This is a genomic window from Embleya sp. NPDC127516 (genome assembly GCF_044765325.1).
Lineage (GTDB): Bacteria > Actinomycetota > Actinomycetes > Streptomycetales > Streptomycetaceae > Embleya.
In genome coordinates, this window is sequence record NZ_JBIWJT010000019.1 from 1 (window position 1) to 115,343 (window position 115,343).

Sequence of the window (115,343 nt, forward strand, 5' to 3'; positions counted from 1 at the left end):
GCGGGTGTGGGTGGCGTGATCAAGATGGTCCAGGCGATGCGTCATGGCGTGTTGCCCAGGACGTTGCACGTGGACGAACCCTCGCCGCACGTGGACTGGGCGTCGGGTGCGGTGTCCTTGTTGACGGAGCCGGTGGCGTGGCCGGAGACGGGCGCACCGCGCCGGGCCGGAATCTCCGCCTTCGGGGTCAGCGGCACCAACGCACACGTCATCGTGGAGCAGCCCGAGGTCGGGGACCGGGAACCGTTCGGCGCGGCGTCCGACACGACACCCGAGGCGGCGCTCGCCGGGGCGATTCCCACCCCCTGGATGTTTGCCGCCGCAGATGACGAGGCCCTGCGCGCCACGGCGGCCCGGCTCGGTACGCACGTGGCCGAGAACGCCGAAACGGCTGTCTCCGACGTGGCGTTCACGCTGGCCGGCAAGCCCCGACTGGACCACCGCGCGGTGGTGTTCGGGACCGACAGGGAGACGCTGCTGCGTGTCACCGAGGCCGTGGCCTCCGGCACCGAGGCTCCGGGAGTCGTGCGCGGTGTCGCCCGCGGCGGATCCGGCCGCCTGGCGTTCGTGTTCGCGGGTCAGGGTGGTCAGCGGGTCGGGATGGGTCGTGAGCTGTATGAGAGCTTCCCGGTGTTTGCCGCGGCCTTCGATGAGGTGTGCGTGCGGTTGGACGCGGGTTTGGGCGGGTCGTTGCGCGAGGTGATCTCGGGCGATGTGGATGGTCTGGACGAGACCGGGTTTGCGCAGCCGGCGTTGTTCGCGGTCGAGGTGGCGTTGTTCCGGTTGTTGGAGTCGTGGGGTGTGCGGCCGGATGTGGTGGTCGGGCATTCGGTGGGTGAGATCGCGGCCGCGCATGTGGTCGGGGTGTTGTCGTTGGAGGACGCGTGCCGGCTGGTGGTGGCGCGTGGTCGGTTGATGCAGGCGTTGCCGGTCGGTGGTGCGATGGCCGCGATCGGTGCGGCCGAGGCGGATGTTCTGCCGTTGCTGGCGGGGCGGGATGACCTCGTCGGGATCGCCGCGATCAATGGTCCGGATTCGGTGGTGGTCTCCGGCGCCGAGGCTGTGGTTTCCGAGGTCGTGGCGCACTTCGAGGGGTTGGGTCGTCGGGTGCGGCGGCTGCGGGTCAGCCATGCGTTCCATTCGCCGCTGATGGACCCGATGCTCGATGGCTTCCGTGACGTGGTTCGAGAACTGACATTTGCGGAACCGCAGTTGGCGGTGGTCTCGACCGTCTCGACCGATGCCGACTGGACGGATCCCGAGTACTGGGTGCGCCACGTGCGGCAGCCGGTTCGCTTCCATGACGCGATTCGCGTGCTGGAAGACGACGGTGTCGTCTCCTTCGTCGAGGTCGGGCCGGACGGCGCCCTCACCGCGTTGATCAGGGACGGGATTCGGGCTGCCGACGACGCGGTGACCGTGGTTCCGGTGCTGCGCAAGGACCGTCCGGAGCCTGATGCCGCGCTGACCGCCCTGGCCACGCTCCATGTGACGGGTGCCGTCGCCGAAATCCGATGGGCCGGGTTCGTTCCCGGAGCCCGGCGCGTGGCGTTGCCCACGTACCCGTTCCAGCGGCAGCGGTACTGGCTCGACCCGGTGGTCGATCGGTCCGGGGACGCCGCGTCGATCGGGCTGACCGCCGCCGATCACCCGTTGCTCGGTGCGGCGGTCGAACTGGCCGACTCGGCGGGTGTGTTGTTCACCGGTCGGTTGTCCGTGGACAGCCACCCGTGGCTGCTCGACCACACGGTGCACGGGACCGTGCCGGTACCCGGTACCGCGCTGGTGGAGCTCGCGCTTCGGGCCGGCGACGAGGTCGGGTGCGATCTGATCGAGGAACTGACCATCGAGGCACCGCTCGTGCTGACCGACGACGACGCGGTTCGGATCCAGCTCGTGGTCGGTGCGCCGGACGAGGCGGGCCGCAGCACGCTGAGCATCCACTCCGGCCGGCAGCGCCCCGGCGGTCCGACGGAAGGTTGGACCAGGCATGCGCAGGGCGTGCTGGCCAGGGGTGGGGCGCCGGACGCGGAGGCGTTCGGGCCGGAAGACGGGCAGGGGCCGTGGCCGCCGGTCGGCGCCGAGCCGGTGTCGATCGACGGATGCTACGACCGGCTCGCCGCACAAGGACTCGGCTATGGGCCGGTGTTCCGGGGGCTTCGGGCGATGTGGCGGCACGGTGACGAGCTGTTCGCCGAGGTTGCGCTGCCCGCCGACGTGTCGACCGAGGGTTTCGGGGTGCATCCGGCCCTGTTGGATGCCGCGTTGCACCCGATCGGGCTTGCCGGTGACGCTGCGGGCGCGGTGCGGTTGCCGTTCTCGTGGACCGGGGTCGCGCTGTACGCGACCGCGGCCACGACGCTGCGGGTGCGCATCGCGCCGGTGGCCGGCGACAGCTTCGCGGTGACCCTCGCCGACCACTCGGGTCGACCGGTGGGGTCGGTGGCCTCGCTGGTGACCAGGCCGGTCGCCGCCGACGCGCTGCGTGCCGCGCAGGGCGGTCGGGACGGCGCGTTGTATCGGATCGACTGGGAACCCGCGCCGAGCGCCCGGACCGCGTCGGCGGTGCCCGCCACGTGGGCGGTGATCGGCGATGTCCGACACGACGTCGCGAGCGCGGTCGCGGGCGCGCTCCCGACCGGTACCGCGCGGGCGGGGACGGTACACGCCGACCTCGCCGCGCTCGATGCCGCGATCGACGCGGGCGCGCCGGTACCGGACGCGGTGCTCGTCGCGCTGTCGCCGACGCCCTCGCAGGGGCGGGACCGGGACCTCCCGGTCGCCGCGCGGGACGCGCTCGGACGGGCGTCGGACATCGTGCGGGCCTGGTCGGCGGACACCCGGTTCGGCGCTGCCCGGCTCGTCCTGCTCACCCAACACGCGGTGTCCACCCGGGACACCGTCGACGAGACCGGCATCGAGAACCTGACGCAGGCCGCGGTCTGGGGTCTGCTGCGCTCGGCGCAGTCCGAGCACCCGGGGCGGATCGTGCTGGTCGACCTGGACGGGGGACCGGCCGGGATCCCGGCGCTCACCGGCCCGACCGGGTTGCCCGCCGTACTCGCGGCGGGCGACGACGAGCCGCAGTTCGCGATCCGCGACAGCGCGCTCCTGGTACCCCGCCTGGTCCCCGAGCCGGCCGGCGCGGATGCCGAGACGGCCGCGGTCGCCGCGCACGCGGTGCTCGGCGCGGATGACACCGTCCTGGTCACCGGCGCGTCCGGCCGCCTCGGTGGCCTCGTGGTGCGCCGGTTGGTCACCGAGTACGGGGTCCGCCGGCTGGTGCTGGCCGGGCGGCGCGGCGAACAAGCGCCCGGCGCCCTCGAGTTCGCCGCCGAGTTGACCGCGCTGGGCGCGCGGGTGAGCACCGTCGCGTGCGACGTCGCCGACCGCACCGCGCTGGCCGCGCTGTTGGCGGCGCACCCGGTGACCGCCGTCGTGCACTCGGCGGGTGTGTTGGACGACGGACTGTTCGAGGCGATGACCCCCGAACGCATCGACCGCGTACTGCGCCCGAAGCTGGACGCGGCCTGGCACCTGCACGAGTTGACCGCCGACCGGGCGCTCTCCGCGTTCGTGCTGTTCTCCTCGGCAGCGGGCCAGTTCGGCAGTGCCGGCCAGGCGAACTACGCGGCGGCCAACACCTTCCTGGACGCCCTCGGCCGACACCGCGCGGCACGCGGCCTGCCCGCCACCTCGCTGGCCTGGGGACCGTGGGAGGCGGGCGGCATGGACGGCGAACTCACCGACCGGGACCGCGAACGCATGGCCCGCGACGGCATCCTGCCGCTGCCCACCGAACACGCGCTCGCGCTGTTCGACCGGGCCCTGGCCGGGACCGCCGGTGCCACCGCCGACCCGACCGGACCCGACCGGGTGCCGGGCACGGCCGGCGCGGCGCTGCTGCCCGCCCGGCTCGACCCGGCCGCGATGCGGTCCCGGGCCGAGGAGCAGGCCGGCCCGTTCGGCCCACTGGCCGCGTTGACCCGGAATCTGCGCACCGGCCCGACGGCCGGGAACCGCTCGCGCCGACCCACCGCCGGTGACCCGGCGGCTCGCACGGACACCGGCTCGGGTGTACCGCCGCTGGTCCGGTCCCTGCTCGGGGCGCGTACCGGCGATCGACCCCGGCTGGTCCTGGACGCGGTCCGCGCGCACGTGGCCTCGGTGCTCGGCTTCGACGCGGCGGATCGCATCGGCGCCGGACAGGAGTTCCGCGACCTGGGCTTCGACTCGCTGACCGCGGTCGAGCTGCGGAATCGGCTGAACGCCGCGACCGGACTGCGGTTGCCGGCGGCGCTGGTCTTCAACTACCCGACGCCGGCGGCACTGGCCGACCACCTGGGCGCCGAACTCGCCGCCGCCGAGGCGCTCGCGCAGTCCGCGAACGGCACCGACGGCGCCTACGGCGCCGGATCCACCGGCGCGGCCGAACTCGACCGCCTGGAGGCGTGGCTCGGAGCGGCCGACGGCGGCACCCGCGACGCGGTGGCCGGCCGGCTGCGCGAACTGCTCGCCAAGCTCGGCGCCGACGCGGGCACCCACCGCGCGGACCACCGCGACGACACCGGCGGATCCGTCGCGGAAAAGCTCGGCACGGCCGACGACGACGATCTCTTCGACTTCATCGACAACGAGCTGTGACCCGATGACGAACCGCGCCCGCACGCACACCGGCACCGGCACGACGACCGGCGCATGCGTCGACACCGGCACCCGCACAACGACGCAAGCAAGTGTCCGTACGACAACGCACGCAGGCACTCGCACGACGACACAGGCAAGCACCCGCACGAGCACCCGTCCACGGACCCGCATCGACGCCCGCGAGATCACCGGTTGCCAGGCCGCACGTTCAACGGCCGCACGCTACGAGGGGGAATGACGACAGTGGCCGACGAACAGAAGCTTCGCGACTACCTCAGGCGGGTCACCACCGACCTGCACGACGCCCGCCGCCGACTGCGCGAGGCCGACGAGCGTGAGCACGAGCCGATCGCGATCGTGGGGATGAGCTGCCGCTACCCGGGCGGGGTCGGGTCGCCGGAGGACCTGTGGCGGCTGGTCGACAACGGTGTGGACGCGGTCTCCGGCTTCCCGGTGGACCGAGGCTGGGACCTGGACGGCCTGTACGACCCGGACCCGGAACACCTCGGCACCAGCTACACCCGGCACGGCGGCTTCCTGCACGACGCCGCGGCGTTCGACCCGGAGTTCTTCGGCATCTCGCCGCGCGAGGCGCTCACCATCGACCCGCAGCAGCGCTTGCTCCTGGAGACCGCGTGGGAGGCGATCGAACGGGCCGGCATCGACCCGGCCGCGCTGCGCGGCAGCAGGACCGGTGTCTACACGGGCGTGATGTACAGCGACTACGCGTCGCGCCTGCGCTCCGGGACGGCCGCCACGGCCGGCGAGTTCGAGGGGTATCTCGGCAGCGGCAGCGCGGGCAGCGTGGCCTCCGGCCGAGTCGCGTACACGCTCGGGCTGGAGGGCCCGGCGGTCAGCGTGGACACCGCGTGCTCGTCCTCGCTGGTCGCGCTGCACTGGGCGGTCGGCGCGCTGCGGCAGCGGGAATGCTCACTCGTGCTGGCGGGCGGCGTCACCGTGATGGCCACACCGGCCACCTTCGTCGAGTTCAGTCGGCAGCGCGGGTTGTCGGCGGACGGCAGGTGCAAGGCGTTCGCCGCCTCGGCGGACGGTACGGGCTGGTCCGAGGGTGTCGGGATGCTGCTCCTGGAGCGGCTCTCCGACGCGCGCCGCAACGGCCATCCGGTGCTCGCGGTGGTTCGGGGTACGGCGATCAACCAGGACGGTGCCAGCAACGGCCTCACCGCGCCCAACGGCCCCGCCCAGGAGCGGGTGATCCGGGCGGCACTGGCCAACGCCGGTCTCAGCGCGACGGACGTCGACGCGGTCGAGGCGCACGGAACCGGCACCTCGCTCGGTGACCCGATCGAGGCGGACGCGCTGCTCGGCGTCTACGGCCGGGGTCGCGACGGCGAACGGCCGCTGTGGCTCGGGTCGTTGAAGTCGAACATCGGCCACACCCAGGCCGCCGCCGGGGTCGGCGGCGTGATCAAGATGGTCCAGGCGATGCGTCACGGCGTGTTGCCCAGGACGCTGCACGTGGACGAGCCGTCGCCGCATGTGGACTGGGCGTCGGGCGCGGTGTCGCTGCTGACCGAGCCGGTCTCGTGGTCGCGGACCGATCAGCCCCGACGGGCCGGCGTGTCCGCGTTCGGGGTCAGCGGTACGAACGCGCACGTGATCCTCGAAGAGGAGCCCCAACCGACACCGGACCCGGATGCGGACACGGCACCGGACCCGCAGCCGGTGCCCGGCCGGGTGCCGCTGCTGCTCTCGGCCCGTACCGAGGAGGGCCTGCGCGCCCAAGCGGCGCGGTTGCGCGCGCACTTGGCCGAGCACCCCGACGCGGACCAGGCCGACGTGGCGTACTCGCTGGCGACCGGCAGGTCGGCGCTCGACCGGCGCGCGGTCGTGCTCGGCGACCCGCACGACCGGGCGGGCGCGCTCGCCGGCCTGGCCGCGCTGGTCGACGGGACGCCGCACGCCGATGTCGTGCGGGGGAGTGTCGCGGACGGGGACGCCGAGCGGTTGGCGTTCGTGTTCGCGGGTCAGGGTGGTCAGCGGGTCGGGATGGGTCGTGGTTTGTCCGCGGCCTTCCCGGTGTTCGCGGCGGCGTTCGACGAGGTGTGCGACCGGCTGGAAGTGGAGCTGGGTGAGGGTTCGTTGCGCGAGGTGATCTCGGGCGATGTGGATGGTCTGGATGGGACGGGGTTTGCGCAGCCGGCGTTGTTCGCGGTCGAGGTGGCGTTGTTCCGGTTGTTGGAGTCGTGGGGTGTGCGGCCGGATGTGGTGGTCGGGCATTCGGTGGGTGAGATCGCGGCGGCGCATGTGGCTGGGGTGTTGTCGTTGGAGGACGCGTGCCGGCTGGTGGTGGCGCGTGGTGGGTTGATGCAGGCGTTGCCGGTCGGTGGTGCGATGGCCGCGATCGGTGCTGCCGAGGCGGATGTTCTGCCGTTGCTGGCGGGGCGGGCCGATGCCGTCGGGATCGCCGCGATCAATGGTCCGGATTCGGTGGTGGTCTCCGGTGCGGAGGCTGTGGTTGCCGAGATCGTGGCGCATTTCGAGGGGTTGGGGCGTCGGGTGCGGCGGCTGCGGGTCAGCCATGCGTTCCACTCGCCGCTGATGGACCCGATGCTCGACGAGTTCCGCCGGGTCGTGCGGGAACTGAGCTTCACTGAACCGCAGTTGGCCGTGGTCTCGACCGTCTCACCCGATGGTGACTGGACGGACCCCGAGTACTGGGTGCGCCACGTCCGACAGCCCGTGCGTTTCCACGACGCGATTCGCACCCTGACGGCCGAGGGAGTCGGCGGGTTCGTCGAGCTCGGGCCCGACGGGACGCTGAGCGCGCTGATCCGGGGCGCACTGGAGGCGGGCGACCAGCCGGTCGTGGCGTTGTTGCGGCGGGATCGGGCCGAGCCGGACAGTGCGCTGTCCGCCCTGGCGACGCTGCATGTCAACGGTGCGGTGGCCGGGGTCGACTGGGCCTCGTTCGTCCCGGGCGCGCGGCGGGTGGACCTGCCGACGTACGCCTTCCAGCGCCGCCGGTACTGGCTGGACGCCGAGCAGGCGCCCGCGCGGAACGCCCGGGACGAGCGGTTCTGGGCGGCGGTCGGTGCGGGGGACCGGGAGGCGCTGGCGCGCGAACTCGCGGTTGAGGACGATGCGGCGCGCAGTTCGCTCGACGCCCTGCTGCCCGCGTTGTCCGCGTGGTCGCGGCGGGCCGAGGAGCAGTCCCGCACGGACGCGTGGCGGTATCGGATCGGCTGGCAGCCGATCACGTCCGCCGCGCCGCCGGTGCTGACCGGCACCTGGTTGGTCGTGGTACCCAGCGGCGGGCACGAACTGTCCGCCGACCTGGGTGCGTACGGCACGATCCGCACGCTGGAACTGGACACCGCCGACCGGGACCGGGAGCGCGTCGCCGTGCGGCTGCGCGAGGCGACGGACGGCGTGGACGATCTCGGCGGCGTCATCTCGCTTCTCGGGCTGTCGGGGGCGGACGAGGACCTCTTCGACACGGTCGTCCTGCTGCACGCGCTGGGCGATGCCGACGTCACCGCACCACTGTGGTGCCTGACCCGGGGTGCGGTGACGGCGGTCGACGGAGACCGGACGACCGGCGTCGCGGGCGCCGCGATCTGGGGCCTCGGCCGCGTCGCCGCCCTCGAACACCCCACCACCTGGGGCGGTTTGATCGACCTGCCCGAGGTCGTGGACAGCGGCGTGCTGCGCCATGTGGTCGGCGTGCTGGCGGCCGGCGAATCGATCGAGGACCAGGTCGCGGTGCGGGCGGCGGGAGTGTTCGCGCGGCGGCTGGTCCGGGCGCCGGGTACGGGCAATTCTGCCGACGAGGTCGACGCCGGCGCGCCGTGGGCGAGTTCCGGGACGGTACTGATCACCGGTGGCACCGGAGCGCTGGGCGCGCGGGTGGCACGGTGGCTGGCGGACAACGGCGCGAGGCACCTGCTCCTGGTCGGCCGGCGTGGCGCCGCCGCACCCGGAGCAGACGAGCTCGTGGCCGAACTGACCGGACGGGCCGACGGGATCACGGTCACCGTCGCGGCCTGCGACACCGCCGACCGGGCCGCGCTGGCCGCGCTGCTCGACACGATCCCCGCCGACCGGCCGCTGACCGCTGTCGTACACACCGCGGGCGTCCTGGACGACGGTGTCCTGGCCGAGCTGACCGAGGAACGCCTGCACGACGTGCTCCGGCCCAAGCTCACCGCCGCGCGCAACCTGCACGAGCTCACCGTCGGCCACGAGTTGTCCGCCTTCGTGCTCTTCTCGTCCATGGCCGGCACCGTCGGCTCGCCCGGGCAGGCCGGGTACGCGGCGGCCAACGCCGCACTGGACGCGCTCGCTCGGCAGCGCAGCGAACTCGGCCTGCCGGCCTGCTCGATCGCGTGGGGCCCGTGGGCCGGCTCCGGGATGGCCACGGACGAAGCGGTCGACGCGCGGATCCGGCGCGGCGGCGCGCTGCCGATGAACCCGGACCTGGCGATCGAGGTGCTCGGCGACACGGTGCGCTCGGGCGAGCCGTTCGTGGCGGTCGCCGACCTGGACTGGACACGCTTCCTTCCGGCGGCCACCGCCACCCGACGCAGCCCGCTGTTCGACGGCGTCCCGGAGGCGCGGGAACTCGCGGCCCGGGACTCCTCGGCCGCCGGCGCGGGGACCGACGCGCCGGCGCTCCGGGAGAGCCTGGCCGACCTGCCCGAACCGGAGCAGGACCGCACCGTGCTGGAGCTGATCCGGGCGCACGCCGCGGCCGTGCTCGGGCACGGCTCCGGCGCCGCGATCAAGGACACCAAGGCGTTCCGGGAACTGGGCTTCGACTCGCTGATGGCGGTCGAACTGCGCAACCGGATGATCCGCGCGACGGGCCTGCGCACGCTGCCCACGACGCTGGTCTTCGACTACCCGACGCCCGCGACCATGGCCCGCTACCTGCGGGCCGAGATCCTGGGCCGGACCGCCGGCACGACCCCGGCGAACAGCGCGCGGCCGGCCGGCGAGCCGGACGAGCCGATCGCCATCGTCGGGATGAGCTGCCGGTTCCCGGGCGGAGTGGCCTCACCGGAAGACCTGTGGCGCCTGGTCGAGGGCGGGGTGGACGCGGTCGGCGGCTTCCCGGAGAACCGGGGCTGGGACCTGGACGCCCTGTTCGACCCGAACCCGGAGCAGTCCGGGAAGACCTACGTGGACCGCGGCGGCTTCCTGTACGAGGCGGGCGAGTTCGACGCGGCGTTCTTCGGCGTCTCGCCGCGTGAGGCGCTCGCGATGGACCCGCAGCAGCGGCTGCTCCTGGAGGCATCGTGGGAGGCGTTCGAGCACGCCGGGATCGACCCGAGCACGCTGCACGGCAGTGACACGGGCGTCTTCGCGGGTTCCAACGGCCAGGACTACGGGCCGCGGGTCGACGAGATCCCGGAGGGCCTGGAGGGCTACTTCCTGACCGGCAACGCCGCCGCGGTGATCTCCGGGCGGGTGGCCTATGCCCTGGGCCTGGAGGGTCCCGCCGTCACGGTGGACACCGCGTGCTCGTCCTCGCTGGTCGCCATGCACTGGGCGGCCCGGGCGCTGCGCCAGGGCGAGTGCTCGCTGGCCCTGGCCGGCGGCGTGACGGTGATGGCGACGCCCGCGACCTTCATCGAGTTCAGCCGGCAGCGCGGCCTCGCGGTGAACGGCCGGGCCAAGGCGTTCTCGGCGGACGCGGACGGAACCAGCTGGGGCGAGGGCGTCGGGATGGTGCTCCTGGAGCGACTGTCCGACGCGCGACGCAACGGCCACGAGGTGCTTGCCGTCCTGCGCGGATCGGCGATCAACCAGGACGGCGCCAGCAACGGCCTGACCGCGCCGAACGGCCCTTCGCAGCAACGGGTGATCCGGGCGGCGCTGGCCGACGCGGGCCTGTCCGCCGCCGACGTGGACGCGGTGGAGGCGCACGGTACCGGGACCACGCTCGGCGACCCGATCGAGGCGCAGGCCCTGCTGGCCACGTACGGACAGGAGCACGACGCCGAACGGCCCCTGTGGCTGGGTTCGTTGAAGTCCAACATCGGCCACACCCAGGCCGCCGCCGGCGTCGCGAGCGTGATCAAGATGGTCGGCGCGATGCGCCACGGCGTGCTGCCGCGATCGCTGCACATCGTCGAGCCGTCGCCGCACGTGGATTGGGCGTCGGGCGCGGTGTCGTTGCTGACCGAGCCGATGGCGTGGCCGGAGACCGGTGCGCCGCGCCGGGTCGGTATCTCCGCGTTCGGGGTGAGCGGCACCAACGCGCACGTGATCCTGGAACGCCCGGAGCCGACCGCGGACCCGGTCGCGGCGGAACGCCCGCCGACGAGTGGCCCGCTGCCGTTCCTGCTGTCCGCGCGCGACGAGGAATCGCTGCGGGCACAGGCCGAGCGGCTGCGGACGCACCTGGCCGAGGCGCCCGAACTCGCGCCCGTCGACGTGGCGTACTCGCTGGCCCACGGCCGTACGACGTTCGAGCACCGCGCGGTGGTGCTGGGCGAGGACCACGAGGGCATCCGGACCGGGCTGCACGCGCTGGCGGCCGGCGCGGAGTCGCCGGCCCTGGTGCGCGGTACGGCGAGTGCCGAGCCGGGGCGGTTGGCGTTCGTGTTCGCGGGTCAGGGTGGTCAGCGGGTCGGGATGGGTCGTGAGCTGTACGAGAGCTTCCCGGTGTTTGCCGCGGCCTTCGATGAGGTGTGCGTGCGGTTGGACGCGGGTTTGGGTGGGTCGTTGCGCGAGGTGATCTCGGGCGATGTGGATGGTCTGGATGGGACGGGGTTTGCGCAGCCGGCGTTGTTCGCGGTCGAGGTGGCGTTGTTCCGGTTGTTGGAGTCGTGGGGTGTGCGGCCGGATGTGGTGGTCGGGCATTCGGTGGGTGAGATCGCGGCGGCGCATGTGGTCGGGGTGTTGTCGTTGGAGGACGCGTGCCGGCTGGTGGTGGCGCGTGGTGGGTTGATGCAGGCGTTGCCGGTCGGTGGTGCGATGGCGGCGATCGGTGCGGCCGAGGCGGATGTTCTGCCGTTGCTGGCGGGGCGGGAAGACGTCGTCGGTGTCGCGGCGATCAACGGCCCGACGTCGGTGGTGGTTTCAGGTGCCGAGGAGGTGGTTTCCGAAGTCGCGGCCCATTTCGAGGGGTTGGGGCGTCGGGTGCGGCGGCTGCGGGTCAGTCACGCGTTCCACTCGCCGCTGATGGATCCGATGCTCGACGAGTTTCGCGGCGTGGTCGACGAACTCGCCTACGGCCGAGCCGAGTCCGACTACCTGTCGACGGTCGAGGCCGACGGTGACTGGACCGATCCCGAGTACTGGGTGCGTCACGTCCGGCAGCCGGTGCGCTTCCACGACGCGATCGTCGCGCTCGAGGCGCGAGGCGTCGCGGCGTTCGTGGAGCTCGGCCCCGACGGTGCGCTGACCGCGCTGATCCGGGGCGGACTCGACGCCGCCGACGACGCGGTGACCGTGGTGCCGGTCCTGCGCAAGGACCGTGCCGAGGCGGAGAGCGCGCTGTCCGCGCTGGCGACCCTGCATGTGCGCGACGTGGTACCGGACATCCGCTGGGACACCTTCCACCCGGGGGCCCGTCGGGTGGACCTGCCCACCTACGCGTTCCGGCACCACCACTACTGGCTGGACCTGTCCGCCGCCGGGAACACCGACGCGGCGGGCCTGGGACTGGCCCCGCTCGGGCATGCGCTCCTCGGTGCGGCGGCAGAACGCGCCGACGGCGGTGGCGTGTTGTTCACCGGCCGACTGTCCCTGCGCACCCATCCGTGGCTGGCCGACCACGTGGTGATGGACACGGTGCTGCTACCCGGAACCGCCTACGTGGAACTGGCGGTACGGGCCGGCGACGAGGTGGGTTGCGGCCTGCTCGAGGAACTGACCCTGGAAGCACCGCTGATCGTTCCGGAGCGCGGCGCGGTGGTCGTGCAGCTCTGGGTCGACGGACCCCAGGACTCCGGGCGTCGCACGTTCGGCCTGTATTCCCGGGCGGAAGAGGACGGCGGCGAGCCCGCCTGGCAGCGGCACGCCACCGGCACCCTCGCCCAGGCGGTGGAGCCTGCCGAGATCGACGCCGAACCGCTCGGCGAGTGGCCGCCGGCCGACGCGGAGGGGGTGGACCTGGACGGCTTCTACGAGCGGCTGGCCGCGCTCGGCTACGGATACGGTCCGACCTTCCGGGGCCTGCGGGCCGCCTGGCGCCGGGGCGACGACATTCTGGCCGAGGTCGCGCTGCCCGAGGACGCGTCCGTCGCCGGATTCGGCATGCACCCCGCGCTGCTCGACGCCACGCTGCACGCGACCTTCCTCCAGTCGGCGGCGGACGGACTGCGGATCGGCCAGGGCGCGCTGCCCTTCGCCTGGGAATCCGTCGTGCTCCAGGCCGGCGGTGCCTCCTCGGTCCGGGTCCGGGTGTCGCCGATCGGCGACAGCGCGGTGTCCATCACCGTCACCGACCCGACCGGCCGCCCGGTGATCTCGGTGCGCTCGCTGGTGCTGCGCCCGATGTCCGCCGACGGGCTCCGGGAACGGCGGCCCGCGCACCGGGACGCGCTCTTCCGCGTGGACCGGGTGCCCACCGTGCTGGGCACGGCGGACCCCGCGACCGTGGCCTCGACGCCGCTGCGCTGCTCGGACCTGGCCACGGTGCGCGAGGCGGGTGCGTATGTACTCGACGCGCTCCAGCGGCACCTGGCGGATCCGAGCGCACCGCCACTGGTCGTGGTGACGTGTGGTGCGGTCGGGGATCCGGTGCAGGGCGCGGTGTGGGGTCTGGTGCGGTCGGCGCAGTCGGAGCATCCGGGTCGGTTCGTGTTGTTGGACGTGGACACGCCGGAGACGGCGTCGGCGGAGTTGGTGGCCGCCGTGGTGGCGTCGGGCGAGCCGCAGGTGTTCGTGGCGGAGGGTGCGGCGAGTGTGCCGCGCCTGGCGCGGATGGTGCCTGCCGTGGACGCTGCCGGGCCTGATTGGGGTTCGGGGTCGGTGTTGGTGACGGGTGGTACCGGGAGTCTGGGTGGGTTGGTGGCTCGGCATCTGGTGTCTCGGCATGGTGTGCGGGATTTGGTGTTGGTGAGTCGGCGGGGTTCGGCGGCGCCGGGTGTGGAGGGTTTGCGGGCGGGGTTGGTTGCCTCGGGTGCTCGGGTGGAGGTTGTTGCGTGCGACGTCTCGGATCGGGCGTCGGTGGTGGGTTTGTTGGCGGGTCGTTCGGTGTCGGCGGTGGTGCACGCGGCGGGTGTGCTGGATGACGGTGTCGTGGAGTCGTTGTCGTCGGAGCGGGTTGCGGGTGTGGTGGCCGCGAAGGTGGACGGCGCGTTGTTGTTGGACGAGTTGACGCGGGGGCGGGGGTTGTCCGCGTTCGTGTTGTTCTCGTCGGCGGCGGGTGTGTTGGGTTCGGCGGGTCAGGGTGGTTATGCGGCGGCGAACGCGGCGTTGGACGCGCTCGCGGTGCGTCGGCGGGCGGCGGGTCTGCCGGCCACCTCGCTGGCCTGGGGCCTGTGGGCCCAGGCCGAGGGGATGACCGGCGAACTGGACGCCGCCGACCTGAGCCGGGTCACCCGCTCGGGCATGGTGCCGCTGACCCCGGAACTCGGACTGGCGCTGTTCGACGCGGCCGTGGCCACGGCGGAACCGTTGCTGGTACCGGTCGGGTTGGACTCGCGTGTACTTCGGGCCAGGGCGGCGGACGGGGGTCTGCCGCCGTTGTTGCGCGGCCTCTACCGCGCCCCGGCCAGGCGTTCCGCGCACGGCGAATCGGGCCCCGGCGGCGAGGGTTCGCTGCGGGACCGGCTGCTCGCGCTGCCCATCGGCGAGCGGGATCGCGCCGTACTGGACCTGGTTCGCACGCACGTCGCGGCGGTGCTCGGGCACTCCGGCGCCGACGCGGTCGATCCGGAACGGGCCTTCAAGGACCTCGGGTTCGACTCGCTGACCGCCGTCGAACTGCGGAACCGGGTCAACACGGCGACGGGACTGCGGCTTTCGGCGACGCTGGTCTTCGACCACCCCACCCCGGCCGCGCTGTTCGAACACGTACGCACCGAACTGCTGGGCACGGAGGCGGAGACCGTCGACGCGACGGCGCGGACCGGGTCGAGCGCTTCTCGCTCCACCGGTGTCGCCGTCGCCGACGACGAGCCGATCGCGATCATCGGGATGAGCTGCCGCTACCCGGGCGGGGTGGCCTCGCCCGAGGACCTGTGGCGACTGGTCGCCGAGGGCCGAGAGGGCATCACCGGCTTCCCGACGGACCGAGGCTGGGATCTGGACAACCTCTTCGACCCGGACCCCGACCGGCCCGGCCGGACCTACGCCACCGAGGGTGGATTCCTGCACGACGCGCTGGAGTTCGACCCGGAGTTCTTCGGCATATCGCCGCGTGAGGCGGCGGCGACCGACCCGCAGCAGCGGCTGCTCCTGGAGACCACCTGGGAGGCGTTCGAGCGGGCCGGCATCGATCCGCAGACCGTACGCGGCAGCCGGACCGGTGTGTTCGCCGGTGTGATGTACCACGACTACGCGGCCCGGCTGCGGGACATCCCCAGCGGCGTCGAGGGATACCTGGGCAACGGCAGTTCCGGCAGCGTCGCGTCCGGGCGGGTGGCCTACACGTTCGGCCTGGAAGGCCCCGCGATGACGGTGGACACCGCGTGCTCGTCCTCCCTGGTCGCCCTGCACCTGGCAGGACAGGCGCTGCGCCGGGGCGAGTGCACGCTGGCGCTGGCGGGCGGGGTCACGGTGATGGCCACGCCGGGTGTCTTCGTCGAGTTCAGTCGGCAGCGCGGGTTGTCGGCGGACGGCAGGTGCAAGGCGTTCGCGGCGACCGCGGACGGGACCGGTTGGTCCGAGGGCGCGGGCATGCTGCTCCTGGAGCGGCTCTCCGACGCGCGCCGCAACGGCCACCGGGTGCTCGCGATCGTGCGCGGTACGGCGGTGAACCAGGACGGCGCCAGCAACGGCCTCAACGCGCCGAGCGGGCCGTCGCAGCAGCGGGTCATTCAGGCCGCGTTGGCCGGCGCCGGGTTGTCCACGGCGGAGATCGACGCGGTGGAGGCGCACGGTACGGGCACCTCGCTGGGCGACCCGATCGAGGCCCAGGCGCTGCTGGCCACCTACGGCCAGGGGCGGCCGGAGGATCGGCCGTTGTGGCTGGGCTCGTTGAAGTCGAACATCGGCCACACGCAGGCCGCCGCCGGGGTGGGTGGCGTGATCAAGATGGTCGAGGCGATGCGGCACGGCGTCCTGCCCAAGTCGTTGCACATCGCCGAGCCGTCGCCGCATGTGGACTGGGCGTCGGGCGCGGTGTCGCTGCTGACCGAGCCGGTGGAGTGGCCGAGGACGGGCGCTCCCCGGCGAGCGGGCGTCTCCGCCTTCGGGGTCAGCGGTACCAACGCGCACGTGATCCTGGAGCAGCCGGAGCCGGCCGAGCCGGTCGTCGACGAACGCCCTTCGGGCGTCACACCGTTGCCGGTGCTGCTGTCGGCCCGCAGTGAAACGGCCCTGCGGGCCCAGGCGGGGCGGCTCGGTGCGCATCTGGCCGAGCACCCGGAGATCGAGCCGGCGGATGTGGCGTTCTCGCTGGCCGAGGGCCGGGCGGCGTTCGAGTTCCGCGCGGTGCTGGCGGCCTCGGACCGGGCCACGCTGCTGGCCGGCGTGGACGACCTGGCCCACGGGCGTACGCCACGGGGCGCGGCGATCGGGACGGCCGGCGGTTCGACCCGAGGACTCGCGTTCGTGTTCGCGGGGCAAGGTGGTCAGCGGGTCGGGATGGGGCGTGGGCTGTACGACGCCTTCCCGGTGTTCGCGGCGGCGTTCGACGAGGTGTGCGATCGGCTCGAAGCGGAGCCGGCCGCGGGCTCGTTGCGGGCGGTGGTGAGTGGCGAGGCGGAGGGTCTGGACGAGACGGGCTTCGCGCAGCCGGCGTTGTTCGCGGTCGAGGTGGCGCTGTACCGGTTGGCGGAGTCGTGGGGTGTGCGGCCGGACGTGCTGGTCGGGCACTCGGTGGGCGAGATCGCGGCCGCGCATGTGGCCGGGGTGTTGTCGTTGCACGACGCGTGCCGTCTGGTGGTGGCGCGTGGCCGGTTGATGCAGGCGTTGCCGGTCGGCGGTGCGATGGTGGCGATCGGTGCCGCCGAGGCCGAGGTGTTGCCGCTGTTGGCGGATCGGGACGAGCCCGTCGGGATCGCCGCGATCAACGGTCCGGCTGCGGTGGTGGTCTCGGGTGCCGAGACGGCGGTCGCGCAGGTCGCGGAACACTTCGAGGCGTCGGGCCGTCGGGTGCGGCGGCTGCGGGTCAGTCACGCGTTCCACTCGCCGCTGATGGACCCGATGCTCGACGAGTTCCGCCGGGTCGTGGACGAACTGTCCTTCGCCGAGCCGAAGGTGGCCTCGGTGTCCACCGTGACCGGTGCCGCCGTGGTCGGCGAGTGGAGTGATCCGGACTACTGGGTGCGGCACGTGCGCGAGCCGGTCCGCTTCCACGACGCGATACGCGCGATCGAGGAGCGAGGCGTCGGCGGATATGTCGAACTCGGCCCGGACGGAGCGCTGACCGCGCTGATCCGGGACGGCCTGGGGGACGGCCCGCGAAACGGTGACGAGGTGTTGCCGGTCGTCCCCGTGCTGCGCAGGGACCGGGGCGAGACGGAGACCGCGTTGGCGGCCCTGGCCGTACTGCACGTCACCGGCAGCGCCGCCGACATCGGGTGGGACTCCTGGTTCCCCGGTGCCCGACAGGTGGATCTGCCCACCTACGCGTTCCAGCGGCGGCACTACTGGCTCGACGCCGGTTCCGCCGGCGACGTGTCGGCGGTCGGGTTGGCGTCGGCGGGGCACCCGTTGCTCGGCGTCGCGGTCGCGCTCGCCGGTTCGACCGGTGTGCTGTTCACCGGCCGCGTGTCGGTGCGCTCGCATCCGTGGCTGGCCGACCACGTCGTGCTCGGCACCGTAGTCCTGCCCGGAACGGCCTTCGTGGAACTGGCCATCCGGGCCGGTGACGAGGTCGGCTGCGGCCTTCTGGAGGAACTGACCCTGGAGGCTCCGCTGCCGATCCCGGCGAGCGCCGCGATCCGGCTTCAGGTCGCCGTCGGCGACCCGGACGCGGCCGGCCGTCGGCCGCTGGCGGTGTACTCGTCGGCGGACGACGCGGACACCGGGAGCGGGTGGACCCGGCACGCCACCGGCACGCTCGCACCGGGTGTGCCGGGCGAGGCCGCCGAGTCGATCCAATGGCCGCCCGCCGGTGCCGAACCGGTCGACACCGGGGACCTGTACCACCGCTTCGCCGCCGCCGGCATCGACTACGGCCGGGCCTTCCAGGGCGTGCGCAAGGCTTGGCGGCGCGGCGTGGAGACCTATGCCGAGATCACCCTGGCCGAGGACGTCCCGGTGGACGGGTACGCCCTGCATCCCGCGCTGCTCGACGCCGCACTGCACACCGCCGCGCTGGCCGGCGATTCGGACGCCGAACTCGGCTCCCCGCTGGTGCCGTTCGCTTGGAGCGGGGTGCGTCTGGCGGCGACCGGCGCGGTCGCGCTGCGGGTCGCGGTGGTGCCGACCGGCGAGGACGGCATCTCGATCGTCACCGCCGACGCCGAGGGCCGACCGGTGCTCAGCGTCGACGCGTTGGTGCTGCGGAGTGTGCCGCGCTCGATCCCGACGGGCGGGGCGGCCGACGATCTGTTGTTCCGGACGAGCTGGGTCGAGATCGACGCGCCCGGTGTCGCCGAACCGACGGTGCCCGGTCGGATCGTCCTGCTGGGCGACGAGGACACGCTCGGTGCGGCCGAGCACGCCTATCCGGACCTGGCCGCGCTGTCGGCCGCGATCGACGGCGGCACGCGGGAGGTGCCCGACGCGGTCGTGGTGCCCTTCGCGCACACGCCGGACCTCGCGCCCGACGCCGTGCACGGCGCCGTGCATCGAACGCTGGCCCTGGTGCACGCCTGGCTGGCGGAGGCGCGTTACCCCGACACCCGACTCGTGGTGCTGACCCGTGGTGCCACGACGCCGGACCCGACCCCGAGCCCGAGCCCGAGCCCGAGTCCGACGGACGTCGCGCACGCCGCCGCCCTGGGGTTGTTGCGCACCGCGCAGTCCGAACACCCGGACAGGTTCGTGCTGATCGACCTGCCCGGGCCGGGCGAGGCGGAGGCCGAGTCGAGCGAGGCCGCCCGGGCGGTGGCCTTCGCCGCGACCGGCGTGGAGGCCCAACTCGCCCTGCGTGACGGTGTGTTGTTCGCGCCGCGACTGACCCGGGTCGGCGCGTCCGCCGAACCGACCGCGGCCGAGTGGGGCCCGGACGCGAGCGTCCTGATCACCGGTGGCACCGGCACGCTGGGCGGGCTGGTCGCCCGGCACCTGGTCCGGCAACACGGCGTCGGCAACCTCGTGCTGACCAGTCGACGCGGCTCCGCCGCACCGGGCGCCGACGCGCTCGTCGCCGAGCTGGCCGAACTGGGCGCCAGGGCGACCGTGGTCGCCTGCGACGCGGCCGACCGCGACGCGGTGGCCGCGCTGCTCGACGCGCACCCGATCACCGCGGTGATCCACGCCGCCGGCGTGCTCGACGACGGCGTGGTCGAGGCGCTCACCCCGGAGCGGGTGGACGCGGTGCTCGCGGCCAAGACGGATGCCGCGCTGCACCTGCACGAACTCACCCGGGATCGGGAACTGACCGCGTTCGTACTGTTCTCCTCCGCCGCCGGAGTGTTCGGGGCACCGGGCCAGGGCAACTACGCCGCCGCCAACGCGGCACTGGACGCGCTGGCCGAGGTCCGACACGGACAGGGCCTGCCCGCCACGTCGCTGGCTTGGGGGATGTGGGCCGAGGCGAGCGAGCTGACCGGCCGGCTGGCCGCCGCCGACCTGCGGCGGACCGCTCGGGGCGGGATGCTTCCGCTGTCCGCCGAGGAGGGGCTCGCCCTGTTCGACGCGGCCGTGAACACCCGGCCGGACGGAGCGGTGCTGGTCCCGATGCGGCTGGACACCGCCGCGCTCAGGACGGGTTCGGCTCGCGTACCGGCCCTGCTGCGCGAACTGGTACCCGCGTTCGCCGGGGTCGCCCGTCGGGTCGCCGGCACCGGCCCCGAGCGCGGCACATCCGAATCGCTGGCCGAGCGGTTGTCCCGGCTTCCGGAGGGTCAACGCGAGCAGGCCGTGATCGCGGCGGTGACCGGTGAGACGGCGGCGGTGCTGGGCCTGGCACCCGGGGAAACCGTGCGGGCCTCGCGGGAGTTCCGGGACCTGGGCTTCGATTCGCTGGCCGCGGTCGAACTGCGCAACCGGCTCAACGCGATGACCGGCCTGCGATTGCCCGCGAGCCTGGTCTTCGACTACCCGACACCGCGCGTGCTGGCCGGCTACCTGCGCGCCGAACTCGCACCGCGAGGCGCCGAGGACGATGCCGCGGCGAGCCCGGTCGACGACCGGGACGACACGGCGGTACGCACCGCGCTCGCCGGCATTCCGGTCCACGTGCTGCGCGAGTCCGGACTGCTGGAGAGCCTGCTGCGGCTCGCCGGACCGGCGGCACACCACACGAACACCTCCGACGACCACGGCGGGACCGGGCGATCGGGCCCGGCCGACGTGGACTCCATCGACGCGATGGACACCGAAGCCCTGCTGGATCTGGCCCTCGGCACCTCCGAGTCCTGACCATGTCGAAATCTGTGGAGCACCTGATGACGAACACGGACACGAGGGTCCTCGACGCGCTGCGGACCTCGCTCAAGGAGAACGAGCGACTGCGGCAGCGGAACCGGGACCTGACCGACGCGGCCGGCGAGCCGATCGCGATCGTCGGGATGAGCTGCCGCTACCCGGGCGGCGTGGGCTCGCCCGAGGACCTGTGGCGACTGGTCGCCGAGGGCGGCGACGGCATCACCGGCTTCCCCGAGGACCGGGGCTGGGACCTGGGCACGCTCTTCGACGACGACCCGGAGCGAGCCGGCACCTCGTACGCCCGCGAGGGCGGATTCCTGCACGACGCCCTGGAGTTCGACGCGGCGTTCTTCGGCATCTCGCCGCGCGAGGCGCTCGCGATGGACCCGCAGCAGCGGTTGCTCCTGGAGACGTCCTGGGAGGCGTTCGAACGGGCCGGGATCGACCCCGAGTCGGTACGGGGCACCCGAACCGGGATCTTCGCCGGGCTGATGTACCACGACTACGCGTCGCGGGTGCGCCGGGTACCGGAGGACGTCGAGGGCTATCTGGGCAACGGCAGCGCGGGCAGCGTCGCCTCCGGCCGGGTGTCGTACACGATGGGCCTGGAGGGCCCGGCGGTCACCGTGGACACCGCGTGCTCGTCCTCGCTGGTCACCCTGCACCTGGCGGTCCAGGCGCTGCGCCGGGGCGAGTGCACGCTGGCCCTGGCCGGCGGTGCCACCGTGATGTCCAGCCCGGGTACCTTCGTGGCGTTCAGCCGCCAGCGCGGCCTGTCCTCGGACGGGCGCTGCAAGTCGTTCGCGGCGGCGGCGGACGGCACCGGCTGGGCCGAGGGCGTCGGGATGCTGCTCCTGGAACGGCTCTCCGACGCACAGCGCAACGGCCATCGGGTGCTCGCGCTGGTCCGGGGTACCGCGCTCAACCAGGACGGCGCCAGCAACGGCCTCACCGCGCCCAACGGCCCGGCCCAGCAGCGGGTGATCCGGGCCGCGCTGGCGGACGCCGGGCTGGCCGCCGCGGACGTCGACGCGGTCGAGGCGCACGGCACCGGGACCGCGCTGGGCGACCCGATCGAGGCGCAGGCCCTGTTGGCCACGTACGGGAGGGCGCACACCGCCGAACGCCCGCTGTGGCTGGGCTCGTTGAAGTCGAACATCGGTCACACCCAGGCGGCGGCCGGGGTCGGCGGCGTGATCAAGATGGTCCAGGCGATGCGGCACGGCGTACTGCCGAAGAGCCTGCACATCGACCGGCCGACCCGCCAGGTGGACTGGTCCACGGGCGCGGTGTCCCTGCTGACCGAGCCGGTGGCCTGGCCGGAGCGGGACGCCCCGCGCCGTGCCGGAGTGTCCTCGTTCGGGATCAGCGGCACCAACGCGCACGTCATCCTCGAACAGGCGCCGCCGGCCGAACCGATCGAGTCCGGTGCCGGTGTCGACGGCGATCGGCACGACCACGCCACCCTGGTCCTGTCCGGGCGCGGCGCGGACGCGCTGCGCGGGCAGGCGGCGCGACTGCGACAGTTCCTGGCCGACCGGCCGGACCTGTCGATCGCCGAGGTCGGCCGCGCGCTCGCGGGCTCCCGAACCGCCTTCGAGCACCGCGCCGTGATCCTGGGCCCCGAACGCGAGGACCTGCTCGCCGGACTCGAATCGCTGGCCGCCGCCGACCCGGCGATGCCCGCGCCGAACGTGGTCCTGGGCACGGCCCTGGGCGAGGCGGCGGACGTCGGCGTGGCACTGGTGTTTCCGGGTCAGGGGTCGCAGTGGGTCGGCATGGCGGCCGAACTCCTGGACACCTCGCCCGTGTTCGCGGCGGGGGTCGCGGAGTGTGAGGCGGCGTTGGCGGAGTTCGTCGACTGGTCGCTGGTCGAGGTGTTGCGGGGCGGTGCGGGTGCGGCGTCGTTGGACCGGGTGGATGTGGTCCAGCCGGTGTTGTTTGCGGTGATGGTGTCGTTGGCGCGGGTGTGGCGCTCGTTCGGTGTGGTGCCGGCCGCGGTGGTGGGTCATTCGCAGGGTGAGATCGCGGCGGCGTGTGTCGCGGGCGGGCTGACGTTGTCGGATGCGGCGCGCGTGGTGGCGTTGCGCAGTCAGGCGATCGCGCGGTCGCTGGCCGGGCGCGGCGGCATGGTGTCCATACCGCTGCCGCTCGCCGAGGTCGAGGAGGAACTGACCCGGTGGGACGGCCGGATCGGTGTCGCCGCCGTGAACGGTCCGGCGTCCACGGTGGTCTCGGGCGACGCGGACGCGCTGGACGAGCTGATGGCGCACTTCGAGGCGGCCGAGATCCGGATCCGGCGGATCCCGGTGGACTACGCGTCGCACTCGGCGCACGTCGAGGACCTGCGCGCGGAACTGCTCGACGTACTGGACCCGATCGAGCCTCGCGAGTCGGAGATCCCGTTCTACTCGACGGTGCTCGAGGACTGGCTGCACACCGGGCGCCTGGACGCCGAGTACTGGTATCGGAACCTGCGCGAGACGGTGCGCTTCGAGCAGGCCGTGGACACGCTGTCCCGGCAGGGCATCGACATCTTCGTCGAGGCGAGCCCGCACCCCGTGCTGACCGTCGGCGCGCGCGAGACGCTCGAGGCCGGAGAGAGCTCGGGGGTCGCGCTGGGCTCGCTGCGGCGCGACGAGGGCGGCCTGGGCCGCTTCCTGCACTCGGTCGCCGAGGCGCACGTGCACGGCGCCCGAGTGGACTGGACCGCGGCCTTCCCCGAGGCCGCCGGGCACCCCATCGACCTGCCCACGTACGCGTTCCAGCGGCAACACTTCTGGCTGGACGCCGGCGACGCGGGCCCCTCGGACGCCTCGGGGCTGGGGCTGGCGTCGGCGGAGCACCCGCTGCTGGGCGCGGTCGTACCGCTGCCCGAGACCGGTGGACTGCTGTGCACCGGCAGGTTGTCCACACGGACCCGACCGTGGTTGCTCGACCACGCCGTGCACGACGTGGTGATCCTTCCCGGTACGGCGTTCGTCGAACTGGCGATCGCGGCGGGCGACCGGGTCGGCTGCGGTGTGGTCGAGGAACTGACCCTGCACGCACCGCTGGTGATCCCGATCGAGGGCGGCGTACGGCTTCAGCTCACCGTGGGCGGACCGGACGAGGAGGGTCGCCGGGCGTTCACCGTGCACGCCTCGGACGAGCGGGCGCCGGCGGAGCAGCCGTGGACACGGCACGCCTCCGGAGTGCTCGGCGGCGCACGATCGGCGCCGGCCGGTGGTGCGGCGGCGCAGTGGCCGCCGGCGGGCGCGGCGGAGGTGCCGGTCGAGGACCTGTACCCGAGCCTGGCGGACGCGGGCCTGGGCTACGGGCCGGTGTTTCGCGGGCTGCGTCGGGCCTGGCGGGTCGGCGACGAGGTGTACGCCGAGGTGTCCCTGCCGGAGGGTGTCTCGCCGGCCGATTTCGGCATCCACCCGGCGCTGCTGGACGCGGCCCTGCACGCGGTGGCGCTGGGCGCGGGGGAGCGGGCCGAGGTGCGGCTGCCGTTCTCCTGGTCCGGGGTCGTGCTGCACGCGACGGGTGCGGACACGCTGCGGGTGCGGGTGGCGCCGCAGGGCGCGGGTGCGGACGCGGTCTCGGTCGAGGCCGTGGACGCCGGCGGTGCGCCGGTCGTCTCGGTCGGGTCGCTGGTGTTGCGACCCCTTGCCGCCGAGCAGGTGCGCGACGCGGGGCGGGCGACTCAGGACGCCCTGTTCCGACCCACCTGGCCGGAGTGGGAACCGGCCGTGGACGACGGTGCGGCGGAGGGGACCTGGGTGGTTCTCGGGGAGAACGCCGACGGACCGCTGAGCGCGGCGCTGCGGGAGGCGGGGGTCCAGACGACCGCGATCGGTTCGCTCGCCGAACTGCCGACCTCGGCGGAGCAGGAGCCGCCGGCCCTCGTGTTGTTCGCCGCCTTCGGCGAGACCGGGACGCCGTATGCCGGCGAGTCGGGCGTGAGCGTCGCGGACGCCGCCCGGCTCGCCACCCACCGCGCGCTCGGCGTCGCCCAGGAGTGGCTGGCCGACGAACGCTTCGCGCAGTCCCGACTCGTCGTGGTCACCCGAGGTGCCGTCCCGGTCGGCGCGGGCGCGGACACCGATCCGGTGGGCGCGGCGGTGCGCGGCCTGATCCGCACCGCCCAGACCGAACAGCCCGGCCGATTCGTGCTGCTGGACCTGGCCGAAGCCGCCGACGCGGTCCGCGTCCTGCCGATCCTGCGGGCGAGCGACGAACCGCAGTTCGCGGTGCGCGCCGGGCGGGTGCGGGTGTCCCGGCTGGCCCGCGCGGCGGCCGAGGACGCACTGATCCCGCCGAACTCGGACGGTGCCTGGCGCCTGGACATCCCGGTCAAGGGCACCCTGGAGGACCTGGCGCTGCTGCCCGCGCCGCGTGCGCGGGAGCCGCTGGCCGCGCACGAGGTGCGGATCGAGGTGCGCGCGGCCGGACTGAATTTCCGCGACGTGCTCGTCGCGCTCGGCATGTATCCCGGGGACGACGCGCTGCTGGGCGCCGAAGGCGCGGGTGTGGTCACCGAGATCGGCACCGAGGTGACCCACGTCGCGCCGGGCGACCGGGTGATGGGCGTGTTCTCCGGCGGATTCGGCCCGATCGTGGTGGCCGACGGACGGATGGTGGTGCGGGTGCCCGCCGACTGGTCGTTCGCCCAGGCGGCGTCGATCCCGGTGGTGTACGCGACGGCGTACTACGGGCTGGTGGATCTGGCCGGCCTGCGGCGGGGTGAGTCGTTGTTGGTGCACGCGGCGGCCGGTGGCGTCGGGATGGCGGCGGTGCAGTTGGCCCGCCACCTCGGCGTCGAGATCTGGGGTACCGCGAGCCCGGCCAAGTGGGCGGCGACCGGACTGCCCGAGGAACGCCTCGCGTCGTCGCGCTCCCTGGGCTTCGGCCAGCGGTTCGAGGGCGCGGGCAACGGCCGCGGCTTCGACGTGGTGCTGAACTCGCTGGCCGGGGAATTCGTCGACGAATCGCTCGGATTGCTGGCGGCCGGCGGTCGGTTCGTGGAAATGGGCAAGACCGACATCCGCGATGCCGACGCGGTGGCCGCCGAGCGGCCCGGAGTGACGTACCGCGCGTTCGACCTCGTGGGCGACGCCGGACCGGTCCGGGTCGGCGAGATCCTCGGTGAACTCGTCGCGCTCTTCGAGCAGGGCGTGCTGACCCCGCTGCCGATCGTCGAGTGGGACATCCGCCGCGCCCCGACCGCCTTCCGCTACCTGCGCGAAGCCAAGAACGTGGGCAAGGTCGTACTCACCATGCCCCGGGCCGTGAACCCGGACGGCACGGTGCTGATCACCGGTGCGAGCGGCGTGCTGGGCGGACTGTTGGCCCGGCACCTGGTGACCGAACGCGGCGTGCGCCACCTGCTGTTGGTGTCTCGGCGCGGCGCGGACGCGGCAGGTGCCGGGGAACTCGCCGCCGAACTGGCCGAATCGGGTGCGACGGTGCGATTCGCGGCGGCCGACGCGACCGACCGGGCGGCGCTCGCCCAGGTGTTGGCCGGAATCTCCCCGGAGCATCCGCTGACCGGCGTCGTGCACGCGGCGGGCGTCCTGGACGACGGGGTGATCGGTTCGCTGACACCCGACCGGGTGGACGCGGTCTTCCGGGTCAAGGCGGACGCGGCGGTGCATCTGGACGAGTTGACCGCGGACGCGGACCTGGCGATGTTCGTGCTGTTCTCCTCCGCGGCCGGCACGTTCGGCGGTCCGGGGCAGGGCAATTACGCTGCGGCGAACGCCTTCCTGGACGCGGTGGCGGCCGGTCGGCGGGCGCGCGGGTTGCCCGGTGTGTCGTTGGCCTGGGGTCTGTGGGCCCAGTCCAGCGCGATGACCGGGCACCTGAGCGAGGGCGACCTGCGCCGGATGGCGCGCGGCGGACTGATCCCGCTGTCCACCGAACTGGGACTGGCCCTGTTCGACGCCGCGCAGCTCGTCGACGAGCCGGTACTGGTACCCACCCGGCTGGAACCGGCCGCGCTGCGCGACGTGGCACCGGAGGCCGTCCCGCACCTGCTCCGCGCGCTGGGCACCGGGTCGGCGCGGCGTACCGCGCGGGCCGGATCGAGCGGCGGAGGCCGGTCCTCGGTGGCGGATCGGCTCGCGGGCCTGCCCGCCGCCGAACGGGAACGGGTGCTGGTCGAGTTGGCCCGCACCCACGCGGCGGCCGTGCTCGGTTACGGGTCGGCGGCCGCGGTGGACAAGGATCGGGCGTTCAAGGAGTTGGGCTTCGACTCGCTCACCGCGGTCGAACTGCGCAACCGGCTCAACGCCGCGACCGGACTGCGGCTGCCCGCCACGCTGGTCTTCGACTACCCCACCCCGGCGCTGCTCGCCGCGCACCTGGGCGCCGAACTGGCGCCGGCGGCGGGCCCCACCTCGGCGGCCACGCTGCTGGCCGAACTGGACCGCGTGGACGCGGCCCTGGGCGAGGTGGAGGTGCCGGATCAGGACCGCACCAGGATCACCGCGCGGCTGCGCGCGCTGCTGTGGAAGTGGAACGAGGGCGCCGACTCGGCGACCGAGGACGCCCCGGTCGCCCGGGACGAGGTCGACACGGCCAGCGACGACGAGATGTTCGACCTGATCGACAACGAGCTCGGCGTGTCCTGACCGGGTCCCGTACGTACGAATCGCGTGTTCTGAAGGGGAGTTGACGGCACGGTGGCGAACGCGAACGAAGAGAAGCTGCGGGACTACCTCAAGCGGGTCACCAACGACCTGCGCGAGACCCGCCGGCGGCTGGCCGCCGCGGAGGAGAGCGACCACGAGCCGATCGCGATCGTCGGCATGGGCTGCCGATTCCCCGGCGGGGTGTCCTCGCCCGAGGACCTGTGGCGGTTGGTCGCCGAGGGCGGCGACGGCATCACCGGCTTCCCGGACAACCGCGGTTGGGACCTGGAGACGCTGTTCGACGACGACCCGGACCACGTGGGCACCTCGTACGCCCGCACGGGCGGATTCCTGCACGACGCAGGCGAGTTCGACGCGGCGTTCTTCGGTATCTCGCCGCGCGAGGCGCTCGCGATGGACCCGCAGCAGCGGCTGCTCCTGGAGACGTCCTGGGAGGCCCTGGAGCGGGCCGGCATCCGCCCCGAGTCGATCCGCGGGAGCGGCACCGGCGCGTACATCGGCGCGATGTTCCAGGACTACGCGGTACGGATGGACGAGGCCACGGCGGCGAACCTGGAGGGCTTCCTGGTCACCGGCCGGGCCACCAGCGTCGCCTCGGGCCGGCTGTCGTACACGCTGGGCCTGGAGGGCCCGGCGGTCACCGTGGACACGGCCTGTTCGTCGTCGCTGGTGGCGCTGCACCTCGCGGTGCGCGCGCTGCGGCACGGCGAGTGCGCGCTCGCCCTGGCCGGCGGCGCGACCGTGATGGCCACGCCCAGCACCTTCGTGGGATTCAGCCGGCAGCGCGGTCTGTCCGCGGACGGCCGGTGCAAGGCGTTCGGCGCCGACGCGGACGGCTTCGGCTCCGCCGAGGGCGTCGGCATCCTGGTCCTGGAGCGACTGTCCGACGCCCGGCGCAACGGCCGCACGGTGCTCGCCGTCGTCCGCGGCTCCGCGATCAACCAGGACGGTGCGAGCAACGGGTTGACCGCGCCGAACGGTCCGTCGCAGCAGCGGGTGATCGAGGCCGCGTTGGCGGATGCGCGGTTGTCGGCGGGTGACGTGGACGCGGTGGAGGCGCACGGTACCGGGACGGCGTTGGGTGATCCGATCGAGGCGCAGGCGCTGTTGGCCACGTACGGGCGCGACCGCGACGCGGAACGCCCGTTGTGGCTGGGGTCGTTGAAGTCGAACGTCGGCCACACCCAGGCGGCGGCCGGGGTCGGCGGCGTGATCAAGATGGTCCAGGCCCTCCGACACGGCGTGTTGCCCAGGACGCTGCACGTGGACCGGCCCACCGACCGGGTCGACTGGTCGACGGGAGCGGTCTCGCTGCTCGCGGAGCAGGTGGCCTGGCCGGAGACGGGCCGGCCCCGACGGGCCGCCGTGTCCTCGTTCGGCATGAGCGGCACCAACGCGCACACCATCCTCCAGCAGGCCCCGGCTGCGGAGGAAGAGCCCGAAGCAGGGCCGGCGCCGGACGCGGTCGACGCCTCGGCCGGTGCCTTCGGGAGGACGATTCCGTGGGTCGTATCGGGCCGCACGGAGCGCGCGCTGACCGACCAGGCGGCGCGGCTGGCCGAGTTCGTCGCGGGTGGATCGCAGCGGTCGGTCGCCGAGGTGGGCCACGCGCTCGCCCGGTCGCGGTCGGCGTTCGAGCATCGGGCGGTGATACTCGGCGTCGAGCGGGACGAGTTCGTCGCCGGGCTGAAGTCTTTGTCGGTCGCCGACATGGCGACCGACGAGCGCGTACTGAGCGGCGGTGGCGGCATCGGCCGCCCCCTCGCGCTGGTGTTTCCGGGTCAGGGGTCGCAGTGGGTCGGGATGGCGGCCGAACTGTTGGACGCCTCGCCGGTGTTCGCGGCGCGGATCGCGGAGTGTGAGTCGGCGTTGGCGGAGTTCGTCGACTGGTCGCTGGTCGAGGTGCTGCGCGATGGCGCACAGGCGCCGTCGTTGGACCGGGTGGATGTGGTCCAGCCGGTGTTGTTCGCGGTGATGGTGTCGTTGGCCGAGCTGTGGCGGTCGTTCGGGGTGGTGCCGGCGGCGGTGGTGGGTCATTCGCAGGGTGAGATCGCGGCGGCGTGTGTGGTCGGGGGTCTGACGTTGTCGGATGCGGCGCGCGTGGTGGCTTTGCGCAGTCAGGCGATCGCGCGGTCACTGGCCGGGCGGGGTGGGATGGTTTCGGTGCCGCTGCCGCTCGGCGAAGTCGAGGAGCGGCTGACCGGGTGGGACGGTCGGATCGGCATCGCGGCCGTGAACGGGCCTGCGTCGACAGTGGTTTCCGGCGATCCCGACGCGCTGGACGAGCTGGTTGCCGGGTACGAGGCCGAGGATGTGCGCGCCCGGCGGATTCCGGTGGACTACGCGTCGCACTCGACCCATGTGGAGGATCTGCGGGACGAACTCCTGGAGATTCTGGGTCCGATCGTGCCCCGTTCGTCGGTGGTTCCGTTCTACTCGGCGGTGACGGGTGAGCGGTTGGATACGGCGGGATTGGATGCCGCCTACTGGTTCCGGAATCTGCGGGAGCCGGTGCGGTTCGATCTGGCGACGCGGGCGCTGCTCGTGGACGGGATCGGGGCGTTCGTCGAGTCCAGTGCGCATCCGGTGCTCACGGTCGGCGTGCAGGGCACGCTCGACGACGCCGACTCCGACGCGGTCACGCTCGGGTCGCTGCGGCGCAACGAGGGCGGTCCGGACCGGTTCCTGACCTCGCTCGGCGAGGCGTTCGTGAACGGTGTGGACGTCGACTGGTCGCCGGCGTTCACCGCCACGACCGTCCGCGCGGCCGAACTGCCGACCTACGCCTTCCAGCACGAGCACTACTGGCTGCCGAACGTCGAGGGGTTGACCGACGCACGGCAATTGGGGCTCGGCGCGCCTCGGCACCCGCTGCTCGGTGCGGCGATCTCGATGCCGGAGTCCGGCGGAGTCCTGCTCACGGGCCGGCTGTCGGTGCGCACCCAGCCGTGGCTCGCCGACCACGCGGTGCACGGCACGGTACTGCTGCCGGGAACGGCGTTCGTCGAACTGGCGATCCAGGCCGGTGACCGGGTCGGCTGCCCGACCCTGGAGGAACTGACCCTGGAGGCACCACTCCTCCTGCCCGAACACGGCGCCGTACAGGTGCACCTGGCCACATCGGCGGCGGACGAGAGCGGGCGGCGCACCTTCGACGTGTACTCGCGGCCCGAGGACGCCGACGGGAGCGAGGAGCCGTGGACGCGGCACGCGTCGGGCGTACTCGGCGTGGCGGCGACGGAGGCGGTGCAGGGACTGACGACTTGGCCGCCGGCCGGTGCGGAGGAACTCGACACGTCCGGGCTGTACTCCGGCCTCGCGGACGCGGGCCTGGGCTATGGGCCGGTGTTCCGGGGCCTGCGCCGGGCCTGGCGGGCGGGCGAGGACGTGTTCGCCGAGGTCACCCTGCCGGAGGGTGTCTCGCCGGCCGACTTCGGGCTGCACCCCGCGCTCCTGGACGCGGCGCTGCATGCCGTGCTCCTCGGCACGACGGGCGGCGCGCCGGCCGAGGTGCGGCTGCCGTTCGCGTGGTCCGATGTCGTGCTGCACGCGACCGGGGCAGACGCGCTTCGGGTTCGGGTGACCGCGGCCGGACCGGACACGGTCTCCGTGCTGGTGGCCGACGCGACGGGCAACCCGGTGGCCTCGATCGCCTCGCTGGTCGCCCGTCCGGTGGCCGCCGACGGGCTCCGGCCCACCGTGAATACCCGGGACGCGTTGTTCCGCACCGACTGGATCCCGCTGGAGCCGGCCGCGGACGCGACCCCCGCCGGTCGTCGCGTCCACCTCGGTGTCTCCGAGACGGACCTCGGTCTCGACGGTCTCGAGCCGGCGGCCGACGCGGACGCCGCGCTCGCCGACGGTGCGGCCGTGCCGGAGCTGGTTTTCGTGGACCTCGGTGCGGACGACGCCGGCGTCGAGCCGGCGCAGGCCGCGCGGGCGGCGACGAGTCGGGCACTGGCCCTTGTACAGCGATGGGTGGCCGACGAGCGGTTCGCCGATGCCCGGCTGGTCCTGGTCACCCGGGGCGGCGCCACGACGGGCGCCGATCCCTCGGTCGCCGCCGCCCGAGGGCTGGTGCGGTCGGCACAGGCGGAGCATCCCGGGCGGATCGTGCTGCTCGACCTGGACGGCGAGGCGATCCCGTCGGACGTGCTGAACGGCGCCCTCGCGGGGGACGAACCGCAACTCGCGGTCCGGGCCGGCACGGTGTACGCGCCCCGGCTGGTCCGGGCCGCCGAGACCACCGCCCTGCTTCCGCCTACCGACGTCGCCGGATGGCGGCTGGCCGCGTCGGCCGATGGATCGCTGGCCGAACTGGCCCTGCTCCCGGACCGGGACGGCGAGGAGCCGTTGGCGGCCGGTCAGGTTCGGGTGGCGGTCCGGGCCGCCGGGCTGAACTTCCGGGATGTGCTGATCGCCCTCGGGATGTATCCGGGCGAGGCGTCGTTGGGCAGTGAAGGCGCCGGGGTGGTCGTCGAGATCGGGCCCGGAGTGCACGACCTGACCCCGGGCGATCGGGTGATGGGCCTGTTCGCGGGTGCCTTCGGGCCGCTCGCGGTGGCCGACGCCCGGATGGTGGTGCGGGTGCCGACGGGTTGGTCGTTCGAGCAGGCGGCGTCGGTGCCGGTGGTGTTCGCGACGGCGTACTACGGGCTGGTGGATCTGGCCGGGCTGCGGCGGGGTGAGTCGTTGTTGGTGCACGCGGCGGCCGGTGGTGTCGGGATGGCGGCGGTGCAGGTGGCCCGCCACCTCGGCGCCGAGATCTGGGGTACGGCGAGTCCGGCGAAGTGGGCCGCGACCGGGTTGGGCGACGAACGCTTGGCCTCGTCCCGATCGGTCGGCTTCGGCGAGCGCTTCGCGACGGCGGGCGACGGGCGCGGCTTCGATGTCGTATTGAACTCGCTGGCCCGGGAGTTCGTGGACGAATCGCTCGCACTGCTCGCTCCCGGCGGTCGGTTCGTGGAGATGGGCAAGATTGACATCCGAGACGCGGACGCGGTGGCCGCCGAGCGGCCCGGGGTGACGTACCGCGCGTTCGACCTCGTCGCCGATGCCGGGCCGGACCGCATCCACGAGATCCTCACCGAGATCCTGGCGCTGTGCGAGAGCGGCGCCTTGCACCCGCTGCCGACGAGCGCGTGGGACCTGCGCCGCGCGCCCGACGCGATGCGGCACCTGCGCGAGGCCCGCCACGTGGGCAAGTTGGTGCTGCGGGTCCCACGCACCCCGGATCCCGACGGCACGGTACTGATCACCGGTGCGAGCGGTGCACTCGGCGGACTGCTGGCCCGGCATCTGGTGACCGAACACGGCGCGCGAAACCTCCTGTTGCTTTCCCGGCGCGGTGCGGACGCACCGGGCGCCGCCGAACTCGCCGCGGAACTGCGCGAGTCGGGAGCGGAGGTGGCCTTCGCGGCGGCCGACGTCGGCGACCGGACGGCGCTCGCCGAGGTGCTGGCCGCGATTGCGCCGGAGCATCCGTTGACCGGCGTGGTGCACGCGGCGGGTGTGTTGGACGACGGCGTGATCGAGTCGTTGACGCCCGACCGGATCGACGCGGTCTTCCGTGCCAAGGTCGACGCGGCGGTGCACCTGGACGAGCTGACCGCGGACGCGGACCTGGCGATGTTCGTGCTCTTCTCCTCCGCCGCCGGCACGTTCGGCGGTCCGGGGCAGGCCAACTACGCCGCGGCGAACGCCTTCCTGGACGCGCTGGCCGAGCGCCGGCACGCGCGCGGGTTGCCCGGTGTGTCGTTGGCCTGGGGCCTGTGGGCCCAGTCCACCGGGATGACCGGGCACCTGAGCGAGGGCGACCTGCGCCGGATGGCGCGTGGCGGACTGATCCCGCTGACCACCGAGCAGGGGTTGGCCCTGCTCGATGCCGCGCTCGCGCTCGACGAGCCCGCGCTCGTGCCGACCCGCCTGGACCTGTCGACGCCGCGCGAGGCTGCCACCAGTGCGACTCCGCACCTGCTGCGCGGCCTGGTCCGGACCCGGACGCGTCGCACCGTCGCGGCAGGGCCCGCGGCCGGCGGCACCGCACTGGCCCAACGACTGGCCGGGAACACCGCGGCCGAACGCGCCGACGCGCTGCGCGAACTCGTCCGCGTCCAGGTCGCCACCGTGCTCGGGCACGGGTCGGCGGCCGCGGTGGACAAGGATCGGGCGTTCAAGGAGTTGGGCTTCGACTCGCTCACCGCGGTCGAACTGCGCAACCGGCTCAACGCCGCGACCGGACTGCGGCTGCCCGCCACGCTGGTCTTCGACTACCCCACCCCGGCCGTACTGGCGCAGTACCTGCACGACCGGCTCTTCGACACGACGGCAGACCCCACGCCGGCTCGGCCGGCCGCCGAACCCGGGTCGGACCACGAGCCGATCGCGATCGTCGGGATGGGCTGCCGGTTCCCCGGCGACGTGGCGTCGCCGGACGACCTGTGGCGCCTGGTGTCGCGGGGTGGCGACGCGATCACCGGTTTCCCGCAGGACCGGGGCTGGGATCTGGCGGGGCTGTACGACCCGGACCCGGAGCATCCCGGCACCAGCTACACCCGGCAGGGCGGATTCCTGCACGACGCGGGCGAGTTCGACGCGGCGTTCTTCGGTATCTCGCCGCGCGAGGCGCTCGCGATGGACCCGCAGCAGCGACTGCTCCTGGAGACGTCGTGGGAGGCGTTCGAGCGGGCCGGAATCGATCCGGACACGGTTCGGGGCAGCCGGACCGGCGTCTTCGTCGGTGCCATCGCGCAGGACTACGCGGGGCGGCCGGGCGACGGCGCGACCGGCCTGGAGGGCCACCTGCTCACCGGCAACGCGGCCTCCGTGATCAGCGGCCGGATCTCCTACACCTTCGGTCTGGAGGGGCCGGCCATCACGGTCGACACCGCGTGCTCGTCCTCGCTGGTCGCGCTGCACCTGGCCGTGCAGGCACTGCGCCACGACGAGTGCGCCATGGCACTCGCCGGAGGAGTGACGGTGATGTCGGCCCCCGGCATGTTCGTCGCGTTCAGCAAGCAGCGCGGACTGGCGGTGGACGGCCGGTGCAAGGCGTTCGGCGCCGACGCGGACGGCTTCGGCTCCGCCGAGGGCGTCGGCATGCTGGTGCTGGAACGGCTGTCCGACGCGCGGCGCAACGGGCACCGCGTGCTGGCCGTGGTGCGCGGTACGGCGGTCAACCAGGACGGTGCGAGCAATGGGTTGACCGCGCCGAACGGTCCGTCGCAGCAGCGGGTGATCGAGGCCGCGTTGGCGGATGCCCGGTTGTCGGCGGGTGATGTGGACGCGGTGGAGGCGCACGGTACCGGGACGGCGTTGGGTGATCCGATCGAGGCGCAGGCGTTGTCGGCCACGTACGGGCGCGACCGCGACGCGGAACGCCCGTTGTGGCTGGGGTCGTTGAAGTCGAACATCGGGCACGCGCAGGCCGCCGCCGGGGTGGCGGGTGTGATCAAGATGGTCGAGGCGCTGCGTCGAGGCGCACTGCCCCGGACGCTGCACGCGGACGAGCCCTCCCCGCACATCGACTGGTCCTCGGGGACAGTGTCGCTGCTCACCGAGGCGCGGGAGTGGCCGGAGCGCGACGCACCCCGCCGCGCGGGCGTCTCCTCGTTCGGGATCAGCGGCACGAACGCGCACGCGATCCTCGAACAGGCCGAACCCGAGCCCGCTGCGGAAAAGTCCGAAGCGGAGCCGACCGGCTCGACGCCCGCCGTCCCGTGGCCGCTGTCCGCGCGCAGTGCGAGCGGACTGCGCGACCAGGCCGCGCGCCTGCGCGAGTTCGTGGTCGCCCACCCGGACACTACGCCCATCGACATCGGCTGGTCACTGGCACGGACCCGATCCGTGTTCGACCACCGCGCGGTGGTCGTGGGCACCGACCGCGACACGCTGCTCGCCGGTCTCTCCGACCTCGCGGTCGGCACGGGCCCGGCGGCCGGCCGAGCCGTGGCACTGGTGTTTCCGGGTCAGGGGTCGCAGTGGGTCGGGATGGCGGCCGAACTGTTGGATGCCGCGCCGGTGTTCGCTGCGCGGATCGCGGAGTGTGAGGCGGCGTTGGCGGAGTTCGTCGACTGGTCGCTGGTCGAGGTGTTGCGGGGCGGTGTGGATGCGCCGTCGTTGGACCGGGTGGATGTGGTCCAGCCGGTGTTGTTCGCGGTGATGGTGTCGTTGGCCGAGCTGTGGCGGTCGTTCGGGGTGGTGCCGGCGGCGGTGGTGGGTCATTCGCAGGGTGAGATCGCGGCGGCGTGTGTGGCCGGGGGTCTGACGTTGTCGGACGCGGCGCGCGTGGTGGCTTTGCGCAGTCAGGCGATCGGGCGGTCGCTGGCCGGGCGGGGCGGCATGGTGTCCGTACCGTTGCCGCTCGCCGAGGTCGAGGAACGGCTGAGTCGGTGGGCCGGCCGGGTCGGCGTGGCGACGGTGAACGGACCGACGTCCACGGTCGTCTCGGGTGACCCGGACGCGCTGGAGGAGCTGATCGCCGCGCTGGCCGCCGAGTTCGGCGTCGAGGCCCGGCGGATTCCGGTGGACTACGCGTCGCACTCCACGCATGTGGAGGATCTGCGGGACGAACTTCTGGAGATTCTCGCTCCGATCGTGCCGCGTTCGTCGGTGGTTCCGTTCTACTCGGCGGTGACGGGTGAGCGGTTGGATACGGCGGGGTTGGACGCGGGGTATTGGTTCCGGAATCTGCGGGAGCCGGTGCGGTTCGATCTGGCGACGCGGGCGCTGCTCGCGGACGGGATCGGGGCGTTCGTCGAGTCCAGTGCGCATCCGGTGCTCACGGTCGGCGTGCAGGGCACGCTCGACGACGCCGACTCCGACGCGGTCACGCTCGGGTCGCTGCGGCGCAACGAGGGCGGGCTCGATCGGTTCCTGACCTCGCTCGGCGAGGCGTTCGCGCACGGCGTGGAGGTCGACTGGTCGCAGGCTTTCGCGGGTACCGGCGCTCGGGTCGTCGAACTGCCCACCTACGCCTTCCAGCACGAGCACTACTGGCTGAAGTCGGTCGAGTCGACGAGCACGGATGTCGCCGGACTCGGGCTCGGCAGCGCGGGACACGCGCTCCTGGGTGCGGCGGTCGCGCTGCCCGACTCGGGCGGGTTCGCGTTCACCGGTCGACTTTCGGTGCGGACCCATCCCTGGCTGGCCGACCACGCGGTGCTCGGTGCGATCCTGGTGCCCGGAACGGCGTTCGTGGACCTGGCCGTTCGGGCCGCCGACCAGGTCGGCTGCGCGTCGGTCGAGGAACTGGTGGTCGAGGCCCCGATCGTGCTGACCGAGGACGGCGCGGTGCGGCTGCACGTATCCGTCTCGGCTCCCGACGAGGCCGGCTATCGGCAACTGGGGATCTACTCCCGCGCGGAGGAGCCGGGGGACGCGGGAGGCACGGAAGCGGGCGAGGACGAGTGGCGTCGGCACGCCACCGGTGTGCTCGCCCGCGAAGCCAAGGACGACAGGGGGCGATCCGCCGACGCCGATGCGGCCGTGTGGCCGCCGACGGGTGCCGTTCCGGTGGATGTGGACGGGTTCTACGACCGGTTGTTGCGCGGCGGCTACGGCTACGGCCCGGTTTTCCAGGGACTGCGTCGGGTCTGGCGGCGCGGCGACGAGGTGTTCGCCGAGGTGGCGCTGCCGGAGGAGACGCCGGCGGCCGGCTTCGGGGTGCATCCGGCGCTGCTGGATGCCGCACTGCACACGGTCTTCCTGCGTGCCGAGGGCGAGCGGACGTCGCCCGATTCGGGCATTCGACTGCCGTTCATGTGGTCCGGGGTCACGCTCCACGGCTCGGGCGCCTCGGCGCTGCGGGTACGCCTGGCGTCGGCCGGGCCGGACGCGGTGTCCCTCGACGTCGCCGACGAGAGCGGTCGCCCGATCGCCTCGGCCGGATCGCTGGTGTTCCGGCCGGTGGCCGAGGAACTGCTGCGGTCCGCCGGCACGGCCGGAGCGGACGGGCTGTACCGCGTGCGGTGGATCCCGGCCGAAGACCCGGTCGAGGGCCCGGCGCCCACCGTGCTCCGACTGGGCCCGGCCGGCGAACTGCCGAACACGCTCGACACAGTGACCCCGGACCTGGTCGTGTACGAGTTCGCATCGACGTCGAGTTCCGCGGCGCTCGACCCGGGGGCCCACGAACCCACGCTCCGCTCCCTGGCGTTGGCGCAGTCGTGGCTGGCCGACGAGCGTTTCGGCGGCTCCCGGTTGGTCCTGGTCGGGCGGGGAGCGCACGTCGATCCGGAACTCGCGGCGGCCTTCGGGCTGGTGCGGTCGGCGCAGGCCGAACACCCGGACCGCTTCGTCCTGGTCGACGCCGAGCCGGAGAAGCCGGCCGCGGGCGGCACAACAGGCCCGACCGACGCGCAACTCGCGGCGGCGGTGGCCACCGGCGAGCCGTATGTCGCGCTCGTCGACGGCGCGCCGCGGGTACCCCGACTCACTCGGGACGAGCCGGCGGCGGACACGGCGCACGAGGATGCGGCGCCGACGTGGGGCCCGGACAGCCGGGTCCTGATCACCGGTGGCACCGGCACGCTCGGCGCGCTGGTGGCCCGACACCTGGTGCGCCGGCACGGTGTGCTGGACCTGGTCCTCACCAGTCGCCGCGGTCCGGACGCACCCGGTGCCCGCGAACTGGCCGACGAACTGGTCGAGGCGGGTGCCCGGGTCGCCGTCGTGGCCTGTGACGTCGCGGACCGCGACGCGGTGGCCGGGCTGCTCGCCGGGCATCGGTTCGACGCGGTGGTGCACGCGGCCGGCGCGTTGGACGACGGCCTGGTCGAGTCGCTCACGCCCGAGCGGATCGCCGGTGTCTTCGGGCCCAAGGCGGACGCGGCGGCGCATCTGGACGCGCTGACCCGCGAGCACGGCGACGGCCCGACGGCCCTCGTGCTCTTCTCGTCGGCGGCCGGTCTGCTCGGCGGCCCCGGACAGGCGAACTACGCGGCGGCCAACGCGTTCCTGGACGCACTCGCGGCCCGGCGCCGGGCCGAGGGCCTGCCCGGGACGTCGATCGCGTGGGGCCGCTGGGAGACGGCCAGCGAGCTGACCGGGGGACTGGACGCGAACGAGCTGGCCCGGCTGGGCCGGGCGGGCGTGGCCGGCCTGTCCGACGACGAGGGACTCGCCCTGTTCGACGCGGCGATCCACAGCGACGCCACGGTCCTGGCCGCGCGCCTGGACCACACCGCGCTCCAGGCCGCGGCCCTGGACGGGGTGCTCCAGCCGATCCTGCACGGCCTGGTCCGAACCCCGGCCAAGCGGGCGGCGCGGGAGGGCGACGCGGCCCGACCGCTGCGCGAGCTGCTGGCCGAATTGCCGGTCGGGCAGCGCGCGCACGCCGTGTCGGACCTGGTGCGCAAGCACGTGGCGGCGGTGCTGGGTCACGCCTCGGCGGACGCGGTCGACCCGGACCGCTCGTTCAAGGAACTGGGCTTCGACTCCCTGATCGGTGTCGAACTGCGCAATCGGCTCGGCGCGGCGGCGGGCCTGCGGTTGCGGGCCACGCTGATCTTCGATCACCCGACGCCCGCGGCGCTGGCCGACTGGCTGCGCGCCGAGCTGGTGCCGGACACCGATCGGCCGGTGCTGCCGGTCCTGGCCGAGCTGGACCGCCTGGAGGCGGCACTGGCCGGCACCGCGGCCGCGGGGCCCGCCGGGGACGAACGCGCGCTGATCGCCGAACGCCTGCGGCAGTTGTTGTGGACGTGGAGCGACGCGCCGCACGACGGCGCCGACGAGGAAGGCGACGCTCGCACCGGTCCGGAACTGACCACCGCCTCGGCGGCGGAGATGTTCGCGCTCATCGACGACGAATTCGGCGCCCTGGACGCCGATTCGGCCAGCCACGGGGGTTGAGGAAATGTCGGAAACCGAAGAACAGAAACTGCTGGACTACCTCAAGCGGGTCACCGGCGACCTGCGCCGCGCGCACCAGCGTATCCGTGCCCTGGAGGAGCGGGACGCCGAACCGATCGCGATCGTCGGGATGAGCTGCCGCTACCCGGGTGGAGTGAACTCGCCCGAGGACCTGTGGCAACTGGTGCACGCCGGCGGTGACGCGATCAGCGAATTCCCCAGCGACCGCGGTTGGGACGTGGCCGACCTGTACGACCCGGACCCGGACCGGCCGGGCAAGACATACACCCGCGAGGGCGGCTTCCTGTACGACGCGGCCGAGTTCGACGCCGGCTTCTTCGGCATCTCGCCGCGCGAGGCGCTGGCCACCGATCCGCAGCAGCGTCTGCTCCTGGAGACCGCGTGGGAGGCGTTCGAGCGGGCCGGCATCGACCCGGGCTCACCCGACGCGCGCTCGACCGGCGTGTTCACCGGGCTGATGTACCACGACTACGCGACCCGGCTGCGATCCGTGCCCGAGGGCATGGAAGGCCAGTTGGGGCACGGCAACGCGGGCAGCATCGCGTCGGGTCGGGTGGCCTACGCGCTCGGCCTGGAGGGGCCGGCCGTGACCCTGGACACGGCCTGCTCGTCCTCGCTGGTCGCGCTGCACTGGGCGGCCCAGGCGCTGCGCCGGGGCGACTGCTCGCTGGCCCTGGCCGGTGGCGTCACGGTGATGTTCACCCCGGGGGTGTTCCTCGAGTTCAGCCGGCAGCGCGGGCTGGCCCCCAACGGTCGGTGCAAGTCGTTTGCGAACGCGGCGGACGGCACCGGCTGGTCCGAGGGCGCGGGCATGTTGCTGCTGGAGAAGTTGTCGGACGCGCGGCGGCACGGGCATCCCGTGCTCGCCCTGGTCCGGGGCACCGCGGTCAACTCCGACGGCGGCGGCACCGGCCTGACCGTGCCCAACGGCGCCGCCCAGCAGCGGGTGATCCGGCAGGCCCTGGAGGCGGCCCGGCTGACCCCGGAGCAGGTGGACGCGGTCGAGGCGCACGGCACCGGCACCACGTTGGGCGACCCGATCGAGGCGCACGCGCTGCTGGCCACCTACGGCCGCGACCGGCCCGCCGAACAACCCCTGTGGCTGGGCTCGTTGAAGTCCAACCTGGGGCACACCCAGGCCGCCGCGGGGGTGGCCGGGGTGATCAAGATGGTGCAGGCGATGCGGCACGGCGTACTGCCGCGCACGCTGCACGTGGACGAGCCCTCTGAGCACGTGGACTGGTCCTCGGGCGCGGTACGCCTGCTCACCGAGTCGATGGCGTGGCCGGACACCGGCCGGCCGCGCCGCGCGGGCGTGTCCTCGTTCGGGATCAGCGGCACCAACGCGCACGCGATCCTGGAACAGCCGCCCGCCCCCGCCGAGGACGAGCGCGACCCGGTCCCGGACGGCGTGCCGGTGCCGGTGCTGCTGTCGGCGCGCTCCGCCGACGCGCTGCGCGACCAGGCGCTGCGCCTGGGCCTGCACATCCGACTGCGGCCCGAAGAGCGGATCGCCGACATCGCCTGGTCGCAGGCGCACACCCGGGCGGTGTTCGGCCACCGGGCGGTGCTGGTGGCCGCCGATCAGGAGGAGTTGGCCGGCGCGCTCAAGACGCTCGCACGTGGGCAGAGCGGCGCCGCGGTGATCACCGGGCGCACCGGCACCACCGTGGCCCGCCCGAGCGGCCTGGGCTTCCTGTTCAGCGGACAGGGCAGCCAGCGACCGCGGATGGGCCGGTTGTTGCGCGAGACGGAGCCGGTGTTCGCCGAGGCGTTCGACGCCGCGTGCGCCGAACTGGACCTGCGGCTGGCCGGGCACGTCGAGGTGCCGCTGACGGAGGTGCTCGCGGCCGGGGAGGGTACGCCGACGGCGGCGCTCCTGGACCGCACGGTGTACACCCAGGCCGGGCTGTTCGCGTTGGAGGTGGGGCTGTTCCGGCTCGCGTGGAGCTGGGGGCTGCGGCCGGACCACCTGCTCGGCCACTCGATCGGCGAGCTCGCCGCCGCGCACGTGGCCGGTGTTTGGTCGTTGCCGGACGCGGCGGCGCTGGTGGCCGCGCGCGGGCGGCTGATGCAGGCGCTGCCGGCGGGCGGCGCGATGCTGGCGATCCAGGCGACGGAGGAGGAGGCGAACGCCGCGATCGCGGACCACCCGGGTGGGTTGGCCGTGGCGGCGGTGAACGGGCCGCACTCGGTGGTGCTCTCCGGCGACGCGGACGCGGTGGCGGCGGTTGCCCGGGAGTGGGCCGAGCGTGGTCGCAAGGCCACCCGGCTGCGGGTGAGCCACGCCTTCCACTCGCCGCACATGGACCCGATGGCGGCCGAGTTCCGCCGGGTGGCCGCCGCGCTGGAGGCGCGCGAACCGGAGATCCCGGTGATCTCCAACCTGACCGGGCGGCCCGCGACCGCCGACGAGTTGGGTTCGCCGGACTACTGGGTGCGGCACGTCCGCGAGGCGGTGCGCTTCCACGACGGGGTGCGCGCCCTGGTCGGGCAGGGTGTGGGCACCTTCGTCGAACTGGGCCCGGACGGCGTGCTCAGCGCGATGGCCGGACAGTGCCTGACCGACGTCCCGGACGCGGTGGTGGTGCCACTGCTGCGCAAGGACCGGCCCGAGCCCCGCGCGGTCGCCGAGGCGCTGGCCCACGTGCACGTGCGCGGGGTCGCGGTGGACTGGTCGCGGGTGTTCGCGCCGCGGCGGGGACGCCGGGTGGAGCTGCCGACCTATCCGTTCCAGCGCCGCCGCTACTGGCTGGAGGATCGACCCGGATTCGGCCCCACGGCGGCCGACTCGCCGCTGTGGCACGCCGTCGAGCGCGAGGACGCGGCGGCACTGGCCCGCGAGCTGGACGCGGAGGACGAACAGGCGCTGCTGGAGTCGGCGCTGCCGCTGCTGGCCGACTGGTACCGGCGGCGGATGGAGGACCGGGGATCGGCCCCGGGTCTGCCCGACGACCTGCCCGAGCGGGCCGAGTCCGACGCGCGCTCGCAGGCGCTGCCCGCCCGGCTGGCCGTCCTCTCCCCGGACGAGCGGGTGCGGGCGCTGGGCGAGGTGGTGCGCGAACACGTGGCCGCCGTGCTCGGCCACCCCGATCCCGACGCGATCGAGCCGGACAGCGAGTTCCTCGACCTGGGCTTCGCGTCGCTGACCGCGGTCGAACTGACCAAGCGGCTGGCCGAGGCGACCGGCCTGGAGCTGAACCCGACGCTGATCTACGACTACAACAACTCGGCGCTGGTGGCCGGCTTCATCGCCGACGAGTTGGCCCGCTCCGCCGCCTCGGCCGACGACGCCGTGCCGGACCTCACCCAGGAAGGCCACCGATGACCACCGCGACCGATCCGACCCGAACCGGGACGCCCGAAGCCCCGGATCCGCGCGATCCCGAACTACGCCTGGCCGCACTGTTCGACCCGGACACCCTGCTCCCGCGCGAACCCCGCGACGACAGCGGCGTACTCACCGCCGAGGGCAGCGTGCACGGCCTGCCGGTGCTCGCCTACTGCACCGACGCCACCCGGATGGGCGGCGCGCTGGGCTCGCCCGGCGCGGACCGGATCATCGCCGCGATCGACGACGCGGTGGACCGGGGCCTGCCGGTGATCGGGCTCTGGCACTCCGGCGGGGCCAAACTCGCCGACGGCGTGGCCTCGATGGACGGCGTGGGCCGGATGTTCGCCGCGATGACCCGCGCCTCGGGCCTGGTGCCGCAGATCTCCGTGGTGCTCGGCCCGGCCGCGGGCGCCGCCGCGTACGGTCCCGCGCTCACCGACATCGTGGTGATGGCGGAGACCGGCCGGATGTTCGTCACCGGCCCGGACGTGGTGCGCAGCGTCACCGGGGAGCAGATCGACATGGTCGGACTCGGCGGCGCCGAGGCACACGGCCGCCAGTCCGGGGTCGCGCACGTGACCACGGCATCCGAGGCGGAGGCGATCGAACAGGCGCGCACACTCGTGGAGTTGCTGAGCCGCCCGGGCCGGCCCGACCCGGCGGCGGTCGTCGGTGAGGCCGCGGAGAACCCCCGGCGACTGTTACCGGACCGGCCCCGGCGCGCCTACGACGTGCACCCGCTGGTCCGCGAACTCCTGGACGACCGGGCGTTCCTGGAACTCCAGGCGCGCTGGGCCGCGAACATCGTGATCGGCTTCGGCCGGCTCGCCGGCGGCACCGTCGGGGTGATCGCCAACAACCCGCTGCGCAAAGGCGGTTGCCTGGACTCGCTGTCCGCGGAGAAGTCCTCGCGGTTCGTCCGGATGTGCGACGCGCTCGGCGTACCGCTGGTGGTCCTGGTGGACGTGCCCGGCTACCTGCCCGGGGTCGGCCAGGAGTGGGGCGGGGTGATCCGGCGCGGCGCCAAGCTGTTGCACGCGTTCGCCGCCGCGGTGGTGCCGCGGGTGACCCTGGTGACCCGCAAGTCCTACGGCGGCGCCTACATCGCGATGAACTCCCGTTCGCTGGGCGCGACCGCGGTGTACGCGTGGCCGGAGGCCGAAGTCGCGGTGATGGGCGCGGAGGCGGCCGTCGGCGTGCTGCACCGCAAGAAGATCGCGGCCACCGCCGAGGCGGACCGTCCCGCACTGCTGGCCCGCCTGGTCACCGAACACGAACAGGCTTCCGGCGGGGTGAGCCGGGCGCTGGACATCGGGGTGGTGGACGAGGTGATCGAACCCGACGAGACCCGCTTCCGGCTGGCCCAGGCGCTGGCCGGAGCGCCCGCCGACCGAGGCCGGCACGGCAACATCCCGCTCTGATCCGGACCGTCCGCGCACATCACCCACCGAGTCGAACCCGGTCGGATCCGGTCCAGGCCGGAGAGAGGCAACACACACAATGACCACGAGCGCAGCGAAACCCGCCGCCCCGCCGGCGGAGCGCAGCAAGGCCCTGATCCTGGTGGTGATCGGCCTCGCCCAGTTGATGGTGGCGCTGGACACCTCGCTGGTGAACCTCATCCTGCCCTGGGCACAGCGTGACCTGGGCATGTCCGACTCCAGCCGGCACCTGCTCGCGGCGGCCTACATGGTCGCCTACGGCAGCCTGTTGCCACTGGGCGGACGGATCGCGGACCGGGTCGGCTACCGCCGCACCCTGCTGGTGGGCCTGGTCGGCTTCGCCGCGTCCTCGCTGGTGGCCGGCCTCGCGCAGAACACCGAGTTCCTGGTCACCGCGCGCACCGTGCAAGGCGTGTTCGGCGCGATCCTGGCCCCGTCCACACTGGCCATCCTGACCACCACGTTCACCGAACCCAAGGAACGCGGGCGGGCGTTCGGCCTGTACACCGCGATCGTCGCGGCGGGCAGCGGCCTGGGCATGGTGGCCGGCGGCGGCCTCACCGAGTACCTGAGCTGGCGCTGGTGCCTGTACCTGAACGTGCCGATCGCGGTGATCGCGGTGGTCGGCGCGCTGATCGTGCTGCCGGACACCCGGGGCCACCGGGAGACCGCGCTCGACCTGCCCGGCGCGGTGCTCGGCGGTGGCGGCATGGTGGCGCTGATGTACGGGATCAGCACGGCCGGCGCCAACGGGTGGGGCTCCACCGAGGCGGTCACCCTGCTGGTCGGCTCGGTGGTCCTGCTCGCGGGCTTCGCGATCCGCCAGTCCAAGGCGACCCAACCGCTGTTGCCACTGCGGTTGTTGGCCGACCGCAGCCGGGCGGGCGCGCTGATCGTGATCGCGCTCGGCGCGCTGGGCCCGTTCGGGCTGTACCTGTTCCTGACCTACCAGCTCCAGGTGATCATGGACTACTCGCCGGTGGAGGCGGGGTTGGCCTGTGTGCCGCTGACCGTGGCGACGGTGATCTCCGCCGGGGTGATCAGCAAGCTCCAACCGGTGGTCGCGCCGCGCACGATGATCGTGCCCGGACTGATCGCCGGCGCGGTGGCGATGGTGATGTTCGCGCAGATGGACGAGAACAGTTCGTACCCGCTGCTGATCCTGCCCGCGCTGGTGCTGCTCGGCTTCACCCTGGGCATCGTGCACATCCCGGCCACCAACGCCGCGCTGAGCGGACTGCACCCGCGCGACGCGGGCTCGGTGTCGGCGTTCACGTTCGCCGCGCAACAACTCGGCGGCGCGATGGGCACCGCGCTGTTCAACACCATCGCCACCACCGCGACCGCCTCCTACGTCCTGCAACACCACGACCAGGCCACCGTCCTGGCGGACGGACACGGCTTCCGGGTGGCCACCATGTGGTCCGCCGGACTGATGGTGTTCGCGGCCGTGGTCGCCGCAGTACTGATCAACGCGAAGGCCACCCGACAGACCCTGGACGACCCGCCGCCGGCCGAGGACCTGCCCGACGTCGCCGCCGCCACCCCGGCCACGCGGTCGTGATCCGGCGGGCGCCCCGAGCGGGCGGCAGCCGGGGCGCGATCCTCGCGGTGGTCGCCACGGCGCAACTGATGGTGGTGCTGGACGTCACCGTGGTGAACATCGCGCTGCCCTCCACGCAGCGCGAGTTGGGCCTGTCGGACGCGGGCAGGCAGTGGGTGATCACCGCCTACACGCTGGCCTTCGGCGGCTTCCTGCTCGCGGGCGGCCGGATCTCCGACCGGATCGGGCGTACCCGGGGCCTGCTGGTGGGGCTGACCGGGTTCGCCATCGCGTCCGCCGCCGGCGGTGCCGCCGCGAACGCCGGCACGCTGATCGCCGCGCGCGCCGCGCAGGGGCTGTTCTCCGCGCTGCTGGCGCCGTCCGCGCTGGCCCTGCTGACCACGACGTTCACCGGGACCAAGGAACGCGCCCGCGCGTTCGGCGTGTACGGCGCGGTGCTCGCCGCGGGCGGCGCGCTCGGCCTGGTGGTCGGCGGGTTGTGCACGCAGTACCTGGACTGGCGCTGGTGCCTGTACCTGAACTCGCCGATCGCGGTGGGTGCGCTGATCGCGGGCCTGGCGGTACTGCCGCGCGAGGACTCGTCCGCCGCGGAGCGCGCGAGTACGGGCCGACTGGGCCTGTTCGACGTGGCACTGGGCAGCGGCTCGATGGTCGCGCTGGTGTACCTGCTCACCGAGGCGGGCGCACACGGCTGGGGATCCACCCGGGTGTGGGCGCTCATCCCGGTCGCGATCGTGCTCCTGGCCGCCTTCGTGCTGCGCCAGCGCCGATCGGCGGACCCGCTGCTGCCGATGGCGGTGCTCGCCGACCGCAACCGGGCCGCGGCGTTCGTCACCATCGGGCTGACCGCGATCGGCATGTTCGGCATGTTCCTGGTGCTGACCTACCAACTCCAGGGCATCATGCGCTACTCGCCCCTGCGCACCGGGGTGGCGATGTTGCCGATGGCGGTCGCGGTGGTGTTGTCGGCGATGCTGATCGCGGCCCGACTGCTGCCCCGGCTGCCCGCGCGGGTGCTGATCGTGCCCGGCCTGGTGTTGTCCGCGGCGGGCCTGCTGGTGCTGACCCGGCTCACCCCGGACAGCACCTACGTCACCGGCGTGCTGCCCGCGCTGCTCCTGCTGGGCATCGGCTCCGGCATCACCTTGATGCCGTCGGTCGCCAGCACGATGAACGCCGTCGAACCCCGGTACACCGGCACCGTCTCGGCGTTCACCACCACGTCCCAACAACTGGGCGGCTCGATCGGCACGGCGCTGCTGAACACGATCGCCACCAGCGCCACCGCCTCCTACGCCGGCGGTCGGGGCGACCTGGTCCAGGCCGCGGACCGGGCCCGGGCGACCGTGCACGGCTACGCGGTCGCCTGCGGGTGGGCCACCGGAATCCTGCTCCTGTGCGCGGTCCTCGCGGGCGTGCTGATCAACGCCGGGCCGCAGGGCGAGCAGACCAAGAACCCCGACGAGGAGGCACCGGCGACCGCAGAGAACCCGGAGACACCCGGAAACCCGGGAACCCCCGAGAACCCCGAGATCCGCGAGCACCCGGAGATCCCCGAGATCACCGAGAACCCCGAGTACCCCGTGCGGATCGACACAGACGAGCAAGAAAGCAGGGCACGACGTTGACCACCTTCGGAACCACCACCGCCTGGACCGAACCGCCCTCCGGGCACGCCGAGATGCTGGACTGGCTCGCCGAGCGGCGCGCGAAGGACGGACCGTGGCAGGACGAAAAGGGCAACTGGCACGTCTTTCGCTACCGCGACGTGCTCGACGTACTGAACGACCACACCACCTTCTCCTCGGACCTGCGTGATCTCTCGCCCCGGCACGCCGAGTTCGACGTGTTCAAGAAGGGCCTGTTCATCAGCATGGACGAGCCCCAGCACCGCAAGCTGCGCGGGCTGGTCAGTCAGGCGTTCACCCCCAAGGTGGTCGGGAAGCTGGCGCCGCGGGTGGCCGAGATCGCGCACGAGATGCTGGACGCGGTGCAGGACCGGGATCGGATCGAGTTGGTCGGCGACCTGGCCTACCCGCTGCCGGTGATCGTGATCGCCGAACTGATCGGCGTCCCGACCAGCGACCGGGCCACCTTCCAGCGGTGGGCCGACGCGCTCCTGGGCATCGGCGGCGAGGTGACCGCGGCGCCCGACGGCGAGGTGCTGAGCAGCCTGACGCTGACCCTGCGGGAGATGAACGCCTACCTGCTCGACCACATCCGCAGCCGCCGGGCCAACCCGAACGGCGACCTCACCAGCAACCTGATCGCCGCCGAGATCGACGGCGAGCACCTCGAGGACGAGGAGATCGTCGGCTTCGTCGGCATGCTGCTCCTGGCCGGGCACATCATGACCACGCTGATGATCAGCGCCACGCTGTCCTGCCTGGACGACCACCGCGACGCGATCACCGAGATCCGCCGCGAACCGGACGCGCTGCCCGGCGCGATCGAGGAGGTGCTGCGCTTTCGCACCCCCTCGGTCCGCCAGGAGCGGCTGGCGCTGCGCGAGGCGACGGTCGGCGGCGGCCTGGTGCCGGCCGGGGCCTCACTGGTGTTGTGGTTGTCCGGGGCCAACCGGGACGCGGGCCAGTTCCCCGACGCCGACCGGTTCGACATCCGCCGCACGCCCAACGCGCACCTGAGTTTCGGGCGCGGCATCCACCACTGCATCGGCGCACCGCTGGCCCGGTTGGAGTGCAAGACCGTGCTGGAGGTGCTGTTCGGCCGCTTCACCGAGTTCGCGGGCGCGGGCGCCGTCCCGCACGACGCGCGCTCGTCGTTCGCGCCGCTGAAGCTGCCGCTGGACGTGACCTGGGCCTGACCCGACCACCCGGCCCCGCCCGCCCCGCCCCGCCCGTCGCCGAACGCGGCCGGGTCGGGGCGGGGCGCCGCGCGGCCTTTGTACTCACCGAAGACGAGGGCATGCGATGAACGTCACCACCTCCGCGCAGGGCACCTGGCTGCGGAGCTATCACCCGACCCCCGAGGGACGTCCCCGGCTGGTCTGTTTCCCGCACGCGGGCGGCTCGGCGAGCTTCTTCTTCGCCTTCGCCAAGGCCCTGGCCCCCTCGGTCGAGGTGCTCGCGGTGCAGTATCCCGGGCGCCAGGATCGCCGGCACGAGCCCTGCGTCGACGACCTGGCGCGGCTCGCCGACGAGATCGCCGAGATCATGCCCGCGTGGGCCGACCGACCGCCGGCCTTCTTCGGGCACAGCATGGGCGCGACGCTGGCCTTCGAGGTGGCGCTGCGACTCGGCGAGCGCCCGGGCGCGGTCGGACCGAGCCGGCTGTTCGTCTCGGGCCGCCGGGCGCCCGGGCGGCACCGGACCGAGACCGTGCACCTGCGCGACGACGCGGGGCTGATCGACGAATTGTTGCTGCTCAACGGCACCGAGCCGGGCGTACTGCTGGACGACGACGTGCTGCGGATGGTGCTGCCGTCGTTGCGTGCCGACTACCGGGCGATCGAGCGCCACGTGGTGCGCCCCGGGGCCCGGGTGGACTGCCCGATCACGGTCCTGGTGGGCGACGCCGACCCGAAGGTCACGGTGGACGAGGCCCGGGCCTGGCGCGAGCACACCACGGTGGGTACCGCGGACATGTCCGTCTTCCCGGGCGGACACTTCTACCTCAACGAGCACCGGCCGGCCGTCGTCGACCTGATCACCGCCGCATTGCTCGCCCCCGACGCCTCGATCTGATCACCGCCGCGCTGCCGGCACCCGGCGCCTCGGTGCGAGCGCATCCCGACCGCCCGGCTCCGGGCACGCCACAGGGCGGGTCGGCTTCGTCTCGTGGACGAAGGCGGCCCGCCGAAGCGGCGCGCGGACGATCAGGCCGACTCCGGGTTCACCGGGATCCGGCCGGTCATCCGCTCCATGCCGCTGATCCAGTTGTCGCGCAGCGCCGCCGTGGCGGCCGGCACGTCACCGGCGCGCAGGTGCTCGGCGATCCGGCAGTGCTCCTCGGCCTCGCGCTCCAACAGCGTGTCCTCGCCCGCGATCAGGTGGGTGTAGCGGCGCATGCCCGCCTTCACGCTGGTCACCAGGTCCAGCAACCGCTCGTTGGGGCATTTCCCGAGCAGCAGATCGTGCCACTCGTCGTCGTGCCACTCGATCTCCGACTGCTCCGCCACCGGATCCGGGAAGCCCCGGGCCAGACGCAGCAACTCCGGTGCCATTTCCCGGAGTTCATCCGGATCGGAGAGCTCCAGTGCGAGTGACTCCAGACCCGCGACGATTTCGCACAGCTCGCGGAACTCCTTGCTGCTGACCGGTGCGAACCGGAAGCCGCGCCCCTGATTGCTCTCCAGGACGCCTTCGCCGGCCAGGGTGATCAGGGCTTCGCGCAGGGGAGTGCGACTCACGCCCAACTCGGCCGCGAGCACCACCTCGTTGATGTCCTTGCCTGCCGCGAAGTCGCCTCTGTCGAGGCGCAGAAGCAACTCCTCGCGGATCTGCTCCCGCAGAGGTCGCCGCTGGATGGCCATGTGTCGGTTACTCCTCGTGTTGATCGGCGTCGATATCTGGTGCTTGACATAACGCACCGCACACACCTTGAATTATGAATACAGAATACATGAACGGGAGGTCGACGTGCGGTTGACGCGAGTGCCGGGATTGCTGTTCGGGGGTGACTACAACCCCGAACAGTGGCCGGAGGAGGTCTGGGCCGAGGACGCCAAGCTGATGGTCGAGGCGGGCGTGAACATGGCCACCGTCGCGGTCTTCTCCTGGTCACGGCTGGAACCGCGCCCCGGGGAGTACGACTTCGGCTGGCTGGACCGGGTGCTCGACCTGCTGCACGAGCACGGCATCGCCGCCGACCTGGCCACCGCGACCGCGACCCCGCCGCCGTGGTTGGTTCGCGAGCACTCGGAGCTGCTGCCGGTCGACGCGAACGGCACCCGGCTGGAGTTCGGCTCCCGCCAGGGCTACTGTCCCAGCTCGCCGATCTTCCGCGCGGCCACCGTCCGGTTGGCCCGGGCGATGGCCGAGCGTTACGCCGAGCACCCCGCCCTGGCCATGTGGCATATCGGCAACGAGTACGCGGACCACACGCTCGAATGCTTCTGCCACGAGTCCGCCCGGCACTTCCGGCGTTGGCTGAGCGAGCGATACCAGGACATCGACGGCCTCAACGCCGCCTGGGGCACCTCCTGCTGGGGCCAGCACTACACCGACTTCGAGCAGATCGCCCCGCCGCGCAAGGCACCGGGCCCGGTCAACCCGGCCCAGGTGCTGGACTGGCGGCGGTTCTGCTCGGACGCGCTCCTGGAGTGCTTCGAGGCGGAGAAGAGCGTGCTGCGCGAGGTCACCCCGGACATCCCGGTGACCACGAACTTCATGAGCATCCTGCACGGGCTGGACTACTGGAAGTGGGCCGGCGCCGAGGACATCGTCAGCGACGACGCCTACCCCGACCCGGCCGACCCCACCTCGCACGTGGGCATCGCGGTGAGCTACGACCTGATGCGCTCGCTCAAGCGGCGCCCGTGGCTGCTGCTGGAACAGGCCCCGAGCGCGGTGAGCTGGCGTGAGGTCAACGTGCCCAAGCCGCCCGGCAAGATGCGCCTGGACAGCCTCCAGGCACTCGCGCACGGCGCCGACGGGGTGATGTTCTTCCAGTGGCGCCAGGCCCGGTACGGACCGGAGAAGTTCCACTCCGCCCTCCTGCCGCACGGTGGTGTGCAAACCCGCGGATGGCAGGACACGCTACGCCTGGGCGGCGACCTGCAAAAGCTCGCCGAGATCGCCGGCACGCACACCGCCGCGGACGTCGCGCTGCTCCTGGACTGGTCCTCGTGGTGGGGCCTGGAGGCCCCCGAGTCGATGCCGTCCAAGCGGCTGGAACTCAAGCGACTCCTGAACGCCTGGTACGCGCCGCTGCACGCCCGCGGGATCACCGTGGACCTGGCCCCGCCGGACCGCGACCTGTCCGGGTATCGCGTGGTCATCGCCCCCAACCTCTACCTGTGCACCGACGAACAGGCCGAGAACCTGCGGGCGTTCGGCGGCGAACTGATCGTCGGCCCGTTCAGCGGCGTGGTCGACTCCGCCGACCGGGTACACCCCGGCGGCGCACCCGGTCCGCTGCGCGACCTGCTCGGCCTGAGCGTCGACGAGTTCTGGCCGCTGGCCGACGGAGTGGGCCAGAGCGTGCGGTACGCCGACGGCACCCCGGGCACCGCGACCCGGTGGGCCGAGTGGCTGCGACCCGAGGGCGCCACGCCGATCGCCGACTACGAGGGCGGCGACCTGGCCGGACAACCCGCGATCACCCGGCTCGGCCGGGCCACCTACGTGGGCTGCGCCCTCGACGACGTCACCCCGATCCTGACCGACGTACTGACCCGCGCCGGCGTGCGCCCCGTCGCGGACGTACCGCCCGACGTCGAGGCGTGCCTGCGGACCGGGCCCGACGCCGACTACCTGTTCCTGCTCAACCACGGCACGACCACCGCGGCACTGACCCTGCGCGCCCCCGGCACGGACCTGCTGACCGGGCGCGACCTGCACGGCCCGATCGAAATCGGGCCCAGGGACGCCGTGGTGCTGCGCACCGCTCACGAGGGAGAGAAGTGACCCACCCCTACATACCCAATGCCGAGCCGGCCGTGCGGGCCGAGATGCTGGCCGCGATCGGGGTCGAGTCCATCGAGGACTTCTACACCGACATCCCCGCCGCGCTGCGCCTGAACCGGCCGCTCGACCTGCCCGCGCCGATGAACTCGGAAACCGAACTGGTCCGGCACATGCGCGGGTTGCTCGGACGCAACACCGACACCACCGAGGTGCTCAGCTTCCTCGGCGGCGGCTGCTACCCGCACCACGTGCCCGCCGTGTGCGACGAGATCAACTCGCGCGGCGAGTTCCTCACCGCCTACGCGGGCGAACCGTACGAGGACCACGGCCGCTTCCAGGCGCTCTTCGAGTACGTCAGCATGATGGGTGAACTCCTGGAACTGGACGTCGTCAACGTCCCGACCTACGACGGCTTCCAGGCCTCCGGCACCGCGCTGCGGATGGCCGCGCGCTACACCGGCCGGTCCAAGGTGCTGGTCACCGCCGCGATCGGCGCGGACAAGCTGAGCAAGCTGCACGACTTCCTCGCGCCCGACATCGAGATCGTCATGATCCCGGTCGCCGAGAACGGCGAGGCCGGCGCCTTCACCGTCGACGACACCGTCGCCGCGGTCTACCTGGAGAGCCCCAACCTCTACGGCGTGGTCGAGGCCCGGGCCGCCGAGATCGCCGAACTCGCGCACGCCGAAGGCGCGTTGCTCGTGGTCAGCGCGGACCCGATCTCGCTCGGCGTGCTCGCCCCGCCCGCCACGCTCGGCGCGGACATCGTCTGCGGCGACATCCAGTCGCTGGGCATGCACCAGAACTACGGCGGCGGTCACGCCGGTTACATCGCCACCCGCGACGAACCGCGCCTGGTCGCCGAGTTCCCCTCGCGTCTGTTCGGCATCGCGCCGACCGCGGTGCCGGGCGAATACGGCTTCGGCGACGTCTTCTACGACCGCACCTCCTTCGCGCTGCGCGAGGAGGGCAAGGAATGGGTGGGCACCGCCGCCTCGCTGTGGGGCATCACGGCCGGCGTCTACCTTGCGCTGATGGGCCCGGAGGGCATGCGCGAACTGGGCGAGACGATCCTGGCCCGGACCCGCTACGCGATGGACGAACTCGCCGCGGTCCCCGGGGTACGGGTGCGGCACGCCGCCGCCGTGCACTTCCGCGAGTTCGCGATCGAGGTGGCCGACACCGACGCGCTGCTCACCGCGCTGCGCGCACACGGCATCTACGCCGGCATCGCGCTGGACGCCACAACGCTGCTGGTCTGTGTGACCGAGCGGCACACCAAGGACGACATCGACACGCTGGTGCGAGCGGTACGAGAGGTGCAGGGCTGATGGGTGCCGTCGGAGAATCCTTCGCGAAGTTGCCGATCGAGGCCAAGCCGCCGCTGCGCCGGTTCCACCAGGCGCGCTGGGACGAGCCGATCATCTTCGATCACTCCAGCCCCGGCCGGCGCGGCATCGGGGTGCCCGAGGCGGGCGTGCCCGCCGTCGAACTGCCCGCCGGGATACGGCGCGAGACGCCGCCCGCGCTGCCGCAGATGTCCCAGCTGCACGTGCTCCGGCACTACATGCGACTGTCCCAGGAGACCGTGGGCGTCGACCTCGGCATCGCCGTCGGCCAGGGCACCTGCACGATGAAGTACAGCCCCAAGATCAACGACCGGTTCGTCAGCGACCCGAAGATCGCCGAACTGCACCCGGCACAGCCCGAGGACAGTGTGCAGGGCGTGCTCGCGATCTACTGGCAGCTGGAGCAGATGCTCAAGGAGATCTCCGGTCTGGACCGGGTCAGCCTGCAACCGGGCTCCGGTTCGGCGGCGATCTACGCCAACATCGCGATGATCCGCGCCTACCACGCCTCCCGGGGCGAAGGCGAGCAGCGCGACCAGGTCATCACCACGATGTTCTCGCACCCCACGAACGCGGCCTCCCCCAAGACCGCCGGGTACGAGGTGATCACTTTGATGCCGGACGCCGACGGCTACCCGGACATCGAGGCGCTGCGCGCGGCCGTGGGCCCGCGCACCGCCGCGCTGATGATCACCAACCCGGAGGACACCGGGATCTACAACCCCCGGATCGCCGAGTTCGTCGAACTCGTGCACGGAGTCGGTGGGTTGGCCTGCTACGACCAGGCCAACGCGAACGGCATCCTGGGCATCACCCGGGCCGCCGACGCCGGGTTCGATCTGTGCCACTTCAACCTGCACAAGACCTTCTCCACGCCGCACGCGTCCGGCGGTCCGGCCGCGGGTGCCTGCGGCGTCGCGGAGAAGCTGGTGCCGTTCATGCCCGGCCCCACCATCGAGTTCGACGGCGAGCGCTACTTCCTGGACTCCGACCGGCCGCAGTCGATCGGCAAGAACCGGCCCTACCTGGGGGTCACCCAGAACGTGGTGCGCGCCTACGCGTGGATCATGGCGCTGGGGGCCGAGGGCCTGCGGCAGGTGGCCGAGACGGCGGTGCTGAACAACAACTACCTGATGCACAAGGTGTTGCAGATCCCGGGCGCCTCCGCCCACTGGGACAAGCGCCGGCTGGAGCAGGTCCGCTACTCGTGGCAGGGCCTGTACGAGGACACCGGCGTGCACTCGGAGGAGATCGGCGTGCGCGCGGCCGACTTCGGGGTGCACTACTGGACCAGCCATCACCCGTACCTGGTACCCGAGCCGTTCACCCTGGAGCCGACCGAGTCGTACTCCAAGGAGGATCTGGACGAGTACGCCGCGATCCTGGCGCACGTCGCGGACGAGGCGCGCAGCGAACCGGAGTTCGTCAAGGGCGCGCCCTACAACCAGACCGTGCACAAGATCGACCCGACCTGCCTGGACGACCCGGAGCAGTGGGCCATGACCTGGCGGGCCTACGTCCGCAAGCACCTGTCATGAGAATCGGCCTGATCGTCAACCCGGTGGCCGGCCTCGGCGGGGCGGCCGGGCTCAAGGGCAGCGACGGCGCCGACGTGCAGCGCGAGGCGCTCGCCCGCGGCGCGACCGCCCGGGCGGGGGAGCGCGCGGCGGTGGCCGTGCGCGCGCTCCTGAGCGCCCGCCCGGACACCGTCGTGGTCACCGTGGCCGGCACGATGGGCGAGAACTCCGTGCGCGCCGCCGGCGCGGTACCCGAGCTGGTGGCGTGCGCACCGGGGGAGCCGTCCTCGTCCGCCGACACCCGGGCGGGCGTCCGGGCGTTGGCGGCGGTGGACCTGCTGCTGTTCGCGGGCGGCGACGGTACCGCGCGGGACGTGCTCGACGCCGGGCCGACCGCGCCGGTGCTCGGCATTCCGGCGGGCGTCAAGGTCTACTCCGGCTGCTTCGCGGTCGGCCCGGCGGCGGCCGGCCACGCCGCCGCCGAGTTCGCCGGGGACACCGCCGAGGCCGAGGTGGTGGACCTGGACGAACAGGCCTACCGCGAGGGCCGGGTCAGCCCCCGGCTCTACGGCACACTGACCGTGCCCGCGGCCCGGGTACGGCTGTCCGGCCGCAAGACCGGCTCCTCGGGCGCCGCGCCGGAGACCGTCGAGGGCATCGCCCGCGAAGTGGTCGCCCGGATGCGCCCGGGCGTGCGCTACATCCTGGGCCCGGGCACCACCACGCGAGCGGTGGGCCGCGCGCTGGGCGCCGAGTCCACGCTGCTCGGCGTGGACGTGGTCGCCGACGGCGTGCCGATCGGGGTGGACCTGAGCGAGCGCGCGCTGCTCGACCTGGTGGACGGGCACGAGACGGATGCCGTGGTGTCGGTGATCGGCGGCCAGGGCTTCGTGCTCGGTCGCGGCAACCAGCAGATCAGCCCGTCGGTGCTGGCCCGCGTGCACGCTCTGACCGTGCTCGCCACCCGCACCAAGCTGGCCGCGCTCGGTGGCCGGCCGCTGTTGGCGGACACCGGGGACCCGGCCACGGACGCGCGGTTGAGCGGTTTCGTCAAGGTGATCACGGGCTACCGCGAGAGCGTCCCCTATCGAATTGTTCCTGCGAGTGAGGAGTGCTCCGGATGAACGGGATGACTGGATCCCTGCACGGCAAGGTCGCCATCGTCACCGGCGGCGGTTCGGGCATCGGCCGGGCCACCGCGCTGATGTTCGCCGCGGAGGGCGCGGACGTGGTGATCGCCGACATCGACGCGGCGGCCGCGACCCGCACCGCGGAGGAGATCACCGCGCAGGGCGCCCGGGCGGTCGGGGTCAAGGCGGACGTGTCCGCCGAGGCGGACTGCGTGTCCGTGGTGTCGACGGCGGTGCAGACCTTCGGCGGGCTGCACGTGCTCTTCAACAACGCCGGCATCATCCGGCGCGCGGACGCGATCGGCACCACGGTCGACGAGTGGGACCGGGTGATGGCGGTCAACGTGCGCTCGGTCTTCCTGATGTGCAAGCACGCCGTCCCCGCGATGAGCGACGGCGGTTCCATCGTCAACACCGGTTCCGGCTGGGGGCTCAAGGGCGGCGGCAACGCGATCTCCTACTGCGCGTCCAAGGCCGCCGTGGTCAACATGACCCGCGCCCTGGCGATCGACCACGCGGCGGCGGGCATCCGGGTCAACTCGGTCAACCCCGGTGACACGGACACCCCGATGTTGCGCGAGGAGGCCCGGCAGTTGGCGGAGGACTGGACGGCCTTCGCAGCCGACGCGGCGGACCGCCCGATGGGCCGGTCCGGCACGCCCGACGAGATCGCCCGCGCGGTGTTGTTCCTGGCCTCCGACGCGGCCAGCTACATCACCGGCACCGCCCTCGTCGTAGACGGCGGCGGCCTCGCCTAGTCATCCCGGCCCCGTTCCCGTCGTCGCCAGCGGCGACGGGCCCGGGACCGGTCCCAGCACGCGTACGTCCCGCACACATCCCCCCGGAGGCACAACGTGTCATTTTCCCGCGCAGCGAAGACCGTCGCCGTGCTGGCCGCCGGTGCCGCACTCGCCGCAACCACCGGTTGCGGCGGGAGCAGCGGCTCCGGCTCCGGCTCCGGCAAGACCACCGTCACCTGGTCGACCTGGGGCAACCCGGAGGAACTCGCCCGGTTCAAGGACTTCGAGAAGGACTTCGGCAAGCGCCACCCCGACATCAAGCTGAAGCTCCAGGCGGTCCCCTCCTACAGCGACTACCACTCCAAGCTGCTCACCCAGCTCTCCTCCAAGACCGCGCCCGACGTGTTCTACGTCGGCGACGACTTCATCGGGAAGTTCGTCTCCGCCGGGGTGGTCTCGCCGCTCAACGAGAAGATGGCGGCCCCGGACAGCAAGGCCAAGCCGGAGGACTTCTTCGACGGCCTGTACGGCGGCGCCAAGAAGGACGGGCAGATCTACGGCATACCCAACGACGCCAACCCCGAGGTGCTCTGGTACGACAAGCAGGCGCTCAAGGACGCCGGCATCACCGAGGACCCGGCCACGCTGAACGCCCAGGGCAAGTGGACGATGGCCACCTACCTGGAGATGAACCGCAAGCTCAAGGCGGCGGACAAGGCCGGCTCGATCTTCTACAACTGGTACGGCTCGACCTACAGCATGATCAACGGCTTCGGCGGCAAGGTGTACGACGGCGGCAAGTTCGTCGGCAACACCGACCCCAAGTCGCGCGAGGCATTGAAGACCCTGGCCGACGGCTACCAGAACGGGACCTTCCTGGTCGCCGACAACCTGCCCGAGGGCAACGGCTCGGATGTGCAGTTCATCAAGCACAAGGCCGGTTTCTCCGCGGGCGGCCGATGGATGATCGACACCGTCAAGAAGGGACAGCAGGACAACTACGACATCGTGCCGTTCCCGTCCCAGACCGGCGTGCTGATGCCGCAGACGGTGGGCACCTCCTTCCTGGCGCTGAACAAGGACGCCAAGAACGCGCAGGCGGCCTGGACGTTCCTGTCCGAGTTCGTCTCCAAGGACGGCCAGACCACGCGCCTGAAGGGCGGCGGCAACGCGGTGCCCTCGGTCAAGGGCGCGGACAGCGTGGTGATGGAGGGCTACCCCGCGCACGCGCAGACCTTCATCGACACCCGTGACGGCGGCTTCGCCAACTACCCGGAGGAGGCCGGTGTCCCGGAGCTGACGGCGAGCATCAACGAACTGCTGATGAAGTTGTGGACCGGCAAGATCGGCTTCGACCAGGCGATGAACGACCTCGGCTCGCTCGTCTCCGGCAAACTGCGCTGACCGGGGGCCCGCCGTGACCACGTCCACGCTCAGCCGCACCACCGACGCACGGCGCCCGGCCACCGAAACCCCCGAGCGCCGCCGGTCCCTTCGGGGCCGGCGGCGCCGGGAGCGGTGGTGGGCCGCCCTCTTCCTCGGTCCGCAACTGGCCGCCCTGCTGGTGTTCACCCTGGGGCCGCTGGGTTTCGCGGTCGTCCTGGCCTTCATGAAGTGGGACGGCCTGGGCGACAAGTCCTGGGTCGGCTTCGACAACTTCCAGACCCAGCTCTCCGATCCCACCTTCCGCGACGCGGTGCTGAACACGCTGACCCTGGGCCTGATCACGGTGCCGGTGGGCCTGGTCCTGGCCCTGCTCATCGCGATGGCGCTGAACAACGTGCGCGGCAAGACCATCTACCGGGTGATCTACTTCCTGCCCGTGGTCACCAGTTCGGTGGCCGTCGCGGTGATCTGGCAGATGTTGCTGGCCAGCGGTGACCTGGGGATGCTCAACAACACCGTGCACGACTGGTTCGGCATCACGCTGCCCGACTGGCTCAACGATCCGGACTGGGTGATGGTCGCGATCGCCGCGGTGACCATCTGGTCCTCGCTGGGCCTGAACGTGGTGATCTTCCTGGCCGGCCTCCAGTCCATCCCGGCGCACCTGACCGAGGTGGCCCGGCTCGACGGCGCGGGACCGGTCCGGATCTTCCGGCACGTGACGCTGCCGCTGCTGTCCCCGACCATCTTCTTCTCCTTCGTGGTCGCGGTGATCAGCTCCTTCCAGGCCTTCGACCAGATCTACGTGCTGGTCGACCCCACCCACAACGAGGGGGCCCGCACGATCGTGTACCAGGTCTACGACCTGGGCTTCAAGAAGTTCGAGTTCGGCGCCAGCAGCGCCGCCGCCCTGCTCCTGACGCTGATGACGATCGTGGTCACCGTGGCCCAGTTCGGCATGCAGAAGCGCTTCGTCCACTACGAGTCGTAAGAGAGGATGGTCGTGATGGTCACTGCCATCCGCCGACGTTTCGGCACCGTCGCACTGCACACCCTGCTCATCGTGGGCGGGCTGCTGATGACGTTCCCGTTCGTGTGGATGCTGCTCACCGCGTTCAAGAGCGAGGGGCAGATGATCCAGGATCCGCTGGCCTGGCTGCCGGACCCCTGGCGCGCGAGCAACTTCCCCGACGCCTTCGACGCGATGCCGTTCGGCCGCGCCTACTGGAACAGCTTCTACATCGCCATGATCACCGTCGTGGTGACGCTGCTCACCGCGTCGATGGCGGCCTACGCCTTCACCCGGATCGAATTCCCTTTCTCCCGCACGCTGTTCGTGATCTTCCTGCTCACCCAGATGGTGCCGACCCAGGTCACCCTGGTGCCGCTGTACGTGATGTTGTCGAACCTCGGCTGGATCGACACCCACCTGGCGCTGATCCTGCCCGCCATCGCCAACCCGTTCGCGGTGTTCATGATGCGCCAGTTCATCCGCGCGGTGCCGATCGAACTGGAAGAGGCCGCCCGGCTGGACGGCGCGAACCGGTGGACGATCTTCACCCGGATCGTGCTGCCCAACATCCGGCCCGGCATGGCCGCGCTGGGCATCATCGTCTTCCTGAGCAGCTGGAACAGCTTCATCTACCCGTTGATCTTCCTCAACTCCGAGGACAAATTCACCGTTCCGATGTTGCTCGCCTCGTTCAAGGGCCAGCACGGCGGACTGGACTACGGCATGCTCCTGGCCGCTTCGACGATCTCCGTGGTGCCCATGCTGATCGCGTTCGTGATCGGGCAGCGCAGGATCATCAGCAGCATGGCGGCATCCGGCATGGGAGGCCGCTGAGATGACGGCGCACGACCGCGAACTGCTCGACCGGGTCGCGTTGGACCTGCGCGAACGCCCCTTCACCGACCGGGGTTCGCGGCTCCTGGTGGTGGCGCAGGAGGACGGCGATCTGTGCGTCGCCCGGTCCGAGTACGAGAGGCGACTCGCCGAGACGACCGTGCTCACCGGGCTGCGGATCGAGTCGGCGGGCGGCGACCCGCTGCCGATCCGGGCCGCGCACCCGGACCGGATCTCCTTCGCGGGCGGCGTGCACCTGGCCTTCGCCGGTCCGGACACGCTCGTGGTGACCGGCACGGGTGCCCGGGCGCGCTGGCGGACGGCGGACGGCGCCGCGCACGAGGCCGCGATCGAGGGCTGCCGGGTGCTGGTGGGCGAGGACACGCGCGTGGAGGGGCACGCCGTCCTGGCCGCGGCCGGCGCGCGCTGGAACGCCTGGTTCGAGCGCATGCCGGCGGTTCGCGCGGACCTGCGCGAACGGGCCGCGATGGCGTGGTGGACGCTCGGCGTGAACCTGCTGCCGATCCGCTTCGCGGGCGGCCGGGAGGGCCTGGTCCCGTCCCGGTTCGGCTATGTCGGCGTGTGGAACTGGGACGCCTACTTCCACGCCATCGCGCTGCGGCACGGCGACCCCGAACTGGCCCGGGACCAGATCCGGATCCTGCTCGCGCACCAGCGCGCCGACGGCCTGATTCCCGATGTCGTGCACGACGAGGGCGTGTTGGCGGAGACCACCGACCTGCCGCGCTCGGACCGGGCGCGGCTGGCCGAGCACGTCGGCCAGGCACTCGGCGAGGAGGCGGCACCGTCCGCCGCGGCCGGCGAGGTGGTCCCGGTGACCAAGCCGCCGCTGACCGCGTGGGCGGTCTGGAAGATCCACCGGGCCGCGCCCGACCTCGCTTTCCTGGCCGAGGTGTACGAGCCGATCGCCCGCTCCCAGGAATGGTGGCTGACCCACTCCGACCCGGACGGCGACGGCCTGGCCGAATACCTGCACCCGTACTCCAGCGGGCTGGACGACAGCCCGGTCTGGGACTACGGCCCGCGGGCCGAACCGCCGGACCTGAACGCCTACCTGGCACTCCAGTTCGACGTACTGGGCGACATCGCCCAGGAGTTGGGCCGGGCCGAGGAGGCCGAGACCTGGCGCAAGCGGGCCGCCGCGCACACCGAACTCCTGGTGTCCCGGCGCTGGGATGGCGAGCGCTTCACCACCGTGTCGGCGGGACGCGTGGTCGGGGTCCGCACACCGCTGGAACTGCTTCCGCTGCTCACCGGACGACTCCCGCGCGAGATCGCCGACCGGCTGGTCGCGGACCTGCGCTCGCCGAGCTTTTGGGGCGAACGCCCGGTACCGACCGTGGCGTTCGACGATCCGGCGTTCGACCCGGAGGCGATGTGGCGCGGCCCGGTCTGGCTCAACGTCAACTACCTGCTGATCGAGGGCCTGCGCCGCTCCGGATACCCGGACGTGGCCGACGAGTTGACCGAGCGCACCGTGCGGATGGTGGTTGAGGGCGGCGGGCTGTACGAGTACTGGAACCCGCTGACCGGGAGCCGGGCCGGGCGCGCGACGACCGGATTCGGCTGGTCCAGCGCGCTGTTCGTGGACCTGGCCCGAAGCTGAGCACACCGCCCGCCGTCGCCGCCGGACGGGTGACGGCGGGCGGGCCCGGGCGCCTCAGCGGGTGCCGAGCACGTCGGCCAGGTCGTATCGGGCCGGTTCGGCGAGTTGTTCGTAGGTGCAGTCGGCGGGGTCCTTGTCGGTGCGCCACCGGCGGAACCGGGTCGTGTGCCTGAAGCGGTCGCCCTGGACGTGGTCGTAGGCCACCTCGCAGACCGATTCCGGTCGCAGCGGCACCCAGTCCGAGAGCCGGCCGCCCGACCAGCGGGTCACCGCGCCGGGAAGCCGGTCGGCCTCGTGCGCCTCGGCCTCGGCCCAGTGCGCCCACGGGTGCCCGGTCGGATCCGCCATGCGATAGGGCGCCAACTCCCGGACCAGCTCGGCCCGCCGCGCGGCGGTGAAGGCCGCACTGACACCCACGTGCTGCAACCGACCCCGGTCGTCGTACAGGCCCAGCAGCAGCGAACCCACCACCGGGCCCGACTTGTGCTCGCGATAGCCCGCCACCACGCAGTCCGCCGTGCGCTCGTGCTTGACCTTGACCATCGCCCGCACGTCCGGCAGGTACGGCCCCGCGGGGTCCTTGGCCACGATGCCGTCCAGGCCCGCGCCCTCGAACCGGTCGAACCAGTCCTGCGCCCGGCCCGGATCGGTGGTGGCCGGCGCGAGGTGGATCGGCGGCGGCACGTTTGCCAGCGCCCGCTCCAGCGCGGCCCGGCGCTCGGTCAGCGGCCGAGGCAGAAAGTCGTCGTCACCCAGCGCGAGCAGGTCGAACGCCACGAACGACGCGGGGGTGGTCTCGGCCAGATGCCGCACCCGTGAGGCCGCCGGGTGGATCCGGTCCTGGAGCCGATCGAAGTCGAGCCGCCCGTCCCGGGCGATGACCAGCTCGCCGTCCAGCACGCAACGCGGCGGGAGCAGCCGCAGCACCGCGTCGACCACGTCCGGGAAATAACGATCCAGCGGCTTGGTGTTGCGGCTGCCGATCAGCACCTCGTCACCGTCGCGGAAGACGATCGCCCGGAACCCGTCCCATTTGGCCTCGTAGTGCAGACCGGCGGGAATCCGCGCGGCCGCCTTGGCGAGCATCGGCTTGACCGGGGGCATCACGGGAAGGCGCATGCGCCTCAGTGTGCGCGGGCCCTCCACGGGTCGCCTCCGCAGCGGCCGACCGGCGGTATGCCATCGGGACGAATCAGGGCAAATCTGCCTACCCTGAGGGATGAGCGCTGCCGAGGAGTTCGAGGTCGACGGCAGGTCCGTCCGGGTGAGCAATATCGACAAGGTCTACTACCCCGCCCGCGGCTTCACCAAGGGGGACGTGGTCCGCTACGTGATCGCGGTCGGTGGCGGACTGCTGCGCGGTCTGCGGGATCGGCCCACCACGCTCCAGCGCTTTCCGGACGGCGTGGACGGCGAGTCGTTCTTCCAGAAGCGGGTGCCCAAGTACCTGCCGGAGTGGATCCCCACCGCCCGGATCACCTTCCCCAGCGGCCGGTACGCCGACGAGATGGCCCCGGACAGCGTGGCCGCGCTGGTGTGGGCGGTCAACCTGGGCACCCTGACCTTCCACCCCTGGCCGGTCCGGCGCAGCGCCACCGAACACCCCGACGAACTGCGGATCGACCTCGACCCGCAGCCGGGCACCGACTTCGCCGACGCGGTCCGCGCCGCACACGCGATGCGCGAGGTGCTCGCCGCGTACGAGCTGACCGCGTGGCCGAAGACCTCCGGCGGGCGCGGCCTGCACCTGTACGTGCCGGTGCGCCCCGAGTGGGAGTTCACCGACGTGCGGCGCGCGGTGATCGCGCTGGGCCGCGAACTCGAGGCGCGGATGCCCGATCGGGTGACCACCGCGTGGTGGAAGGAGGAGCGCGGCGAACGCATCTTCGTGGACTACAACCAGATGGCCCGCGACCGCACCATCGCCGCCGCCTACTCGCCGCGCCCCACCGCCCGCGCGACCGTCTCGGCACCGCTGACCTGGGAGGAGGTCGACGACGCGCACCCCGACGACTTCGACCTGGGCAGCATGCCCGAGCGCTACGCCCGGGTGGGCGACGTGCACGCGGACATGCCCGAGCACGCCTTCGACCTGCGCCCGGCGCTCGAATTGGCCGACCGACAGGCGCGTGACCACGGTGTGGGTGACATGCCGTACCCGCCGGACCACCCCAAGATGCCCGGCGAGCCACCCCGGGTGCAGCCCAGCCGCGCCCGCGAACACTGAAATCCCGGCCCGCGCCCGCGGGCGGTGCATCCCAGCCGCGGTCGCCGGCAAGGCCGCTTTCGTGGGCGCCGAAGCCGAAACCGAATCCGAAATCGAATCCGAATCGAATCCGAAACAGGAGAGAGTCCCTCATGTGTGTGTCGTTCCGTGTGCCGCTGTCCGTGCACAGCCCCGTCTCGATTCGCAATCCCCTGTCGAGTCGCGCGCGCCGGTCCGTTCGCAAGGACGTGGGTCTGCTCGCGCTGCGCGTCGGCACCGGCGGCGTGCTGTTCGCGCACGGCGCGCAGAAGTTGTTCGGCTGGTTCGGCGGGCACGGCCTGGCCGGCACCGGCTCGGCGATGGAGCACATGGGCTTTCGGCCCGGCCGGCACAGTGCGATCGCGGCCGGGCTGGGCGAGGCGGGCGGCGGCGTGTTGCTCGCGCTGGGTCTGGCCACGCCCGCCGCGGGTGCGGCGGCGGCCGGTGCGATGGCGGGCGCGGTCGCGGTACACGCGCCGGCCGGCTTCTTCGCCCAATCGGGCGGCTTCGAGTACCCGGCGTTCCTCGGCTTCGTCGCGGCCGGGCTCGGCGTCGCGGGTCCCGGGCGGTTCTCGGTGGACCATCTGACCTGCCACGTGCTCGACCGCCCGTGGGTGGTCGGCCTCGCCTTCACCGGCAGCGCCGCGGCGGCGGCCGCGGTGATCGGGCGGCGGCGGGCGGTGGCCGCCGCGGAGGCGGACGCCGCGGCCGACTCGGCTTGAGCGGCGGCTCCACCGACGGGCGCCGGCGGGACGAGGGGCGTCGGCCGAGCGGGTGGCGTCAGCGGGACGCGCCGGTCCAGGCGACCAGACGCCGCACCGGCCACGTGGTGATCACCCGGTCGGCCGGCACGTCGCATGCCTGCGCTCGGGCACACCCGTAGCCCTGCCAGTCGAGCTGGCCCGGCGCGTGCGCGTCGGTGTCGATCGAGAGGAAGACACCCGCGGCGAGCGCTCGGCGGAGCAGCCGGGACGGCGGATCGCTGCGTTCGGGGCGGCAGTTGATCTCCACGGCGGTGTCCGACTCGGCACACGCGGCGAACACCGCGTCGGCGTCGAAGGCGGACTCCGGGCGCTGTTTGCCCTGAATCAGCCGACCCGTGCAGTGACCCAGCACGTTCACGCGCGGGTTGCGCACGGCGGCCAGCAGTCGGCGGGTCATCGCCGGCTCGTCCATCCGCAGCTTGGAGTGCACCGACGCGACCACGACGTCCAGGCGGTCCAGCAGTTCCGGCTCCTGATCGAGCGAACCGTCGTCGAGGATGTCGCACTCGATGCCGGTGAGCAGGCGGAACGGGGCCAGTTCGGCGGCGATCTCGGCCACCACGTCCAACTGCGCGCGGAGCCGCTCGGCGGTCAGACCACGGGCCACGGTCAGCCGGGGCGAGTGGTCGGTGAGCACCACCCACTCGTGGCCCAGATCCCGCGCGGTGCGGGCCATCAGTTCGATCGGGCTGCCGCCGTCGGACCAGTCGGAGTGCATGTGGCAGTCGCCGCGCTGGGCGGCGAGCAGCGCCGCGCCGTCGGTGGGTACGGGCGACGGGCGGGCCTCGAGGTCGGCGAGGTAGCCCGGTACGCCGCCCGCGTGCGCCTGCTCGATCACGTCCGCCGTCTTGGGGCCGATGCCCTTCAGTTCGCCGAGCGTGTGCCGCTCCACCCGCCGGCGCAGCTCGTCCGGGTCGAGCCCGGCGACCACGGCGGACGCGGTGCGGAAGGCCTTGACCCGGTAGGTGGGCGCCTGATCGCGTTCGAGCAGGTAGGCGATGCGATCCAGCGCCGCCACCGGGTCGGCGGCGGGCGGGGGTGGGGCGGAATCGGTGCGTCGTGAAGCCATGGGAGGACTGTGGCCGCGCGCGACGGCGGTAAACCGGGTGGGCGATCGGGCGGCCGTGGGGGGCGACGGAAGCGAACCCGGCCCGCGCTCCTCGCCCCGTGCCCGCGAACCGTCGGCCTCGCCGGCGCCCGGGACGGACGCGGCGGGGTGGTGAGCGGCCGCTCGGCGACGCACGTACGGGGGTACCGAGGGACATCTCGGCACCCCCGCGGGTCGTCGGCGGCGTGGGTCAGGCGTCGGGTCCGGGCCGGGGGTCGCCCTCCTCGACCCAGTCCATCGTCCGCTCCACCGCCTTGCGCCAGTTGCGGTATCCCAGGTCGCGGGTGGCGTCGTCCATCCGCGAGGTCCACTCGGCCGCGCGGTGCCAGTTCGCCCGCAGCGAGTCGAGGTCCGGCCAGTAGCCGACCGCGAGGCCGGCGGCGTACGCGGCGCCCAGCGCGGTGGTCTCGGCCACGAACGGGCGGGCCACCGGGGCGTCCAGCACGTCGGCGATGGTCTGCATGAGCAGGTTGTTGGCGGTCATGCCGCCGTCCACCTTGAGCGTCGCGAGCTTGACCCCGGAGTCGCGCTCCATCGCGTCCACCACCTCGCGGGTCTGCCACGCGGTGGCCTCCAGCACGGCCCGCGCGATGTGTCCCTTGTTCACGTACGCGGTCAGACCCGCGATCACACCGCGGGCGTCCGAGCGCCAGTACGGCGCGAACAGGCCGGAGAAGGCCGGGACGAAGTAGGCCCCGCCGTTGTCCTCGACGGTGAGCGCCAGCGTCTCGATCTCGGCCGCGGTGGAGATCAGCCCCATCTGGTCGCGCATCCACTGCACCAGCGAACCGGTGACCGCGATCGAGCCCTCCAGCGCGTAGACCGGCGCCTCCTTGCCGAGCCGGTAGCCGACGGTGCTGAGCAGGCCGTGGTGCGACTGCACGATCCGCGACCCGGTGTTGATCAGCAGGAAGCTGCCGGTGCCGTAGGTGCTCTTGGCCTCGCCCTCCTCGAAGCAGGTCTGCCCGAACAGCGCGGCCTGCTGGTCGCCCAGCGCGGAGGCGACCGGGACGCCCTCCAGGATGCCCCGGGCGGTGCCGTACACCTCGGAGGAGGAGCGGATCTCGGCCAGCAGCGAACGCGGCACGTCCATCGCGCGCAGGATCCGGTCGTCCCAGTCCAGCGTCTCCAGGTTCATCAACATCGTGCGCGAGGCGTTGGTGACATCGGTGACGTGCACACCGCCGTCCGGGCCGCCGGTGAGGTTCCACACCACCCAGGACTCCATCGTGCCGAACAGGATGTCGCCCCGGTCGGCCCGCTCGCGCAGCCCCTCGACGTTGTCGAGCAGCCAGCGGATCTTGGGTCCGGCGAAGTAGCTGGCGAGCGGCAGCCCGGTCTCCACCCGGAAGCGGTCCTGGCCGACGTTGCCGCCCAGCTCGCGACACAGCGCGTCGGTGCGGGTGTCCTGCCACACGATCGCGTTGTGCACCGGTACGCCGGTATGGCGATCCCACAACACGGTGGTCTCGCGCTGGTTGGTGATGCCCAGCGCGCGGATCTGCTCGCGGCGGATGCCGGCCTGGGCGAGCGCGCCGGCGACCACCGCCTGCACCACGCTCCAGATCTCGGCGGCGTCGTGCTCGACCCACCCCGGACGCGGGAAGATCTGCCGGTGCTCGCGCTGGTCGACGGCGACGATGCGCCCGTCCGCGCCGAAGATGATGCATCGGCTGGACGTGGTGCCCTGGTCGATCGCGGCGATGTAGGTGTCGGACATGGCTCCTCTTCCGAAGGATCCGAGGGAAAGGTCGGGGTCGGTACGAATGCGCGGGCTCAGAACGCGAGCCGGTACAGGCCGCCGGCCGCCAGCCCGCCGAGGGTGGGGCCGACCACGGGGACCCACGCGTACGACCAGTCCGAGCCGCCCTTCTCGGGAATGGGCAGCAGGGAGTGTGCCAGGCGCGGGCCCAGGTCGCGGACCGGGTTGATGGCGTAGCCGGTCGGACCGCCCAGGGACAGGCCGATGCCCACCACCAGGAGCGCGGTCATCAGGATGCCGGTGCCGGAGAGGGCGAGACCGTCGGTCAGGCCCTGGGTCAGGATCACGATGACCAGCACGGTCGTGGCGATCGTCTCGGTGATCACGTTCTGGATCGGGTTGCGGATCTCCGGCGAGGTGGCGAACACCCCGAGTACCGGTTCGCCGTGCTCCTTGAACTGTCCCAGGTAGGTCGCCCAGGCCAGCACGGCGCCGATCACCGCTCCGACGAACTGCCCGGCGAGGTAGACCGGCACCTTGTCCCATTCTCCCGTCTTGACGGCTATCCCGAGTGTCACGGCGGGATTGAGATGCGCTCCGGACAGGGACACGCTCGCATATGCCCCGGCCAGGACCGCGAAGCCCCAGCCGAAGGCGATCGCCAGCCAACCCGCGTTCTGTGCCTTGGACCGGTTCAGGGTGACCGCGGCGCAGACACCGACGCCCATGAGCAGCAGGATGGCCGTACCCAAGGTCTCACCGATGAAGATCTTGTCGCTTGTCACAACACGACCCCTTCTGACTGCGCTGATGCCTACCGCGCTGATGGATCGACGCCGGAACCGGGCGCCGGACGGCACACGGCGCGCCGGGTCGGCGCGCCGTGCGGGGATGCGGGAATCCGGACCACATGAGGCGGTGCCGGGGAAGCCCGGCGAATGCGGTGCCGTGTGGCGTGTGCGCGGCGGGGCGGGCCCGACCACGCTCGGCCCGGAATCGTCCGGGCCCGTCCATTCGATGACTCCGACTGGCATTCGACATTGACGACCGCTGTCCGGCAGTGTTCTCTGCGGGTTGCGCCGCCGTCAAGAGTCCGTGAACATCTCGTTTCCGAACCTCCCCGCGAGCGCCGGGCCCGGCGGGAGGGTGGTGGACGTGGCCGGCGTGTGTGCGACCGCTGTTCTACATTGCCAACCCGATCTTGATTGCCAACCTGATCTTCGATGGAGGAGTTGGTATGCCCGGTCCCATCCAGTCGCTCGAACGCGCAGCGGCGATCCTGCGGCTGCTCGCCGGCGGCGAACGGCGCTTCGGTCTGAGCGAAGTGGCCACCACTCTGGGTCTGGCGAAGGGCACCGCGCACGGCATCCTGCGCACCCTCCACCAGGAGGGGTTCGTCGAACAGGACCCCAAGAGCGGCAAGTACCAGCTCGGCGCCGAGCTGCTCCGGCTCAGCAGTTCCTACCTGGACGTGCACGAGTTGCGCGCCCGTGCCCTGGTCTGGGCGGACGACCTGGCCCGCGCGAGCGGCGAGAGCGTGCGCATCGGGGTGCTGCACAAGGGCGGCGTCCTGGTCATCCACCACGTCTTTCGGCCGGACGACAGCCGCCAGGTGCTGGAGATCGGCGCGATGTTGCCCTTGCACTCCACCGCGTGGGGCAAGGTCCTGCTCGCGCTGGACCCGGCCGCGCGCGCCGAGTTGGACGAGACCGATCCGGTCGCGTTCACCTCGCGCACCGTGGTCGACCCGGTCGCGGTGGACACGGAGAGCGTGACGGTGCGCGAACGCGGGTGGGCGTGCGACATCGAGGAGTCGGTCCTGGGCCTGGCGGGCATCGCCGCGCCGATCCGCGATCGGCGCGGCACACCGCTGGGCGCGGTGGGGATCAGCGGCGCGGTCGAGCGGATCGTCGCCGACGGGGTGCCGCGACCCACGCTGGTGGCCTCGGTCCGGGATGCGGCGCGCGCCATCTCGCGCGACCTGGGCGCGACGTTTCCCTACTGAGGCGCCACTCGGCCGCCCGCTTCGGACCGGTGCGGTCGACCGGCGCGGTGACCGGCGCACTTGACCGCCACCCGACCGACGATGAAAACTGTCGTTCGTCGTTCGACAATGCCGACCACGTAGATTCGGACCGGGACCGTTGCAGTACTGGTCCCCCCGCACCACAGCCGGCCCAGTGGAAAGAAGACGTGTGATGAGCACCGCCACGGATCCGACCGTTCCCGCTCGTGCCCACAGCCGCGCCGAACTCTCGCGCGGCACCCACGACCTGCTCGTCATCGGCGGCGGCATCCTGGGCACGGCGGTCGCCTGGACCGCGGCCCAGACCGGCCTGCGGGTGGCCATGGTCGACGCCGGCGACTTCGCCGGCGCCACCTCGTCCGCGTCCTCCAAGCTCGTCCACGGCGGCCTGCGCTACCTGCAGACCGGCAACCTCAAGCTGGTCGCGGAGAACCACCGTGAGCGCCGCACGCTGGCCCGCGACGTGGCCCCGCACCTGGTTCGCCCGCTGTCCTTCCTGGTCCCGGTCTACAAGGACGGCCCGCACGGCGCGGCCAAGCTCGGCGCCGGCGTGTTCCTGTACTCGGCCCTGTCCGCGTTCGGTGACGGCATGGGCAAGGTGATCGGCCCGGACAACGCGCTCGAACTCGTGCCGGCGCTGCGCTCGGAGGGCCTGCGCCGCGCGGCCGTGTACGGCGACCACCAGATGAACGACAGCCGGGTCGCGGTGACCACCGTCCGGGCCGCGGTCGAGGCCGGCGCGGTCGTGCTCAACCACGCCGAGGTGGTCGGCCTGCGCAAGGACGCCGGCGGCCGGGTCATCGGCGCCGAACTGCGCGACCGGCTGGACGGCGCCGAATTCGGGGTGAACGCGCGCGTAGTGCTGAACGCGACCGGCCCGTGGGTGGACCACCTGCGCCGGATGGAGGACCCGACGGCCGAGCCGAGCATCCGGTTGTCCAAGGGCGTGCACCTGGTGCTGCGCCAACAGCAGCCGTGGCGCGCGGCGTTGACCATCCCGATCGACAAGTACCGGGTGTCCTTCGCGATTCCGTGGGAGGAGCACCTGCTGCTCGGCACCACCGACGAGGCGTACGAGGGCGACCCCGGCAAGGTCTCCCCGACCGAGGCCGACATCGCGCAGATCCTGGACGAGGCGGGCAGCGCGGTCGACCCGGCGCAGTTGCGCCGCGAGGACATCACCTACGCCTTCGCCGGTCTGCGGGTGCTGCCCGGCGGCGCCGGTGCCACCAGCGAGGCCAAGCGGGAGACCGTGGTCACCGAGGGACGCGGGGGTATGTTGTCGGTGGCCGGCGGCAAGTGGACCACCTACCGGCACATCGGCCGCACCGTGCTGGACAAGCTGGCCAAGGCCGGCGTGGTGGCCCTGGAACAGGACATGGCGACCCCGCTGCGCCGGGTGGCGCTGCCCGGCTCGGCCAACCCCGAGGCGGTGGCGCACCGGCTGCTCGGCGAGGCCACGGCCGAGGACGGCGTGGACCCGGTGGTGGCCCGCCACCTGGCGTCGCACTACGGCAACCTCGCGTACGACCTCGCCGCCCTGGTCCGCGCCGACCGCGAACTGGGCGAGCGCATCCACCCGGACGGCCCGGACATCTGGGCCCAGGTCGCCTACGCCCGCGACCACGAGTGGGCGATGACCGTGGACGACGTGCTGCGCCGGCGCACCACGGTGACCATCCGCGGTCTGGACAACGCCGAGGTGCGCTCGCGGGTCGAGGACCTGCTGGCGGCCAAGCCGCACTGACCCGCGGGGCGCGTGGCCGCCCCGGGAGCCGACGGCGCGAGCGGGCGGTCCGGGGCGGTTCGGGGCGGTCGGCCCGGGGCGCGGTCCGGCCGTCGGCGCCGGGGGCGTGCGCGTACATGCCGTGCACGAACGGCCCGCCGCCGCTCCCGGGGCGCGGTTCGGTCGTCGGCGCGTGGTCTGTACGTTCGGAACTCGTCCGGCGATTTTCGTTATCCGCGCCGACCCGGGGGCTCTCCCGAGTGGCGGATGGACGGGATCGGGCCCGTCACGCCGGTCGAGGAAAGTGGACGTACGTGGACAACGAGCACAACACCGCCCTGGTCGTCGCGGCCCAGGGCGGTGATCTGTGTGCCCGCGATCGACTGGTGGCCGGGTGGCTGCCGTTGGTGTACAACATCGTCGGCCGAGCGCTGGACGGGCACGCGGACGTCGACGACGTCGTGCAGGAGACCATGCTCCGCGCGGTGTCCGGCCTCGGCGGCCTGCGCGATCCCGAGCGCTTCCGGTCCTGGCTGGTGGCCATCGCGATCAACCAGGTGCGCCGTCGATACGCGCGTCGTACGACGACGACCGCGCTCGACGAGATCGCCGAGTACCCGGATCCCGCGGGCGACTTCGCCGACCTGACCATCCTGCGCCTGGGCCTGTCCGGGCAGCGCCGGGACGTCGCCGAGGCGACCCGCTGGCTGGACCCGGACACCCGCGAACTGCTCGCCCTGTGGTGGTTGGAGGCGGCCGGCACGCTGACCCGGGCCGAACTCGCCGCCGCCCTCGACCTGCCCGCGACGCATGTGGCGGTCCGGGTCCAGCGGATGAAGGAGCAGTTGGAGGCGGCCCGCGTGGTGGTCCGCGCGCTCGCCGCCGACCCGCGCTGCGCGGAGGTGGCCGCGCTGATCACGCCCTGGGAGGGGCGACCGACACCGCTGTGGCGCAAGCGCATCTCCCGCCACGCACGCGCGTGCGGTACGTGCGGCGCGCATCGCCACGGCCTGGCCCCGGTGGAGGGCCTGCTCGCCGGGTTGGCGCTGCTGCCGCCGACGGCGGTATTGCTGCGGCTTCTCGCCCAGGCGCCATGGGCGGCGGCCGGTACGGCGGGGCCGGGTGCGGTCGCCTTCACACAGCCGCTCACTGACCCGGCCTCGCTCGGTGGCCCGGGTCCGACCGCCGACCCGGCCGCCGGATCCGCCCAGGTCGGGCCGGCCCCTCCCGGCCACGCCGCACCGCGTCCGGCTCGCCGACCCCGCCGAGTCGCGTCCGGCGTCGCCGCCGCGATCGGCCTCGTCGTACTGGCCGTGGTCCTGCTCGTCGACCGTCCCCAGCACGCCGGACCGCGACAAGGCGCGCCCGATCCCGCCCCCGGCCCGCCCGCCGTCGACGCGGCCCGGCTCCCGAGCACGCCACCGTCGCCCGACCCGCCGGCGACCACCGGGCCGGCCGGCACGCCACCGGCCTCGACGGGACCGCCGGCCACCCGGACGACCGCCGCCATCGACACCCGGGCCCGGCTCGAACGCGCCGTCGTGGACCTGGTCAACGCCGCCCGGGCCGAACACGGTTGCGCCCCGGTCCGCGTCGAGGAGCGACTGCGCACCGTCGCCCGCAAACACTCCGACGACATGCTCGCCCGGCGCTTCTACGACCACGTCAACCCGGACGGGGTGCGGGCCGACGGCCGGATCACCGCCGCCGGCTACCGCTGGCGATCCTGGGGCGAGAATCTCGACCGGGGCCGCCAGGACGCCTCGCACGTGGTCGCACAGTGGCTGGGCAGCCCGTTCCATCGGGACAACATCCTCGATTGCGGCTTCACCGACATCGGTGTCGGCGTCACGGTGGGTCCGGGCGGCACCACGTGGTGGACCCAGGTCTTCGCCACACCGGCGTGACCCGTGCGCCCGCCCATGGCCTGCCCGCCGGGCTGCCTGGTGGCGGCACAACCCCGGCCACTACCGCAACCGGGCCGACCCCGGCCACAGCGAGGCGGGCATCGCTATCCACCGCGACGAGAGCGGCTGGTGGGCGTCCACGAACTCGCCAACGGCTGACGCCGACTCGGCGTGGCGCGACGGGTGCGCCGAGCGGGGCCGACCCAGCCTGATCGGCGGTCCGTGCCGTCCGTCGGACCGGCTCGATATCACCACAAACCGTTCTAAACTATGACCATGGCCTTGCGCCGTCCGACCCGAGGCCATGCAGCTCGGGGACGACATCACAGTCCGGGAGGACGCCATGCGCAAGGTCGTCGATTGCCGGGACTTTCCCAGTGAGTCCGGATGCACCCTCACCATCGCCGGGACCGAGGACGAGGTCGTCCTGGCCGCCGCCCAGCACGCCCAGACCGTGCACGGGCATACCGACTCACCCGAGCTGCGCGAGGAGATTCGCAAGGAGCTGAAGGACGAGGAACCCGGACGCTAGTGCCGCGCCGATCGGGGAGGTACGGAGCGAGCCGCCACGCCTCCCGGTGCCCTCCCGATGACGTTCCGCCGACCTTTCGACGATGCGGGTCAGTCCATCGAGGGCCGCACTGTTCGGAACGCGATGCCACTTCCGCGTGCTTCGGCTTGTGGCGTGATCGGCGTGTCGGGCAGCATCGCGCTCGTCCGCAGTCACAGGGGTACGGGAGTGCCTCCGCGCGCCGAGTGCTTTCCCACTTCCTGCGCCGGGCACGGCAGCGACGAGAAAACGGGTGGGACGTGGGTCGGCGTGGGGACGACGAAGCGGCAGCCGATGGTGGGCGCCGGCAGCGACGGGACGGAACCGCCGGTGGTGTGGCGATCCCCTTGATCGCCGTGGTGATCGTGTGCTTTCTGATCACGTCGTGGGCCTGGCTGTTCACGGGCGACGACAAGCACGGCGCGCGGTCGACGGCACCGGACCCCACCTCGGTGGCGGATGGCACTCCCGTCGGGGGCGGGGTGGTCGCGCAGTCGGACAGCCCCGCGCCGACGGGCGCCACGCCGAGGGCCGGCGGCACGGTGAGCGGCACCGCGTCCGGATCGCCCGCGCCTTCCGCGTCGTCGTCCGCACCCGCGCCGGGACAGCCCGGCGCGTCATCCGGGGCGACGCAGCCCCCGGGCGTCCCCGCGCAGCCGCCCGGCGTGCCGCCGCCCGCGACCGCGCCCGGCGCGACACCCGTGGGCACGCCGCGGGCGAGCGAGGCGCAGCCCGGCGAGATCGCGGTGCTGGTCGACCGCTTCGCCACCAGCGGATACATCGACGTGGTCAACCCGACCGACCGCCCGCTCAAGTCATGGAAGCTGACCGTCACCGTGTCGGGTTCACGGTTCACGGTCTTCCGCGCGGACGGGAACGGCGGCCTCACCGCGCGGTACGGCACCACGGTGGCGACCGCCACGTCGACGCGGCCCCTCCAGCCGCACGAGGAACTCACGCTCTACTTCGAGCTCAAGGACCCGGTCACCAACGCCACGTGCGACTTCTCCGGCGTGAGCTGCCGGTTCTGATCCGCCCGTCGGCCGGCCACTACTCCCGGGCCGGGCGGGGCCTCGGCGTGGAGGCGTCGAGGCATCGAGCCGTCGGGTTGTCGGGTTGTCCGGCCGTCGAGCCTCAGGCTCGCGTCGTGCCGGGTCGGTCAGCGCGTGGGCAGGCGCCGGGCGAAGAACGAGCGCACGTGCCGGCGCACGGTGGGCACCGAGACGGTCGGCTCGATCGCGCCGATCGGCGAGATCCGGTCGGCGGCGGGCATCAGCCCCCAGGCTTGCGGCCGGGGTGCGATCACCGCGTGGTCGGTGAACACCTGGTGCGCGGCGTGCGTGATCCGGCGCCGCGGTACGGGTCGGCGGGAGTCGGCGAGCAGCGCGCACCACGAGCGGTCCAGGTGCCGCTGGTCGGTGAAGCCGTCGGTGCCGGCCAGGAGCAGTGGTCGGTCAGTGCCGTCGGGAGCGATCGGGTACAGCTCGCCATCCCGGCCGGGCGCCGGCGACGGGTGATCCGGATAGCCCTCCGGGTCGACCGCGAGATGTTCGGCACGCGGTGGATCCAGGAGTTCCGGTCCCGCCCGCTCGACGACGCGCAACTGGCCGCCGCACTGGGCGAGTCAGGGCTCGTGGTGGACGCGCATCTGGATGACGCCCGCACCTGGGTCCGAGCCTTGCCGGTCGACTGAGAGGGCGTGGTGCGTGTCGGCGTGTAGGCGCGGTGGGGTGATGGTGCGGTGGCCGCCCGGCCGGGTGCGGTCGGGCGGCCACCGGTCAGCGCAGGACGGTCGGTGAGGCCGCCTTCGCGGCGAGCAGGCGTGGGGCGCCCGTTCCGTCGGCGGGCACCGCGTAGACGTTCTTGTCCCGCCCGTACATCACGGTGTGGTCGTCCAGCCAGGCCGCCTGGTCGTCGACGTTCGCACGCTCGGCCAACGGGGTCTCGCGCATCGTGGCCAGGTCGAGCACGTGCAGTCGCCACGTGGTGCTGCCGGAGCGCTTCTTGAACGCGATCCGGGTGCCGTCCGGGGACAACGACGGGCATTCCAGGTTCTCCCGTACCGTGTGCGCCTCCCAGTTCGCGTAGTCGCCCTCGACCAGGTAGGTGCGTCCCTTGGTGGAGACCGTCGCGTAGAAGCGGTTGTCGTCGGCGGCGAAGGTGACGCCCCAGTAGTTGACGTCGGCGGATCGGTAGCGTTTGCCGTCGATGGTCAGCGGGATGGCCTCGATGTTGATCAGCGTGTAGTCGGTGCGGGTGTCCACGATGCCGGTCCAGGTGGAGAATCCGGTCTTGTTGTAGGACTCGCCGGTGACGAAGACGGTCCAGGACACCATGCGTCCGCTCGCCGATACCCGGGCGCGACTGGGCGTGCCCGCGAGTTCGATCCGGCGTCGCACATTCATCGAGCGGTCCACGATCAGCGCGTCGGTGCCGGGCAGTGGGCCGCCTCGGGTCTGCAGGCAGACCCCGGTGCCCGCGCCGACGGCGAAGCGTTCGCAGCGCAGCCCGCTGTCGATCCGGGACGGGCCGGTGCTGCCGGCCGCATCGATTCCGGTCGCGGCCACGGTGCGCCGGCCGCCGCCGCGGTCGGTGTCCACGAAGACCAACTGCCCGCCCGCGGTCAGGTCCAGCGGCCGGCGTTCGACCGTCGCGTCCTCCTCGCGGCCGGCCGCGAAGGTCGAGTACCCGACCCCCACTCCGACCAGTACCAACAGGCCGAGCAGCAACGCCAGGGCGCGCCTCATCCGGTCACCTCCGGGAGCGGGGACCGCGACGGCAACAACCGCCGGGCCAGGACGAGGCAGCCGGCCATCCCGACTCCCATGGCGAGCAGCGCGGGGCGCGAACCCCACAACGTCCAGGCCGCGCCGAAGAGCACCGAGGACACCATCCGGGCGCCGGCCTGACCGGTCTGGAGCAGGGCCAGGCCGCTGGTGCGCAGGTGCACCGGGAGCAGCGGTCCGGCGGCGGCCATGAGCACGCCGTCGGTGGCGGCGTAGAACAGGCCCTGGAGGAAGAGCACGCTCAGCAGCACGGTCCACAACAGCGGTGTGCCCGGGGTGCGGTCCCCGGTGGGCGCGGCGGCCACCGCGTAGGCAGCGAGCAGTGCGAGGTGCCCGCCGAGGAAGACACGGAATCGGCCGACCCGGTCGGCGAGCCGACCGAGCGGCACGGCGAGCAGCAGGTAGGCCCCGGCGGTGCCCAGCGGCAACAGCGGGAAGTATCGGAGCGGGATGTCGAAGCCCTGTTGCAGGACCAGATAGACGAACGTGTCGCCGACGGTGAGCAGCCCCAGCACGGTGGCGGCGACGCAGGCGCGCCGGAACGGACCCAGTCGCAGCAGCGCGAACGCGGCCCGCAACGACGACTCGCGCCGGGGGCCGGCCGGTTCGCGGTGGTCGCGCACGTACAGCGCCATCAGCAGCACCGCGAACACGGCCACACAGAAGCTCACCACGAACACGGCGTCGTACGCGTCGTGGGTGGCCCACAACACGGCGAACGCGGCGAGCGGGCCGAGAAAGGCGCCGATCGTGTCCATCGCGCGGTGCACGCCGAACGCCCGACCCAGGTCGGGTGCCGGGGTGCTGAGGGTGATCAGCGCGTCCCGCGGCGCGGTACGCAGCCCCTTGCCGGTGCGGTCCGCCGCGAGCACCAGGCCGAGCCCGGTGACCGACGAACCGGCCAGTGGCAGGCCGAGTTTGCACACGGCGGACAGTCCGTACCCGGTGCCCGCGACCAGCTTGCGCCGGCGGGTGCGGTCGGCCACCTGGCCGCCGAGCAGACGGACGAACGCGGTGACGCCGAAGTAGGTGCCGTCCAGGAGGCCGTATTGCAACGGGCTCAGACCCAGGGTGAGGACGAAGTAGGTGGGCAGTATGGCGGTGACCATCTCCGAGGAGACGTCGGTGACCAGGCTGACGGCGCCGAGCGCGAGCACGTTGGCGGGGACGTTGCGCGCGAACCTGCGCGGCGTCCGGGCCGAGGCGATCCCACCGGCCTGGTCCGCGCGCCGGGTGGCGGCGATGTACACGGGCGGTCCTCCCTCGATCCGTCCGGGGACGGTGGACTCGGGTCGGGTCGGAGCGGGGCGGGGTGAGACGGAGCGGGATGCAGCGCGATGGGCAGGGTCGGGACGGGGGAGGGTCGGAGGGGAACGGGCCCGGTGCGGGCCGACCGGGAAGGAGGTCGCCGGGCGGCCCGCACGATCGGTGGACTCGATCGGTGGACTCAGTGGCAGCCGACCGGCCCGAAGGAGTCGAGCTGCTTGCCGTCGTAGCGCACGAGCTGTCCGGAGTAGGTGCCGGCGGAGAGGGTCAGCTTGAGCACGGCCGGCGAACCGGTCACCCGCTTCTCACTGTTGGGCTGCGGACTCTCGAAGTCGTACGGGTCCGCGCCGCCGGTGCCCACGAGCAACTCGCGGATGCCGGCGGGATCCGCCTTGGCCTTGGGGTTCTGCGGCGCGTAGCGCTCGTAGAGGTGGTCGTGCCCGTTGAGGATCAGATCGGTGTGCGCGTCGTAGAGCACCTGCCACGCGGTCTGACTGACCTTGTCGGCCTGCGGTCCCGAGCTGTACAGGGGCTTGTGCCAGTAAGCGGCCACACAGCCTTGCGAGTTGTTCGCCAGGTCCGCCTTCAGCCATTGGATCTGCGCCGAGTTCGCCGACATCGACTGCTCGGAGTCGAGCGCGATGAAGTGCCAGCCGCCCCGGTCCCAGCTGTACCAGGTGGTCCCGTTCGGAGTCGCCCGGTCGCCGAAGTAGGCCTTGTAGCCGGACTCGGGAGGACTGTCGTCGTACTCGTGATTGCCGGGCGAGGGACGGGTCTTGGCCTTGAACCGGCCCCACGTGGTGTCGTAGTACTTGCGGAAGTCGGCGAGGCTGCCCGTGTCGTACTGGTTGTCCCCGAGCGTGATCACCTCGTCCGGGTTGATCGCCTCGACCCGCTTCGCGGTCTGCTCCGCCCCGCAGTCCTGCGACGACGTGCAGCCCGGGTCGGAGATGTCGCCGGCGGCGACGACGGTGAACGAGGAGCCGCCGGCCTGCGGGGTGCCGACCACCGAGGCACTGGGCGCGGACAGGTTGCCGGCCGCGTCGCGGGCGCGGACGGTGTAGGTGTAGCCGACTCCGGTGGTCAGGCCGGTGTCCGCGTAGGAGGTGCCGGCGCTGGTGCCGACCGTGACGCCGTCGCGCAGCACGTCGTAGCCGGTGACCCCGACGTTGTCGGTGGAGGCGGTCCAGCCCAGCGAGACGCCGGTGGACGTGGTGCCGGTCACCCGCAACGCGGTCGGCGTGCTCGGTGCGGTGGTGTCCGGGCCGCCTGCGCCGAAGACCTCGAACTCCCAGAGGGAATAGCCGTATTCGGTGGCACGCGTGGTCGCGTACACGCGCACGTGGCGACCGTGCGTGGACAGCGCGCCGAGATCGTCGGTGCCGCCGTCGCCGGTGGACGTGTTGTAGACCTTGGTCCAGGACGCGCCGTCGGGCGAGACCTCGATCCGGTAGGCCTTGGCGTAGGCGGCCTCCCAGGTCAGCCGTACCCGGGAGATCGAGACGTCGGAGCCGAGGTCGACGCTGAGCCATTGGGCGCCGGCGCCCTCCTGGCTCGCCCACCGGGTGGTGGTCTTGCCGTCCACGGCCTTGGCCGCGCCGTAGGTGGAACTCTCGGTGGACGAGGCGGTGGCGGGTTTGCCGCGGGAGAGCAACACCTCGGCGGCGGAGGCGGTTTCCCCGAAGGTCAGCACCGTTGCCAACATCGCGACGACGGCGATCACCGCGGGCAGTCGAGGTATTCGGGACAGGGCGCGCCGGCCGAACCGGGCCGGGAATCTTCCGCGTTGCGGGCGCGTGGGCAGGGACAGGTGCACGTCGTCCTCCAGCGTTGAGGAGCCGATCGTCGTGCCTGAGCCGGGCGGGATGGTGCGCTCGATCGGGCCGGAGAAGTGCGCTCGCGGGACCTGGCGACACCGCGAAAAAGCAGCCCGCGATGCCCCAACAGGAGCCTCCGGCCCGACTGTTGGCCCCGACGATCCCAAGCAGCCGCGCACCCCGTCAAGACTTGTTAGGAAACTTTACTAACAAGACCCGCCCAGTCCACGTCCCCGCCCGAACCCGTCCACAGGAAGCCTCCCGACACCCCTGGCGGCCCCGCGCCGGGCACCTCGACGCCCCGGAGGCATCGCATGGGTGTCGACCCGGGGTCGGCTGTGGCCGTAGGTCAGGACGAGGTGGGGAGGTCGAACAAGACCCGTGCAGTCCACGCCCCTGACCGAACCCGGCGACAAGAAGCCACCCACCCCTGCGCCCCGGCGCGGAGCACGCCGATGACCCGAAGGCCGCATGGGCGCCGGGTCGGGGGGTGGATGTGGTGGTGGGTCAGGGGGAGGAGGGGTGGTCGAACAAGACCCGTGCAGTCCACGCCCCAGACCGAACCCGGCGACAAGAAGCCACCCACCCCTGCGCCCCGGCGCGGAGCACCCCGATGACCCGAAGGCCGCATGGGCGCCGGGTCGGGGGGTGGATGTGGTGGTGGGTCAGGGGGAGGAGGGGTGGTCGAAGGTGGGGGTGGGGGCGGCGGGGGTGTGGTTGAGGACCAGGACGCCGATGACGGTGGCCAGGGTGAAGACGACGAGGATCAGGGTGGCCAGGATCAGGCGGCGGCGGCGTTCGCGGCGTTGCCAGTCCTGGTGGGCGGTGTGGTAGGCGTCGGGGGCCGGGTGTACGCCGGCGGCGAGGGTTTCCAGGGCCTCGCGCAGGTGTCGCTCGGTGTCGGGCGAGGTGGGAGGGGTGGGAGGGTTGTTCATCGCCGTACCTCCAGCGCGTGCGTGAGAGCGGCGATCCCACGAGCGGTGTGCGTTTTGACGGAGCCGACCGAGATGCCCATGGTCGACGCGATCTCCTTCTCCTTGAGCCCGAGCCAGTGGCGCAGTACGAGTGCCTCGCGCTGGCGCGCGGGCAACTCGCGCAGCGCGCGGATCAGCGCCTGCTGGTCGTCGCGCAGCAGGGCCGAGGTCTCGGCGGAGGCCACCGTGTCGACGGAATCCTCGACGTGTCGGCGGGCGACCTGGAGATGGCGTATTCGCATCCGGGTCTGGTTGCACACGACCGAACGCAGATAGGCGGCGGCGGCGTCGGGTGTGCGCAGTTTGCGGAATTTGCGGTAGATCTCGTAGTACGCCTCGGCCACGATGTTCTCCGGGTCGTCGGCACCCAGGAGGGTGGCGAGTCGGAGCATCGAGGGGTAGTGCAGGTCGAACAGGCGCGCGATCTGCACCTCGCGATCCGATTCGTCCGCGGCCGGCGGCGGTTGCATCCCGCCCGGGAGCGAGGCATCCGGAACGCGGGCGGCCCGGGGGAGCAGTGCCTCAGGGACCAGTGCCCCGGGAACCAGCGCCTCGGGGACCGACGCCTCGGGAACCCGCGATTCCACGATCGGCGCCTCCGGGACCGGCGCGCCGCGCGACGGCGCGGGCGCGGGTGCCGGTGCGGGCTCGATGTCCCGGCGCAGGCGTTTCACGAGCCGCTCGCCTCCTTCCCCGGGCCACGCCGGCCGACCAGGCGGGCCGGCAGCGCCGTGGTGTCCGCACCCCGCGCGGCGCCCATCCGGTCGAACACCTCGGTGAGGACCAGGGTGACCGCGAGGTTGAGCAGCAGTGCGGCGAGCCCCGCGTACATCTGCACGCCCCGACCTCCCAGCTCGATCCGGATCAGCGAGACGAAGCCCTCCCGCACGACCGCGACGGTACCGGTCAGCATGCCCACCGCCCAGCCCGCCAGCAGTGCCCGGTGGTGCAGACGCCGGGTGAACAGCCCGATCACCACGGCCGGGAAGATCTGCAGGATCCACACCCCGCCGAGCAGTTGCAGATTGATCGCGGCCTGGTCGCGCAGCCCGAAGACGAACGCCACCGCGCCCACCTTCGCGGTCAGCGACACCCACTGCGCGACGCGCATCTGCCGCTTGGGCGTGGCCGTCGGCTGAAAGTAGGCGACGTAGACGTTGCGCACGAAGGAGGTAGCGGCGGCGATCGACATCACCGCCGCCGGCACCAACGCGCCGACGATGATCGCGCCGAACACCAGACCGGCCGGAAAGGCAGGCAGCAGCCGGTCGACCAGCATCGGTACCGCCGCCTCGGCCGTACCCGAGGGCGCGTCGACGTCCATCGCCACCGCCGCGATGCCCAGCACGCCGAACATCGCCAGCACCGAGGTCCAGGCGGGCAGCGCGACGCAGACCCGACGCAGCGTGTCGGGACCGGACGCGGCGAACCCGGCGGTCAGCACATGCGGGTACATCAACAGCGCCAGCGCCGAACCGAACGCCAGCGTGGCGAACCCGGCCTGCTGATGCGGCCCCAGGACCAGCGAGGCGTCCACCGGACCGTGCGCGGCCAGCCGCCGATCCGCGGCCTCGAACATCGGCCCCGGCCCGCCGAACCGGCGGAGTACGAACGCCACCGCCACCGCGGCCGAGCCGAAGATCGCCACACCCTTGAGCGCCGAGATCACCGTGGGCGCGCGCAGCCCGTGCCGATACGTGGCGATCGCCAACCCGGCGAACAGGGCGACCATGGTCAGGTCGCCGGTCAGGCCGCGCGGATGCAGCCCCGCGGCGGCGAGCACGGCGCGGATGCCCAGCACCTGGAGCGCCAGGTACGGCATCGTGGCCAGGATCCCGGTCAACGCGACCACCAGCGCCAGCGCCGGCGAGCCGTAGCGACCCCGGACGAAGTCGCCCACGGTCAGGTAGCCGTGCAGGCGGGCCACCGCCCACAGCCGGGGCAGCAGGACGAAGGCCATCGGGCACACAATCACCGTGTACGGCAGCGCGAAGAACGCCGACGCGCCCCGGCCGTACACCTGGCCCGGCACGGCGGTGAAGGTGTACGCGGTGAAGATCGTGCCGCCGAGCAGGAACCAGGTCCACACCGGGCCGAGACCGCGGTCGGCCAGCGACCAGTTCTCCAGCGACGGCAGATCCGCGGTGCGGCGCAGGCGCGGTGCGGTCACCGCCAGTAGCGAGGCACCGCCGACGACGATCAGGAGGGCCGCGATCATGGCCCCGTCGGTCATCCGTCACCGTCCGGATCGACGTGTGAGCGCGCTCGCCCACGGGTTGCGCGAGCGTACCCGACCGGGCCCGGGCCACCTCACGGAAATCCGCCGGACATCGGCTGTCAACCAAAAAGCGCGCACGCGCAACTCTTCCACAGGGCCGGCGCACGGTCGGCCCCGTGGCCACCGACAGCAGGAGGCGCGATGACCGGGAATCGACCCCCGACCGCCGCCGGACACGCCCGCGCGCGCCGCCGGATCGCGGCCGGGATCTGCCTTGCCGCGCCGGTCGCGGCGCTGCTGTGGGTGCCCTCGTACGCCCGTCGAGGGCCGGAAATGGCCGGTGTCCCGTTCTTCTACTGGTACCAGCTCGCCTGGGTGCCGGGGTGCGCCGCCGCCATGCTCGTCGCCTACCTGCTGCTGCGCCGCCCCGACCGGCGCGAGCCCTGACCGACCCGGATCGGCCGCCGCTCCCGGCCGCTCCCGCCGTACCCGTCCGTCGCTCTTCCGTCCCCCTGCCCGATGAGGAGTACGCGTGCCCCCCACCAACACCGGTACCAGCACCGGCACCCGCAGCCCCCGTTCGTACAATCCGAGGTCGATCCTGATCTGGACCGTCGTCGCCCTGATCGGCGCGGCCGGCTGGGGCGTGGTCGCCCTGGCCCGCGGCGAGGAGATCTCGGCCGTCTGGCTGATCTTCGCGGCGGTCGCCTCGTACGCGATCGCCTACCGCTTCTACTCGCGCTTCATCGCGGTACGAGTCCTGGAGCCGGACGACACCCGGGCCACCCCGGCCGAACGCCTGGACGACGGCGTCGACTACCAACCGACGGACCGCCGGGTGCTGTTCGGGCACCACTTCGCCGCGATCGCCGGCGCCGGACCGCTGGTGGGCCCGGTGCTGGCCGCGCAGATGGGCTACCTGCCGGGCACGATCTGGATCGTGGTGGGGGTGATCTTCGCCGGGGCCGTGCAGGACATGGTGATCCTCTTCCTCTCCATGCGCCGGGACGGCAAGAGCCTGGGGCAGATGGCCCGCGACGAGATCGGCCGGGTCGGCGGCGTCGCGGCGCTGATCGCGGTGTTCGTGATCATGATCATCCTGCTCGCGGTGCTCGCCCTGGTCGTGGTCAACGCGCTGGCGAACTCGCCGTGGGGGACCTTCTCGGTCACGCTGACCATCCCGATCGCCCTGTTCATGGGCGTCTACCTGCGCTTCCTGCGCCCGGGTCGGGTGCTGGAGACCAGCGTGATCGGCGTCGTACTGCTGCTGGCCGCGATCATCGGCGGCGGGCAGATCGAGGACACCGCGCTGGGCGACGCGTTCACGTGGAGCCCGACCACGCTGGTGTTCTGTCTGGTCGGGTACGGCTTCGTCGCCTCGGTGTTGCCGGTGTGGCTGCTGCTGGCCCCGCGCGACTACCTGTCCACCTTCATGAAGGTCGGCACGATCGTGCTCCTGGCCATCGGGGTGCTGGTCGCCGCGCCGAACCTGAAGACCGACGCGGTCAGCTCGTTCGCGAGCTCGGGTTCCGGGCCGGTGTTCGCCGGGTCGATGTTCCCGTTCCTGTTCATCACCATCGCGTGCGGGGCGTTGTCCGGTTTCCACGCCCTGGTCGCCTCCGGTACCACGCCGAAGCTGATCAGGAAGGAGTCGCAGGTCCGGATGATCGGCTACGGCGCCATGCTGATGGAGTCGTTCGTGGCGGTGATGGCGCTGATCGCGGCGTGTGTGATCGATCCCGGTCTGTACTACGCGATGAACGCCCCGGCCGGAGTGCTCGGTGCCACGGCCGAGAGCGCCTCACACGCGGTGGCCGGTCTCGGGTTCACGATCAGCCCCGAGGACCTGCGCTCGGCGGCGACCGCGGTCGAGGAGAAGACCCTGATCGCCCGGTCCGGCGGAGCGCCCACGCTGGCCGTGGGCATGTCGGAGATATTCGCCGAAGTCTTCGGCGGCGCGGGGATGAAGGCGTTCTGGTATCACTTCGCGATCATGTTCGAGGCGCTGTTCATCCTGACCACGGTGGATGCCGGCACCCGGGTGGGCCGCTTCATGCTCCAGGACATGCTGGGCAACGTCTGGAAGCCGATCGGCCGGGTCAACTGGAAGCCCGGCATCTGGATCACCAGCGCCGTGGTGGTGGGCCTGTGGGGCTACTTCCTGTACGCCGGGGCCACCGATCCGCTGGGCGGGATCAACCAGCTCTTCCCGCTGTTCGGCATCGCGAACCAACTGCTCGCCGCCGTCGCGCTGACCGTGGCCACCACCGTGCTGATCAAGTCGGGCAAGCTGCGCTGGGCCTGGGTCACCGGCATCCCGCTGGCCTGGGACGTGGCGGTGACCTACACCGCCGGGGTGCAGAAGATCTTCTCCGACGACCCCCGGGTCGGCTTCTTCGCGCAACGGGACCGCTACGCCGACGCGATCGACGCGGGCAAGGTGCTGGGCCCGGCGAAGAACATGGACGACATGCACACCGTGGTGCTCAACTCCACCGTGGACGGCGTGCTGATCTCGCTGTTCCTGGTACTGATCGCGCTGGTGATGGGCAACGCGGCGATCGTGTGCGTGCGGGCGATCCGGGCCGGGGGGACGCTGCCCACCACGGAGACCCCATACGTCGAGTCGAAGCTGACGGACGAACCCGTCGACGCACCGCGCGTGCGCGAACTCGCCGGAGCGGGAGCGGGAGCGAATACGGGCACGGGCGCGGCTTCGGGCTCCGGCGACGAGGCGGCTCGGTTGTGACGCGAACCGACACCGAAGCGAACCCGGACCCCGACGTGGGGGGCGGGCCGGGCCCGAAGCGGCTGTTGCAATGGATCCGGTGGTACCTGCGGGAGATCTCCGGCGACGCGGAGTACGACCGGCACTGTCGGCGGCACCTGCGCGAGCATCCGGATCGGCCGGTGCCGTCCCGACGGGCCTACGAGTCCTGGCGGGCCAGGCGGCGCGAGGAGAACCCGCAGACCCGCTGCTGCTGAGCCGCGCCACCGGCGGGGATCCGACATCAGACGACCGGCACGCGCCGCGCCGGCCGGGTCCGCCCGACCCGGTCGCGCGGCCCGTGCGCGGCACGCGGGTACCGCGCACCACCACGTGGTGAGGGCGGGCGGTCGCACATGCTCATGCCGGGCCGGTGCCGCCGCTCGGGTCCGCGCCGGCCAGGCCCGCCAGGACGACGTCGGCCCGGTGGCGCCACGTGTAGCGGTCGAGGACCTGGCGGCGGGCCTCGTCGCCGAGCGAGCGGCGCAGGCCCGGGTCGTCGATCAGTTCCAGAACGGCGTGCGCCCACGCTTTCGGGTCGGCGGGCGGCCGGATCAGGCAGTTCACCCGGTCCGTCAGAACCTCGTGCAGGACCGGCAGGTCGGAGGCGATGAGGGCGCGCCCGTAGGACATGTACTCGAAGAGCTTCATCGGCGAGGTCCAGCGGCCGGTCTCGCCGAGTCTGCCGGTGAGGTACACCTTCTCCTCGTACGGAGCCAGCACGACGTCGAACAACGGGTAATACCCGGGCAGCTCGGCGGGCGGTCGGTGGCCGTGGAAGTACACGTTGGCGAGTCGGCAGGGCCCCTCCCAGCGATCCCGGTCCTCGGGCGTACCGCCGACCAGGTGGAAGTCCGCGCCCGGGATGCGCTCGGCGACGTCGAGGATCAGGTCGATGCCGCGACCGTCGTACAGGTGTCCGACGTAGCCGATCCGAGGCAGCCCCTCGCGACCGGGCAACCGCACGCTCTCGACGTCGAGTCGGGGCGGGTCGGCGCAGTCGGGCACGATCAGGACGCGGGCCGGATCCAGGTCCGGGTAGGTCGCGCGCAGGTCGCGGGCGAGCGCGTGGGTGATCACCACGAGACGGGCGAGGCGCGGATCGGCGAGCAGGCGGTGATCGGTCTCGGGTGGGGTCAGGTCCTCGCGGATCTGGTGGACCTCGTACACGAACGGCGCGACGTCCGCCGCGGCGACGAGGCTGTACGGATCGCGGCCGTAGATCAGGTCCGGTGCGCCCGCTTCGAGCAGCAACTCGCGCACCCGCTGGGCGCGTTGCCGGTAGCCGGCGGGGGAGTAGCCGTCGGGGACCGGGACGGTGCGGATGGGGAAACGATGGCGGACGCCGTAGTAGGCGTACGGGTCGTCGGCCTCGTGGGTGCCGGGCGCCGCGTAGAGGGTGATGTCGTGTCCGGCGGAGGCGAACGCGTCGCACATGCGCATGACATGGACGCTGTTGGCCCACACGGATGGGATGCTGCCGCCGTGCAGGTAGGCGATGCGCATACCGGCCCCGTCTCAGCCCTGGATCGAGAACGCCGCAAGCGGGCATGGGCGGGCGTCGGCGGTCGATTGCCGCGGTGCGATGCGTACGGGGTCCATCGGCGTCTCCTCGTCCTGGGCGGCGGGTGTCGCGAGCCGGGGCTCGGGTGCGCTCGGGGCCGGCGGCGCCGGGTCATCATCACCGGTGATCGGCCCGTTGCCAAGGGTGACGCGCGGGCGGGAGCGAGAACCGGTCGGCCCGCGCGCGGGACGCGATGTGTCGTTGTTTCACTGTTTTCGGCCATTGTTCGGCCGACCTACCGAAATCCGCCGGTCCGGATGCATCGTTGACAGCCCGCGAGCGCAGTGGCCGCCCTCCGGCGCCGCCGCCATAACGGCTGATCACTCGACCCGGTCGACCCCGAGGCGAGTGTCCCGCACCGAATACAAGGCGGTTTCCGGCTGTACGGACTTGACCCGCCACGGAGCGCCACCGCCGCGTACTCCTTGTATTCATCGTCGTCGCCCGCACACCATGGCGCTTCCGGTCGTCCCCGTCGACGGCGGGGGAGCCGGCGAGCGGAAGGGAGTCCGATATGCAGGACGACATCGAACTTGTCCCGGAAGAAGAACTGCCCGAGTTGGCCTTGATGATCGACTTGCCCAGCTGAGGCAACGTCACCGGGTGCGGCGGGTCGCACGATCCGGTCCGCCGCACCCACCCCACCGGGAGCCCGGAGGCACTCGCGATGCGCGTGGAACCAGACGCAGGTCAGGGCGCCGAGGAACGCGCGGTCCTGGCGCGGATGACGCAAACGATCCTGGCCCGAGCCGAACTGACGGCCACACCACGGGAATCGACCCACCCGGCGGTCATCGAAACGGCACACATCGCGCAACGAGTCCTGCGCGCCGACGTCCCCGACCCACAACGGCTCGAAGCGCTCGGGCGCATGTTCGCGCGAGCCAGGGCCGACATCGCCGCCCCGCCCTGCGAACTGCCCTGGCCCGTCGACCTCGTCGCGCCCCGCGCACACCTGGAACGCAGTGTGGCCCGGGCACTCAAGACCATCCCCAGGCGGGACGACGACAACGCGCCCGCGCCGGTGTCGGCCGTGGTCGCGTGGCGGGACACCGATACCGAGATCATCCACGAGAGCACCGCGCTGCTTGCCCGGGTGTGGCCCGAGGCGAGCGCGGAACTGCAAGAAATCCTGGTGCAGATCGCGCTGTTGCACGGTGCGGCCATCGACGGCTTCACCGATTTCGGGGTGCACGGCGCGGTGTTCATCCGGCGCGACCGGTTGCGGCGAGGCGTGGACGGCCTGCCCGGCGCGATCCGACTGGCCGAGGCCCTCGTGCACGAGGGAACGCACACGCGCTGCAACGCGGCGGCGGTCGCCGCCGAGCCCTTCCTGTGCCCGGTCGAGGGCGACGGCCCCCTCGTGGCGACCCCGCTGCGGGCCGATCCGAGGCCGCTCACCGGGCTGTTCCAGCAGGCCGTCGTGTTGGCCCGAAGCCTGCTGCTCTACCGTCGCCTGCTCGACGCCGACGTGGCGCCACCCACGCCCGAGGCCGCGGCCGCCGTGCGCTCGCGACACGACCGGCTGGCCCGCTCGGCGATCGACGCCGTGAACACCCTGCTCGAACATCGCGACGCGCTCACCGACCACGGGACGTCCGTCCTGGACGAGGCCGCCGACATCGCCCGGGCCCGCGGGTGACGCCCGCTCCGGCATGGGAGCCACAGGTGTTCACGCCCTACGGCCACACGCCCGACGTCGTGATCGCGCGGATCGCGGCCCGCTCGCCGCAGTTCGACGCGGTCTGCGCGTCCGGCGATCGGCCCGTCCTGGTCGGCAGCGCCGCGGGCCATCGCCGCGAACAGGTGGTGCTCAGCGCACGCGGGGAACTCCTGGAGCGGGTCGGCAACATCCTGGCCGGCCGGGCGGCCGAGGCGGATGCCGCCACGGTGGCGTCCTACGCCGAATTGCGGCGCAAGGGTGTTCCCGCGCTGGATCCCGCCGAGTCGACCCCGGACGGCTCCGCACCGCCGGACACGGCCCGAACCACCCGACGGTTGTGGGTCCTCGGGCACCTGGCCGACTCCGGCGAGGAGATCCACGTCCCCGCCGGCGCCGCCTTCCTTCAGCACCGCCCGCCGGCCGGCTGCGACCCGGGTCCGGGCGTCGGCTCCACCGGCGTCGCCGCACACCCCGACCCGGACGCCGCCGCCGACCACGCGGCCTGGGAGGTCCTCGAACGCGACCTGATCCGGCGAAGCTGGTACGGCCTCGCCGCTGCCCCCACGCCGCTCCCGACCGGCGAACTCCCGGGCCCACTGGGCGAACTCCTGCGCGTACTCGACCTGACCGCTACCGGCTTGGACCTCCCCGCCCCGAGCGGAACGCGCTGCGTCGTGGTGTGCCTGCACGCCGCCGACGGCGCCGGCCAGACGTTCGGCGCCCGCTGCGGCCCGGACTCCGCCGTGCCGACCCTGATCGAGAAGGCGGCCTACGAGGCGCTCATGGTGCGCTGGAGCATGGGCAGCGCGGTGGCCGTGGACACGTGGGACCGGTGGCGGGGGAGCGGGCCTCCGGAGACGGCGGTGCAGCATGCCCTGTGGGCCTATCACCGCCAGGACAGCCTGCGGCTGTGGACGGATGGGGCGGCAACCCGGACGTCGGGAGGAGCCGCCTCGATGTCGGGGCGGCTCGCGTCGGGCTCGGAGTGGCCGGCCTCGGTGCCGGATCCGGGCTCGCCCTCGGACTCGGGCTCACGCTCGGGCTGTGGCGCGGCGGCTGCGAGTACCCCGGCGGAGCAGCCGGCTCGTACTCCGGTCGGTGCGTTCGCCTCCCGACCCGGTCTCGCCGCGTTGTCCGCCCACACCGCGCGGGACGTCGTGATCGTGGAAACCACGGCGGGGCCGGCGCGCACCCGGGGTACGACCGTGATCCGGGTCGTGGCCCCGGGCGCCCGAGCACTGCCCAACGGCCCGAGCGCCGAACGTCACTTCCAGACCGTTCGCGGGCCGCATCCTTTCGGATGACCGCAGCCCGGATCACTCGGGGTGCCCGAATCACCCGGACCACCGGACCACCCGGACCACCGTGACGCGAGGAGCCACATGCCGAAGACGGACAGCCCGACCACCACGAGCCCCCGCCCGCCGGTCGCGTCGCCCGACGTCGACACCGCGCATTCTCGACCGCCGGCCGCCCAACCGGCGCAGACCGGCGCGCACTACGCCGACACCCACGCGGCCGACTACGACCGCTGGTTCGGCAAACCGGGCATCACCGGCGCGACCGTGGACCGCCTTGCCGATCTCGCCGCCGTCGCCGGCCCCGGCCCCGTGCTCGAACTGGGCATCGGCACCGGCCGAGTCGCCCTCCCCCTGGCCGAACGCGGCCTGCGCGTGCACGGCATCGACGCCTCCGAGGCGATGATCCGGCACCTTCGCGGCAAACCCGGCGGCGCGAAAATCCCGGTCACCATAGGTGACTTCGCCGACGTGCCGACCTCCGGCTCGTTCTCGCTGATCTACCTCGCGGGCGGCACCTTCTTCGAACTCCCGGACAGCCGGAGCATGCAGCGTTGCCTCACCGCCGCCCGGGCACGACTGCGCCCCGGCGGCCTCCTCGCCTTCGACGCCCACCTGCCCGAGGCACTCGCGGTCGCCGCCGCGTCCGGCATTCCCGAGGTCGTCGTCGAGACCGACGAACTCCTCATCCTGTGCCACCGCCGCATCGACCCGTCCACGCAGACGTACCACTCCCACTACCTCGTGCACGAGGCCGACCGCACGCGTCATCTCCGCGTCTCCTTCCACTACGCGTCACCGGGCGAACTCGATCTGCTGGCACAGCGGTCGGGCCTGCGCCTCAAGCAACGCCTGGGCTCCTGGGCGGGTGCGCCCTTCACCCGGGACAGCGCCTACCACGTCTGTGTCTACGCACCCGACACCTCGGAGGCGTCGTGACCGGGCCGACCCCCGATCCCGCATCCGAGACCCGAACGTCCGTTCCCACCGCCGTTTTTCCGCTCCCGCACCGCGACGGACTGGACCCCCTACCGGAGTTCGCCACCCTGCGCCGCGACGCCCCATGCGCCCGCATTCGGCTGCCCAGCGGCGACCCGGCCTGGCTGGTCACCCGCTACGCGGACGTACGTCTCGTCCTGGGTGACCCCCGCTTCAGCCGCACCCGCGCGACCCGGGGAACCGGCCCACGGATGGCCGCCGTACCCACCCTGGCCGACTCGATCCTGGCCGCCGACCCGCCGGTGCACACCCGCCTGCGCAAACTCGTCGCCGCCGCCTTCACCGCCCGCCGCGCCGAGGCCATGCGTGCCGACATCGCCCGCCTGGTCGCCGACCTCCTGGACACCGTCACCGCCCACGACCGCCCCGCGGACCTGGTCACCCTGTTCACCCGCCCCCTCCCGCTGGCCGTCATCTGCGACCTCCTGGGCACCCCGCGCGACGACGGCGACCGCCTCGACGCGTGGTGCGACGCGCTGCGCAGCCTCACCGCGATCCCGGACGCCGCCGTCACCCACGCGGTCGGCGAGATGACCGGCTACATGGGCACCCTGATCGCCGACAAACGCCGCCACCCGGCGAACGACATGCTCAGCGTCCTGATCGCCGCCCGTGACGACGAGGACCGCCTCACCGAGGAGGAACTGCTCTCCTTCTGCGTCGTGCTCCTGGCCGGCGGCTACGGCACCACCGCCGACCGGCTGTCCGGCATGATCCACCTCCTCCTGGACGTGCCCGACCGCTACCGGCACCTCGTCGACCACCCGGACCGGATTCCGACGGCCACCGAGGAACTGCTGCGCTATGCCCAGACCAACGTGCAGGCCAATCTCCGGGTGGCCACCGAGGCGATGACCCTCGCGGGCGTCGACATCGTCGAGGGCGACGCGGTGATGGCCGTCAACTCCGCGGCCAACCACGACGAATCCGTCTTCGACACCCCCGACCACCTCGACCTGGCCCGGACCCCCAACCCGCATCTGAGCTTCGGGCACGGCGTACACCACTGCGTGGGCGCCCAACTGGCCCGAGTGCAACTCCAGGAAGCCCTGACCGCCTTGACCCGGCGCTTCCCGACACTGCGCCCCGCGGCCCCGCCGACCTGGAAAACCGGCCTGAAGACCCGAGCCCCCGGCACTCTCCCCGTGACGTGGTGACCACCGATGTCCGAAGACCCACCCCGCCCGCTCGTCGACCGCGCCCTGTGCATCTCCTCCGGCATCTGCGCGGCCACCGCACCCGCCCACTTCACCCGAAGCGCGGACGGCCGAGCCGCGGTCCGCGCGGACGCCCCACCCGTCGACGCGCACACCGAGGACGCCGCGTACCTGTGCCCGGTCGAGGCCATCACGTTCACCCGAGACCGGGGCTGAGCACGCCGACCACCGGGCCGGCAGACTCACCACCTCTCGTCGGTCTCGACCGGCTCGGGCACACCCTCGGCGCGGGCCGGCGGGTGTGCGGTGCGCGGTAGGTCGGTCGGGGTGTCCGGATCAGCCGATTCGCGTGGTCGGCGTCGCGCAATCCGGCCTATCGATCGAGTCGGGCGGTTTCTACACTTCCCATGGGTTCCGTTGCCCGATCCGCTGCGGTCACCGGCGATGGATCGCGCCCGGTCGCCACCGACTCGCCCCGGCGGCGGTGGGGCCTTCCTGTGGAACCGACAAGAGCCCGGGACGAGGGTGATGGACACCGGTCGCGAAGCTCCGGGTGAGCTCGCCCGATCCGGGGCCCGGGGTATGGAGCGAGGAAAGCGGCGTGACCTACACCCGACCCGGGTTGACCCCGCCGGCCTGGTGGCCGGCGGAGATCGATCTCGATGCGCCCGGGTCGCCCGTTCGCGCCGCCGCCCCCGTGTCCGTGCCGAGTCCGGCGACCCGGACTGTCCCGGTGCCGGCCACGACGCCGATCGCCGCGGTGAACCCCGCGACCCCGGTACGGAACACCGTCGAGGAACGATCGGTGGCCGGACCGCCGACGCCCGCCCGGGGGACGCCCCGACGGGTGGCCGGACCTCCTCCGATCCCGCTCGCGCCCGGTATGGCGCCCGGGGACGACGAACAACTCGGCGGGGGATTCGAGGCGCCGGCGGCGCCCGCGTGGTCGGGTTCGCCGGCCGGTTACGGATGGGACTTCGAATCGGACGAACGGGGCCATCGGGGACGGGGCTTCGAGGGGCAGGAAGGCCGCTCCCGGACCCGCTTGGTGCTCGCGGGGCTGCTCCTGGTCACGGGGATCACCGTCGCGGCGGTCCTGTTGACCGGAGGCGACGAGCCCGCCGCCTCGACCGCCGCGCCGCCGCCGCCGACGGAGCCGACGGAGCCGCCGCCCCCGGTCGCGTCGTCCTCCGCGGCGCCGGGCACCGCGACTCAGGTCGCTCCCGAGCTGCTCGCCGAATACCAGCCGCGACAGGTGAGCCGACGTGTCGTGGACGGACGGGTCGAGGTGTCCTGGCTGCCGCCGACGCACACCGACGGAGTCGCCGGATACATGGCCGTCGCGCAGAGTCCGGCCGGCGTGTTCCAGAAGACCGAACTCCCGCGCCCGGGCGAGATGGGTGTCGTCTTCGCCGGAGCACCGGTGAGCGCCGATTCGTGCGTGGTCGTGGTGACCTTGATCCGCGGAGCGCCCACGATGAAGATTGCTCCCGGCGGGCCGGTGTGCGGACCGCCGGCGACCGGGACACCCCCCTCCGGGGCGTCCGGCTCGCGCCCGCCGCCCGCCAAGCCGGCATCGACGCCGCGTGGGTAGTGCCGCGGCGGGACCACCCCGCCGCCTCGTCCGACCGCATTCCGCTCGACCGAAGGAGCCCTCGTGCCCGACAACTCCGCAGTGCCGGCGTGGCCCGTCGTCACGATCGAGCTGTTGATCGACGACACGGTCCGGGTGGACGGCGTGTCGATTCCGGTGCCGTCCGGGGTACATCCGCGTGCCGCCGCGCTGGAGGCGGCGGCGGTGACCGCGCGCGTCCTGGGCCGCCCGGTGCGCGCGGAGGCGGTGGAGCCGGACGGTACGGTCTTCCCCCTGATCGTCGCGCAGGACGGCGGGGTGACCGCGGCGGACGATCCGATCACCCCGAACACGAAGCGACGCTCGCTGCTGGGTCGGCGCAAGAGCACGCCGCGTCCGGTGTTCGAACCGGGTCGCGATGCCGGGGATCCATCGGATACGCGGTCCGGCGACGGAGCCAAGCGCGGTCGGCGGACGCTCCCGACCGGTGCCGCGACGCCGACCCCACCGGTCGCGCCGCAGCCCGAGGCGCGCCCGGAGGCGCCGTTCGAGGCGTCGCCCGCAGGACCGGAGGGGATGTACGCACCACCGGCCCCGGAGGCGCCCCGGGAGCCGGACCGGGACCGCCCCCGTGCCTCCGGGCGGCCGTCCCAGGCCGAGGACGACTACGTGGAGGCGCCGTTCGCCCCCCGCAACGAGCCCGGGCGGACACCGACGTACGAGCCGCCCGCCGCGTCCGCGCCCGAACCCTCCGTCGAGTCCGCGCACTCCTCGACGCCGATGACGCAGGCGCCGACGCCTGCTCCGACTCCGACTCCGACTCCGACTCCGACTCCGACTCCGACGAGCGTGACCGGGTCGGCCGTGCCGGCGGCATCCGTCGCGCCGGTGGAGGCCGCCCCCGCCACGCCGGCGGTCGAGCGCTCGACACCCGCGCCCGAGCCGGCCGCCGCCGAACCGGCTCCCGCTCAGACCCTCTTCGCGCCGCGCGTGACGGTAATCCCGCCCGTCGCACCCGTCGATCCGGTCGAGCCCACGCCCTCGTGGCACGCTCCGCAGCGCCAGGTCGCGCAGGTGCCGATCGACGAGGAGCCCGCCGCCTTCCCCGCCGCCCCGGTGCCGGCCGATCCGCCCATACCGGCCCCGAGTTCGGCTCGGGCCGAGGCTCCGGCCCCGAAGCCGGCGTCGGCCCGGACCCCGGCGGCCGTTCGGGTCGAGCCCACCGAGGAACAGGCCCTCAAGGTGGCCGAGATCGCGCGGTTCGTCCGTGCCGGCGACGACGAGCGCGCGTTGGCCCTTGCCGCGTCCCTGGACGCGGCCACCAGCGCGGGCGGCGACGAGGGGGCGATGCCCGCGGCGCGTGAGGTGCACGCGTACGTCGCGGTGCTGACCGGTCGCCCGGAACTGGCCCTGGAGTTGTACGCGGACGCCGCCCTGGCCCAAGGGACGCACCCGAAGGAGGCGGCCCGGATGACCTCGAACGCGCACTACTGCTGGTTGCGGATCGACGACATGGAGTCCGCGTACGATCTCGGCCGGGTCCTGTTGCGGGCCTACTCGGCGGTCCCGACCGACCCGGGGCAGGCGGCCGTTCGCGATCGCATGCGCTCCCTGCGGGCCGGCCTGTCCGGGTGACCCGACCGGTCGGCGTCGCGGCGGGTCGCCGGGGTCGGGGATCCGAGGAAGCGGTGCGCGGGCCGAACCCGGCTCAGCCGGGGCGGGTACCGGAGGTGCGTCGGCGGATCAGCCAGGTCGCCAGTCCGGCGCCCAGGAGCAGCGCGAGCGGCAGGCCCAGCCACACGGCGGGGCCGCCGAACGCCGCATTCGCGCCCGTGGACTTCTCGGCGCCGGTCGGTTGCCCGCCGGCCTGGGCCGGGGCCCCGCCCGCAGTGGCCGCGCCGTTCGTGGGCGTCCACCCGGGGGGTGTGGCGGATGCCCCCGAGTCCGGCGCGTATCCGGGACCGGGCTCCTTGGTACCGCCGACGGACACGTCGACGGCGAGCGAGCGTTGCTCGCCCTCGCCCTGTACCGCGACCGCGAGGTAGTACCACCCGGGCAGCATGTCGGCGAGCTCCTGCTGCCGTTCGCTGCGGTTGAGGTAGCGCACGGGCCGGGTCGCGAACGGGTCCGAACGGCCGGCGAAGATGTGCTCCGTGTCGAACACGGCCGCCGACTCCTGGGCGAGTTCCTCGCGTACGGGGTTGTACAGGCGCACCTCGGTCGGGGCGTACCCCCGCCCGCCACCGACCCGGACCTGGAGGGCCAGGCTCCGGCCCCAGTCCAGGCGGACGCGGTAGAAGGCCCATTCGCCGAACGCGATGTCGTCGGTGAAGTGGCCGGAGCCGGGGAGCGGGGCGGCATCGGCGAACGAGCCGCCGCCGACCACCGGTACGGGCGCGCCGCCCGGTTCGGTGTAGCGCGCGATCACGGATTCGGCCGGGCCCTTGTCGAGCACGGCCGGCTCCAGGAAGATCCGCAGTTCCAGCGGGACCGGCGGACCGGTGCCCCGGCGGGTCACCGAGAACACCTGCCGGCCGGGCCGAACACAACTGTTGTTGCGGCCGGTGGAGGTCGCTCCCCAGTTCAACGACGCCGTGACGACCTTCGACAACGACTGGGAGAGTCCGGTGTCCGTCCGGCACGAGCCGCTGCGGTCGTCGATCTGCTTGAGGTCGAGCGCCTCCAGGCCCTTCACCGTGCTGACGGTCGTCCCCGACACGTATACGGTGTGGCCCAAGGGCACGTCCACGGCGTAGTACTTGACCTCTTTGTCCGCCATCCGGTCCAGATAGTCGCCGGGGGCCAGCGACACCGCGCGGGCGCCGTCGGGCGCGCCGGAGACGGGTGTTCCGGTGGGCGAGTAGGTACGGGGCGCATGATGGTTCAGCGAGGCGGACGCGGGTTCCGGCGAGGACCGGTGAGGGGCGAGTGTGTGCGCCTCGGCGGCGAAGGCGTGCGGAGCCGCGCCGGGTACCGACACCATACCCAAGGTGAGCGCCGCCGCACCGGCCAGGAACGCTGGCAGTCTCATGCCCGGGAATGTAGATCAGGATTGCACTTGCAAACAATAGATTACCGGAGAGTAATGGGCCCGCTGGGTGCCCGAACCCCTGCGCTAGGGTGACGGCGTGCCCACACCGCTCGCCGGCCGCTTCACCCTCGTCGATCCCGTCGGAACCGGAATGTCCGGCACCGTATGGCGGGCGTTCGACCACCGGTTGGGCGGCTACTGCGCCGCCAAGCTGGTGCGCCCGGCCGACGCGGGGTTGCTGCTGCGGGTGGTGCGCGAGCAGGGGTTCCGACTGGAACACCCGCACGTCTCGTCGCCCTACACGTGGGTCGCCGACGGCGACGTGCTGATCGCGATGGAGTTGTACGCGGGCGGGTCGCTGGCCTCGCTGATCCGGGATCACGGCGCCCTGCCCGAGCCGTACGTCGCGGCGATTCTCGGCCAACTCCTGGACGCCTTGGAGCATGTGCACGACGTCGGCCTCGTGCACCGCGACGTCAAGCCCGCGAACGTCCTGCTCGAGGTGACGGGACAGGGCCGGCCGCACTGCCTGCTCGGCGACTTCGGCCTGGCGCTGCCCCGCGAGGGTCCGCGGCTGACCGAGGCCGGTCACGTGGTGGGCACTTGGGGCTATCTGCCGCCGGAGGCCGCCACCGGCGCGCCGCCGGACGTACGCCGTGACCTGTACGCGCTGGGCGTCCTGGCGTGGCAACTGCTGTCGGGCAGCGAGGATCCGCCCGACGGGCCGCCGAGCATCCCCCTCGCCGCCGGTGCGTTGTGGGACCTGGTGGGCGCGCTGACCGAGGCCGAACCGCAAGCGCGACCGCAGGACGCCGCGTGGGCGTCGGCCCGGCTTCGCGAGATCGCGCCCGGATTGGGGCCGGTGACCCCCGCGTCGACCGTGGACGGCGAGCCGATCGAGGTCTTCGACGTGGTGGGCCCGCTGCCCGGCGAGGCGCCGGAAGGCCCGGTGCTGCGCGGGGTGTCGCGGACCACGGTGACCTGGCCGGACGGTCGGGTCCCGGCGGCGCGCGGTGCCTCGTCGGGGAGCCGGGTGGTCACGGTGTCGTCGTCGGCGCCCGTGTCGCCGCCGGGGCCGACCGCGCCGCCCGTGCCGGCGGGCGTCCCGGCGCCGCCCGTCGTCGCCACACCGCCCGCCCGCCCCGTCGCGCCGCCGCCCGCGCCGCCGTCGGCACCGGCCGCGTTGTCGGGGCTCGCGGTTCCGGCCGAGGCGCCGTCGGTCTCGCTGTGGCTGCGGGCGGCGGAACGGAACGCGGCCGATCCGGCTCCCCGGGCACCCGCGCCGGTCGGGGCGCCGGCCGGAAATCGCCGTGGTCGGCGCCGAGTCGGATCCCCCGGGACGTGGGCGTTCGTGGGCGGCGTGGTCGCCGTCGCGGCGGTGACGACCGCGTTGATCACGAGTGGCGACGAGGAGGAACCGGCCGACCCCGGTCCGACGCAACCGAGCGCGCCCGCGCTCACCCGCCCCTCGGACCGGCCGTCCGGCACCGCGGGGGCGCAGCCGTCGGCCTCGCCTCCGGCGCCGGCGCCGCTCCCGAGGGACGTGGCGGCCGGCACCCCGTGTGATTGGTACGACGTGTCGGCGGAAGTTCGCACACCCGACGGAAAACGCATGCGCTGCACCTATCGGGACGACGGGACGTATCGGTGGATGGCGCTCCCGACGCCCTGAGGCGGCCTCGAACCGGCGGGCCCGACCTCGCGCGCCGGGTCGGGAACGATCCGGCGCATTGCAATTGCAAACACGCCGTTCGCAGTGCATGATGCGACGGTGACCAAGTCGCAGGAGGATCAGGAGGCCGTCGCGCGCAACCGGGCGCGCCAGACGGAGTGGTACGGCGAGCCGTTGAACGACCGCTTCCGTCGGCTCCTGAAACGGCTGGGCACCTCGCAGATGGAACTGGCCAACATGCTGGGCCTGTCCGCGCCGATGCTCTCGCAACTGATGTCCGGTCAGCGGGCCAAGATCGGCAACCCCGCCGTGCTGGCCCGACTCCAAGAGGTCGAGGCACTCGTCGCCTCCACCGACTTCGACCGCCTGGCGGTCGCCGATCGGGAGGCCGCGCTGGAGCGGGTGCGTTCGCACCAGCCCAGCACGCGCACGGCCCTGCGGCTGAACGGTCCCGAGGTGCTGACCGGTCCGCGAGCGGACCCGGCCGCGGCGGTGCACGCGGTGTTGCGTGCGGTGGCGTCGGCCGCCGAGATCGAATCCGCGGCCGAACTGCTCGCCCAGCGCTATCCGGGCCTGGCGGAGGTCCTGCGGGTGTACGGCAACGGACGCACATCGGACGCCCGCGAACACTTCCGCGCCACCGTGGGACTCTCGGCGCTGTAGGCGGTCGCGGATCATCGTGCGCCCGACGGCGTGTCCGCCCACCGCGCCCGCCGCGCCCACCGCATGCGGCGGGCACAACAGGCGCGGTGGGCACAGCGGATGCGACGGACACGGTGCCCCGGCCGATGCGGCCGGGCCACCGATTCCATCGATCATCGACCCGACGCGGTGCCCCCGATCAGCCCGCGGCGCGCGAGATCTCCGGGTCCGCCGCTCCGCTGCGCAAGGTCCGCGAGGGCAACTGCCCGTATGTCTCGCGGTACATGGAACCGAAACGACCCAGGTGACCGAAGCCCCAACGCAGCGCGATGTCGGTCACCGTCTCCCGGGACCTTCCCTCGGCCACGTTGAGCAGATCCGCGTGCGCGCCGGCCAGGCGCACTCGGCGGAGGTGGCCCACGGGAGTCACGCCCAGGTGGATGCGGAACTTCTCCTGAAGTGTGCGCACACTCATGCCGGCCGCGGCGGCAACGGCCTTGACCGAGATCGGTTCACCGGCGTGTTCGGCGCAATAGGCCAGGGCCCGGCGCAGGCCGTTCGGCTCGGTCGAGCCCGCGTCGGGCCGCGAACCGGCGCCGTAGGCGGGCGCGCAGGAGAGCAACCCGTGCACCAGCACCTGTTCGAAATGGCGTGCGGCCAACTGCGAACCGGCCAGATGTCCGGCCGAATCGACCATCGCGCTGAAGTCGCGGGCCAGCGAGAGCCATTGCCGGACGCCGAGGTCGGCGCCGTCCAGGTACGGGCCCAACGCGCCGACCCTCGACGACTCGCCGGCGCGCTCCATCGCCCGCTCCATCGTCGCGCCCGGGATCCGGACGATCACCACGGAGGTGTCGGGTTCCCAGCTCAGCCGCGCCGGGCGATCGGGGCCCAGGACACACGGGGAGAGAGCGCTCTCCACGTCGTCGATGACGACCCGGCCCCACCCCCGGTGGCGGATGGGAATCAGGTAATCCGGGGTGTTGCCGTCGAGGTACATGTCGACGCGGGCGCCGTAGGCGAGTTCGTGGATCGAAATGTCGCCCTCGTGCAGCACCCGGAAGCTCGCCTTGATCCGCGCCGCGGGGATGTGCAGCCGGTGCGGCCCCAGCCGGGAGGCCACGGCCGCGTGCACCGCGGCGGGATCGGCCCCTTGGTAGAGCACACGCCGATGGGCGGTGGTCTCGGTCGTGGGAACGCGGGCGGCCTCGGCGATGGGTTGCCTCCGCTCGACCAATACGGGACGAAAGGGGGTGGACGCGGACATGATCTCCTGGGTCTTCGCCTCGATGGGACGGTTCACGCCGGGCGCCTTGCGGACGTGACCGCGGCGCAGCGGGACAGGCGCGCCGATCGGTCGCGGACGACCCGGACATGGGCGATTTCGCGGTGGTCGGTGTCACACACGCGAGCGGGCCACGAGAACGGGCGATATATGCCCGCCGGCCCCATTTGCCCGTACCGCATTTGTGCCTGCCCGCCCGCTTCGGAATTGGATGTCACGGACCGCGTTCGAATGAACGCGCTTTCGTTCGAGTATGGATCCGTGAAGAGTCCCGCATAAGGTCGAGTCCGTTACCCGGCGCTGGTAAATTCGTCAGTAACAACGTGGGCCGCTCCCGGGTGGCCCCGTCACGGGGAGCTCAATATGCCGAAAATCGGTGACCGAACGCCGCTGACTACCGAATTGTTGGCCACTCCGGCCATGATCAGGGCCTGTGCGGACCGCGATCTGGGGGCCATATTCCGGCTTGCGCAAGATGATCTCGGATTTACTCTGAGCAAATTGGCGCGGCTGTGCGAGATGACACCGAGCAGGGTGGGGGATTACGTCAAGGGAAGGGCCCAGGTCCGCCAGCAGCACGTTATCGAGCGGGTTTCCCAGGGGCTGCGCATTCCCGGCGAAATGTTGGGCCTTGCCCCCCAGCCGTGGGAGGACGACCGGCCCCTGGACGCCCCGGCCCCGGTCGGGGAGCCGACCCGCGCCGCCGCCGCCGACCACTGGGAACCGGTGCCGTGGGACACGTCGAGCGAGCAGTCGATGCCGTTCGGCGACGCGGTGGAACTCTCGCTACAGGTGAACATCGAGGTGGACGCCCGGGGGGACGTGCGGTTGACCTATCGCCAGGTCGTACTGAACCTGACCGGCCGACCGCTCACCCGGATGGTGCGGGAGATGTGGTTCGAGCGCACCCGCGGCCGATTGAACATCACCCCCACCGACGCGTGCGACCGGCAGATCGCCATCCAGCGGCTGTACGAAACCACCGGCTTGAGCAAGTTCGCGTGCCAGATTTCACCGCCCGTCCCGCACGGGGAGACTACGGTCATCGAATACGTGTGTGAGGGAGGGATGTTCGTGGACGCGACGTACTGGCGTCAGGCCATCGCGCGGCCTACGCGACAATTCTCCCTGAGCGTGACCCAACACGGGGTCACCGAGTTCCGCGGGTGCGGTGCGATCGAGCAGTATCCGGACGGCTCGGAGAGCTCGGTCACCCAGCACACCCGATGGAGTCTCGACGAGGATCGACTGCACGTGACGTTGTCCAGGCAAGACCTGCACGCCAATCAGTACGTGACCTTGCGTTGGGATGTGGTCCATGACAGTGCGTAACGAGATCGAAGCGGCGATTCGCGCCTGGCACCACCTCGAGATCGAGCGAGGTGGTGCCCCGATCATCGACTTCGACTTCTTTCCCGAGGCCGCGCCGGTGCCCGCCGCGGGTGATCGACTGGCCGTACACGCGCGGCTGAGCGAACTCGCGGCGGCCCCGGAACTGGCGGACGCACCCCGCCTGGCCACCCGGCTGAACGCCGATCTGGCTTATCTGGGGGCTCAGTTGGGGCAACGTCTCGACCTCGACGAGTACATCCGAGCCACCCAGGGCTGCGCCGCGGTGGGCTGGTCGGCGGACTACGTCGCCGAACGAGCGGAACTGGCAAGGGAGTTGCTCGAAGGGTTGGGTATCGGCTGGCACGACGCCACCGATCGGGAACTGCGGATCGCCGAAGAGCCTCTGGACGCGGACCTGGTGCCGACCGAGATCCGGGTGGCGGCGGCCGAATACGAACCGGCGGTCCGCAAGGTGACCGAATCCGTGGCGTCCTACGAGCTGACCATCGAATGCGTCGAGGTCGACGCCTACTGGGCGTACTGGTTGGACGGCGTGGGACGGCACGTTCGACTACGGCTCAATCCGCGCAACGCGCGCTTCACCCGGGTCGGCGCACGGCAGTTCGCACTGCACGAGGTGCTGGGCCACGGTCTCCAGGCGGCGAGCTTCGCGCACCGGTGCGCCGGCGAGGACGTGCCGTGGGTGCGGGTGTTGTCGGTACACGGACCCACCCAGGTGGTGCTGGAGGGACTGGCCCAGGCACTCCCGCTGTTCGTGACGCCCGACGACGCCGTGCTGATCGCCCGGGTGCGACTGGACCACTACCTGCAACTGGTGCGCAGCGAACTGCACTTGGCCATCAACCGCGGAGTGGGTGTGGCGGCGTGCGCGGCCCATGCCCGGGCCCGGGTGCCGTTCTGGACCGACGAGCAGATCGCCGATCTGATCTGCGACCGCGGCGCCAACCCGCTGCTGCGCTCGTACCTGTGGGCCTATCCGGCCGGCTTCGACTGGTTCGTCCGGCTCGCGGAGGAAGGGGGACCGGTAGCCGCCGACGTGCTGCGCGCGGCATACCACACCCCCCTGGCCCCCGACGACCTGCACCGCCTGTGGGCGGCCGGCCCCCAGGTGGGCGGGAGTGGAAACCCGCTTCCGCCACGCGCGCTCGCGCACCATTGACCAACCCACGCGGCCCCGCCGGGCGGGGCCGCAGGATCGGACCCGGCCGGCGTGCTCAGGTTCGCGCCATCCGCCTGCGGGCCGCTCGCGCCCCCGCGGAATCCGCCGCCCCGCCGGCCGCGTAGGCGTCCAGCACCAACGGGCCCACGGCCTGCGCGACGACCGGGTCGGTGACCCGCAACCAGCAGAAGTGCGCGTTCGCGGCCATCCGCGCCGGCCACTCCCCGGGCTCGGCCAATCCGTCGCCGAAGGTGACCGCCTCGGCGTACAACCGCACGGCCAACTCGGGTCGCCCCGTGGCCAGTGCCACGTAGCCGTGCACCTCGCGCGCGGCCAACCGCCGGGCCGGATCCGCGGTGGAGATCGCGTCCAGATCGGCCGCGATCGCCAACGCGTGAGCCCCGTTCCCGGCGTGCATCGCACCGCGAATCAGGTCCAAAACCAGGCGCTCCTCCTCCTCGGGAGGCGGCAGGTCGTCGGGCGTGCGCACCCTCGGGGCCGACGGCGCCGAAACCGCGGGCGCGGATCCCGGCGGGGCCCAGGTCGGCGCCGGCAGGACCGGGTCGGCACCGATCACCGGGCTCGCCGCCGACCCCACGGCAGGCGCCGCCGTGAACTCGGGCGTCACCGGCGGCCGGGCCGGGACGGACTCGGCGACCTCCTCGGACGAAGACCGTCGCAGGCCGAACCTGCCGCGCCGCCGCTCCGGTCGCGCCGGCTCGACCCGCCGCGCCGGCAGCACCGGCGGGCCCGCCTCGGCGATGGAGCGGTCCGCGTACACGTTCAACGGAAACATGGTCCCGTCCGGCTCCACGGCGTGCACCCGAACCGGATGGCCGAGCAGCCGAGCCTGTTCGGCGACGACCGAGAGGGCAATTGCGCGTGGATCGCCCCCGGGCGGCACCGGCACGGTTTGACCGGCCACCCGCACGGCGTGATCCGCCGAAATCTCCACGACGATGACGGGCCCGTCGGGGACGATGCCAGTTGTCACGAGGGCTCCTCGATATCAGGAATCGGCGCACCGGCGACACGGTGGTGACGCGCAGTGGAAATGCGCTCACGGAATCGACCCGAGGAGGTCGCGATCGAATGTCACCCGGCCATCGGCTCGATCCGGGCGCCGGCCGGAATGAATGTGGGGGGAAGCGGAACTGTTTTGCAGCATACATTCGACGGTGCAGTCGGCGCAGCGGCGGGGGTATCGACCGGTGCAACATTTCGAGGATAAAGTCGTCGTCGGGCGTCCCGCCATTCGATGCGGCATCGGGTGTCGATGTTTCCGGGCAATTGCGGGGAGCCGGCGGGCGGTCGCCCCGGGCGGGTCCGGGAAGCCCCGGATGGCCATTCCCTGCGGTTACCTTCGGGTTTACCGAGTTCGGGTAACCGATACGGCCTTTGCGCGCGCGCCCGATGGGGGCACGCTGGCGGCAGGTAAGGCACGATCTCGCATCGGCGGAGAGATAACGCATGAAACTCCCGAACAAGGTCGACGTCCTCGAAGAGCCCGGGGGCGCGGTCGAGTTCCTGTCCCCGGCTCGGACGACGGCGGCCGTCCGGCGTCTGGCGGCGGTGTATCCGCACACCGCACTGCCGACGTTCCACGACGAGTTGGTCGCCGTCCGCCGGCGCGCCACCGCGGTGGAGTCGGAGCACGGAGACCCGGACGGTGCGCGCGTCGACCCGCTGACCAAGGCGCTTGTGCGCGGCATCTCCGGCTGGGCCCGGCACGACCTGGGAGACACCCGCGAAGCGTTGGCGGCGACCCAGGCCGGACTGGTGAACGCGGTCGCGGACGCGCGCAACCCCAGCGCCGAAGTGTGGCTGCGCGGTGTGCAGTCGTTGATCGCCTACCGGGCCGGCTGGGTGCACGAGGCACTGCGCTACGCCCGACTGGGCGCTTCGGTACAGGACTCCGGGGTGGGCACCGCCGCCGTGTGGCTGCACTCCCTGGTCGCGCTGACCCAGGCCTCGCTGGGCGACGCGCTCGCGGCGTCGGCCGCGCTGCGCGCCGCCGCCGACGCCCGCGAGCTGTCCCGGCGCGACGAACTCGACGAGATCGGCGGCCTGCTGAACTTCGACCCGGCTCGGCAAAGTGCCTACGAGGCGCTGACCCGGGTCTTCATCCCCGGTGCGGAACGCAGGGCGATCGAAGCCGCGGAGATCGCGCTGAGCCGGTACGCGGCGGTCGCCCCCGAGGGCTACTCGTTCGCCGACGAGATGCAGGCCCGGGTCGCCATCGCGCTGGCCTACGCGAGCCTGGACGAGATCGAGGCGACCACCGAGGCGCTGCGCCCGGTGCTGCGACTCGAACCGGCCTGGCGCGTGCACGGATTGTTGTCCCTGGTCATGCAGGTGCACATGCGGCTGCGTCGTCCGCTGCGGGCGCGCGAGACGCGGGTGCGCGAACTCCAGGAGGAGATCGAGACCTTCTGCCAGATGCCGCTGTCCCTGGACACGCACGCCTGAGCCGGGTCGAACATCGCCATGCGCCGGGTCAGGTGCCGTGCGAAGGCCGGCCGCAGGTCGACGGTCGGACACGATGCCGACCCCCGAACCCCGAGCCGGCGGTCAACGCGCCACCCTGCCCTTCAGCCGCATCGCGGCCAATACCCGCTCCTGGGCCAGCGAGCGCGCGGCCTCGTGCGAGGTGATCCCTCGACGAGCGCCCTCCTCGTGGACCAGTACGGCGTTCTCGCGCAGCTTCGTGGACACGGTCGCCCGGATCACCTCCGGGTCCGGGCGAAACGCCGAGTAGCGTGCGTCCATGGCGAATCCGGCGGCCACCACACCGCCGGCGTTCGCGATGAAGTCGGGCACCACCACGATGCCCCGGTCCGCGAGCACGCGTTGGGCGGCGGGCGAGGTGGGCAGATTGGCGCCCTCCACGACCAGCCGGGCGGTGATCCCGTCGGCCACTCGCTCGTCGATCACGTCCTGGATCGCCGCCGGCACCAACACCTCGGTGGGTACCGTCAGTTCGAATCCGAGCGGATGCACGGTCCCACCCGAGTACTCCTTGACCGCGAGGTCGCCGCTGTCCGCGTGCGAGCGCAACAACCGTTCCACCTCCAGGCCGTGCGGGTCGTACAACGTCCCGTGCACGGAGGAGACCGCGACCACCGTCGCACCGAGCTCCGCGAAGCGGCGCACGGCGGCCGAGCCGACCGCGCCGAACCCCTGGACCACCACCCGGGCGCCCCGAAGGGGCAGATTGATGTGCGCCAACATCGCGTCGGCCACCTCGGCCACCCCGAACCCGGTCACCCCGAGCCGGTCGTAGGGGACCCCGCCCAACACGGCGTCGGTGCCCACGGCCGCACCGCGATCGCCCAGTTCGTCCTGGATGATCGCGGCGTCGTCCTCGGTCAATCCCATGTCCAGACCGAACACGTACTCGCTGGGCACCTCGTTCCACAGGGCTCGCGCGAACGCCCGCAGTATCGCCTCTTTGTCCGATCCGGCCGGATCGCCCACGATTCCGGCCTTGGCGCCGCCGTAGAACAGGTCGACCGCCGCCCACTTCCACGTCATGACCCGGGCCAAGCGGGCCACCTCGGTGGTGGTTACCGTCGGGGACATCCGGGTGCCGCCCTTACCCATGCCACGGGCGGTGTTGTCGATGACCAGCACGCCCTTCATTCCGGTGCGGGTGTGTGACACGGAGACGACCTTCTCCGGCCCCCACTGATCCATCAGCGACAGGACATCCGACATGTCGAAGCACTCCTCGAGACCCAACGATCGATACGGTTACCGTGCTCCAACAGAGTCGTGGCCCGGATTCCGAGTGCCAAGATGCGCCAGCCCGCGACCTCGTTCGAGCGAGGCCAAGGAATACTGATGCTCAACCCCTTGCACCTGCAGACGCTCATCGAGGTCGTGCTCACCGGCTCGTTCGCGCGCGCCGCGCGCCGCACCGGATACACCGCGTCGGCGGTATCCCAGCAAATCGCCGCGCTGGAACGAGCGGTGGGAACGCCGCTGTTCGAGCGCGAGGCACACGGCATCCGGCCGACCGGGATGGCGTTCACGATCGCCGATCGAGCCCGCGACGCGATCGCCGTACTGGACAGCCTGGAGCGCGACATCCGCGATGTGGTGCAAGGCCGCAGCGGCAGGCTGGCGTTGGGCACGTTCCCCACCGCCGGTGAACGCCTGGTCCCGCACGCCGTGGCCGAGCTGACCCGACTGCACCCCACCGCCGAGATCCTGCTGGACGAGGCCGAGCCGGACGACCTGGTACCGCAGGTACAGAAGGGCGACCTGGACCTGGCCCTGGTCTTCGCCTACGACCTGGTGCCGCGCGTGTGGCCGGAAGAACTCACGGTCTTCCCGCTCGTCGAGGAGACACTGGCACTCCTGGTGCCGGAGGGCCACCCCGCGCTGCGCGAGGACGGCGTCGACATCGCCGATCTGGCCGACGAGCGGTGGGTGGCCAGCCGGCCCGGAACGGCGGGCTCCACGAGCCTGTCCAGGGTGTGCGCCGCGCACCGCTTCGCGCCCAAGGTGGCCTTCCGCAGCAACGACTACGACGTCGTGCAGGGCCTGGTCGCCGCGGGGGCGGGTGTGGCCATCGTCCCCGGCCTGGCCTACCAGGCCCGGGAGGGGGTGGTGGGCGTACCGCTGGCGCACACCCCCTCGTATCGTCGGGTGTCCGCGCTGTACCGCACCGCCAACCACAATCCGCTGATGAAGGCGGCGTTGGAGGCGTTCGTGTTGGCCGGGCAGCGGCTCCAGGGCCGGTTCGTCCGGGCCGACGAGTCGCTCGGGCCGCTGGGAGCCCCGGCCGCCGCCGAGCACGTGGAGCGGGGGACGAAGCCGAGCTGATCGGGTTCCCGAAATCCGCGGCGAAGCCCGGGAGTCGCCGCTTTCCGCCCCGTGGATATCGAGCGATGGCTCGCCCACAGCGAGCCATCGAGTCTCTCGCGACACGGGGCGGAAAACGGCCGGCCATTCCCGCGCCGGCGACGAACCGCGGCCAGGAGAGCGGATGAACCCGCGGACACGGAAAAGGCCGGATTCGCGGTGCCTACATCGGCGGGTCGCCGAATCGACATCCCGAGAGGGCGAATTCGGCGACGCGTGCGGCGGGTCAGGCGGTCGCGGACCGTTCGAGGTCGGCCATTCGTCGGGCAACCGCCTTGGCGGCGGGGGAATCCACGGCGGAAATGGTGGTGTACGCGTCCCGGACGAGCCGGCCCAACGCGAGCGCGGATTTCGGATCCTTCACCCGGAGCCAACAATAGTGCGCGTTCTCCGCCATGCGCGGGGGCCAATCCCCGTCCGCGCCCAGGCGCAGACCGATCGAGACGGCTCCGGCGTACAACTCCACCGCGGGCTCGACCCGACCCGACAACAGGGCCACGTAGGCATGGACTTCGCGGCCGGCCAGGGTCTGTGCGGGATCGCCGGTCGCGGCGCTGGTCGCGTCCAGGGCGGCGGCCAGCTCCAACGCGCGTGCCGTGTCCCGCTCGTCGATCGAACGTCGAATCAGGCCGAGGGTGTGTGCCTGCTCGCGCGAGGGCGCAGGTGCGGCGGCCCCTCCGGGCGCCGTCGAGGAGACCCGCGCCGGGCCCTTCGCGTCGCCGGAAACCGCCTCGGCCGGTCGGCTCTCGCCCGGCGCGGCAGCGGGTGCGGCAGTCGAGGGAGGTCGCCACGCGGGGCTCGGATCAGGCGTTTCGTCGAAACCGGGAGTCGGCGAGCCGAGCTCCGAGGCAGCCGGCGCGGAGGCGGATTCGGCGCGGGGAGACCCGGGACGTGCGAGATCCGCCGACGGGGTGGACGGCGTCGGGTCCACGGCCGGACGAGGGTCCGACGGCGGTGTGTCGCGGGATTCGCGGAACTCGGGAGCGGGGCTCGGCGCGACCCGGGGATCGGGTGCCGACACGGGCGGCGGTCCGCTCGGCTCGGCCTTCTTGCGGCGGCCGAACAGGCCGCGGCGGGCCTGTGGGGCGGCCGAGGCCGGGCCCGCTTCGGTCGCCGAGCCGTCCGTGGACACCACGAGCGGGAACGTCGTACCGTCCGGTTCGATGGCATCGACCCGCACCGGGCGGCCGAGCAGCCGCGCCGTCTCGGCCGCGACGGCAAGGGCCGCCGCCCGGGGATCGCCATTCAATTCGACCGGTATCACATTGCCGTCGACGCGAACGGAGTCGTCCCACGCGATCTCGATGGTGACAACCGGCCAAGCGGGTATGGCGTTACCGGTCACGAGAGCTCCTCGATTTCGGGAATCGATGTACGACCGCACCGATTGTGACGTGCTGTGATAACCCCTTCACGGAGACTTCCATGCGGGCGTCGTCACCCGAAGCGGGTGGCCGGTGCTGCGGTCCGGCCCTATTCGCCCGGCCGCGTGAAACCGAGCTCCGATGTCGAAGTCGCGGATGGGAAGCATACATTCACCGGCGTGCTGCCGCGCGGAACACCGACCCGGGGCGCCCGTCTATCGAAGGTGGCGCGCATCACGAGTACGATGCCGACGACCGTCCCGGGTGGCTCATTCGATGGGTATACCGGGTCATTCCTTTGGCTGTGCCCGGATTTCGCCGGCCCGTACCGCGGACCGCCCGGAACCCTCCCGAGCCCGGGCGCGTCCTCGGTGGGACCGGGGACCGCGTGGCCGTCCGCCGATGGTCTTAGGGTGGGTTCCCACGATGCGCGCGGACTCGCTTGGCACAGTCGTGATCGCGCACGGTGGGAGGTCTCGGTCGAGACCGGACGACGCGTTCGAGACGCTCGTCGAGGATCCAGGGGGAGCCGTACATGATCGACCCTGCTTCGGTGCCGGCCGTACCGGTGATCGTGATCGAGATGACCGTCCACGGGGAGACGGCGGTGGACGGGGTGCTCGTGCCCTTGGCGCCCGACGAGGACGCGCGGGCCGAGGCGATTCGGTGGGTCTCCGTCAAGGCCCTGGCCCTGGGGCGGCCGGTGCGGGCCGTCGCGGTCGAGGCGGACGGTACCCGCTGGCCGTTGATCGTCGGCGTCGACGGCGCCGTGGTCGCGACGGACGCGCATCCCGAGCCCGCCCGGTCGTCGGCACCGGCCGCGCGAACGGCGCCGGTCGGGGAGACGCACACCGCTCCGGTCGAGTTCGAGACGGTCGAGGCGCGGCCGGCGCCTGCCGCGGCTTCGGCGCCCCCCGCGGCTTCGGCGCCTGCCGCTCCGAGCCCCGCCACGCCCGAGCCGGCCGTCGCCGAAGCCTCCGTCCCCGTGGCCTCCGCCGCCGCCCCCGAGTCCTCGGCTTCCCTCGCGCGGCAGCGGCACGAGTTGCTGGTGCGGATCCGCGCGGCGGCCGACGCCGGGAACCTGGACGAGGCCCGCGAACTGTCGGAGCGACTCGTCGCGGACGGCGGGACCCCGCCGAGGGGGGCACGCGAAGTGCGCGCGTATGTCGCCGCCCTCGCCGGGGAACCCGAGCTGGCGGCGCGCATCTACGCCGAATTGGCCCTCGAGTCGGGCGTGGACGTCGCGTCGGACCCGGCGGCACAACGCTATGCGGCCAACGCGTACACCAGTTGGCGACGGGTGACCCGGCTCCGGGCAAGCCTGGAAGTCGGTCCCCTCGTGGTCGAGGCTCAAATGCGGGTGCGCGGCGCCGACGATCCGACGACGGGCGTCGCGACGCGCTGGCTCGAGGAACTCCGTTCGTTGGGTTGAGCGGTTTGGCAGGTCCTGTCTCGTTCGGCCCCGACGGGCGACGGCCTCGTCACCGGTCCCGCGGCCGACGACTCATCGAGACTCATCGAGGGGAGACGATCCAGTGGAAGAGCGTCGGGAAGGTGCCGACGAAGGCGCCACGACACAACGCGACCGAGTCGTTCCCGAGGTGGGCGCGGGCGACGGGGCGAGCAGACCGGAGGCCGCGTTGCTCCCGCCGGACGAGGAGTGGTGGCCGGTCGCGACGCCGCGCTCCGCCGTTGATCCGGGTGGGCAGGAGGCGTTCGTTGATCCGCGTGGGCAGGAGGCGTTGCTTCCGCCGGACGAGGAGTGGTGGCTCGACGAGCCGCCGCGTCCCGCCGCCGCTCGGAACGGGCAGGAGTCGCTGCTCGCGCCGGACGGGGAGTGGTGGCCCGCGACGGTCGGCGTACCTTCCGTCTCCGCCGGCACCGCGGCCGAGCAGCAGGACCCGGCCGATACCGACGCCGGGCAGATCTGGACGCCGCCGCGGCAGTTGTCCGCCCCCGCGTGGTGGCCGGCCGAGGGCGACGAGCGGGAGAACGTGCCGGCGGCGGAAGTCCCGGTCTCGGCCGCGCCGCTGTCGGTGCAGGCGGCGCCGGCTGCACCGGCGCCGGAGCCGGAGCCCACGCCCACGTTCCAGCCCGCGCCCGAACCCAAGCCCAAGCCGGCGCCGGCACCCGAGCCGGAGTCGGACTTCGAGCCCGCCGAACTGCCGCCGTACGTCTCGCCGTACGCCGGATTCGAGGAACTGGACCAGGACCCGCCGCGCCAGGCCGCGGCAATGCCCTCGGTGCCCTCGGGCGGTTCCGGCGCCGACGAGCCGCTGCCGTACGTCTCGCCGTACGCCGGCTACGAGGAACTGGACCAGGACCCGCCGCGCCAGGCCGCCGCGACACCCTCGGTGTCCTCGGCGTCCACGGCAGGTCCCGACCCCGACGAGCCGCCGCCCTATGTCTCGCCGTACGCCGGTTACGAGGACGAGCCGGACGAAGGAAATTCGCACACCTTTGCGAATGCGAATGCGGAACCGGAAGCGCTACCAACCGGTGCGCCGGGCGCGAGCCCCACCGGCTACTTCCCCCGCCCCCACGACTGGGAGTTGGCGGAGGAGAAGGCGGACCGCAAGCGGATCAAGCCGATTTTCCTGGTCGCCGCGGGCGCGGCCGGCCTGTTGGTGATCACCATCGGTGTGGTCCTGGTGTCGGGCGGCGACGACAAGCCCACGGCGGCACCGGAACCCTCGCTGCCGAGCACGCTCGCGCCCGGACCGGCCGATCGGCAGGTGCCGGTCCAGCCGGGCAAGCCCTCCGGGTCCGCGACCGCGTGGTCGACACAGACGGCGCGGCCGGTCGAGCAGGCCCAACTCGCCGCCCGGGTACCGCGTTCGGTCGCGGTGAGCGGGTTCGAGAAGGCGCTCAAGGTCACCTGGGAGGCGCCGGTGAACGTCCAGAACGTGAGCGGGTATGTGGCCATCGCGCAGACGCCCGCGGGCAGTCTGGTCGAGCGGGTTCTGGTCGGCGCCAACGAGCGGGCGGCGATCTTCCCGTCGGCGCCCCGCAGTTCCTGCTTCGTGGTGAGCACGCTGATCGGAGAGCCCACCGGCGTGCTCGTCGCGCGCGGCGAACCGGTGTGTCCCGACGCGTACCCGCCCTCGTCCGCGCCGCCGAATTGACCGATTCGCCGGTCCGGGTCCGATCGCGCGCCGCCGTCCCCGGCGGTCATCCGATTGGCGCGATCGGTCCCACGCAATGTGGATAGTGGGGTTCCCACCGGGTGGCTAATGTCGGCGTGCGCCTTGCATCAATCGGCATCATCACGTCTTACGGAGCACCATCTCGTGGCAGACCCCACAATCGGCCGGTTCCCGCCGATCGCACGGCGACGTGGAGGTCTGCCCGGCGCGGAGCAAGCGCGCGCTGGTGACCTCCGTCCACCCATTTTTTTCGCGCGCGCGCGGAAATACGGCACTACGGTCGATGTTTCGGGACTTCACCGAAGCATCTGGCTCGGATCGGCGGGGCGGGGCGGTGCCGACTGCCGAACGCCTGGAGATACAGATGGTGCTGTTCGATCTGCTGCTGCCGATGGACGATCCGAAGCCGAAGCCGCCACCGGCGCCCACGTACATCGTGCCGCCGGACACGGTGAAGAATCTGCCCCCCGCTCCCGGGGGGAACGCGCCTTTCGCCGGGCCGCTGAACGACATCATCGGCATCGCCTTCTACCTGACGCTGACCGCGTGCGTGGTGGGGTTCCTGTTGTCCGCAGCGAAGTTGGCCATGACATATCGCAACGGGGATGCCGAGGGAACCATCTTCGGGGCGGGCTGGGTGATGGTCGCCTGCGCCCTGGCGGGAAGTTCGGTGTCGATCGCGAAGGCGGTCGTCTTCTGATGCCGTACTCCCGGAATCCGGCCACGGTTCGTATCGTCACGCTTCGACGACCGTTGTAACGCGGGATGTGATCGCGTGTCGCGTCGACCCGAAGAACCGAAGGACAACCCCTGGCTACCGCGTGCCGCGGTGGTGGTCGAGGCCGAACCCGTGGTGGAGGCTCCCACCTACGTCAGCCTCGGGCCTCAATCGCCCCAACGCGGTTTGGTACAACCGGGAGCCGGAGGGCTGGGCACCTGGACTCCCCCCGGCTCCGCTCGCCCGCCCTGGTGGTGGGTGAGTTGCCATGGTGGAGCGGGGGAGAGCACCCTCGCGCTGGCGATACCGCAGGGCGCCGAATCGGGAGGCCGGGGATGGCCGATCTCCTCGACGTCGGAACGGCACGGGGTGGTCCTGGTTGCCAGGACCCATGCGGGTGGTCTGCACGCGGCCCAGAACGCCGGGCGGCAATGGGCTGCCGGGGCACTGGAAGGCGTCGACCTCCTGGGACTGGTGGCCGTCGCGGACGCCCCCGGCCCGCTGCCGAAGAGCCTTCAGCAATGGCTGAAGCTCGTGGCGGGAGGAGTGCCTCGAGTGTGGCGAATCTCCTGGAACGAGGCGTGGCGACTGGGTGAGTGGCCCGACGCCCGGAACTCCGCCAAGGACGTTCGGAAGTTGGCTTCCGAACTGGCCGGCCTCACCAACAACCGATAGAGCGGGGAGTAGTAATGGCTTTGATCGCAGCGGCCCTTGTACGGGTCGAGGGCTTCACCACGGACATCAAGGACCCCAAGCCGAAGGCGCCGGGCAAGCTGGGCACCGGCATCAACGAGTTGCTCGGCTACGGTGCGTGGGTGGTCACGGTGGTCTGTGTCATCGCAGTCCTGGCCTGCGCCGGACGCATGGCGATGTCGCACAAGAGCGGTGGCAGCGGCGAGCACATCATGAGCCTCGGCTGGATCATGGTCGCCGCCATCCTGGTCGGCAGCTGCGCGACACTCGCACAGCTGCTGCTGAACTAGGCCGAACGCCCCGGGGGAACGACTGTGGCCTTTCTACGGCGCAACAAATCCGCCGACAACGACCGTTCACAGAATGACGGGAACCCCTTCACCCAGCGGGGGTTCATCGTCGCCGCGGCGGGCTTCGGCATCATGTGTGTGGCCGCGATCTCGGTGATCGTCTTCGAGCCGGACGGGTTGCCCTCGTCACCGCAGGCACGCGCGAGCTCCGGCACGCCGTACCCCCCGGGGTCCTCGCCGGCGGTCGCGCCCGGGGCGGGTGGTGCGAACGGTTCGACCGATTCGGGTCAGCAGTGCCCGGCGCTGTCCGACGACAACCAGAGCATTCCCACGGTGCAACCGGCGGGCGTGATCTGGGTGCCGTATCACGGAGTGGGCTTGCCGGTCTCCCGGACCGCCGGGCCGGCGCGTGCCGACTCGGGCACCGTCCGGTGCTACGCGCGGACACCGGCCGGGGCACTGATCGCCGCGGCTCAAATCAGTGAACGGTACGAGACGGCGGAGTCCCCGATCCTGGTGGCGGGCACGATGTTGGCGCAGGGGCCCGGTAGGGAGCGCTTCCTGGCCCGCAGTCGCTCGGCCACGCCGACACGGGCTGCGGGTCAGAGCCAAGCCGTGCCGGACAAGGCCCAGTTCGTCGGCTTTCGGGTGGAGAACTACTCTCCGCAGGCAGCGACCGTCACCTTGGTACGGATGCGCGAGCAGGCGGGCACGTTCGATGCCACCACATGGACGGTGGTCTGGGACGAAGGCTGGCGTCTGCAACTTGCCCCCGACGGCACACGGCCGCCGGCTAGATCGGTGACATCGCTGGCCGGGTTCGTGGCGTGGACCCCCTGACGGTCCGCGAACCGGCGGGCACTTCTGACCGCGATCGTGTATGTGGAGCGGTCGCGGCACCGAGGAGAAGAACGTGACAGCACCCGAGATTCGTACCTACGGCAATTGGCGCAAGCCGACCTCGCCGGGCATCCTCGGCCTGGGGATGGCCGGAACAATGATCCTGCTGGGCGGCATGGTCACGATCATCGTCAGCATGATGATCTCGTTGGTCTTCGCGATCGTCCTCACGGTGTTGCTCGCGGTCGTCCTGGCTCCCTTGCTGTACCGAGATCGACAAGGACGTACGGGGTTGCAGTGGTTGGTCGCCCGAGGCGCGTGGTCGCGGGGCAAAGCGAAGGGTCAACACCTCTACCGATCCGGCCCCCTGGGCCGCATGCCGTTGGGCACTTGCAAGCTGCCCGGACTGGCCGCCGGGTCGAAGCTCTATGAAGCCCAGGACGCCTATCAGCGCCCGTTCGCGCTGCTGACGGTGCCCTCGACCAACGACCACACCGTCGTGATCGAGTGCGACGCCGACGGCGGATCGCTGGTGGACACCGAGCAGGTGGACACCTGGGTCGCCTACTGGGGCCAGTGGCTGGCCGCGTTGGGCAACGAGCCCGGCATCGTGGCCGCCTCGGTTACGGTGGAGACCGCGGTCGACACCGGGGAACGGCTGCGCCGTGAGGTCTTCGACCACCTGCGGCCGGACGCGCCCAACCTGTCCAAGCATGTGCTCAACGAGGTCGTGGAGTACTACCCGGTGGGTTCGGCACGGGTGTCCACACGGGTCGCGCTCACCTTCTCCGGTGCCCCCCGCCCCGGTGTGCCCAAGCGCACTCCGGAGGAGATGGCCACCGAGTTGGGCACCCGGCTGCCCGGTC

General features: G+C 72.4%; 67 protein-coding genes and 1 pseudogene (1 of these 68 running past the window's edge). 50 read left to right on the plus strand and 18 right to left on the minus strand.

Going from position 1 to position 115,343, the window contains the following annotated elements; genetic code table 11:
- Positions 1-24 precede the first annotated feature (24 nt).
- The 11 genes and pseudogenes from ACIRL2_RS32140 (at position 25) to ACIRL2_RS32190 (ending at position 48,827) form a co-directional block, all read left to right on the plus strand.
- Positions 25-4,644 (plus strand): SDR family NAD(P)-dependent oxidoreductase, encoded by a 4,620-nt coding sequence (locus tag ACIRL2_RS32140; protein WP_402236924.1) that lies wholly within the window; start codon positions 25-27, stop codon positions 4,642-4,644.
- Between the two features lie 246 nt (positions 4,645-4,890).
- Positions 4,891-20,265 carry a type I polyketide synthase gene (locus tag ACIRL2_RS32145; protein WP_402236926.1) on the plus strand — a complete coding sequence of 5,125 codons (15,375 nt, stop codon included), beginning with the start codon at positions 4,891-4,893 and terminating at the stop codon, positions 20,263-20,265.
- Between the two features lie 26 nt (positions 20,266-20,291).
- The gene (locus ACIRL2_RS32150; RefSeq protein ID WP_402236715.1) at positions 20,292-26,888 is read left to right on the plus strand and encodes an SDR family NAD(P)-dependent oxidoreductase; all 6,597 of its coding nucleotides are present in this window, start codon (positions 20,292-20,294) and stop codon (positions 26,886-26,888) included.
- Positions 26,889-26,939: 51 nt separating this feature from the next.
- Positions 26,940-26,996 (plus strand): annotated as a pseudogene (locus ACIRL2_RS32155) (polyketide synthase docking domain-containing protein); the annotation flags it as partial.
- Positions 26,997-27,056: 60 nt separating this feature from the next.
- Positions 27,057-38,762, plus strand: coding sequence for an SDR family NAD(P)-dependent oxidoreductase (locus ACIRL2_RS32160; protein ID WP_402236928.1), 11,706 nt, complete (start codon positions 27,057-27,059; stop codon positions 38,760-38,762).
- 4 nt (positions 38,763-38,766) lie between these two features.
- Entirely contained in the window at positions 38,767-42,111 is a 3,345-nt protein-coding gene (locus ACIRL2_RS32165; RefSeq protein ID WP_395867214.1) for a type I polyketide synthase, read from the plus strand.
- Positions 42,108-43,538 carry an acyl-CoA carboxylase subunit beta gene (locus tag ACIRL2_RS32170; protein ID WP_395867216.1) on the plus strand — a complete coding sequence of 477 codons (1,431 nt, stop codon included), beginning with the start codon at positions 42,108-42,110 and terminating at the stop codon, positions 43,536-43,538. The genes ACIRL2_RS32165 and ACIRL2_RS32170 overlap by 4 nt, the downstream gene beginning before the upstream one ends.
- A gap of 79 nt (positions 43,539-43,617) precedes the next feature.
- Complete coding sequence (locus ACIRL2_RS32175) at positions 43,618-45,123, plus strand: DHA2 family efflux MFS transporter permease subunit (protein WP_395867218.1); 1,506 nt, start codon at positions 43,618-43,620, stop codon at positions 45,121-45,123.
- Positions 45,120-46,751 carry an MFS transporter gene (locus ACIRL2_RS32180; RefSeq protein ID WP_395867220.1) on the plus strand — a complete coding sequence of 544 codons (1,632 nt, stop codon included), beginning with the start codon at positions 45,120-45,122 and terminating at the stop codon, positions 46,749-46,751. Before ACIRL2_RS32175 ends, ACIRL2_RS32180 begins: the two co-directional genes overlap by 4 nt.
- Positions 46,748-47,947 (plus strand): cytochrome P450, encoded by a 1,200-nt coding sequence (locus ACIRL2_RS32185; protein WP_395867222.1) that lies wholly within the window; start codon positions 46,748-46,750, stop codon positions 47,945-47,947. Before ACIRL2_RS32180 ends, ACIRL2_RS32185 begins: the two co-directional genes overlap by 4 nt.
- Positions 47,948-48,053: 106 nt before the next feature.
- Positions 48,054-48,827, plus strand: coding sequence for a thioesterase II family protein (locus ACIRL2_RS32190; protein ID WP_402236721.1), 774 nt, complete (start codon positions 48,054-48,056; stop codon positions 48,825-48,827).
- A 131-nt stretch (positions 48,828-48,958) separates the two neighbouring features.
- On the opposite strand, the gene ACIRL2_RS32195 is transcribed toward ACIRL2_RS32190, so the two are convergent.
- Positions 48,959-49,615 (minus strand): GntR family transcriptional regulator, encoded by a 657-nt coding sequence (locus tag ACIRL2_RS32195; protein WP_395867226.1) that lies wholly within the window; start codon positions 49,613-49,615, stop codon positions 48,959-48,961.
- Between the two features lie 106 nt (positions 49,616-49,721).
- Here ACIRL2_RS32195 and ACIRL2_RS32200 point away from each other — a divergent pair, with 106 nt between their 5' ends.
- The 9 genes from ACIRL2_RS32200 to ACIRL2_RS32240 all read left to right on the plus strand — a co-directional run bounded on the left by ACIRL2_RS32200 (position 49,722) and on the right by ACIRL2_RS32240 (position 61,305).
- Positions 49,722-51,710, plus strand: coding sequence for a beta-galactosidase (locus tag ACIRL2_RS32200; protein WP_402236723.1), 1,989 nt, complete (start codon positions 49,722-49,724; stop codon positions 51,708-51,710).
- Entirely contained in the window at positions 51,707-53,041 is a 1,335-nt protein-coding gene (gene gcvPA, locus ACIRL2_RS32205) for an aminomethyl-transferring glycine dehydrogenase subunit GcvPA (protein ID WP_402236724.1), read from the plus strand. Before ACIRL2_RS32200 ends, gcvPA begins: the two co-directional genes overlap by 4 nt.
- A complete protein-coding gene (gene gcvPB / locus ACIRL2_RS32210) occupies positions 53,041-54,597 on the plus strand; it encodes an aminomethyl-transferring glycine dehydrogenase subunit GcvPB (protein ID WP_395867231.1) in 1,557 nt (518 codons plus the stop codon). The genes gcvPA and gcvPB overlap by 1 nt, the downstream gene beginning before the upstream one ends.
- Positions 54,594-55,700 carry an ATP-NAD kinase family protein gene (locus ACIRL2_RS32215; protein WP_395867233.1) on the plus strand — a complete coding sequence of 369 codons (1,107 nt, stop codon included), beginning with the start codon at positions 54,594-54,596 and terminating at the stop codon, positions 55,698-55,700. The genes gcvPB and ACIRL2_RS32215 overlap by 4 nt, the downstream gene beginning before the upstream one ends.
- The gene (locus tag ACIRL2_RS32220; protein WP_391588289.1) at positions 55,697-56,464 is read left to right on the plus strand and encodes an SDR family NAD(P)-dependent oxidoreductase; all 768 of its coding nucleotides are present in this window, start codon (positions 55,697-55,699) and stop codon (positions 56,462-56,464) included. Before ACIRL2_RS32215 ends, ACIRL2_RS32220 begins: the two co-directional genes overlap by 4 nt.
- A 96-nt stretch (positions 56,465-56,560) precedes the next feature.
- Positions 56,561-57,850, plus strand: a complete 1,290-nt coding sequence (locus ACIRL2_RS32225; RefSeq protein WP_395867235.1) for an ABC transporter substrate-binding protein — start codon at positions 56,561-56,563, stop codon at positions 57,848-57,850.
- 13 nt (positions 57,851-57,863) lie between these two features.
- Positions 57,864-58,823, plus strand: coding sequence for a carbohydrate ABC transporter permease (locus ACIRL2_RS32230; RefSeq protein WP_395867237.1), 960 nt, complete (start codon positions 57,864-57,866; stop codon positions 58,821-58,823).
- Between the two features lie 15 nt (positions 58,824-58,838).
- Complete coding sequence (locus ACIRL2_RS32235) at positions 58,839-59,678, plus strand: carbohydrate ABC transporter permease (protein WP_395867239.1); 840 nt, start codon at positions 58,839-58,841, stop codon at positions 59,676-59,678.
- A gap of 1 nt (position 59,679) precedes the next feature.
- On the plus strand, positions 59,680-61,305 hold the full coding sequence (locus tag ACIRL2_RS32240; RefSeq protein ID WP_402236727.1) for an amylo-alpha-1,6-glucosidase: 1,626 nt from the start codon (positions 59,680-59,682) through the stop codon (positions 61,303-61,305).
- Positions 61,306-61,359: 54 nt separating this feature from the next.
- On the opposite strand, the gene ACIRL2_RS32245 is transcribed toward ACIRL2_RS32240, so the two are convergent.
- Positions 61,360-62,424 (minus strand): ATP-dependent DNA ligase, encoded by a 1,065-nt coding sequence (locus tag ACIRL2_RS32245; RefSeq protein ID WP_395867243.1) that lies wholly within the window; start codon positions 62,422-62,424, stop codon positions 61,360-61,362.
- A 100-nt stretch (positions 62,425-62,524) separates the two neighbouring features.
- On the opposite strand from ACIRL2_RS32245, the gene ligD reads away from it, so the two are divergent.
- Together ligD and ACIRL2_RS32255 are read left to right on the plus strand one after the other, a co-directional pair.
- Positions 62,525-63,532, plus strand: coding sequence for a non-homologous end-joining DNA ligase (gene ligD / locus ACIRL2_RS32250; protein ID WP_402236731.1), 1,008 nt, complete (start codon positions 62,525-62,527; stop codon positions 63,530-63,532).
- Between the two features lie 131 nt (positions 63,533-63,663).
- Positions 63,664-64,272: a DoxX family protein gene (locus ACIRL2_RS32255; RefSeq protein WP_395867247.1), complete on the plus strand. Its 609-nt coding sequence runs from the start codon at positions 63,664-63,666 to the stop codon at positions 64,270-64,272.
- Between the two features lie 58 nt (positions 64,273-64,330).
- Here ACIRL2_RS32255 and ACIRL2_RS32260 read toward each other — a convergent pair whose 3' ends face one another.
- The 3 genes from ACIRL2_RS32260 to ACIRL2_RS32270 form a co-directional block, all read right to left on the minus strand.
- Positions 64,331-65,383: a PHP domain-containing protein gene (locus ACIRL2_RS32260; protein ID WP_402236733.1), complete on the minus strand. Its 1,053-nt coding sequence runs from the start codon at positions 65,381-65,383 to the stop codon at positions 64,331-64,333.
- A gap of 229 nt (positions 65,384-65,612) precedes the next feature.
- Positions 65,613-67,142, minus strand: a complete 1,530-nt coding sequence (gene glpK, locus ACIRL2_RS32265) for a glycerol kinase GlpK (RefSeq protein WP_395867251.1) — start codon at positions 67,140-67,142, stop codon at positions 65,613-65,615.
- A gap of 56 nt (positions 67,143-67,198) precedes the next feature.
- Positions 67,199-67,909 carry an MIP/aquaporin family protein gene (locus tag ACIRL2_RS32270; RefSeq protein ID WP_395867253.1) on the minus strand — a complete coding sequence of 237 codons (711 nt, stop codon included), beginning with the start codon at positions 67,907-67,909 and terminating at the stop codon, positions 67,199-67,201.
- 452 nt (positions 67,910-68,361) lie between these two features.
- Here ACIRL2_RS32270 and ACIRL2_RS32275 point away from each other — a divergent pair, with 452 nt between their 5' ends.
- From ACIRL2_RS32275 to ACIRL2_RS32295, 5 genes are all read left to right on the plus strand, one after another.
- Positions 68,362-69,129, plus strand: coding sequence for an IclR family transcriptional regulator (locus tag ACIRL2_RS32275; RefSeq protein ID WP_395867255.1), 768 nt, complete (start codon positions 68,362-68,364; stop codon positions 69,127-69,129).
- A gap of 193 nt (positions 69,130-69,322) precedes the next feature.
- Positions 69,323-70,897: an FAD-dependent oxidoreductase gene (locus tag ACIRL2_RS32280; RefSeq protein ID WP_395867257.1), complete on the plus strand. Its 1,575-nt coding sequence runs from the start codon at positions 69,323-69,325 to the stop codon at positions 70,895-70,897.
- Positions 70,898-71,190: 293 nt separating this feature from the next.
- Positions 71,191-72,783, plus strand: a complete 1,593-nt coding sequence (locus ACIRL2_RS32285; protein WP_402236737.1) for a sigma-70 family RNA polymerase sigma factor — start codon at positions 71,191-71,193, stop codon at positions 72,781-72,783.
- Between the two features lie 343 nt (positions 72,784-73,126).
- Entirely contained in the window at positions 73,127-73,315 is a 189-nt protein-coding gene (locus tag ACIRL2_RS32290) for a DUF1059 domain-containing protein (RefSeq protein WP_395867261.1), read from the plus strand.
- 353 nt (positions 73,316-73,668) lie between these two features.
- Positions 73,669-74,364: a hypothetical protein gene (locus ACIRL2_RS32295; RefSeq protein WP_402236740.1), complete on the plus strand. Its 696-nt coding sequence runs from the start codon at positions 73,669-73,671 to the stop codon at positions 74,362-74,364.
- 128 nt (positions 74,365-74,492) lie between these two features.
- Here the strand turns inward: ACIRL2_RS32295 and ACIRL2_RS32300 are convergent, their stop codons facing one another.
- The 7 genes from ACIRL2_RS32300 to ACIRL2_RS32330 form a co-directional block, all read right to left on the minus strand.
- A complete protein-coding gene (locus tag ACIRL2_RS32300) occupies positions 74,493-74,936 on the minus strand; it encodes a hypothetical protein (RefSeq protein WP_402236741.1) in 444 nt (147 codons plus the stop codon).
- Positions 74,937-75,111: 175 nt separating this feature from the next.
- A complete protein-coding gene (locus ACIRL2_RS32305; RefSeq protein WP_395867267.1) occupies positions 75,112-76,080 on the minus strand; it encodes a hypothetical protein in 969 nt (322 codons plus the stop codon).
- Positions 76,077-77,369, minus strand: a complete 1,293-nt coding sequence (locus ACIRL2_RS32310) for an MFS transporter (RefSeq protein WP_402236744.1) — start codon at positions 77,367-77,369, stop codon at positions 76,077-76,079. Before ACIRL2_RS32310 ends, ACIRL2_RS32305 begins: the two co-directional genes overlap by 4 nt.
- A 197-nt stretch (positions 77,370-77,566) precedes the next feature.
- Positions 77,567-79,201, minus strand: a complete 1,635-nt coding sequence (locus tag ACIRL2_RS32315; RefSeq protein WP_402236746.1) for a discoidin domain-containing protein — start codon at positions 79,199-79,201, stop codon at positions 77,567-77,569.
- Between the two features lie 666 nt (positions 79,202-79,867).
- Positions 79,868-80,137: a hypothetical protein gene (locus ACIRL2_RS32320; protein ID WP_395867273.1), complete on the minus strand. Its 270-nt coding sequence runs from the start codon at positions 80,135-80,137 to the stop codon at positions 79,868-79,870.
- The gene (locus ACIRL2_RS32325) at positions 80,134-80,646 is read right to left on the minus strand and encodes a sigma-70 family RNA polymerase sigma factor (RefSeq protein WP_395867454.1); all 513 of its coding nucleotides are present in this window, start codon (positions 80,644-80,646) and stop codon (positions 80,134-80,136) included. Before ACIRL2_RS32325 ends, ACIRL2_RS32320 begins: the two co-directional genes overlap by 4 nt.
- Before the next feature lie 200 nt (positions 80,647-80,846).
- Positions 80,847-82,409, minus strand: coding sequence for a sodium:solute symporter (locus tag ACIRL2_RS32330; RefSeq protein WP_402236748.1), 1,563 nt, complete (start codon positions 82,407-82,409; stop codon positions 80,847-80,849).
- A 186-nt stretch (positions 82,410-82,595) separates the two neighbouring features.
- Between ACIRL2_RS32330 and ACIRL2_RS32335 the strand changes: the two genes are divergently transcribed.
- The 3 genes from ACIRL2_RS32335 to ACIRL2_RS32345 all read left to right on the plus strand — a co-directional run bounded on the left by ACIRL2_RS32335 (position 82,596) and on the right by ACIRL2_RS32345 (position 85,379).
- Positions 82,596-82,841, plus strand: coding sequence for a DUF3311 domain-containing protein (locus ACIRL2_RS32335; protein ID WP_395867277.1), 246 nt, complete (start codon positions 82,596-82,598; stop codon positions 82,839-82,841).
- 85 nt (positions 82,842-82,926) lie between these two features.
- Positions 82,927-85,143 carry a carbon starvation CstA family protein gene (locus ACIRL2_RS32340; protein ID WP_395867279.1) on the plus strand — a complete coding sequence of 739 codons (2,217 nt, stop codon included), beginning with the start codon at positions 82,927-82,929 and terminating at the stop codon, positions 85,141-85,143.
- The gene (locus ACIRL2_RS32345) at positions 85,140-85,379 is read left to right on the plus strand and encodes a YbdD/YjiX family protein (protein ID WP_395867281.1); all 240 of its coding nucleotides are present in this window, start codon (positions 85,140-85,142) and stop codon (positions 85,377-85,379) included. Before ACIRL2_RS32340 ends, ACIRL2_RS32345 begins: the two co-directional genes overlap by 4 nt.
- Positions 85,380-85,521: 142 nt before the next feature.
- Here ACIRL2_RS32345 and ACIRL2_RS32350 read toward each other — a convergent pair whose 3' ends face one another.
- Positions 85,522-86,667: a glycosyltransferase family 4 protein gene (locus tag ACIRL2_RS32350; RefSeq protein ID WP_402236752.1), complete on the minus strand. Its 1,146-nt coding sequence runs from the start codon at positions 86,665-86,667 to the stop codon at positions 85,522-85,524.
- A 725-nt stretch (positions 86,668-87,392) separates the two neighbouring features.
- Between ACIRL2_RS32350 and ACIRL2_RS32355 the strand changes: the two genes are divergently transcribed.
- The 7 genes from ACIRL2_RS32355 (at position 87,393) to ACIRL2_RS32385 (ending at position 95,050) form a co-directional block, all read left to right on the plus strand.
- Positions 87,393-88,367, plus strand: a complete 975-nt coding sequence (locus ACIRL2_RS32355) for an aKG-HExxH-type peptide beta-hydroxylase (protein ID WP_395867285.1) — start codon at positions 87,393-87,395, stop codon at positions 88,365-88,367.
- Positions 88,368-88,393: 26 nt separating this feature from the next.
- Positions 88,394-89,692, plus strand: a complete 1,299-nt coding sequence (locus tag ACIRL2_RS32360; protein ID WP_402236755.1) for a YcaO-like family protein — start codon at positions 88,394-88,396, stop codon at positions 89,690-89,692.
- A gap of 78 nt (positions 89,693-89,770) precedes the next feature.
- Entirely contained in the window at positions 89,771-90,625 is an 855-nt protein-coding gene (locus tag ACIRL2_RS32365; protein ID WP_402236758.1) for a class I SAM-dependent DNA methyltransferase, read from the plus strand.
- A complete protein-coding gene (locus ACIRL2_RS32370; protein WP_402236761.1) occupies positions 90,622-91,842 on the plus strand; it encodes a cytochrome P450 in 1,221 nt (406 codons plus the stop codon). Before ACIRL2_RS32365 ends, ACIRL2_RS32370 begins: the two co-directional genes overlap by 4 nt.
- Positions 91,843-91,848: 6 nt before the next feature.
- A complete protein-coding gene (locus ACIRL2_RS32375; protein ID WP_402236764.1) occupies positions 91,849-92,058 on the plus strand; it encodes a ferredoxin in 210 nt (69 codons plus the stop codon).
- A 385-nt stretch (positions 92,059-92,443) separates the two neighbouring features.
- Complete coding sequence (locus ACIRL2_RS32380) at positions 92,444-93,436, plus strand: hypothetical protein (RefSeq protein WP_402236766.1); 993 nt, start codon at positions 92,444-92,446, stop codon at positions 93,434-93,436.
- Between the two features lie 63 nt (positions 93,437-93,499).
- Positions 93,500-95,050, plus strand: coding sequence for a hypothetical protein (locus tag ACIRL2_RS32385; protein WP_402236768.1), 1,551 nt, complete (start codon positions 93,500-93,502; stop codon positions 95,048-95,050).
- Between the two features lie 73 nt (positions 95,051-95,123).
- On the opposite strand, the gene ACIRL2_RS32390 is transcribed toward ACIRL2_RS32385, so the two are convergent.
- Positions 95,124-96,446, minus strand: a complete 1,323-nt coding sequence (locus tag ACIRL2_RS32390; RefSeq protein ID WP_395867297.1) for a hypothetical protein — start codon at positions 96,444-96,446, stop codon at positions 95,124-95,126.
- A gap of 97 nt (positions 96,447-96,543) precedes the next feature.
- On the opposite strand from ACIRL2_RS32390, the gene ACIRL2_RS32395 reads away from it, so the two are divergent.
- Together ACIRL2_RS32395 and ACIRL2_RS32400 are read left to right on the plus strand one after the other, a co-directional pair.
- A complete protein-coding gene (locus ACIRL2_RS32395; protein ID WP_395867299.1) occupies positions 96,544-98,118 on the plus strand; it encodes a serine/threonine-protein kinase in 1,575 nt (524 codons plus the stop codon).
- A 99-nt stretch (positions 98,119-98,217) separates the two neighbouring features.
- Positions 98,218-98,781, plus strand: a complete 564-nt coding sequence (locus ACIRL2_RS32400; RefSeq protein WP_395867301.1) for an XRE family transcriptional regulator — start codon at positions 98,218-98,220, stop codon at positions 98,779-98,781.
- A 178-nt stretch (positions 98,782-98,959) separates the two neighbouring features.
- Here ACIRL2_RS32400 and ACIRL2_RS32405 read toward each other — a convergent pair whose 3' ends face one another.
- Positions 98,960-100,063 (minus strand): AraC family transcriptional regulator, encoded by a 1,104-nt coding sequence (locus tag ACIRL2_RS32405; RefSeq protein ID WP_395867303.1) that lies wholly within the window; start codon positions 100,061-100,063, stop codon positions 98,960-98,962.
- Between the two features lie 345 nt (positions 100,064-100,408).
- Here ACIRL2_RS32405 and ACIRL2_RS32410 point away from each other — a divergent pair, with 345 nt between their 5' ends.
- Both ACIRL2_RS32410 and ACIRL2_RS32415 read left to right on the plus strand, forming a co-directional pair.
- Positions 100,409-101,377, plus strand: a complete 969-nt coding sequence (locus tag ACIRL2_RS32410; RefSeq protein ID WP_402236772.1) for a helix-turn-helix domain-containing protein — start codon at positions 100,409-100,411, stop codon at positions 101,375-101,377.
- Entirely contained in the window at positions 101,364-102,557 is a 1,194-nt protein-coding gene (locus tag ACIRL2_RS32415; RefSeq protein WP_395867307.1) for a hypothetical protein, read from the plus strand. Before ACIRL2_RS32410 ends, ACIRL2_RS32415 begins: the two co-directional genes overlap by 14 nt.
- Positions 102,558-102,612: 55 nt before the next feature.
- Here the strand turns inward: ACIRL2_RS32415 and ACIRL2_RS32420 are convergent, their stop codons facing one another.
- Positions 102,613-103,551 (minus strand): hypothetical protein, encoded by a 939-nt coding sequence (locus tag ACIRL2_RS32420; protein ID WP_402236775.1) that lies wholly within the window; start codon positions 103,549-103,551, stop codon positions 102,613-102,615.
- Positions 103,552-104,027: 476 nt separating this feature from the next.
- On the opposite strand from ACIRL2_RS32420, the gene ACIRL2_RS32425 reads away from it, so the two are divergent.
- On the plus strand, positions 104,028-105,026 hold the full coding sequence (locus ACIRL2_RS32425; protein ID WP_402236776.1) for a hypothetical protein: 999 nt from the start codon (positions 104,028-104,030) through the stop codon (positions 105,024-105,026).
- 102 nt (positions 105,027-105,128) lie between these two features.
- On the opposite strand, the gene ACIRL2_RS32430 is transcribed toward ACIRL2_RS32425, so the two are convergent.
- Complete coding sequence (locus tag ACIRL2_RS32430) at positions 105,129-106,274, minus strand: Glu/Leu/Phe/Val dehydrogenase (protein ID WP_402236779.1); 1,146 nt, start codon at positions 106,272-106,274, stop codon at positions 105,129-105,131.
- Between the two features lie 126 nt (positions 106,275-106,400).
- On the opposite strand from ACIRL2_RS32430, the gene ACIRL2_RS32435 reads away from it, so the two are divergent.
- Positions 106,401-107,387 carry a LysR family transcriptional regulator gene (locus ACIRL2_RS32435; RefSeq protein ID WP_402236782.1) on the plus strand — a complete coding sequence of 329 codons (987 nt, stop codon included), beginning with the start codon at positions 106,401-106,403 and terminating at the stop codon, positions 107,385-107,387.
- 265 nt (positions 107,388-107,652) lie between these two features.
- On the opposite strand, the gene ACIRL2_RS32440 is transcribed toward ACIRL2_RS32435, so the two are convergent.
- The gene (locus ACIRL2_RS32440; protein ID WP_395867317.1) at positions 107,653-108,771 is read right to left on the minus strand and encodes a hypothetical protein; all 1,119 of its coding nucleotides are present in this window, start codon (positions 108,769-108,771) and stop codon (positions 107,653-107,655) included.
- A 554-nt stretch (positions 108,772-109,325) separates the two neighbouring features.
- Here ACIRL2_RS32440 and ACIRL2_RS32445 point away from each other — a divergent pair.
- The 7 genes from ACIRL2_RS32445 to ACIRL2_RS32475 form a co-directional block, all read left to right on the plus strand.
- Positions 109,326-110,222, plus strand: a complete 897-nt coding sequence (locus ACIRL2_RS32445) for a hypothetical protein (RefSeq protein WP_395867319.1) — start codon at positions 109,326-109,328, stop codon at positions 110,220-110,222.
- A 103-nt stretch (positions 110,223-110,325) separates the two neighbouring features.
- A complete protein-coding gene (locus ACIRL2_RS32450; RefSeq protein WP_402236785.1) occupies positions 110,326-111,915 on the plus strand; it encodes a hypothetical protein in 1,590 nt (529 codons plus the stop codon).
- Positions 111,916-112,126: 211 nt separating this feature from the next.
- On the plus strand, positions 112,127-112,636 hold the full coding sequence (locus ACIRL2_RS32455) for a hypothetical protein (protein ID WP_402236788.1): 510 nt from the start codon (positions 112,127-112,129) through the stop codon (positions 112,634-112,636).
- Between the two features lie 75 nt (positions 112,637-112,711).
- Positions 112,712-113,329, plus strand: a complete 618-nt coding sequence (locus ACIRL2_RS32460) for a DUF6668 family protein (protein ID WP_402236790.1) — start codon at positions 112,712-112,714, stop codon at positions 113,327-113,329.
- A gap of 14 nt (positions 113,330-113,343) precedes the next feature.
- Complete coding sequence (locus tag ACIRL2_RS32465; protein WP_402236792.1) at positions 113,344-113,637, plus strand: hypothetical protein; 294 nt, start codon at positions 113,344-113,346, stop codon at positions 113,635-113,637.
- A gap of 24 nt (positions 113,638-113,661) precedes the next feature.
- On the plus strand, positions 113,662-114,477 hold the full coding sequence (locus tag ACIRL2_RS32470) for a hypothetical protein (RefSeq protein ID WP_402236795.1): 816 nt from the start codon (positions 113,662-113,664) through the stop codon (positions 114,475-114,477).
- Positions 114,478-114,550: 73 nt separating this feature from the next.
- Positions 114,551-115,343 carry the 5' portion of an SCO6880 family protein gene (locus tag ACIRL2_RS32475; RefSeq protein WP_402236797.1) on the plus strand. Its footprint extends 698 nt past the window's final position, so 793 of the gene's 1,491 nt are visible here — the first part of the coding sequence; the start codon lies at positions 114,551-114,553; its stop codon lies beyond the right edge, outside the window.

Coding starts and splice junctions, on each gene's coding strand:
- ACIRL2_RS32140 (WP_402236924.1), top strand. CDS start 25: ATGGTCCAGGCGATGCGTCATGGCGTGTTGCCCAGGACGTTGCACGTG.
- ACIRL2_RS32150 (WP_402236715.1), top strand. CDS start 20,292: ATGACGAACACGGACACGAGGGTCCTCGACGCGCTGCGGACCTCGCTC.
- ACIRL2_RS32165 (WP_395867214.1), top strand. CDS start 38,767: ATGTCGGAAACCGAAGAACAGAAACTGCTGGACTACCTCAAGCGGGTC.
- ACIRL2_RS32170 (WP_395867216.1), top strand. CDS start 42,108: ATGACCACCGCGACCGATCCGACCCGAACCGGGACGCCCGAAGCCCCG.
- ACIRL2_RS32175 (WP_395867218.1), top strand. CDS start 43,618: ATGACCACGAGCGCAGCGAAACCCGCCGCCCCGCCGGCGGAGCGCAGC.
- ACIRL2_RS32190 (WP_402236721.1), top strand. CDS start 48,054: ATGAACGTCACCACCTCCGCGCAGGGCACCTGGCTGCGGAGCTATCAC.
- ACIRL2_RS32195 (WP_395867226.1), bottom strand. CDS start 49,615: ATGGCCATCCAGCGGCGACCTCTGCGGGAGCAGATCCGCGAGGAGTTG.
- gcvPB (WP_395867231.1), top strand. CDS start 53,041: ATGGGTGCCGTCGGAGAATCCTTCGCGAAGTTGCCGATCGAGGCCAAG.
- ACIRL2_RS32215 (WP_395867233.1), top strand. CDS start 54,594: ATGAGAATCGGCCTGATCGTCAACCCGGTGGCCGGCCTCGGCGGGGCG.
- ACIRL2_RS32220 (WP_391588289.1), top strand. CDS start 55,697: ATGAACGGGATGACTGGATCCCTGCACGGCAAGGTCGCCATCGTCACC.
- ACIRL2_RS32235 (WP_395867239.1), top strand. CDS start 58,839: ATGGTCACTGCCATCCGCCGACGTTTCGGCACCGTCGCACTGCACACC.
- ACIRL2_RS32240 (WP_402236727.1), top strand. CDS start 59,680: ATGACGGCGCACGACCGCGAACTGCTCGACCGGGTCGCGTTGGACCTG.
- ACIRL2_RS32245 (WP_395867243.1), bottom strand. CDS start 62,424: ATGCGCCTTCCCGTGATGCCCCCGGTCAAGCCGATGCTCGCCAAGGCG.
- ligD (WP_402236731.1), top strand. CDS start 62,525: ATGAGCGCTGCCGAGGAGTTCGAGGTCGACGGCAGGTCCGTCCGGGTG.
- ACIRL2_RS32255 (WP_395867247.1), top strand. CDS start 63,664: ATGTGTGTGTCGTTCCGTGTGCCGCTGTCCGTGCACAGCCCCGTCTCG.
- ACIRL2_RS32260 (WP_402236733.1), bottom strand. CDS start 65,383: ATGGCTTCACGACGCACCGATTCCGCCCCACCCCCGCCCGCCGCCGAC.
- glpK (WP_395867251.1), bottom strand. CDS start 67,142: ATGTCCGACACCTACATCGCCGCGATCGACCAGGGCACCACGTCCAGC.
- ACIRL2_RS32275 (WP_395867255.1), top strand. CDS start 68,362: ATGCCCGGTCCCATCCAGTCGCTCGAACGCGCAGCGGCGATCCTGCGG.
- ACIRL2_RS32280 (WP_395867257.1), top strand. CDS start 69,323: ATGAGCACCGCCACGGATCCGACCGTTCCCGCTCGTGCCCACAGCCGC.
- ACIRL2_RS32290 (WP_395867261.1), top strand. CDS start 73,127: ATGCGCAAGGTCGTCGATTGCCGGGACTTTCCCAGTGAGTCCGGATGC.
- ACIRL2_RS32305 (WP_395867267.1), bottom strand. CDS start 76,080: ATGAGGCGCGCCCTGGCGTTGCTGCTCGGCCTGTTGGTACTGGTCGGA.
- ACIRL2_RS32320 (WP_395867273.1), bottom strand. CDS start 80,137: ATGAACAACCCTCCCACCCCTCCCACCTCGCCCGACACCGAGCGACAC.
- ACIRL2_RS32325 (WP_395867454.1), bottom strand. CDS start 80,646: ATGCAACCGCCGCCGGCCGCGGACGAATCGGATCGCGAGGTGCAGATC.
- ACIRL2_RS32330 (WP_402236748.1), bottom strand. CDS start 82,409: ATGACCGACGGGGCCATGATCGCGGCCCTCCTGATCGTCGTCGGCGGT.
- ACIRL2_RS32335 (WP_395867277.1), top strand. CDS start 82,596: ATGACCGGGAATCGACCCCCGACCGCCGCCGGACACGCCCGCGCGCGC.
- ACIRL2_RS32350 (WP_402236752.1), bottom strand. CDS start 86,667: ATGCGCATCGCCTACCTGCACGGCGGCAGCATCCCATCCGTGTGGGCC.
- ACIRL2_RS32355 (WP_395867285.1), top strand. CDS start 87,393: ATGCGCGTGGAACCAGACGCAGGTCAGGGCGCCGAGGAACGCGCGGTC.
- ACIRL2_RS32365 (WP_402236758.1), top strand. CDS start 89,771: ATGCCGAAGACGGACAGCCCGACCACCACGAGCCCCCGCCCGCCGGTC.
- ACIRL2_RS32375 (WP_402236764.1), top strand. CDS start 91,849: ATGTCCGAAGACCCACCCCGCCCGCTCGTCGACCGCGCCCTGTGCATC.
- ACIRL2_RS32390 (WP_395867297.1), bottom strand. CDS start 96,446: ATGAGACTGCCAGCGTTCCTGGCCGGTGCGGCGGCGCTCACCTTGGGT.
- ACIRL2_RS32410 (WP_402236772.1), top strand. CDS start 100,409: ATGCCGAAAATCGGTGACCGAACGCCGCTGACTACCGAATTGTTGGCC.
- ACIRL2_RS32415 (WP_395867307.1), top strand. CDS start 101,364: ATGACAGTGCGTAACGAGATCGAAGCGGCGATTCGCGCCTGGCACCAC.
- ACIRL2_RS32425 (WP_402236776.1), top strand. CDS start 104,028: ATGAAACTCCCGAACAAGGTCGACGTCCTCGAAGAGCCCGGGGGCGCG.
- ACIRL2_RS32430 (WP_402236779.1), bottom strand. CDS start 106,274: ATGTCGGATGTCCTGTCGCTGATGGATCAGTGGGGGCCGGAGAAGGTC.
- ACIRL2_RS32435 (WP_402236782.1), top strand. CDS start 106,401: ATGCTCAACCCCTTGCACCTGCAGACGCTCATCGAGGTCGTGCTCACC.
- ACIRL2_RS32445 (WP_395867319.1), top strand. CDS start 109,326: ATGATCGACCCTGCTTCGGTGCCGGCCGTACCGGTGATCGTGATCGAG.
- ACIRL2_RS32465 (WP_402236792.1), top strand. CDS start 113,344: ATGGCTTTGATCGCAGCGGCCCTTGTACGGGTCGAGGGCTTCACCACG.